Annotated in this window: 98 protein-coding genes, 1 tRNA gene and 3 pseudogenes (2 of these 102 running past the window's edge); 28 read left to right on the top strand and 74 right to left on the bottom strand. The window is 68.2% G+C overall.

Features of this window, described 5'->3' with window-relative positions:
* Nucleotides 1-246 carry the final stretch of a hypothetical protein gene (locus BLP83_RS06580; RefSeq protein ID WP_143006567.1) on the top strand. 417 nt of this gene lie to the left of the window's left edge, so 246 of the gene's 663 nt are visible here — the last part of the coding sequence; its start codon lies beyond the left edge, outside the window; its stop codon occupies nt 244-246.
* On the opposite strand, the gene BLP83_RS06575 is transcribed toward BLP83_RS06580, so the two are convergent.
* The 16 genes and pseudogenes from BLP83_RS06575 to rlmE all read right to left on the bottom strand — a co-directional run bounded on the left by BLP83_RS06575 (nt 238) and on the right by rlmE (nt 16,126).
* On the bottom strand, nt 238-528 hold the full coding sequence (locus tag BLP83_RS06575) for a DUF3817 domain-containing protein (RefSeq protein WP_218121209.1): 291 nt from the start codon (nt 526-528) through the stop codon (nt 238-240). The two genes, BLP83_RS06580 and BLP83_RS06575, sit on opposite strands and share 9 nt — an antisense overlap.
* 114 nt (nt 529-642) lie before the next feature.
* Entirely contained in the window at nt 643-1,005 is a 363-nt protein-coding gene (locus BLP83_RS06570) for a VOC family protein (RefSeq protein WP_091240368.1), read from the bottom strand.
* A 133-nt stretch (nt 1,006-1,138) separates the two neighbouring features.
* Nucleotides 1,139-1,951 carry a glucose 1-dehydrogenase gene (locus BLP83_RS06565; protein WP_091240366.1) on the bottom strand — a complete coding sequence of 271 codons (813 nt, stop codon included), beginning with the start codon at nt 1,949-1,951 and terminating at the stop codon, nt 1,139-1,141.
* 164 nt (nt 1,952-2,115) lie between these two features.
* Complete coding sequence (locus BLP83_RS06560; RefSeq protein WP_091240363.1) at nt 2,116-2,601, bottom strand: DUF1579 domain-containing protein; 486 nt, start codon at nt 2,599-2,601, stop codon at nt 2,116-2,118.
* 299 nt (nt 2,602-2,900) lie between these two features.
* Nucleotides 2,901-3,266, bottom strand: a complete 366-nt coding sequence (locus BLP83_RS06555; RefSeq protein ID WP_091240361.1) for a DUF423 domain-containing protein — start codon at nt 3,264-3,266, stop codon at nt 2,901-2,903.
* A 1-nt stretch (nt 3,267) separates the two neighbouring features.
* On the bottom strand, nt 3,268-4,518 hold the full coding sequence (locus BLP83_RS06550; RefSeq protein WP_091240358.1) for a DUF4340 domain-containing protein: 1,251 nt from the start codon (nt 4,516-4,518) through the stop codon (nt 3,268-3,270).
* Nucleotides 4,515-6,383, bottom strand: coding sequence for a GldG family protein (locus tag BLP83_RS06545; RefSeq protein WP_091240356.1), 1,869 nt, complete (start codon nt 6,381-6,383; stop codon nt 4,515-4,517). The genes BLP83_RS06550 and BLP83_RS06545 overlap by 4 nt, the downstream gene beginning before the upstream one ends.
* 22 nt (nt 6,384-6,405) lie before the next feature.
* Nucleotides 6,406-7,143, bottom strand: a complete 738-nt coding sequence (locus BLP83_RS06540) for an ABC transporter permease subunit (RefSeq protein WP_091240354.1) — start codon at nt 7,141-7,143, stop codon at nt 6,406-6,408.
* Nucleotides 7,140-8,084, bottom strand: coding sequence for an ABC transporter ATP-binding protein (locus BLP83_RS06535; protein WP_091240352.1), 945 nt, complete (start codon nt 8,082-8,084; stop codon nt 7,140-7,142). Before BLP83_RS06535 ends, BLP83_RS06540 begins: the two co-directional genes overlap by 4 nt.
* 209 nt (nt 8,085-8,293) lie before the next feature.
* Nucleotides 8,294-9,442 (bottom strand): SRPBCC family protein, encoded by a 1,149-nt coding sequence (locus BLP83_RS06530; protein WP_091240350.1) that lies wholly within the window; start codon nt 9,440-9,442, stop codon nt 8,294-8,296.
* A gap of 396 nt (nt 9,443-9,838) precedes the next feature.
* Nucleotides 9,839-10,690, bottom strand: coding sequence for a sulfurtransferase (locus tag BLP83_RS06525; RefSeq protein WP_091240347.1), 852 nt, complete (start codon nt 10,688-10,690; stop codon nt 9,839-9,841).
* Nucleotides 10,691-10,860: 170 nt separating this feature from the next.
* Nucleotides 10,861-11,686, bottom strand: a pseudogene (locus BLP83_RS06520) (NUDIX hydrolase).
* Nucleotides 11,687-11,811: 125 nt separating this feature from the next.
* A complete protein-coding gene (locus BLP83_RS06515) occupies nt 11,812-12,492 on the bottom strand; it encodes an FKBP-type peptidyl-prolyl cis-trans isomerase N-terminal domain-containing protein (protein WP_176764037.1) in 681 nt (226 codons plus the stop codon).
* 109 nt (nt 12,493-12,601) lie between these two features.
* Entirely contained in the window at nt 12,602-13,504 is a 903-nt protein-coding gene (gene folP / locus BLP83_RS06510) for a dihydropteroate synthase (RefSeq protein ID WP_091240342.1), read from the bottom strand.
* A gap of 73 nt (nt 13,505-13,577) precedes the next feature.
* A complete protein-coding gene (ftsH, locus tag BLP83_RS06505) occupies nt 13,578-15,488 on the bottom strand; it encodes an ATP-dependent zinc metalloprotease FtsH (RefSeq protein WP_091240341.1) in 1,911 nt (636 codons plus the stop codon).
* Nucleotides 15,485-16,126, bottom strand: coding sequence for a 23S rRNA (uridine(2552)-2'-O)-methyltransferase RlmE (gene rlmE, locus BLP83_RS06500; RefSeq protein WP_091240899.1), 642 nt, complete (start codon nt 16,124-16,126; stop codon nt 15,485-15,487). Before rlmE ends, ftsH begins: the two co-directional genes overlap by 4 nt.
* Before the next feature lie 79 nt (nt 16,127-16,205).
* On the opposite strand from rlmE, the gene yhbY reads away from it, so the two are divergent.
* Entirely contained in the window at nt 16,206-16,508 is a 303-nt protein-coding gene (gene yhbY, locus BLP83_RS06495; RefSeq protein WP_091240338.1) for a ribosome assembly RNA-binding protein YhbY, read from the top strand.
* A gap of 87 nt (nt 16,509-16,595) precedes the next feature.
* On the top strand, nt 16,596-16,973 hold the full coding sequence (locus BLP83_RS06490) for an Mth938-like domain-containing protein (protein ID WP_091240336.1): 378 nt from the start codon (nt 16,596-16,598) through the stop codon (nt 16,971-16,973).
* Between the two features lie 7 nt (nt 16,974-16,980).
* Here BLP83_RS06490 and BLP83_RS06485 read toward each other — a convergent pair whose 3' ends face one another.
* Nucleotides 16,981-19,467, bottom strand: coding sequence for a serine/threonine-protein kinase (locus tag BLP83_RS06485; RefSeq protein ID WP_091240333.1), 2,487 nt, complete (start codon nt 19,465-19,467; stop codon nt 16,981-16,983).
* A gap of 143 nt (nt 19,468-19,610) precedes the next feature.
* Here BLP83_RS06485 and BLP83_RS06480 point away from each other — a divergent pair, with 143 nt between their 5' ends.
* From BLP83_RS06480 to BLP83_RS06455, 7 genes are all read left to right on the top strand, one after another.
* The gene (locus BLP83_RS06480; protein WP_091240330.1) at nt 19,611-20,906 is read left to right on the top strand and encodes a hypothetical protein; all 1,296 of its coding nucleotides are present in this window, start codon (nt 19,611-19,613) and stop codon (nt 20,904-20,906) included.
* A complete protein-coding gene (locus tag BLP83_RS06475) occupies nt 20,906-21,691 on the top strand; it encodes a hypothetical protein (protein WP_176764036.1) in 786 nt (261 codons plus the stop codon). The genes BLP83_RS06480 and BLP83_RS06475 overlap by 1 nt, the downstream gene beginning before the upstream one ends.
* 4 nt (nt 21,692-21,695) lie before the next feature.
* Complete coding sequence (locus tag BLP83_RS06470; RefSeq protein WP_091240328.1) at nt 21,696-24,497, top strand: AAA family ATPase; 2,802 nt, start codon at nt 21,696-21,698, stop codon at nt 24,495-24,497.
* A gap of 78 nt (nt 24,498-24,575) precedes the next feature.
* A complete protein-coding gene (locus BLP83_RS06465; RefSeq protein WP_091240325.1) occupies nt 24,576-24,980 on the top strand; it encodes a hypothetical protein in 405 nt (134 codons plus the stop codon).
* 98 nt (nt 24,981-25,078) lie between these two features.
* Complete coding sequence (locus tag BLP83_RS18860; RefSeq protein ID WP_218121208.1) at nt 25,079-25,882, top strand: hypothetical protein; 804 nt, start codon at nt 25,079-25,081, stop codon at nt 25,880-25,882.
* A gap of 73 nt (nt 25,883-25,955) precedes the next feature.
* Nucleotides 25,956-26,288: a nuclear transport factor 2 family protein gene (locus BLP83_RS18855; protein WP_218121207.1), complete on the top strand. Its 333-nt coding sequence runs from the start codon at nt 25,956-25,958 to the stop codon at nt 26,286-26,288.
* Nucleotides 26,273-26,980 carry a hypothetical protein gene (locus BLP83_RS06455; RefSeq protein ID WP_091240319.1) on the top strand — a complete coding sequence of 236 codons (708 nt, stop codon included), beginning with the start codon at nt 26,273-26,275 and terminating at the stop codon, nt 26,978-26,980. Before BLP83_RS18855 ends, BLP83_RS06455 begins: the two co-directional genes overlap by 16 nt.
* Nucleotides 26,981-27,174: 194 nt before the next feature.
* Here BLP83_RS06455 and BLP83_RS18175 read toward each other — a convergent pair whose 3' ends face one another.
* A complete protein-coding gene (locus BLP83_RS18175; RefSeq protein WP_143006566.1) occupies nt 27,175-27,363 on the bottom strand; it encodes a hypothetical protein in 189 nt (62 codons plus the stop codon).
* A gap of 293 nt (nt 27,364-27,656) precedes the next feature.
* On the opposite strand from BLP83_RS18175, the gene kynU reads away from it, so the two are divergent.
* The gene (kynU, locus tag BLP83_RS06450; RefSeq protein ID WP_091240317.1) at nt 27,657-28,919 is read left to right on the top strand and encodes a kynureninase; all 1,263 of its coding nucleotides are present in this window, start codon (nt 27,657-27,659) and stop codon (nt 28,917-28,919) included.
* Nucleotides 28,920-28,945: 26 nt separating this feature from the next.
* Here the strand turns inward: kynU and BLP83_RS06445 are convergent, their stop codons facing one another.
* The 14 genes from BLP83_RS06445 to dapB all read right to left on the bottom strand — a co-directional run bounded on the left by BLP83_RS06445 (nt 28,946) and on the right by dapB (nt 46,357).
* Nucleotides 28,946-29,266, bottom strand: coding sequence for a hypothetical protein (locus BLP83_RS06445; protein WP_091240315.1), 321 nt, complete (start codon nt 29,264-29,266; stop codon nt 28,946-28,948).
* 13 nt (nt 29,267-29,279) lie between these two features.
* Complete coding sequence (locus tag BLP83_RS06440; RefSeq protein WP_091240313.1) at nt 29,280-30,578, bottom strand: c-type cytochrome; 1,299 nt, start codon at nt 30,576-30,578, stop codon at nt 29,280-29,282.
* Nucleotides 30,575-31,279 carry a c-type cytochrome gene (locus BLP83_RS06435; RefSeq protein ID WP_091240898.1) on the bottom strand — a complete coding sequence of 235 codons (705 nt, stop codon included), beginning with the start codon at nt 31,277-31,279 and terminating at the stop codon, nt 30,575-30,577. Before BLP83_RS06435 ends, BLP83_RS06440 begins: the two co-directional genes overlap by 4 nt.
* 194 nt (nt 31,280-31,473) lie before the next feature.
* Nucleotides 31,474-31,809, bottom strand: coding sequence for a hypothetical protein (locus BLP83_RS18170; RefSeq protein WP_143006565.1), 336 nt, complete (start codon nt 31,807-31,809; stop codon nt 31,474-31,476).
* A gap of 209 nt (nt 31,810-32,018) precedes the next feature.
* Nucleotides 32,019-33,542 (bottom strand): lysine--tRNA ligase, encoded by a 1,524-nt coding sequence (gene lysS, locus BLP83_RS06425; RefSeq protein ID WP_091240309.1) that lies wholly within the window; start codon nt 33,540-33,542, stop codon nt 32,019-32,021.
* A 172-nt stretch (nt 33,543-33,714) separates the two neighbouring features.
* Nucleotides 33,715-34,843 (bottom strand): peptide chain release factor 2 gene (gene prfB, locus BLP83_RS06420; RefSeq protein ID WP_143006564.1). Its coding sequence is split into 2 segments (ribosomal slippage): nt 33,715-34,767 and nt 34,769-34,843, totalling 1,128 coding nucleotides; the frame shifts between segments, so codons are not numbered across the junction.
* A 346-nt stretch (nt 34,844-35,189) separates the two neighbouring features.
* Nucleotides 35,190-36,284 (bottom strand): hypothetical protein, encoded by a 1,095-nt coding sequence (locus BLP83_RS06415; protein ID WP_091240303.1) that lies wholly within the window; start codon nt 36,282-36,284, stop codon nt 35,190-35,192.
* Nucleotides 36,285-36,371: 87 nt separating this feature from the next.
* A complete protein-coding gene (gene recJ, locus BLP83_RS06410) occupies nt 36,372-38,081 on the bottom strand; it encodes a single-stranded-DNA-specific exonuclease RecJ (RefSeq protein WP_091240301.1) in 1,710 nt (569 codons plus the stop codon).
* A gap of 5 nt (nt 38,082-38,086) precedes the next feature.
* The gene (locus BLP83_RS06405) at nt 38,087-39,034 is read right to left on the bottom strand and encodes a hypothetical protein (RefSeq protein ID WP_091240299.1); all 948 of its coding nucleotides are present in this window, start codon (nt 39,032-39,034) and stop codon (nt 38,087-38,089) included.
* Nucleotides 39,031-39,507: a transcription elongation factor GreA gene (gene greA / locus BLP83_RS06400; RefSeq protein ID WP_091240297.1), complete on the bottom strand. Its 477-nt coding sequence runs from the start codon at nt 39,505-39,507 to the stop codon at nt 39,031-39,033. The genes BLP83_RS06405 and greA overlap by 4 nt, the downstream gene beginning before the upstream one ends.
* Complete coding sequence (carB, locus tag BLP83_RS06395; protein ID WP_091240294.1) at nt 39,504-42,746, bottom strand: carbamoyl-phosphate synthase large subunit; 3,243 nt, start codon at nt 42,744-42,746, stop codon at nt 39,504-39,506. Before carB ends, greA begins: the two co-directional genes overlap by 4 nt.
* Nucleotides 42,730-44,166, bottom strand: a complete 1,437-nt coding sequence (locus BLP83_RS06390) for a hypothetical protein (protein ID WP_091240291.1) — start codon at nt 44,164-44,166, stop codon at nt 42,730-42,732. Before BLP83_RS06390 ends, carB begins: the two co-directional genes overlap by 17 nt.
* Nucleotides 44,167-44,184: 18 nt before the next feature.
* The gene (carA, locus tag BLP83_RS06385; protein ID WP_091240288.1) at nt 44,185-45,312 is read right to left on the bottom strand and encodes a glutamine-hydrolyzing carbamoyl-phosphate synthase small subunit; all 1,128 of its coding nucleotides are present in this window, start codon (nt 45,310-45,312) and stop codon (nt 44,185-44,187) included.
* Between the two features lie 262 nt (nt 45,313-45,574).
* Nucleotides 45,575-46,357 carry a 4-hydroxy-tetrahydrodipicolinate reductase gene (gene dapB / locus BLP83_RS06380; RefSeq protein WP_342670433.1) on the bottom strand — a complete coding sequence of 261 codons (783 nt, stop codon included), beginning with the start codon at nt 46,355-46,357 and terminating at the stop codon, nt 45,575-45,577.
* 257 nt (nt 46,358-46,614) lie between these two features.
* Here dapB and BLP83_RS06375 point away from each other — a divergent pair, with 257 nt between their 5' ends.
* A complete protein-coding gene (locus tag BLP83_RS06375) occupies nt 46,615-47,130 on the top strand; it encodes a porin family protein (RefSeq protein WP_091240281.1) in 516 nt (171 codons plus the stop codon).
* 75 nt (nt 47,131-47,205) lie between these two features.
* Here BLP83_RS06375 and BLP83_RS06370 read toward each other — a convergent pair whose 3' ends face one another.
* From BLP83_RS06370 to BLP83_RS06350, 5 genes are all read right to left on the bottom strand, one after another.
* A complete protein-coding gene (locus BLP83_RS06370; protein ID WP_091240278.1) occupies nt 47,206-47,646 on the bottom strand; it encodes a hypothetical protein in 441 nt (146 codons plus the stop codon).
* A 242-nt stretch (nt 47,647-47,888) separates the two neighbouring features.
* Entirely contained in the window at nt 47,889-48,593 is a 705-nt protein-coding gene (locus BLP83_RS06365; protein WP_091240275.1) for an RNA pseudouridine synthase, read from the bottom strand.
* Between the two features lie 68 nt (nt 48,594-48,661).
* Entirely contained in the window at nt 48,662-49,282 is a 621-nt protein-coding gene (locus BLP83_RS06360) for an HAD family hydrolase (RefSeq protein WP_091240272.1), read from the bottom strand.
* 769 nt (nt 49,283-50,051) lie between these two features.
* A complete protein-coding gene (locus tag BLP83_RS06355) occupies nt 50,052-52,472 on the bottom strand; it encodes an ADOP family duplicated permease (protein ID WP_091240269.1) in 2,421 nt (806 codons plus the stop codon).
* 167 nt (nt 52,473-52,639) lie between these two features.
* The gene (locus BLP83_RS06350) at nt 52,640-53,662 is read right to left on the bottom strand and encodes a helix-turn-helix transcriptional regulator (RefSeq protein WP_091240266.1); all 1,023 of its coding nucleotides are present in this window, start codon (nt 53,660-53,662) and stop codon (nt 52,640-52,642) included.
* 165 nt (nt 53,663-53,827) lie between these two features.
* On the opposite strand from BLP83_RS06350, the gene BLP83_RS06345 reads away from it, so the two are divergent.
* Nucleotides 53,828-54,352: a DUF1579 domain-containing protein gene (locus BLP83_RS06345; RefSeq protein WP_091240262.1), complete on the top strand. Its 525-nt coding sequence runs from the start codon at nt 53,828-53,830 to the stop codon at nt 54,350-54,352.
* A 228-nt stretch (nt 54,353-54,580) separates the two neighbouring features.
* Here the strand turns inward: BLP83_RS06345 and BLP83_RS06340 are convergent, their stop codons facing one another.
* The 5 genes from BLP83_RS06340 to hrcA all read right to left on the bottom strand — a co-directional run bounded on the left by BLP83_RS06340 (nt 54,581) and on the right by hrcA (nt 59,990).
* Nucleotides 54,581-55,006 (bottom strand): GFA family protein, encoded by a 426-nt coding sequence (locus BLP83_RS06340; RefSeq protein ID WP_091240259.1) that lies wholly within the window; start codon nt 55,004-55,006, stop codon nt 54,581-54,583.
* Complete coding sequence (dnaJ, locus tag BLP83_RS06335) at nt 55,006-56,130, bottom strand: molecular chaperone DnaJ (RefSeq protein WP_091240253.1); 1,125 nt, start codon at nt 56,128-56,130, stop codon at nt 55,006-55,008. Before dnaJ ends, BLP83_RS06340 begins: the two co-directional genes overlap by 1 nt.
* Nucleotides 56,131-56,263: 133 nt before the next feature.
* Nucleotides 56,264-58,177 (bottom strand): molecular chaperone DnaK, encoded by a 1,914-nt coding sequence (dnaK, locus tag BLP83_RS06330; RefSeq protein ID WP_091240251.1) that lies wholly within the window; start codon nt 58,175-58,177, stop codon nt 56,264-56,266.
* A gap of 134 nt (nt 58,178-58,311) precedes the next feature.
* Nucleotides 58,312-58,821 (bottom strand): nucleotide exchange factor GrpE, encoded by a 510-nt coding sequence (gene grpE / locus BLP83_RS06325; protein ID WP_091240249.1) that lies wholly within the window; start codon nt 58,819-58,821, stop codon nt 58,312-58,314.
* 98 nt (nt 58,822-58,919) lie between these two features.
* Nucleotides 58,920-59,990, bottom strand: coding sequence for a heat-inducible transcriptional repressor HrcA (gene hrcA, locus BLP83_RS06320; protein ID WP_091240246.1), 1,071 nt, complete (start codon nt 59,988-59,990; stop codon nt 58,920-58,922).
* 183 nt (nt 59,991-60,173) lie between these two features.
* Here hrcA and recN point away from each other — a divergent pair, with 183 nt between their 5' ends.
* The gene (recN, locus tag BLP83_RS06315; protein WP_091240895.1) at nt 60,174-61,877 is read left to right on the top strand and encodes a DNA repair protein RecN; all 1,704 of its coding nucleotides are present in this window, start codon (nt 60,174-60,176) and stop codon (nt 61,875-61,877) included.
* Nucleotides 61,878-62,194: 317 nt separating this feature from the next.
* On the opposite strand, the gene fur is transcribed toward recN, so the two are convergent.
* Nucleotides 62,195-62,596 (bottom strand): ferric iron uptake transcriptional regulator, encoded by a 402-nt coding sequence (gene fur, locus BLP83_RS06310; RefSeq protein ID WP_091240245.1) that lies wholly within the window; start codon nt 62,594-62,596, stop codon nt 62,195-62,197.
* 144 nt (nt 62,597-62,740) lie between these two features.
* Here fur and BLP83_RS06305 point away from each other — a divergent pair, with 144 nt between their 5' ends.
* Nucleotides 62,741-63,145, top strand: coding sequence for an outer membrane protein assembly factor BamE (locus tag BLP83_RS06305; protein WP_091240242.1), 405 nt, complete (start codon nt 62,741-62,743; stop codon nt 63,143-63,145).
* Nucleotides 63,146-63,591: 446 nt separating this feature from the next.
* Here BLP83_RS06305 and BLP83_RS06300 read toward each other — a convergent pair whose 3' ends face one another.
* From BLP83_RS06300 to rlmD, 4 genes and pseudogenes are all read right to left on the bottom strand, one after another.
* Entirely contained in the window at nt 63,592-64,356 is a 765-nt protein-coding gene (locus BLP83_RS06300) for an S-methyl-5'-thioinosine phosphorylase (protein WP_091240240.1), read from the bottom strand.
* A 125-nt stretch (nt 64,357-64,481) separates the two neighbouring features.
* Nucleotides 64,482-65,036 carry a hypoxanthine-guanine phosphoribosyltransferase gene (locus tag BLP83_RS06295; RefSeq protein ID WP_091240237.1) on the bottom strand — a complete coding sequence of 185 codons (555 nt, stop codon included), beginning with the start codon at nt 65,034-65,036 and terminating at the stop codon, nt 64,482-64,484.
* A 124-nt stretch (nt 65,037-65,160) separates the two neighbouring features.
* Nucleotides 65,161-66,039: pseudogene (gene nagZ, locus BLP83_RS06290) on the bottom strand (beta-N-acetylhexosaminidase); the annotation flags it as partial.
* Nucleotides 66,040-66,042: 3 nt separating this feature from the next.
* A complete protein-coding gene (rlmD, locus tag BLP83_RS06285; protein ID WP_091240232.1) occupies nt 66,043-67,359 on the bottom strand; it encodes a 23S rRNA (uracil(1939)-C(5))-methyltransferase RlmD in 1,317 nt (438 codons plus the stop codon).
* Nucleotides 67,360-67,576: 217 nt separating this feature from the next.
* Here rlmD and BLP83_RS06280 point away from each other — a divergent pair, with 217 nt between their 5' ends.
* The 3 genes from BLP83_RS06280 to BLP83_RS06270 all read left to right on the top strand — a co-directional run bounded on the left by BLP83_RS06280 (nt 67,577) and on the right by BLP83_RS06270 (nt 72,497).
* Nucleotides 67,577-69,346, top strand: coding sequence for an ABC transporter transmembrane domain-containing protein (locus tag BLP83_RS06280; protein ID WP_091240228.1), 1,770 nt, complete (start codon nt 67,577-67,579; stop codon nt 69,344-69,346).
* A 489-nt stretch (nt 69,347-69,835) separates the two neighbouring features.
* On the top strand, nt 69,836-71,152 hold the full coding sequence (locus BLP83_RS06275; protein ID WP_176764035.1) for a choice-of-anchor D domain-containing protein: 1,317 nt from the start codon (nt 69,836-69,838) through the stop codon (nt 71,150-71,152).
* Between the two features lie 148 nt (nt 71,153-71,300).
* Nucleotides 71,301-72,497 carry a cation:proton antiporter gene (locus tag BLP83_RS06270; RefSeq protein WP_091240224.1) on the top strand — a complete coding sequence of 399 codons (1,197 nt, stop codon included), beginning with the start codon at nt 71,301-71,303 and terminating at the stop codon, nt 72,495-72,497.
* Between the two features lie 30 nt (nt 72,498-72,527).
* On the opposite strand, the gene BLP83_RS06265 is transcribed toward BLP83_RS06270, so the two are convergent.
* The 4 genes from BLP83_RS06265 to clpB all read right to left on the bottom strand — a co-directional run bounded on the left by BLP83_RS06265 (nt 72,528) and on the right by clpB (nt 80,643).
* The gene (locus BLP83_RS06265; RefSeq protein ID WP_091240221.1) at nt 72,528-73,298 is read right to left on the bottom strand and encodes an alpha/beta hydrolase-fold protein; all 771 of its coding nucleotides are present in this window, start codon (nt 73,296-73,298) and stop codon (nt 72,528-72,530) included.
* Between the two features lie 231 nt (nt 73,299-73,529).
* Complete coding sequence (locus BLP83_RS06260) at nt 73,530-77,060, bottom strand: PKD domain-containing protein (protein WP_245679971.1); 3,531 nt, start codon at nt 77,058-77,060, stop codon at nt 73,530-73,532.
* Nucleotides 77,061-77,207: 147 nt separating this feature from the next.
* Nucleotides 77,208-78,029 (bottom strand): hypothetical protein, encoded by an 822-nt coding sequence (locus BLP83_RS06255; RefSeq protein WP_143006562.1) that lies wholly within the window; start codon nt 78,027-78,029, stop codon nt 77,208-77,210.
* A gap of 31 nt (nt 78,030-78,060) precedes the next feature.
* Complete coding sequence (gene clpB / locus BLP83_RS06250) at nt 78,061-80,643, bottom strand: ATP-dependent chaperone ClpB (protein WP_091240216.1); 2,583 nt, start codon at nt 80,641-80,643, stop codon at nt 78,061-78,063.
* A gap of 152 nt (nt 80,644-80,795) precedes the next feature.
* Between clpB and BLP83_RS18850 the strand changes: the two genes are divergently transcribed.
* Together BLP83_RS18850 and BLP83_RS06240 are read left to right on the top strand one after the other, a co-directional pair.
* A complete protein-coding gene (locus tag BLP83_RS18850) occupies nt 80,796-81,569 on the top strand; it encodes a VOC family protein (protein ID WP_218121206.1) in 774 nt (257 codons plus the stop codon).
* A complete protein-coding gene (locus BLP83_RS06240; RefSeq protein WP_091240213.1) occupies nt 81,566-82,249 on the top strand; it encodes a helix-turn-helix transcriptional regulator in 684 nt (227 codons plus the stop codon). The genes BLP83_RS18850 and BLP83_RS06240 overlap by 4 nt, the downstream gene beginning before the upstream one ends.
* Nucleotides 82,250-82,285: 36 nt before the next feature.
* Here BLP83_RS06240 and tatC read toward each other — a convergent pair whose 3' ends face one another.
* The 5 genes and pseudogenes from tatC to BLP83_RS06215 all read right to left on the bottom strand — a co-directional run bounded on the left by tatC (nt 82,286) and on the right by BLP83_RS06215 (nt 85,793).
* A complete protein-coding gene (gene tatC / locus BLP83_RS06235; RefSeq protein ID WP_091240211.1) occupies nt 82,286-83,050 on the bottom strand; it encodes a twin-arginine translocase subunit TatC in 765 nt (254 codons plus the stop codon).
* Nucleotides 83,047-83,634 carry a Sec-independent protein translocase protein TatB gene (tatB, locus tag BLP83_RS06230; protein ID WP_091240208.1) on the bottom strand — a complete coding sequence of 196 codons (588 nt, stop codon included), beginning with the start codon at nt 83,632-83,634 and terminating at the stop codon, nt 83,047-83,049. Before tatB ends, tatC begins: the two co-directional genes overlap by 4 nt.
* Nucleotides 83,635-83,650: 16 nt before the next feature.
* Nucleotides 83,651-83,881 (bottom strand): Sec-independent protein translocase subunit TatA, encoded by a 231-nt coding sequence (gene tatA, locus BLP83_RS06225; RefSeq protein WP_091240207.1) that lies wholly within the window; start codon nt 83,879-83,881, stop codon nt 83,651-83,653.
* 98 nt (nt 83,882-83,979) lie between these two features.
* Nucleotides 83,980-84,660, bottom strand: a pseudogene (locus BLP83_RS06220) (lipid-binding SYLF domain-containing protein); the annotation flags it as partial.
* Nucleotides 84,661-84,833: 173 nt separating this feature from the next.
* Nucleotides 84,834-85,793 (bottom strand): NHL repeat-containing protein, encoded by a 960-nt coding sequence (locus tag BLP83_RS06215; protein WP_091240202.1) that lies wholly within the window; start codon nt 85,791-85,793, stop codon nt 84,834-84,836.
* A gap of 184 nt (nt 85,794-85,977) precedes the next feature.
* On the opposite strand from BLP83_RS06215, the gene hemH reads away from it, so the two are divergent.
* The 4 genes from hemH to asnB all read left to right on the top strand — a co-directional run bounded on the left by hemH (nt 85,978) and on the right by asnB (nt 91,478).
* A complete protein-coding gene (gene hemH, locus BLP83_RS06210) occupies nt 85,978-87,084 on the top strand; it encodes a ferrochelatase (protein ID WP_091240199.1) in 1,107 nt (368 codons plus the stop codon).
* 25 nt (nt 87,085-87,109) lie between these two features.
* Complete coding sequence (locus BLP83_RS06205) at nt 87,110-87,997, top strand: alpha/beta fold hydrolase (RefSeq protein ID WP_176764034.1); 888 nt, start codon at nt 87,110-87,112, stop codon at nt 87,995-87,997.
* Between the two features lie 101 nt (nt 87,998-88,098).
* Nucleotides 88,099-89,709, top strand: coding sequence for a hypothetical protein (locus BLP83_RS06200; RefSeq protein ID WP_091240194.1), 1,611 nt, complete (start codon nt 88,099-88,101; stop codon nt 89,707-89,709).
* 98 nt (nt 89,710-89,807) lie between these two features.
* On the top strand, nt 89,808-91,478 hold the full coding sequence (gene asnB / locus BLP83_RS06195; protein ID WP_091240193.1) for an asparagine synthase B: 1,671 nt from the start codon (nt 89,808-89,810) through the stop codon (nt 91,476-91,478).
* Between the two features lie 137 nt (nt 91,479-91,615).
* Here the strand turns inward: asnB and nuoN are convergent, their stop codons facing one another.
* From nuoN to tpiA, 17 genes are all read right to left on the bottom strand, one after another.
* A complete protein-coding gene (nuoN, locus tag BLP83_RS06190; RefSeq protein WP_091240190.1) occupies nt 91,616-93,058 on the bottom strand; it encodes an NADH-quinone oxidoreductase subunit NuoN in 1,443 nt (480 codons plus the stop codon).
* Nucleotides 93,059-93,073: 15 nt separating this feature from the next.
* The gene (locus BLP83_RS06185) at nt 93,074-94,585 is read right to left on the bottom strand and encodes an NADH-quinone oxidoreductase subunit M (protein ID WP_091240187.1); all 1,512 of its coding nucleotides are present in this window, start codon (nt 94,583-94,585) and stop codon (nt 93,074-93,076) included.
* A gap of 33 nt (nt 94,586-94,618) precedes the next feature.
* The gene (gene nuoL / locus BLP83_RS06180; RefSeq protein ID WP_091240184.1) at nt 94,619-96,676 is read right to left on the bottom strand and encodes an NADH-quinone oxidoreductase subunit L; all 2,058 of its coding nucleotides are present in this window, start codon (nt 96,674-96,676) and stop codon (nt 94,619-94,621) included.
* Nucleotides 96,677-97,189: 513 nt separating this feature from the next.
* Entirely contained in the window at nt 97,190-97,495 is a 306-nt protein-coding gene (gene nuoK / locus BLP83_RS06175; protein WP_091240181.1) for an NADH-quinone oxidoreductase subunit NuoK, read from the bottom strand.
* Nucleotides 97,492-98,106, bottom strand: coding sequence for an NADH-quinone oxidoreductase subunit J (locus BLP83_RS06170; protein WP_091240178.1), 615 nt, complete (start codon nt 98,104-98,106; stop codon nt 97,492-97,494). Before BLP83_RS06170 ends, nuoK begins: the two co-directional genes overlap by 4 nt.
* Before the next feature lie 36 nt (nt 98,107-98,142).
* Nucleotides 98,143-98,631 carry an NADH-quinone oxidoreductase subunit NuoI gene (gene nuoI, locus BLP83_RS06165; protein WP_091240176.1) on the bottom strand — a complete coding sequence of 163 codons (489 nt, stop codon included), beginning with the start codon at nt 98,629-98,631 and terminating at the stop codon, nt 98,143-98,145.
* A 10-nt stretch (nt 98,632-98,641) separates the two neighbouring features.
* Nucleotides 98,642-99,712, bottom strand: a complete 1,071-nt coding sequence (gene nuoH / locus BLP83_RS06160; protein WP_091240170.1) for an NADH-quinone oxidoreductase subunit NuoH — start codon at nt 99,710-99,712, stop codon at nt 98,642-98,644.
* A 6-nt stretch (nt 99,713-99,718) separates the two neighbouring features.
* Nucleotides 99,719-102,043, bottom strand: a complete 2,325-nt coding sequence (nuoG, locus tag BLP83_RS06155; RefSeq protein WP_091240168.1) for an NADH-quinone oxidoreductase subunit NuoG — start codon at nt 102,041-102,043, stop codon at nt 99,719-99,721.
* The gene (gene nuoF / locus BLP83_RS06150) at nt 102,040-103,353 is read right to left on the bottom strand and encodes an NADH-quinone oxidoreductase subunit NuoF (RefSeq protein ID WP_091240164.1); all 1,314 of its coding nucleotides are present in this window, start codon (nt 103,351-103,353) and stop codon (nt 102,040-102,042) included. Before nuoF ends, nuoG begins: the two co-directional genes overlap by 4 nt.
* A 104-nt stretch (nt 103,354-103,457) precedes the next feature.
* Nucleotides 103,458-103,985, bottom strand: a complete 528-nt coding sequence (gene nuoE / locus BLP83_RS06145) for an NADH-quinone oxidoreductase subunit NuoE (RefSeq protein WP_091240162.1) — start codon at nt 103,983-103,985, stop codon at nt 103,458-103,460.
* A complete protein-coding gene (locus tag BLP83_RS06140) occupies nt 103,982-105,235 on the bottom strand; it encodes an NADH-quinone oxidoreductase subunit D (protein ID WP_091240159.1) in 1,254 nt (417 codons plus the stop codon). The genes nuoE and BLP83_RS06140 overlap by 4 nt, the downstream gene beginning before the upstream one ends.
* A gap of 3 nt (nt 105,236-105,238) precedes the next feature.
* On the bottom strand, nt 105,239-105,964 hold the full coding sequence (locus BLP83_RS06135) for an NADH-quinone oxidoreductase subunit C (RefSeq protein ID WP_091240157.1): 726 nt from the start codon (nt 105,962-105,964) through the stop codon (nt 105,239-105,241).
* A 7-nt stretch (nt 105,965-105,971) separates the two neighbouring features.
* Nucleotides 105,972-106,514, bottom strand: coding sequence for a NuoB/complex I 20 kDa subunit family protein (locus BLP83_RS06130; protein WP_091240155.1), 543 nt, complete (start codon nt 106,512-106,514; stop codon nt 105,972-105,974).
* Entirely contained in the window at nt 106,505-106,861 is a 357-nt protein-coding gene (locus BLP83_RS06125; protein ID WP_091240152.1) for an NADH-quinone oxidoreductase subunit A, read from the bottom strand. The genes BLP83_RS06130 and BLP83_RS06125 overlap by 10 nt, the downstream gene beginning before the upstream one ends.
* A gap of 81 nt (nt 106,862-106,942) precedes the next feature.
* Nucleotides 106,943-107,027, bottom strand: a tRNA-Leu gene (locus BLP83_RS06120).
* Nucleotides 107,028-107,088: 61 nt separating this feature from the next.
* The gene (gene secG / locus BLP83_RS06115; RefSeq protein WP_091240150.1) at nt 107,089-107,571 is read right to left on the bottom strand and encodes a preprotein translocase subunit SecG; all 483 of its coding nucleotides are present in this window, start codon (nt 107,569-107,571) and stop codon (nt 107,089-107,091) included.
* A gap of 21 nt (nt 107,572-107,592) precedes the next feature.
* Nucleotides 107,593-108,348, bottom strand: coding sequence for a triose-phosphate isomerase (gene tpiA, locus BLP83_RS06110; protein WP_091240148.1), 756 nt, complete (start codon nt 108,346-108,348; stop codon nt 107,593-107,595).
* Nucleotides 108,349-108,624: 276 nt separating this feature from the next.
* Between tpiA and BLP83_RS06105 the strand changes: the two genes are divergently transcribed.
* The 3 genes from BLP83_RS06105 (at nt 108,625) to nei (ending at nt 111,566) form a co-directional block, all read left to right on the top strand.
* Nucleotides 108,625-109,422: an SDR family NAD(P)-dependent oxidoreductase gene (locus BLP83_RS06105; protein ID WP_091240145.1), complete on the top strand. Its 798-nt coding sequence runs from the start codon at nt 108,625-108,627 to the stop codon at nt 109,420-109,422.
* A gap of 327 nt (nt 109,423-109,749) precedes the next feature.
* The gene (gene trxA, locus BLP83_RS06100) at nt 109,750-110,610 is read left to right on the top strand and encodes a thioredoxin (RefSeq protein WP_091240887.1); all 861 of its coding nucleotides are present in this window, start codon (nt 109,750-109,752) and stop codon (nt 110,608-110,610) included.
* Nucleotides 110,611-110,747: 137 nt separating this feature from the next.
* Nucleotides 110,748-111,566 carry an endonuclease VIII gene (gene nei, locus BLP83_RS06095; protein ID WP_091240142.1) on the top strand — a complete coding sequence of 273 codons (819 nt, stop codon included), beginning with the start codon at nt 110,748-110,750 and terminating at the stop codon, nt 111,564-111,566.
* 114 nt (nt 111,567-111,680) lie between these two features.
* Here nei and BLP83_RS19220 read toward each other — a convergent pair whose 3' ends face one another.
* Nucleotides 111,681-113,447, bottom strand: a complete 1,767-nt coding sequence (locus tag BLP83_RS19220; RefSeq protein WP_091240139.1) for a S8 family serine peptidase — start codon at nt 113,445-113,447, stop codon at nt 111,681-111,683.
* 273 nt (nt 113,448-113,720) lie between these two features.
* Between BLP83_RS19220 and BLP83_RS06085 the strand changes: the two genes are divergently transcribed.
* Nucleotides 113,721-113,869, top strand: partial view of a peptidylprolyl isomerase gene (locus tag BLP83_RS06085; protein ID WP_091240137.1) — the 5' portion only. Its footprint extends 805 nt past the window's final position; only the first 149 of its 954 coding nucleotides appear in the window; it begins with the start codon at nt 113,721-113,723; its stop codon lies off the right edge, out of view.

Below are 113,869 nucleotides of genomic sequence, written 5' to 3'. Positions count from 1 at the left end.
TCGCGCCAGCCCACCCATCCCTTCGTGGATGCGCGGCAGCGCCTTCTGCAGCTGCCCTACGGCCTGACCCTGCCCGAGGCGTTGGGTCGCGCGGCGCTGGAGCATTTCCAGAAGACTGGACAGCGCGCGGAGGGGCTGACATGGACCGCGCTGAACTCGGCGCTGGAGAACCGCTGCGCTGCCTGGGAGCTTGCCGGCATGGCGCAGCCCCGGCAGCGCAGCGGTGTTGCGAGCCCCTCAGCCTGAAGCCGCGACCGCCTCACGCTTGAGGCGCCGATCCAGCAGCAGGAAGCCGAAGGGCAGGACCGAGCACAGCAGGGCCAGCAGCCAGAGCCACAGCGACCAGCGCTGCAGATGACTGACCACCAGCGAGAACGCCACGTAGACCAGCCACAGCAGGCCATGCGTCATGCCCACGGGCCAGACGAAGTCGACGCCGAGTTGATAGCGCGCCGGCATGGCGATGAACAGCAGGGTGATCAGGGACAGGCCTTCGACCAGGCTCAGCAGACGGAAACTCTTCAGCACAACAACTCCGGGATCAGGACGGCGAACGCGTGCCGCGCAGGCTAAACGCTGCAGGCGTGACTGCGAAGCGATGGCGTTCGCACGGGGCAGCCGGTGTCTTTTCTGCAGCGCCGATCAATCCTGATCGGGCCACTGCCGGAAGACGACGCAGACGGTTGTCCGGTCGAGCATCGCGAACTCCAGCGCCCCCCAGGGCCGCATCTGCACCTGCGCCAGGTTCGGATGCAGACGCTCCGGCGCGCGCGCGGACAGCTCGGCGTGTACGGCGTGGATGTCGTCCGTCTCGATCGCCAGTTCGGGCCGATCCAAGGCCGCGAGTTCGGGGCTCTGCATCAGATAGGCCTTGGCGCCGTCGCGCTCGACCACGGCCAGGGTGTGGTCACGCCAAGCCAGTTCGAAGCCGAGCACATCGACGAAGAATTCAAGCCCCTCGTCGAGTCGGCTGTAGAAGATCTTGGGGATCAGGTTCTTGAACATGCGATTGCCCTGCAGCGGAGGCTTCTTCGGTCGTCCATCACTCGATCAGACGCTGCAGCGGGCGCTGGGCGAGCGGGGCTCGCCACATCCGGCCGCCGAGACATCGGCTGTTCGACCCGCGTGTCGCGTCGACTCACTCCGGGTCATCGAGTTGCACCGGCACACCCGCCGAACCCGCGAGCAGGCCGCCGTCGATGTTGAACTCGGCGCCGGTGATGTAGCCCGAGGCGTCGGACGCCAGCAGCACGGCCACCGCGGCGACCTCTTCCGGCGTGCCGAAGCGGCGCAGGGGCGTGTCCTGCACGAACATCGCCATATTGGCCTCGCGCTCCGGACCCTGGCCCAGCATCGGCTCCCACATCGGCGTCAGGATGGCCGCAGGATGCAGCGAGTTGCAGCGGATCTTGAGGCCCTGCTGGGCGCAGTAGAGCGCCACGCTCTTGCTGTGGTTGCGCACCGCGGCCTTGCTCGACGCATACGCCGCCGCGGCGGGAATGCCGACCAGGCCGGAGCGCGAGGAGACGTTGATGATCGAACCCTGCCCACATGCCCGCATGGCGCGGATCGCTTGCTTGCAGCCGAGAAAGACGCCGTCGAGATTGGTGGCATGGACGTGGCGCCAGTCCTCCAGGGTGGCGTGCTCCGGATCATGGGCGACCACGCCAGTCTCGAAGCCTGTGATTCCCGCGTTGTTGACCAGCACATCGAGCCGGCCGCGGGTGCGAAGCACTTCGGATAGGACTTCCTGCCACTGATGCTCGACGCGCACGTCGAGCGGCAGGAAGCAGGCGCGGTCACCCAGCGAACGTGCCACGCCTTCGCCCGCCTGCATGTCGATATCGGTGACGACCACGAAAGCGCCTTCGGCTGCGAAAGCACGGGCGATGGCCTCACCGATCCCACGCCCTGCGCCAGTGACCAGGGCGACTTTGTGCTGGAGCTGCATGTTCTCCTCCGGTATCTCAGAACGCCCGCCTGCGAACTCGCCAGCGGCTGAATGCGGCGCAGGGCCGACTGTCACGCTCCAGCCTGGGCTCACCCTTGTCGCAGGCGCCGACCGGGCGCCAAGGACGCGCTGCGTACAAGGCGCGTGCCTGTGACGGCGACGCCTCAGCGCCGTACGAACTGCATGGTCCAGTTGGTCTCCCAGCTCACCCCGCCGTCCGCCGAGAAGGCTTGCTCCCAGTGTGGGTGACCGCCTGCGTTCACCCGCCAGCGGAAGCGCACGCGAATCGGCCGGTCACCCAGCACATCATCGGCATGGAACTCGCCCACACCGTCGCGGAAGCCGCCGATCACCGGCACATCCAAGCGATGCGGGGCGCGTCCATCGAGCCACCAGATGGCCCATTGCCGCGCCTGCGGATCGAAGGAGCGGAAGGCCGCAGCGCGAACCTCGCCCTCGGGAAAGCCGAGCAGGTTGTCCTCGACATTGCCCAAGCCGCCAAGGATGGCGCGGGTGCTGGCGGTGCCTTCGAACTCGGTCCAGTCGGTGCAGCCACACAGCCGCTCGTTCAAGCGCCGGTGCGAGACCTTCCAGTCGCCGAGGATGAAGTCGAAATCACGGGCGTCGCCGGTGCCGGCAGGATTGGCCATGCAGCTCTCCTTGACGGTGGCGTCGATGCGTCACGCGGTGAATGAAGCCTACTGCACCGGGGCGAAGGAGGCGAAGGCAGACTTCCGGGGCCTCAGCACGCGGTCGCGCAGCTCCAGCACGGCCCAACCCCTCGCATTGGCAGCCCTCTGGGCCATGGTCCGCAGGCTCGCTGGGCCAGCAGGAGCGTCACTGGGGACTCGGGATGGTGCTCAAACGCCGGATGCCGCTGGGGAAAGGCGGGGGATGACAGGCCTTGGGTGTCGCCATGAGCCGCCCGGACCCGCGCGCTGCGCGCGCCCTAGCGCCGCAGGCGCGAGAGGCCCAGCGTCAGCCAGGCGAGGATCAAGGTGCTGCCGCCAACAGGTGCCAGTCGCGTCGGCCAGCCGAACAGCGCCGCGCCGATCAGGCTGCCGCAGAACAGCAGCATGCCCGCGGCCAGTGCGCCAAGCGCCGCCTGCTCAAGGCGGCGCTTGGCGCGCGGGCTCATCACAAGCAGGGCCAGCCCGTGCAGGAACAGATACAGCGAGGCCGTCTGCAGCCAGGTCTGGGCCTGGCCGCTGGCGCCGTGGCTTGCATAGGCGCCCAAGCCGACGGCCACTGCACAGGCGACGCCGCCGAGGGCGCCCAGCAGGCGGTTCAGGAGTCCTGCGGGCGCCCTCTCCATCTCAGGCCTTGGGCTTCAGATAAGCGTCCATGCCGCGACGCAGGTTGTCGGCCTTGAAGCTCGGGATCTTGAACACCCAGCCCTCGGTGGCGCGCTGCAGTTTTGCCACTTCGTCCTGCAGGGCCTTCAGGCGCTCGGCACGATCCGCCTCGGGGTCGCTGACCGCTTTCGGCGGCTCGGGCAGTTCGCCCGTGCTGGCAGTTGCACTGGCTTCGGCAGGGGCGCTGTCGCCCTCGCCTGCTGCCTGGGTGTCCGCGTCCTTCGCGGCGGCGGGCCGCGCGGCCTCCTGCGCGGCCTTGAGCGCCTGCTCATGCGCCATCGCCTCGCGCGCCTGCTCGCCCTGGATGCGTTCGGCGGCGGCCTGCTCGTCCAGACTCACCTCAAAGCTCGCCCAGGTCTCGCCGCCCTGCGTGTGGGCCTTGACCGCGACAAGGACGCCCTCGCGGGTGCGAAAGCTTGCCGTGGTCGCCTGCGCGTCTTCTGCCGGCACGTAGCCTTCGGCACGACGCACATCGTCGATGCGCAGCCCCGACAGGAAGCCGGCCGTGGCATCGCCGACGAAAGCGCTGGCGGGCTCGCGGCCCTTCGGCAGGTTGGCGATGCGGAAGTCGCCCTCGCCTCCACTGTTGGCCTCGATCTGCACGGAACCGCCCTCGGGCGGCTGCACCTCGACGCCGGTGATGCGGTTGGCGGCGATGTCCATGAGATCGCGCTGCAGCCAGCCGCTGGCGGTCTTCTCGGCCGCGAGGTTGCGGTCGACCAGCCAGCTCTGCGCCTCGTCCTTGAGGCGCACGAAGGTGCCGGCACCGCGGCTGTTGTTCTGTCCCAGGATCACCGCCCACTCCTCAGAGCCGGCGCCTGCCACGCGCAGCAGCACATTGCTGGCGCCCTCGGCGTCGACGTCCTGCACGCCCAGCACGGGATACGAGCTCTCGACGGCGGTCTTCGGCTCGATGCGCTGGGCCTGGGCGAGATTCAGCAGCAGCTCGCGCAGCTTGCCGACATCGGCGGCATAGCCCTGCTTTTCTTCCACGCCCCAGCCGGCCTCGCCGCGCTTCAGGGTGATGGTCTCCCCACCCGCAGCCTGCACGACCACCTGCTTGACCTCGTTCAAGCCGGCTTCCAGGCCCGGCGCCAGCGGCCCCGCCACCGGCGCTTCCTCGGCCGGTTTGCGCGACTCGGACAGATAAACAGCGAGGCCCATCAGAACAGCAGCGGCTGCGGCGAGGCCGAGAATCTGCTTCTGCTTCATACCTTGCCCTCCTCACGGCGACGACGCGCGCGGCTGAACGCAAACGCCACCGCCACCACGGTCAGCAGCAGGGGCACGCCGGCGATGTTGATGACCTTGAGCTGGGTGCCGAGGCGCGAGATGTCCTGGTCGAGGTCGCGTCGCACCTGGCGCAGCTCCTTGCGGATGCGCAGCTTCTCGTCCTGGAAGCGCTTGATCGCCGCCTGCTGCTCGGCCGACAGCAGTTGCCCGCCATCATTGGCGCTGCGCTGCGACTGCAGTTCGGTGAGCTGGCGCTCGGTCTCGGTCAGCTGCGTCTGCAGCTCCTGCTCCTTGGCGCGGAAGCGATCGTCGGCCTGGCGCTTCAAGGCTTCGACGCGGGTGAATGGACGCGCCGAGGTGGTGCGTGCGCGCACGCCGATCAGATCGCTGCTGCCGACCAGGTTGTCGACCGCATTGATCACGAGGTCGCCGTTCTTCGCGAAGGCGTTCATCACCCGCTGCCCGAAGAACTGCTGCGTCTGAACCCACAGGCGATCAGTCAGCAGATCGGTGTCGGCGAACAGCAGGATGCTGGCCTGCTCGGTCTCGGCGCGATGGCCCTCGCCACTGCGCTCGGGGAAGGCGGTCTTGAGCGGCCCGGTGAGTCGCCCGGCGATGACGAAGGCTTCGGTCGCATTCGGCGTGAAGCCGTTGAACAGCTCGCGCGGCTCCGGCAGGAAGCGCACCCGCTCAACGCCGGTGGTCGAGGACGAGAGCGAACTCTGGATGAGCGGCTCCAGCTTCAGCGTGCTGTCGTCGCGCAGCACGAAGTGGCCGGCGGTCGAAAGGTTCACCGCGTCGAGCTGGGCGGTGACGATGTCTTGCTGGTTCATCTGTTCACGTCCCACGCCCAGCACGGCCAGATGTCGCTGCGGCGGCTGGTCGGGGCGGGTCTGCAGCTCCAGCGCGGTCTCAGCGTCGAGCACGACCTTCTGCGGGTCGTAGCTGATGCCCCAGGCCTCGAACAGTTTGGGCAGGTCGGAGGTCTTCTCCGCCATCATGTTCGACATGGGATCCGCGGCGTCGCCCGCCACTTCGGCCTCGGCGTGCGGATCCACAAAGGCGAGCAGGCGACCGCCGCGCAGCACGAACTGGTCGACGGCGTAGAGCGTATCGTCCGACAGGTTCTTCGGATGCACCAGCATCAGCAGCTCGATGTCCTCGGGGATGCTCGTGACCGTGGAGTCCAGCGTGCGCAGCTCGAACAGCTCGCCCAGCTCGTCATTGATCACCCAGCCCGGCGTCATGCCGCCGCGCGCGGGATCGAAGCCGCCGGCGAGGTTGAGGCTGCTGAGCACGCCGACCTTGGGCTTGGCCGGACCCGACAGGCCGCTGATCAGCTTGGCGACGTCGTACTCCAGAAAGGTTTCCTTGTCGGGCTGGAAGAACGGGATGGCCATCTGGCCGTCCAGGGCATTGCTGCCAACAAGGCCGAAGAACAGGGTGTCGGCACCGCCGCCCAGCGGAACGGCCTGGAGGCCCGCGGCGGTCGCGCGGTCCTCGTCCTCGCTGAAGGGCTGGGGGTCGATCACTTCCAGACGCAGCTTGCCGGGGGCGACGGCGACCATCTCCTCCAGCAGCTCGCGCACGCGCTCGGCATAGGTGCGCAGGGCCGGATAGTTCGCCGCCGCGCGGTCGGAGAAATAGAACTGCAGGTTGACCGGCTCCTCAATCTTGCCGATCAGGGCGCGGGTACCGTCCGACAGGGTGTAGAGGCGATCCTGGGTGAGATCCACGCGGGCGCCGCGGAACAGCACGCCGGTGAGCATCACCAGAGCGATGAAGAGCACGGCCAGCACCACGAGCGTGGAGCCGGTCAGTGCGCGTCGATTGAGCACAGACATGGGGTGGACTCCTTCGGTGGGCTTAGTCGGCTTTCTTGAGATCGATGACCACGGCGCTGGCCAGCAGCCAGAACACAATCGTCAACACGAAGAACAGCAGGTCGCGCAGGTCGATGACGCCGCGCGAGATTGCGTTGAAGTGGGTCAGGAAGCTCAGGCCGGCGACCGCATCCACCAGCACCGCCGGCAGCAGGGCGCGGAAGAAGTCGAGCACCAGCGGGAAGCCGGCAAGCAGCAGCAGGAAGCAGACCACCACGGTGAGGATGAAGGCGATCACCTGGTTGCGCGTGGCTGCCGACAGGCAGGCGCCGATGGCGAGGAAGCCACCGGCCATCAGCAGGCTGCCGATGTAGCTCGCGAGGATCACGCCGTTGTCGGGCTCACCGAGATAGTTCACGGTGATCCACATCGGGAAGGTCAGCAGCAGAGCGATGCCGACAAACGCCCAGGCCGCCAGGAACTTGCCCAGCACCGCTTGCCACATGGTCACCGGCAGGGTCAGCAGCAGCTCGATGCTGCCGGACTTGCGCTCCTCGCTCCACAGCCGCATCGACACCGCCGGCACCAGGAACAGGTAGAGCCAGGGGTGGAAGGCGAAGAAGGGCTGCAGATCCGCCTGGCCGCGCTCATACAGGCCGCCCAGGTAGAACGTCAGCGCCCCGGCCAAGGCCAGAAAGATCACGATGAAGACATAGGCCACCGGGGTGGCGAAATAGCCCGCGAGCTCGCGGCGGGCGATGGCGAAGGTCGGGTTGCTCATGCGCGGGCCTCCTGCGTCTTTGAGGACTGCGTGGTGATCTGGCGGAAGACTTCGTCGAGCCGTCCGCGCTCCAGCGCCATCTCGCTGACGCTGACGTTTTGCGCGCGCAGGAAGTCGTTGATGCGGTCCAAGATGCGCTCGCCGCGGCGCGGGAAGGCGGTGATGCGGCCATCCTGCGGATCGATCTCAACGGATGCCACGCCTTCGATGCGGGCGAGGCCCTCCTTCAGCGCGACCGGGTTGGCTGCGGTCAGCGACACCGCCTGGTGATAGCGCGAACGGGCTTCGAGCTCGTCGGGCGTGGCATCGGCCAGCACGCGGCCGCGGGCGATGACGATGGCACGCGAGCAGACCGCATGCACCTCTTCGAGGATATGGGTCGAGATGATGATGGTGCGGTCGCGCGCCATCGACTGGATCAGGCTGCGCACCTCGTGCTTCTGGTTCGGGTCGAGACCGTCGGTGGGCTCGTCGAGGATGAGCGCCTTGGGGTCGTGCAGGATGGCCTGGGCCAGGCCGACGCGACGCTTGAAGCCCTTGGAGAGGGTGTCGATCGGCTGGTTCAGCACCTTGCCGAGTTGAAGCCGTCCGACGACCTCGTCGATGCGCCGGCGGGTGTCGGCAGCCGACATGCCGCGCACCTCGGCGACGAACTTCAGGAAGCCCAGCGGGCTCATCTCGCCATAGCTCGGCGCGCCTTCGGGCAGATAGCCCAGGGCGCGCTTGGCGGCGACCGGCTCATTGGCCACGTCGTGGCCGCAGACGCTGGCGCTGCCTGAGGTCGGAGCCAGGAAGCCCGCGATCATCTTCATGGTGGTCGACTTGCCGGCGCCGTTCGGGCCGAGGAAGCCCAGCACCTGCCCGGGCTCGACGCGGAACCCCACGCCGTCGACCGCGGTGAAGTCACCGTAGCGTTTGCACAACTCTCGCGTTTCGATCATTGGATGTCGTCCTGTTCTTGTCGTGTGGGGCGAATCCGCCTGCGGCGCGGGGTGGGTCATCCATCCCACCTCCGCGCGGCCCCGCGAATACCGCGAGGGCCGCAAAAAGTTCCCGGCGGCCGGCGCCAACGAACACAAACGAAGACGGGCGCGGAGTCAGCTCCGCGCCCGTCCCGTTACCGTGGCCGGCTGCGGCCGGCCCTGCGATCTCAGCGGATCGGCCAGTAGACCTTGAAGGTCGAGTCCTCGGCCGCGGTCTCGGAGATCTCGGTCAGATACTCCTCGTAGCCACGATCGTGCACGACCAGCCCATGGGTGGCGGCGTAGGCACGAAGCATGTCGCGGATGAGCGGCAACGAGGCCGGGTGGCCGGCGTAGTCGGTCATCACCACGCGGCCGCCGTAGGTCACGCCGGAAACGATGCCCTCGGGCAGGTTCAAACCTTCCAGCGGCGTGACGGCGACGGCCGGGGCGGCAGGCGCGACGGCGGCGGTCGCCTCGGCAGCGGGCGCATCCGTCGTCGGCGCTTCGGCCTCAGCGGTGGCTTCGGAGGCCAGCGCCGCCGGGTCAGGCTTGCGCACCGGGATGGCCACCTCGAAGGTGTACTTCTTGTCGGCGAATTCGACCGTGATCAGACGCGCCGGGCCGGCCTCTTCAAGCCCGTTGCTGGCGATGGCCGCGCGGATCTTGCGGATGGAGGCGTCGAGCTCTTCTTCGACGGCGGTGATATTGCGATCCGCGCTGGTCGCGAGCACGAGGGCGGTCTGCGAAGCGACCTCGGTCTCCTGGACGTCGACCATCGGGTTGTCGTAGTTGAAGTTCGGAATCGTCGCCAAGAGGCCGGTGAGGTTGGTCAGACCCAGACGCATGTCGTCGCCGACGGTGCGGTCGATGTAGAGGCCCGCGTAGCGGCCGAACAGATCCCAGCCATAGTCGACGTCGTATTCCCAGTTGATGTCGACGGTCTTGCCGCGGTCGTCCAGGGTGAACACGTAGGTCTTGTTGGTACCGTAGGCCGGGCTCTCGGCCGCCCACTCGATGCGCTCGTCCTGCACCGATTCGGTGACCGTCAGCGAGCCCTTGCCGATCTTGGGATTGTCGCTCTCGTAGCGCAGCACGGCGCCAACGCCGCGAGGCTCGCCTTCCATCGTGTAGCGGATCGTCGGATCGTGCATGCGCTTCGGGTGCCACTCGTCGAAACGCTGGAAGCCATTGAGCAGGTCATAGACCAGGCGCACCGGACGGTTGGTCTCGACGCTGTGGCGGACGTAGCGATGGCTGGGCAGGAACACACCAACCAGCACGAACAGCACTGCGACCAGCAGCAGCGCGATCACGAATTCGATCAGACGGGTCATTCAGGGTCTCCGGGAATGGACCTGCATCGTGGCGCCGGCGTGCCGGACTCCCTCCACACGGATGCAAGGCCGCCAAGAATAGCCCGAACGAGGCCGGCGCGGCCAGCCGCGGTTCAGGCTGCCACAAGACTTCGCAATGCGGGCACGGAGGCCCTCGGAGCCGGGCCAAACCCCGCGGCGAAGCGGCCTGCCAGAGTCTTGCCTCAGCGCAGCAGGGCGCAGAGCGCCTGAAGGAACCGGGACGCCTCGGCAGGGGCGTCGGTGCGCGTTTGCGGCAAGGCGCGGCACGTGAATTCGAGCGAGTTTCGCAGGCCAAACGACCGCAGATTCCGCATGGCGCGCTGCAGCCATAGTTATCCAGCGGCAGGGACGGCGGACCGATGGACTTCTAGGCTCTCAGTCGTCGCCCTTGGCGACTGGCCGCTGCCGGTCGCTGCACCATTCGCTCCAGGAGCCCGCGTAGACGCTGGCACCTGCAAGGCCCGCATGCTCCATCGCCAGCAGGTTGTGGCAAGCGGTCACGCCAGAACCACACATCAGCACGGCGTCGGCCGGCGCGCGACCGCCGAGCATGCGCTCGAACTCGGCGTGCAGTTCGACCGCGGGTTTGAACAGGCCATCGCTGTTGAGATTCTCGATGTAGGGGCGATTGCGCGCGCCGGGGATGTGCCCCGCGACCGGATCCAGCGGCTCGACGTCGCCGCGGAAGCGCTCGCGCGCGCGCGCATCGATCAGCACCGTGCCGGCATTCGCCAAACGGGCCGCCAGCACGGCGGTGCTGACCACCTGACGCACGTCGAATCGCGCACGGTACTGGCCTGTCCGCGTGCGCGGACTGCCTGATTCCATGCGCCCGCCGATCCGCATCCAGGCATCGAGCCCGCCGTCCAGCACGGCGACGCGGCGATGGCCCAGCAGCCGCAGCAGCCACCACAGCCGGGCGGCCATGGCGCCATCGCGGCTGTCATAGGCAACCACCTGGTGCTGCGGCGTGATGCCCCAGCGCGCCAGCGCAGCGCAGAAGCGATCGGCTTCGGGCAGGGGATGGCGGCCGCGCCCCGTCTTCGACATGTCCGAGAGATCGCGCTCCAAATGCGCGTACACGGCACCTGCGATATGCCCGAGCGCGAAGGCGCGCTCGCCGGCAGCGGGCTCGCGCAGGTCGAAGCGGCAGTCGACAATCGCCAGCAGCGGGGAGTCGAAGTCGGCCCGCAGTTGCTCGGCGCTGACGAGACTTTTCCAATCCATGGCATGGCCGACCCGGCGCGGCCGCATCGTTGCAGGACCGCGAACCATACCGCCCCGAACCCCGGATGGGCTAGCGGAAAACTCCGGTTATGTGGGGCGATTCCGGGAAAGCCCGAGACCTGCGCGGCGATCCATGGCGAGGGCATTGGAGAGGGACGGGACGCAGGGATTCAGAGCCCGGCAAGTCGCTCGCGCAGATTGAGCAGCATCGCCGCCGTCGCTCCCCAGATGCGCTGCCCGGCGTAGTCGAAGCGCCAGGTCTGGCGCGTACGCCCGGCCAACTCGGCACGCTCGATGCGCAGGTTGGCGGGGTCCATCAGGAAGGCCAGCGGCACTTCGAAGACCTCGGCAACCTCTCCCGGCTCGGGGCGGGACTCGTGCAGCGGCGACACGCGCGCCACCACCGGCAGGACCATGAAGCCGGTGAAGGTCGGCAAGGGATCGATGTAGCCGAGTGGCTGCACGTGCGCCGGATCGAGGGCGATCTCCTCGTGCGCTTCGCGGATCGCTGTCTCCAGTAGCCCCGGGTCACGCGGATCCTGGCGTCCACCGGGGAATGCAACCTGCCCCGGATGATGGGCCAGCGCCTCGGTGCGACGGGTCAGGATCACCCGGCTGCCGTCGCCACGATCAACCAGCCCCAGCAATACGGCCGCGGGCCGCAGGCGCTCCAGCGGCGGAATCAGGTCACGCAGATCCTCGGGGATGCGCGGCACCGCGGTGGGCGGAGTCGAGAGCCCATACAGAGCGCGCACGATCCGCGCATCCAGACGGTCCGCGGGCGCGCCCCACTCAGACACGGCCGCCGCGTTCCGCGCGCTCCGGCAGGGCGACATCCATCAGGTACTGCCGCTGGGCTGGGCTGAAGGACAGCCAGCCGGCAATCTCGGCCGTGGTGCGATGGCAGCCCGCGCACAGGCCATCGGGGCCTAGCTCGCAGACACCGATGCAGGGGCTCAGGACGGGTGGAAAACTGGAACTCACGGGAGGCTCGATGCAGGCGTGAGCGGCACCCGCCGGTGCCGCAAAAGCGCGAGGGAGCGCGGGTGTCCCCGGCGCTCCCCCGTCGATGGCGGAAACCGCCGCGGCTGCTGCCCGAAGGCAGGCCGCGGCGCAGCCGCTTACTTGATGCTGACCAGCTTGACGTCGAACACGACCGCCTGGCCCGGGCCGACCGGCGAACGCGGGTTGTCGCCATAGCCCTGGTCCGGCGGCAGGAACACTTCCCAGCGTGAGCCGACCTTCATCATCGGCAGCACTTCACGCAGGCCGGGGAGTGGGGCCTCGGAGACCTTCATCGTCACCGGCTCGTTGCCGGTGTAGGTGCTGGCGAACTCCTGGCCGGTGGACAGCGAGCCGCGGAAGTGGATCTGCACTTCGCTGGCCGCGGTCGGCTGCGCGCCGGTGCCCTGCTCGATGACCCGGTACTGGATGCCCGAGGCGAGATTCTGGATGCCCTGCTTGGCGCGGTTCTGGCTCAGGAACTGCTCGCTCTTGGCCTTGTTCTCGGCCGCCACGCGCTCGAACTCGGCGCGGGCCTGCTCAAGCATTTGTGCCTGCATCTTCTCGACGGCTGCACGCATTTCCTCGGGCGGCACGCTCGGATCACGCTTGGCGAAACCTTCCTGCACGCCGCGGACGACAGTCGCCACATCAAGGTCGACACCACGTTCGGCCATCTCGCGACCCAGCTGGTAACCGATCGCGTAGCTCAGCTTGCCCTTCTCCGAGGAGGTGTCCTGTGCCTGCACGGCACCCATGCCAAACACAGCCACGGACACGACCAACCAGCGCAACTTCATGCAGAACCTCCTGGGTGAACCGCCAGCCCCTTGGCTGCGGCGGAAAGCGCACAAGCATACCCGGGTGTGACGGGGTCTGCCATTCGGGGTGCGGCGGGGAGTTGCCTGTTCAATCCTCATCGCCCCAGCGCGGCGCCTTCGACTGCGCTCGGGCCGGCGAAGTTCGCTCCGGCAGCGCGGCCAGCACCGCCAGTCCATCGCGGGTGGCGGCGACGTCGTGGACCCTGAGGATTGCAGCCCCGCGCTGTGCCGCCAGCACCGCTGCCACCACCGAGCCGACCGTGCGTTCCTCCAGCCGCCGACCGGTGATCGCACCGATCATCGACTTGCGCGACACACCGACCAGCAAGGGCGGCAGACCCGAGCCCAGCGTCGACAGCGCCGACAGGAGTTCGACGTTGTGCGGCAGCGTCTTGCCGAAGCCGAACCCGGGATCGACCAGCAGGCGGGCACGCGGGATGCCTGCGAGCTCGCAGGCGAACACGCGATCGGCGAGAAAGCGTTGCACCTCGGACACCACGTCGGTGTACTGGGGATCGGTCTGCATGCTGCCGGGCTCGCCCTGCATGTGCATCAGGCAGACCGGCACGCCCAGCTCCGCCGCCGCGACGAGCGCGCCCTCGCGGCGCAAGGCCCAGACGTCGTTGATCAGGCCCGCGCCCGCAGCCACCGCGGCACGCATGACCTCCGGCTTAGAGGTATCGATCGAAATCGGCACGGAGCTCTCGGCGGTCAAGCGTTCGATGAGGGGCAGGACGCGGTCGATTTCCTCCTGCACGCCAACCGGGGCGGCACCGGGACGGGTGGACTCGCCGCCGACGTCGATGATGTCAGCGCCCTCCTCCACCATGCGCAGCGCGGCACGCAGGGCGCTGTCCATATCGCCCAGGCGACCGCCGTCGGAGAAGGAGTCCGGTGTGAGGTTCAGCACGCCCATGATGCGCGGGCGATCCAGCAGCAGCGCTCGGCCACCGCAATCGAGCCGGGGAATCAAGTCAACGCTTTCGAACATGCACGGATCCTCGTGGACCGGAAACGCGAACGCCCGCGCGGACGCGGGCGTTCGTCAGGTGTGCGGCGGCAACTCAGGTCTGCGCAGCAGGCCCGCCAAGCGTGCCGGCGGCGGGACCCGAACTGTCGCGGGGCGGCGTGCTGGAGGCGTCCGACTTCGACCAGTCGCTGGGCGGCGGGGGCTGGCGGCCTTCCATGATGGCGTCGATCTGCTTGGCGTCGATGGTCTCGTAGGTCAGCAGGGCATCCGCCATCACATGCAGCTTGTCGATGTTCTCGGTGAGGATCTGTCGCGTGCGGTCGTAGGCGCGATCCAGGATGCCGCGCACCACTTCGTCGATCTTGCGCGCGGTGTCGTCGGACACGTTCTTGTGCTGGGTCACGGAGCGCCCCAGGAAGACCTCGTCCTCCTGCTCGCCATAGGCCACGGGACCCAGCTCGTCCGACAGGCCCCACTTGGTGACCATGTTGCGGGCCATCTTGGTGGCGCGCTCGATGTCGTTGGACGCACCGGTGGTGACCTTGTCGGCGCCGAAGATCAGCTCCTCGGCCACGCGCCCACCGTAGAGCGAACAGAGCTGGCTCTCGATCGCCACGCGGTTGTAGCTGTAGCGGTCCTGCTCGGGCAGATACATGGTCACGCCCAGCGCGCGACCGCGGGGAATGATCGTGACCTTGTAGACCGGGTCGTGCTCGGGCACGACGCGGCCCACGATTGCGTGTCCGGCCTCGTGGTAGGCGGTGAGCTTCTTCTCGGCCTCGCTCATCGCCATCGAGCGGCGCTCGGCACCCATAAGGATCTTGTCGCGTGCCTTGTCGAAGTGGGTCATGCGCACTTCGCGGGCGTTCTCGCGGGCAGCGAACAGGGCCGCCTCGTTGACCAGATTGGCGAGATCGGCACCGGAGAAGCCGGGCGTGCCGCGCGCGACCACCGAAGGATCGACGTCAGCCGCAGCCGGCACCTTGCGCATATGCACTTTCAAGATCTGCTCGCGGCCGCGCACATCGGGCAGCGGCACCACCACCTGCCGGTCGAAGCGGCCCGGGCGCAGCAGGGCGGGGTCAAGCACGTCGGGGCGGTTGGTGGCGGCGATGACGATGATGCCCTCGCTGCCCTCGAAGCCGTCCATCTCCACCAGCAGCTGGTTGAGGGTCTGCTCGCGCTCGTCGTGTCCACCGCCCAAGCCAGCACCGCGGTGGCGGCCAACGGCGTCGATCTCATCGATGAAGATGATGCAGGGCGCGTGTTTCTTGGCCTGATCGAACATGTCGCGCACGCGGGACGCGCCCACGCCGACGAACATCTCGACGAAGTCCGAGCCCGAGATCGAGAAGAAAGGCACCTTGGCCTCGCCGGCGATCGCCTTCGCGAGCAGGGTCTTGCCGGTGCCGGGCGAGCCGACCATCAGCACGCCGCGCGGAATGTGGCCGCCCAGCTTCTGGAACTTGCCGGGGTCGCGCAGGAACTCGACCAGCTCGGACACTTCCTCCTTGGCCTCATCGCAGCCGGCGACGTCGGCGAAGGTGATCTTGACCTGGTCCTCGCCCTGCAGCTTGGCGCGCGAGCGGCCGAAGCTCATGGCGCCACGGCCGCCGGAGCCAGCCTGAAGCTGGCGCATGAAGAAGATGAAGATGCCGATGAAAATGATGTAGGGCAGGATCGACAGCAGCACCGTTCCCAGGCCCGGGCCGGACGGCGGCGTGCCGCGGGTCTCGACGCCGTACTTGATCATGTCGGAGACGAAATAGGCATCGCCCGGGTCGAAGGTCGTAAAGCGCGAACCGTCCTTGCGCTCGACGTGGATGGTCACCCGATCCTCGCCACGGATGGCTTTCGCGATCTCGCCGTTCTCGACCTGCTGGATGAAACGGTCGTAGCTGACCGCCTCGTTGCCGCCGGTGCGCGGAGTGAAGCTCTGGAACACCGCCATCAGCACGACGGCGATCACCACCCAGAGCAGCAGATTCTTGGCAAGGTCGTTCATTCTTTGGCCTCTTTGGCGCCGCTCCGTTTGCCGGTGGCGAGCGCATACACCTCGGGGGAGCGGTTGCGGGACGCCTTGGGTTTGCGGATCTGCACCTTCGCGTAGCGCTGGCGCAGCTCCTTCAAGAACGCGTCGGAGCCCTGCCCCTGGAACACTTTGATCAGCAAGGTACCACCGCTGCGCAGGTGCTGGTCGGCGAACTCCAGAGCGAGTTCGCAGAGGTGCAGGCTGCGCGGCTGGTCGACCGCGGCGACACCGCTCATATTGGGCGCCATGTCGGAGAGCACAAGGTCCGCCAACTGCCCGCCCAGCGCGGCTTCGAGCCGGGACAGTGGCTCCGGCTCTCTGAAATCGCCGTGAATGAACTCGACGCCGGCCAGCGAGGGCATGTCGAGGATGTCCAGCGCAATCACCCGGCCGGTATCACCCAGCTCGCGGCGGACCAGCTGCGACCAGCCGCCGGGCGCGGCGCCCAGATCCACCACCACCATGCCGGGCCTGAGCAGCTGGTCACGCTCGAGCAGCTCCTCGAGCTTGTAGACCGCGCGCGAGCGCATGCCCTCGCTCTGGGCGCGCTTGACGTAGGGGTCGGCGAAGTGTTCGGCCAGCCAGCGCCGGCTGCTCTTGCTGCGATTCATCGAGGCCGGGCCCAATCGACGGGCGGTTCGCTGTAAAGGCTGCATGATACCCTGAGCGGCCTTTACCCGATGCCCGACCATGTTCCAGCAGCTCAGCAACGCCCAGCAGCGCTACTTGCGCGGACTCTCCCACGGATTGAAGCCGGTCATCATGATCGGCGGCAAGGGCCTGACGGAGGCCGTGCTGGCGGAGCTGGATCTTGCGCTGGAGCACCACGAGCTGGTCAAGGTCAAGATCGCCGCCGAGGACCGGGACGCCCGCGACGAGATCGTCGCCGAGCTGGTGCTGCGCTCGAAGGCCAACCTCGTGCAGCGCATCGGCAATATCGCGACGCTGTTCCGCCGCTCCAAGGAGCGCCCGCAGATCAGCCTGCCGCGCTGACGCCGGTCTGCTTGCCCCGACCGCGCCTGCACGCGCACCGTGTTGGGATGCGCAGCCCCGTAGCCATCGACGCCCCGCGAGCGCCACATGCCCCTCGCCGAAGACCGCCAGGAAGGCCTCTACACCATCCGCTGGGTTTCTGCGGACGCCATCCGCATCGATGACGCTGAGTTCCGGGCCAGCCTGCTGCTGATGCCTGAGCAGGTGCACCGCGACCTCGACGTGCACTCGCCGGACGCCATCGATGACGCCCTCGTCCAGCGCATCCTGGACCTCGCACCGCAGGTGCTGATCCTCGGCACCGGTGAGCGCCAGGTGTTTCCGCCGCAGCGCCTGATGGCGGCCTTCCTCAGTCGCGGGGTCGGCATCGAGGCCATGGACAACGCCGCGGCCGCGCGCACCTACAATCTGCTGGCGCTGGAAGGCCGCCGCGTCGCCGGTCTGTTCCTGCTTCCGAAGGCGTGAGCGCGGATCAGCCGCCGGCCTGCTCCAGCCGCGCGCGCAGCGCGGGAATCTCGATGTGGTTCGGCTCCAGCTCCGCCGCGCGTTCCAAGGCCTGTCGCGCCGAAGCCAGCTCGCCGCGGCCGAGGCGCTCGTTCGCAAGCCCCAGGTAGGCGACCGCCAGACGCTGCCGCATCAGGGGCAGCTCGGCAGAAGTCGGCGCCACCACCTGCAGACCTTCGAGATAGCGCAGGGCGTCATTGGGTCTACTGGCAGCCAGCGCCGCATCGAAACGCTGCCGCGCCTGCGCGGGCAAGCCCTGCAGCAGTGCGCGCGCGCGCGCATCCGACGGGGCCAGGGCCAGGGCCGCGCGCAGGCTGTCGTAGGCGCTCTCGCCAGGCGGCTGCAGGAGGCGGCCTTGCGCAATGGCGACCTCCGCCTCGGCGATCAGCGCGTCCACGCGCGAGGGATCCGCTCCGCGCCCCTCGGCCACCCTCGCATAGCTCTGTCGGGCCGCCTCCATGCGCTCGCGCGCGCGCGGAAGTCCTGCTGGGGGCGGATCCAACAGAGCAGCGGCATCCAGCGCCGACTCGGCCGCCTCGAAATCGAAATCCGCGCTCGCCGCCTCGGCCCGCCGCAGCAGCTCGCGCCCCAGACGACGCAGCCCCTCGCTGGCCTCGGCCAGAGCCGGATCGAGGGCCAGCGCTTCGCGATAGGCGTCCTGCGCGCTGCGCCCCACCGGCGTGGTCAACTGCCCACGCGCGGTCCGCTCACGCGCCTGCTGCAGCAGCGCCGCGATGCGTTCGGCTCGCCCCTTGCGAGACTCGGCGAGTGCCGCCCGCAGCTCGGGCAGATCGAGATGGCCGGGATCGGCTTGCGAAACGATCGCAAGGCGCTGTTCAGCCGCATCAAAAGCCGCAGTCTCGATGTCGCTGCGCGCCGAAGCGATCAGCGGCGCAAGCGCTGCGCGCAGGCCCGCGCGCGCCACCGGATTGTCCGGGGCCAGGGCCAGCGCCTGCTGGTAGAGCGCGATCGCGCCGACGCCAGGCTCTTCGATCAAGCCTGCGGCGAGCGCGGCGGCGGCGGCTTCGATGCGTCGCGAAAGTTCCTGCTCGCCTGCGCTCCGCCCCTGGCTTTCCTCGATCTGTCGACTGAGCGCGGCGATGTCCGCACTGCCCGCGCCGAGGGCGCGCGCCAGCTCCAGCTCGCGCTGCGCGGCCAAGAGGTCGCTGCGCTCAAGCAGCCCGCGCGCGGCCTCCAGATGGGCCCGACCGACGCGACGCAGGCCTTCGCGCGCGGCTTCGTGATCAGGCTCGGCGGCGAGAATCGCGTTGTAGAGGCTGCGTGCGCCCGGTCCTTCGGCATCGTCCTGCAGCCGGCCGGCGGCCAGCGCCGCCTCGGCCCGGGTCAGCTGCTCAGCCCGATCCGAGCCGCTCCAGAGCTCACGCAGCTGTGTCTCGAACACCAATGCCAGCACCAGCAGCGCGAGCGGGAGCAGCAGCCATGGCCAGGGCCTCCGCGCACGCGGCTTCGACGCTGCGAGCTCACGCCGTCGTGGCTGCTCGCCGGTGACGATGCCTTCCATCTGCCCCAGCGAAGGACCATCCGAAGGCTTCGGTGCCCTTGCGGCACGCGCTTCGGGCGGAGTGACCACGGTCGGCGGACTGTCCACGACCGCCGCTGGCGGACGCCGGCCGCGCGGTGCCGGGGCGTCGGGCAGTTCAGGTCGAAGATGGGCGATGCCATCCAGGGCTTCGATCAGCTCCGCGCCGGTCTGGAAGCGCTGGGCGGGGTCCTTGGCCAGCAGGCGATCGAACAGCGCCTGCAGCTCCGCCAGCGACGCCGGCAGGCGGGGCAGCGGCGCAGTGATGTGCATGATGCCGACCGCCACCGAATCCTCGGCCTGGTAGGGCACCTCGCCCATCAGCAGCTGGTAGAACACCACGCCGAGGCTGTAGAGATCGGCGCGCCCGTCCAGCGGCTGGCCGCGAGCCTGTTCGGGGCTCATGTAGTGGGGCGTGCCGATGATCGCGCCCGTGCGCGTCATGCGCATCGAGTCACCTGCACGGGCGATGCCGAAATCCGTCAGCACCGCACTGCCGTCTTCGCGCAGCAGAATGTTGTCGGGCTTGATGTCCCGATGCACCACGCCGCGCTTGTGCGCGTAGTCGAGCGCGCTGGCGATCTCGCGCACTGCCCGCAGGGCAAAGATGAAGTCACGCCGCGGGCCACGGCGAGCGATCACCGGCCCGCCAGGCAGGTGTTCCATCGCCATGTAGTGCTGGTCGCCGTGCTGGGCCACATCGTAGACATGGACCACGTTCGGATGTCGCAGGCTGGCGGCGATGCGCGCCTCGCGCAGGAAGCGCTCGCCGAACTCCTCGTCGCCCAGCAGCGCGCCCGACATGATCTTCAGCGCGACTTCGCGCTGCACCGATTCCTGAAGGGCCAGATAGACCGTCGACATGCCGCCGCGCCCGATGGGGCGGTCGATGCGGTAGCCGGGGATCTCGATCACAAAGGGCAGGCCGGGGCACGTGGGTAAACGACCGACAGCATAGCAACTCCCCTGCCACGTTCGACCGCGGCAAGGCGGCTTGCAGCCCACCGGACTTTGCACCACCCTACGCCGCCGCGCCCGCCGGCGGCCTCCTGCTTCCCGTGACCGACTCCCCCGACGATCGCCTCAACGACTTCCTGGCTCCCGGCTTCAGCGCCGACGAGTTGCCGGGGCTGGCCCTGTTGCTGCGCGGCCGCGAGCTGTTGCGCGCCTTTTCGGCACTGTTCCACGGCGGCGAGGGCGGTGTGTTGGCCCGGCTGCTGGTGCTGCGCACGCTCGGCGCGCGCATCGACCCGCCCGACATCAGCCCGGCCGAAGTGCGCGAACGGCTGTGCTACCTCGATCCGGTCAAGCTCGACACCATTCTTGGCAGACTCAAGGACCACGAGCTGGTGGTCTGGGAGGCCGAGATCCAGCGCTACCGGGTCAGCCCGCTCGGCCGCAAGACGCTGGCCGCGCTGTCGACCCTGCTGGAGTTCGAGGCCTTCGACCATGACGGCGTGGGCTACCTCACCGCGCAGATCGCCGCCAGCCAGGCGGTCGGCGTGGTGCCTTCGGACGAACTCTCGCATCTGCTCTCGCGCCTCACCGAGCTGCGCGACGACTTCGACCGCGCCGTACTCTCGGGCTCGGAGTACCGCATCCGCGCGGCTTCTGCCCGACTCGACCAGGTCTGGCAGTGGGTCGAGCGCGGCACGGACGTGGTGCGCAAGATCACCGCGGATCCCGACCTTGATCTCGACCCCAGCACCCATCGCCTGGCGCAAGCGGTGGGCCGCGCGCAGTCGGCCCTGCTGCGCCAGGCCAGCGTGTTCGCCCGGGCGCTGAACCAGATCGACCGCGACCGCATCCATCTGGGCCAGTCGGGCCTGTCCTCGTCCGACCTGGTGGGCTGGCTTCGCGAGCAGAGCGCCGAGCGTCTGGCCGAGTTCGCCGAAGAACTGTGGATCGCGCCACCGCGGCCGGCGTTCATCCAGGACCAGATCGCGCTGGACGTGGCCGAGTTCGAGCTGGTCGACCGCGAGCGCGCGGCACAGCAGGTTTCGGCCCTGCCCGATGGCGCCAAGGCGCCGCGCACGGATGCGCTGCCCATCGAAACCGAAGACACCAGCCGCCTGCAGCGCTGGCGCGATGAGCTCGGCGAAGTGCGGCGCGAGACCGCGCTGTCGAAGCTGGTGCCCAGCGAGGACTACGCCGCCAGCGCCTATCGCCTGTCCCTGCTCGGCCTGCTCGGCGATCCGGAGTCGGCCGCGCTCGACGGCCCGGCGGCGGACATCGCGCGGCTTTCGCTGCGCGTCACTTTCAGCAACGACAAGATCGACCTGCGCGGGCGCGGCGGCATCGCGCTGATGAGCGCGGGCGACGTGCGGCCGCTCGCGGCCCCCGCGGAGGAATGATGCAGGACCCTGTCGCCACCCTGATCGCGCGTCTGTTGGCCCAGCGCTGGCTGCCACGCGAAGACGAACTGGCGCGCCGCGCCCTCTTGGACGAGCCCTTCCGGGCCGATCTCGACAAGCGCCTCGAAGCCGCTGGCCTGGTGCTGCGCGAGCATCCCTATGCCGCCCACATCGGCGTGGCGCTGGCACGTGCGCAGGAGAAAGCGATCTTCGCCCAGGATCAGGGCTGGCTGTCCAACCAGCTGCAGCTGGATCGCAACGCGATGGCCCTGCTGGTGGTGCTGTGGGCGCTGATCATCCTGCCCAAGCGCCAACGTCAGGTGGAGCGGCAGGACGCGGACTCCGCCAGCGCCCAGCAGGCGCAGATGTTCGCCGAAGAAAAGCCCATCCCGGTGCACGCCGGCGTGTCGCCGACCTTGAGCGAACGCACCCTGATCGCCGACTTCGCCGACAAGCTGGGCGGCAAGATGGCGGTCAACGTCAACCTGGGCGTGCTGGCGCGCCACGGCTTCATCCAGCGCCGCGCCGGTGAGCTCAGCGAAGGCCCGCTGCTCGATCTGGCCTTCGACTACGAGCGCACCAGCCGGCGCATCCTCGATGGTGCACTGTCCGACATCCTGAGTCCGGCCGCGCGCGCCGAGCGCGCGATCCGCCTCGCGGAGGCGCCGCTGCCCTCCGCCGAAGAGGAGGACAGCACGCTGCCCGAGTCGGACACCGACGAGACCGCGTGGGACGCGCCGCTGGCGATGGACGCCGGCACCGACAGCAGCCCGCAGGGAGCCTGAGGCCATGTTCGAATTCCGCGAGCTCGAAGTCGTCCACTGGGACTACTGGGAGCGCTTCAGCCTGCCGATGGACGCCCACATCATCACCGTCGTCGGCCCCAACGGCTCGGGCAAGACCACCCTGCTCGATGCCCTGCGCACCCTGCTGACCATCGACTGCGCCGGCAACCGCGACTTCAAGAGCTATCTGCGCCACAACGGCAAGCCCTTCGCCTGGCTGCGCGCGGTGGTCGGCAACACGCCGGGGCCGACCGGCGCGCGGCCGTTCTTCCCGATCATGGACGGACAGGCCACCCTGTTCTGCCGCATACAGAAGAAGGGCGGCGAGTGGACCCGGCAGTTCGCCATCCTCGCGGGCTCGGCCAGCATCGAGGAGGCCGATCAGCGCGGCGAGTGGATCGGACTGCGCGACTACCGCATCCGCCTCGAAGCGGCCGGCCTCTCGGGCGCGATCCGCCGCGTGCTGACGCTGGAACAGGGCGCGACCGACAAGCTCTGCCAGCTCTCGCCGCGCGCCCTCCTCGATCTCGTGTTCGACGTGTTCGGCGACAAGGCCACGCTGGACGACTACCAGCGCGCCCGCAACGAGCAGGAAGAAGCCGAGCGCGAATTGGCCTCGCTCAATCACCAGCTCAACCTGCTCGGCGTCAGCCTGCAGGCGGCGGAGGGCCGCGCACGCGCCTACGGCGAGTGGCAGGCGCTGAAGCGCGAGCGCCAGGACCTGATGATCGACGTGCTGCCGCGGGTCGAGCTGGCCGAGCAGCTGGCGGCGATCCGCAACGCGCGGCCGCAACTGGCGGTGCAGCGTCGCAAGGCGCGCGAACTGCTGGCCGAGCGCAGCGAATTGGTGCACCTGATCGCCGAATGCGACGAGGGCGAGCTGCGCCTGCGCGCCGAACAGGGCGCGGCCGAGGAAGCCCGCCAGGCGGCGATGAAGGCGCTGGAGCGCGCGCGTGCCGCGCATACCGCCAACTCGGTGGTGCTGCAGCAGCGCGATCGCCTCAATGCGCAGCTGGAAACGCAGGACCAGGTCGATGTGCGCGCGCTCAGCGAAGAAGCGCAAAGCCTGCGCGCCAAGGCTGGAGCGCTGGGCAGCGAGGAGCAGTCGACCCATCGCGAACTCGAATCGCTGAAGAGCCGCCTGCAGGCCTGGCGCAGCGGCCGTCGCTACGTGCCGGAATTCGAGAGCCAGTTCCGCGCCGAACTCGATCGCGCCGGCATCGCCCACCGCATGCTCAGCGAGATCGTCGAGATCACGGATTCCACCTGGCAGGCCGCGGTCGAGGGCGTGCTGGCCGGCTATCGCCACGTGGTGCTGCTGGAAGACGCCAAGGACCGCGAAGCCGCCTGGGCCATCGGTGAGCGCCTGCGCTACAAGCATTTCGTGGTCGCCGACCGCGCGCCGGTCGGCAAGGCCTCGCCCGGCAGCCTGCTGGACGTGGTCGAGTTCACCGCCCCGCCCCCCGAATGGCTGCCGCGCCAGCTGGAGCGCATCCAGCGCGTGGATGAGGTCAAACACGGCGCGCATCTGCCGCGCGAGCAGGAGTGGATCACGCCGGCCGGCTACTACAAGGAACGCCGCGGCGGACGCCACCTCGGTGTCGACGACAGCTACTTCGGCACCGCCGCGCGCGAGCGCCAGCTGCGCGAGGGCGAATCGCGTCTGGCGGAACTCGAATCGCGCCTGCTGGCGCTGGTCGACGAGCGGCGCATGCTCAGCCAGCGCATCAACGAGATCGAAGCCCAGTTGAAAGGCAGCCAGGCGGGCGCCCAGCTTACCGCGCGCGCCGAAGAGTTCGCCGAGGCCGAAAGCCAGCGCGAGCTGCTGGAAGCCGCGGTGCTGCGCGCTGCGGAGACCTTCGCCGCCGCCGAATCGGCCTTCACCGAAGCGCAGCAGCGCCGCCAGCAGAACTCGCGCGAGCGCGACCGCCTCGATGGCGAGCTCAAGCAGGAAGAACGCCAGCGCAGCGAGGCCGAGCGCAGCCTGCTGGGCGCGCGTCAGGAGCAGCTGCAGCGGCTCTTGGCCTTCCGCAAGAAGCGCGCCGGCATTCCGTTCGAGAAGCGCACGGTCGCTGCACTCGCAGAGCTGCGCGAAGCCTACGAAACGCCGCAGGCGGTGCGCCGCGAGGTCGATCGCCTGGAGGCACGCCTGCGCGAGGGCCACTGGGAAACCGACGACAACGTGCTCGGCCTGCGCGACAAGCTGGCCGACGACCATCTGGCGCTGAAAACCGACCTCGAACGCCGCGGCGCGCACGCCGAGCGCGCACGCAAGAGCACCGAGGAAGCGCGCGGCGCGTACTTGAGCGTGCTGCGCGCGACCCTGCGCCAGTACGCCCGCAACCTGCGGCACCTGGCGGAGCTGGCGGGCATTGGCGTCGAAGTCGACCTGCCCGAGTTCGGCCGCGATGACCTCGCTCTGGCGCAGTCCGGCCTGATCGTGCGCTTCGAGTTCGACAAGAAGGGCTGGATCGGCATGGACGACGGCGAAGCCTCGGGCGGCCAGCAGGTCATGAAATCCCTGCTGCTGCTGGTGGCCCTGATGCGCGACGAGCACCGCCCCGGCGGCTTCGTCTTCATCGACGAGCCCTTCGCCCACCTCGACATCTTCAACATCGACAAGGTCAGCGCGTTCTTGAAGGCCACCCGCGCGCAGTACGTGCTGACCACGCCGGTGACTCACAACATCAACGTCTTCCAGCCTTCCGAGCTCACGCTCGTCACCAGCAAGCGCCGGCCCGGCAGCCCCTGGGCGCAGCCGGTGGCAGTGCTGCGGCGGGCTGACGACAGCGAGGCGGCGGCGTAGCATTCCAAGGCCGCATTTCGCGCGTCGGCCAGGAGAAGCCGGATGGCTCGCACTCGGGGAGAGATTGTTCGGAGCTTTTTGCGGGGCGGCGGCGCCACCGTGGCGGGAGTCATCGCCGCCGGCCTGATCATCGCCGGCGTCGAATGGGTGGGCCATCGACTGTACCCTCCGCCGGCGGGATTGAAGGCGGACGATCTGCAGGCGCTCGCGGCGCATGTGTCGTCGATGCCGGTCGGTGCGCTCCTGTTCGTCCTGTTGGCCTGGCTGCTGGGCGTCTTTGCGGGCGGTCTGCTCGCGGCAACCCTCGCCGGCCGCCGCCCGCGCCTCTACGCCGGCGTGATCGCGGCAGTCGTTCTGCTGGGTGCCATCGCCAACTTCGCGATGATTCCGCACCCCTCCTGGTTCATGGCGCTGACCGCGATCTGCCTCCCGCTGGCGGGCTTCGCGGCGGCGGAAGCCCGGCAGCGACTGGCAAAGGCATAAGTCGGCCCCTGGGACCGGTCTCGCGCTGCGAATGCGTGCGTCCGAACAGCCCGCCGCGCTCCGTAGCTTTTGCAGTTCCTCAACGCATCAAGGCCGCCATGTCGTCGACCGAGTCGATTCTGGATCCGCATCGCTACAGCGGCTTTCTGAAGGTCCTGGGCTTTGGCGCGGCGCTGCTGTTCGGCCTCGCCTTCCTCGTCTCGTGGCTGGCGCCGATCCAACTCGAATCCGCGCTCAGACAGGTTGTGGCCAGTGAACTGCGTGCGCGCGCAGATGCGGGCATCGAGCGGATGCGGGACACAGGCCTCGGCCGTGTGGCCGAACGCATGCTTGCGAGTCAGTCCGAACGCATCGCCCAACTGAAGGCCGATATCGCCTCGGGCCTGCCACAGCGCATCGATGCCGTCATCAACGACATGCTGCGGCCCGACTGCGATTGCCGCCAGAGACTGCGCATCAGCTCGACCCGAGGCGCACGACTGGAGATCGCCAACCTCGAGCACGCGAGTGAACGGCTGAAGGGCTTTCTGCAGTCGCAATACCGGGATCTCGCCGACACGCTGCATCGCGAGTTCCGCATCTTCACCGGCGCCAACGCGCTGGTGCTGCTTGCGGTAGGACTGACCGCCGCACTGCGCAGACGGGCCGGCCCACTCCTGTTGCCGAGCGCGCTGCTGATCCTGACCGCCACCGTGATCGTCGCCGGCTTCTATCTCTTCGGTCAGGACTGGCTGCGCACCATCCTGTTCAGTGACTACGTCGGCTTCGGCTATGTGGTCTGGATCGGCGTCGTGTCCGTGCCCCTGTTCGACGTGGCCTTCAACCGCGGGCGTTTCACGGTCGAGGTGTTCAACGCGATCCTGCGGTCAGTGGGCTCGACGCCTTCGATCTGCACCTGCTGAGGCGAACCCGGCCCCTGCCCGCACGCCCTGCTCTGTGGCAGATTGCGGGCGCCAGCCCGAACGAGAACCGCACGTGAGCCCGATCGAAGTCGCCCAGCACCAGCTCGATGCCTACAACGCCCACGACCTGCAGCGCTTTCTGGAGGTCTACGCCGAGGATGTCGAGGTTTGGCGCATGCCGGCCGCGGAGCCCAGCCTGCGTGGTCGGGCGGCGCTCGGTGAGTTCTACGCCAACGAGCGCTTCCACCTGCCGGCCCTGCACGCCGAGCTGGTCAACCGCATCGCCGTCGGCGACACCGTGGTCGACCATGAGCGCGTCAGCGGCCTGCGCGAGCAGCCCTTCGAGGTCGTTGCGGTGTATCGCATCAGCGGCGGCCTGATCCGCTGCGTGTGGTTCCACAGCTGAACCTGTGGACGGAGCTGCCGCGCGACGTCGGCCGCCTGCTGACGTTCCGGCGCATGGGCCCGGGCGTGCGCTCGCATGCCGGAGCCTATCTGGGCTTCGGGCTGGCCATGAGCTGGCTGGCCGGCATCGGCCGCTACAGGGACAACCCGCGCGCCGAGCTGTGGCAGCTCGCCGGGCTGGGCTCGGTGGCTTATGTGTTCTCGCTGGCCCTGCTGCTGTGGCTGCTGATCCTGCCGCTGCGCGCGCGGCGCTGGAGCTATCGCAACGTGCTGCTGTTCGTCTGCCTGACCTCGCCGCCCGCGCTGCTTTACGCGATTCCGGTCGAACGCTTCATGAGCGGCGAAGCCGCACTGGCCACCAATGCCTGGTTCCTCGGCATCGTCGCCAGCTGGCGGGTGGCCCTGCTGCTGGTGTTCCTGAAGCGCGATGCCGGGCTGCAGGCGTGGGAAGCGATCGTCGCCTGCCTGCTGCCGCTGGCCCTCATCGTCGTCTCACTCGCCCTGCTCAATCTCGAACACGTGGTGTTCAACCTGATGAGCGGCATCCGTGCGGAGGACCAGAGCGCCAATGACGCCGCGTATGGCGTGGTGGTCCTGCTCTCGCTCTTCTCCTTCGTGGCCTCGCCGCTTCTGGCCATCGCCTATCTATGGCTGGTGTTCCACCGGCGGCAGTTCGCGACGCGGCCCCGCTAGACCGTCGCGCACGCCGCACCAGGAAACTCGCCTAGGAAGTGCTTGACAGACCCAGGCGTCGCCGCTCCTCAAAGGGCCGCGGGCGATGGACCGGGCCGCAGGTTGTGCACAGCGCAAATCGCCGCTCTGTCAAGCGACAGTTTCCGGAATCGGGGATCTCAGCCGACTTCAAGATAACCACGTAAGCAATTGATTCAACTATCGAATCCCGCTTTGGTCAGATTTTCACCAGAGTCCAGCAAGCCCTTGATGCGCGGGGCTTTGCGCAGCCGCTCCCCAAACCCATGCACACACTTATCCACAGGCGGTGTGGATATCCGATCGCGGGTCTTGAGGGCCGCCGGCAGCCGCTGCATCACCGCCGTGAGAGTCATGGCTACCATGCGCGCCGCCTCGCCTCAGGCAGGAACGTCCATGGGGTGGGCCCTGGCCCACCGAACCCGACCACGAGCACCGGACTCGAGCCTCGCCGTGGGTGTTGATGTTCCGGTTGCGGTCGCCAGAGCCAGAAGAAGGAAGCTGTACCGCAGCGAGCGTCGAGGCCATGGTGGACCGGGGCCGACCCCTTGCGTCCGTGCGTGGCCCGACGCGAGGCGTCAGCTCAGATGCACGACGAATCGCCACGCCCTTGGCGTCACTTCCGTACCATGCAGGCCCCGCCATCGAGACCCTGCCGATGCATCCCACCGCGCTTGACCAGGTCGACCCGCTCTCCCGCTTCCGCGAGCGCTTCCACATCCCACGCCACGGCGAGGGCGAGCTGGCCTACTTCGTCGGCAATTCGCTGGGCCTGCAGTCGAAGGACGCCGAGCGAGCGGTGCTCGCCGAGCTCGCGGTCTGGCGCGAACTGGCGGTGGAAGGCCACTTCAAGGGCGAGCGCCCTTGGCTGCGCTACCTCGAATCGATGAACGCGCCGCTGGCTGAGCTGGTGGGCGCCCAGCCCATCGAGGTCGCGGCGATGAACACGCTGACCGTAAACCTGCATCTGCTGATGGTGAGCTTCTACCGGCCCACGCCGGAGCGGCCGGCGATCTTGATCGAGGCCGGGGCGTTTCCGTCCGACTGGCAGGCGGTGGAGTCGCAGATCCGCTTCCACGGCTTCGATCCGGCCGAGTGCCTGATCGAGGTTCAGCCGGATGAGCCGGGCGGGACGATTTCGATGGCGGCGATCGCGCGCGCCATCGAGCAGCACGGCCCGCGGCTCGCCTTGGTGTTGTGGCCGGGCATCCAGTACCGCACCGGCCAGGCCTTCGATCTCAAGGAGATCGCGCGGCTGGCCAAGGCGCAGGGCTCGACGGTGGGCTTCGACTGCGCGCACGCGGCCGGCAACCTGCCGCTGGCCCTGCACGACTCGGGCGCCGACTTCGCCACCTGGTGCCACTACAAGTACGTCAACGCAGGACCCGGCGCCGTCAGCGGCATCTTCGTGCACGAGCGACATGCGCACGACAGCACCCTGCCCCGCCTGACCGGCTGGTACGGGCACAAGCTGTCGACGCGCTTCCAGATGGCGTCGAGCTTTGACCCCACGCCCGGCGCCGAAGGTTGGGTGATGAGCAACCCGCCGATCCTCGCTCTTGCTCCGGTGCGCGCCTCGCTGGGGCTGTTCCGCGAGGCCGGCGGCATGGCCGCGTTGCGCGAACGTTCGCTGCGCCTGACCGGCTATCTCGAATCGCTGATCGAGCGCGAGCTGTCGAGCGTGCTCGAAGTGCTGACGCCGAAGCAGCCCGAACGCCGAGGGGCGCAACTCTCGCTGCGCGTGCGCGGTGGCCGCGCCCAGGGCCGCGCGCTATTCGAATACCTGGCGGCCCACGGCGTGCTCGGCGACTGGCGCGAGCCCGACGTCATCCGCATCAGCCCGGCGCCGCTGTACAACCGCTTCGCCGAGATCCGCCGCTTCGCCGATACGGTGCTGGCCTGGAGCAAGGCCCAGGCTTGAGCGCCGTCAGGGCGGCGGTGCTCGCTTCAGCCGGACGTCGCCGGCGGCCGGGTCAGCATCCGCCGCAGCAGCGCCGCCAGCGTGATCACCGCCAGGAAGGCGCCGTAGCCGACCACGGTGGCGAGGATCTGCGGCCACATGCTGCCGATGCTGTCGTCGGCATGGGCCAACGCCCAGGGCCCGGCCACGGCGGCCGCAGCGATCGAGACCGCGATCGCGACAAGATCGAACACGCGCCCCGTCCAGCGCGCGGGCTTGCGGCGCATGCGCCAGTACACGACCAGGATCACCAGGTACCAGGGCAGGAACAGGATCAGGGCCAGGTTTTCGGCAACGCTCGGGGCCATTCGGTGTGTTCTCTCAGTGCCGGACCATGCCGCCCAGCTCGCGCACCTCGTCCGGCGTGACCGGACGCGGACTTGAGCCCCAGCGCTCGCGCACATCGTTGATCAGGGCCGCGATCTCGCGCGCATTCAGGCGATGCGCCGACGGCGGCATGCTGTGCGGCCGCGGGTTGAGCGGCGTGCTCGGAGCGATGGCGCCGAGCGAAACCAGCTTGACCAGGTTGACCGGATCGCTGCCGATCACCGCGGCCGAATCCACCAGCGCCGGATAGCGACCGGGCTCGCCGCGGCCATCCTCGCCGTGGCAGTCGGCACAGTGCTGCGCGTACAGCGCGCGGCCTTCGCGCAGGTGTTCGCTGGTCGCGCGCAGCCGGTTGGCGGGCGCGTCGGCGACCGGCAGCGCCGGCAGGCTGCGCAGATAGGCCTCGATGCCCTGCGCGTCCTGCTCGCTCAGGTAGCGCGTGCTGGTGGCGATCACATCGGCCATCGCGCCATAGCCGCCACGATCATGCGCCAAGCCGCCGCGCAGGTAGGTGGCGAGGCTGCCGGGCTCGAAGCGCCCATTGAGCGAGCCCGCGTGCAGGGGTGGCGCATACCAGCCCGAGATGCGGCTGCCCCCGAGTTCGGCATCGGCCGCCAGCGAGGCGAAGCGCCCGCGTTTGCCGTGGCACATCGCGCAGTGGCCGATGCCGTTCACCAGCGCGCGGCCGCGCTGCCAGTCTTCGCCCATGCCGTCCACGGGTTTCAGCTCGACGGGTCGGTGGTAAAGCAGCCGCCAGGTCAGCAGCGCCCCGGGCAGATTGGCGGGGAAGCTCATCACGGCCTCGGGCTGGGCACGCGCCACCGGGGCAAGCTGGCCGAGGTAGGCGAACAGGGCCTCGATGTCCTGCTGGGGCAGCTGGGCGAAGTTGGCATACGGAAACACCGGCGACGCGATGCCGTTGCGGCTGACCCCGTGGCGCATCGCATGCGCGAACTCGGCCAGCGACCAGTCGCCAATGCCGAACTCGGGATCCGGCGTGAGGTTGCTCGAATAGACCGTGCCGTAGTCGCTGCTGAAGGCGCGCCCGCCGGCGTAGGCCTCACCGCCCGAAGCGGTATGGCAGCCCGCGCAGTTGCCGATGCGCGCGAGATAGGCACCGCGCTCGACCAGGGCGGGGTCGGTCGGCACGACGCGCGCCTCTCCGGTCGGCACGCGGAAGGGGGCCAGCCCGCCCTGCTGCACGAGGCCGTAGAGCGCGAGGCTCAACAGCAGCATCAGCAGCGGTGCGAGCACGGCGGCGGCCGGCAGCCAGCGCGGAATGCGGCGGCTCATGGCGACACCTCCGAAGACGCCGACGCCTCCGCGGGCGCGAGCGGGGAATTGGCGCCGCAGGCCTTGGGCAGCGCCAGGCTGCCAGCCTGCGCCGGCCGTCGCGGCTCGCTATGGCCTTGCACGGCCAGCCACTCGGCAACCGCGCGGATCTCGGCCGGCGTCAACGCATGCGCGATATCGGCCATGCAGTCGGGCGCGACCGCGGTGCGCACGCCGGTACGCCAGGCGCCGAACTGGGCCACCACATACTCCGCCGGCAGACCGACCAGGGCCGGCACGCCGGGCTCCACGCCCACGAGGTCGGCGCCGTGGCAGGCGCTGCAGGCCGGCAGGCCGCGGTCGGCATCGCCTTGCTCCACCAGTCGCCTGGCGATCGCATCGCCTGGCCGCTCGACGCGTGCAGCGAGCACCTCAGCGGGCGCGGTCTTGGGCGGCAGCGCCGCATAGAACGCGCCGATCTCGCGCAGGTAGGCATCGTCGAGATGGCGCACCAGCCAGCCCATCTGCAGGTGCTGGCGGCCGCCGTCGCGGAAGCCGCGGAGCTGTTCGTAGAGGTACTGCGCCGGCTTGCCGGCGAGGTGCGGGGCGTACTCGCTGGCGCTCGCGCCTTCGCCCTGCGCGCCGTGGCAGCTGGCGCAGGCGGCGAGGCGCGGCGCAAGCTCGGCGCTCTCGGCAGCGACGGCGAACGGCGCGAACGACATGCCGCTGGCCAGCCACCACAGCAGCGCAAAACCTCGGGCAGGCAGGGCGCGAAGACGGGATTCGGGCAGCCGTGCGCGAAGCGAAGAACGATGCTCTTCAGGCAATGGGTTCATCCGCGAATTCTGCCGCGCAGGCCGTCGGGCGGCCAGCGCCGAAGGTCCCGGAAGAAGGCCTCGATGCCTCCACGTGACCCTCACCAGCAGCCGCGGCCATCGCGCCGCTGCTCGGCGATGTCCCAGGAAAGCCGATCCAGGTCGCGATGCAGGCGCACGCGCTCCGCGGGCTGCAGCCCACCGCTGGCGCGGAAGCGCTGCTCGCGATGTTCGATGCGATCGCCGCGCGCGTCGAGGCGGCGCGCCTCGCAGTGGGTGAGATCGCCGCGCACCGCGCCGCGTTCGATGCGCTGCTGCTGAAGGTCCTGCCGCGCTTCGATGCCGCGCGCGTGAGCGAGATCGGGCGCAGTGAGACTCAGTAGAGCCATGAGGCCAAGACCGCGCGCGCTGATCGTCGAAACTTTTGAAACGTGCATGGTGAGCTCCGAGGGACAGGTGGGGTGTCGCTTGCGGCGACACTCCCCACAACGCCTCGGCAGCTCGCGCGTGGACGTGCTCAAGGCCTCCCGTTGCTGCGCGTTCAGCCGAGCCGACGCTGCGGAGCACGCGGCTCGCGCTCTTGACGGCCTGATTCGCCAACGCGCCGCGCACGGCTCGCGACGAGGCTGAATCCCTCGACCCTGCGCTACTCAGCCTCCGGCCGCATGTAGGGGAACAGCAGCACATCGCGGATCGAGGCGCAGTTGGTCAGCAGCATCACCAGGCGATCGATGCCGATGCCCAAGCCACCCGTAGGCGCCATGCCGTACTCCAGCGCGCGGATGTAGTCGGCGTCGAAGTGCATGGCCTCGTCATCGCCGCCCTCCTTCTGCTCGACCTGGGCGCGGAAACGCGCGGCCTGGTCCTCGGCGTCGTTGAGCTCGCTGAAACCGTTGGCGATCTCGCGACCGTTGATGAACAGCTCGAAGCGCTCGGTGATGCCGGGCTCGCTGTCGCTTTCGCGCGCCAGCGGGCTGACCTCGACCGGATGGTGGGTGATGAAGGTCGGCTGGATCAGCTGGCCTTCGACGGTCTTCTCAAAGATCTCCAGCAGCAGCTTGCCCCAGCCATAGCCCTTCTTGACCGGGATCTTGAGGCGCGCGCAGTGCGCGGCCAGCGCCTCGCGGTCGCGGCAGTCCGCCTCGCTGATCTCGGGATTGAAGTGACGCACCGCTTCGTCCATGCGCCAGCGGCGGAAGTCCGGGCCCAGATCGATGGTGGCGCCTTCCCATTCGCGCACCGGCGTGCCGAACACCTCGACCGCGCAGTGGCGGATCACCTGCTCGGTCAGGTCCATGATCTCGTGGTACGTGGCGTAGGCCTCGTACAGCTCGAGCATCGTGAACTCGGGGTTGTGGCGAGTGCTGACACCTTCGTTGCGGAAGTTGCGGTTGATCTCGTAGACCCGCTCCAGCCCGCCGACCACGAGGCGCTTCAGGTACAGCTCGGGCGCGACGCGCAGGTAGAGCTGCAGGTCGAGCGCGTTGTGGTGGGTGGTGAAAGGCTTGGCCGTGGCGCCGCCGGGGATGTAATGCATCATCGGCGTCTCCACTTCCAGAAAGCGCCGCGCGTCCAGCCAGCTGCGCATGGCGCGGATGATCTTCGAGCGCTGCACGAAGACCTCGCGCGCCTCCGGGTTCACGATCAGATCGACATAGCGCTGACGGTAGCGCTGTTCGACATCGGTCATGCCGTGGAACTTGTCGGGCAGCGGGCGCAGCGCCTTGGTCAGCAGACGCAGCGACTTCACCTCGACCGAGAGCTCGCCGGTGCGGGTGCGGGTCAAGCCGCCGCTGACGCCGACGATGTCGCCGATGTCCATGCCCTTGAAGGCGGCATAGCTCTCTTCGCCGATGCCGTCGCGGGTCAGGTAAAGCTGGATGCGGCCGGACTCGTCCTGGATCTGCGCGAAGCTGGCCTTGCCCATCACCCGCTTGGCCAGCAGACGACCGCCCAGCTGCACCGTGCGGCCAGTCGCGGCCAGAGCGTCCGCGCTGAAGCGCTCAGCGTCGGCGTACTCGGCCTGCAGGTCGCCCGCGAAATGCTCGCGGCGGAAGTCGTTCGGAAACGCCGGCCCCGCCTCACGCAGCGATTTCAGTTTGCTGCGGCGCTCGGCGATCAGGAAGTTCTCGTCGGTGGCGGGCGCGGCGGGCTGGGCGTTGTCGTTCATTGATTGGAACCGGCAGTCGGGATTCTGGATCGGGGATTCGTAGAACATCCCCGGCGGTGTGCAGGTGGTCGGAGTGGCCTCGCGCGTTCAGCGGAGCAGCAGGTCATTGGAGTGAGGCGGGACCCGCGAGCTTCGCTGCGAATCCCAAATCCCAAATCCCCAATCCCAGCTCTCAAACCGCATCCAAACGCTTCGACCCTGCTTCAAGGCCCGACTTCAGGCTGGCCTCGACGAACTCGTCGAGGTCGCCGTCGAGCACCTTCTGCGTGTCGCTGCGTTCGATGCCGGTGCGCAGGTCCTTGATGCGGCTCTGGTCAAGCACGTAGTTGCGGATCTGGCTGCCCCAGCCGATGTCGGACTTGGAGGCCTCAACGGCATCCTTTTCCGCGTTGCGCTTCTGGATTTCAAGTTCGTAGAGCTTGGCCGCCAGCATTTTCATGGCGCGGTCGCGGTTGGCGTGCTGGCTGCGCTCGGTCTGGCAGGCCACCACGATGCCGCTGGGCACGTGGGTGATGCGCACGGCCGATTCAGTCTTGTTGACGTGCTGGCCGCCGGCGCCGGACGAACGGTACACGTCGGTTTTGAGGTCGGCCGGATTGATCTCGATGTCGATGTTGTCGTCGACCTCGGGGCTGACGAAGACCGACGTGAAGCTCGTATGGCGACGGTTGTCGGAGTCGAAGGGCGACTTGCGCACCAGGCGGTGCACGCCGGTCTCGGTCTTCAGCCAGCCGTAGGCAAAATCGCCCTCGACGCGGAAGGTGGCCGACTTGATGCCGGCGACTTCGCCGCCGCTCACTTCCAGCAGCTCGGTCTTCCAGCCGCGCGACTCGGCCCAGCGCAGGTACATGCGCAGCAGCATCTCGGCCCAGTCCTGGGCCTCGGTGCCGCCGGCGCCGGCCTGGATGTCGACGAAGGCGTTGGCCGAATCCATCTTGCCGGAGAACATGCGCTGGAACTCCAGCTTCTCGACGGCGGCGGTGTGCTTCTCGACGTCGGCCACCACCGAGTTGAAGGTGTCCTCGTCGCTTTCCATCTCGGCGAGATCCAGGAACTCGCCGGCGTCTTTCAGCGCGTTCTGCAGGTCGCGGATGCCGACCACGACCTTTTCCAGCTGGGCGCGCTCGCGGCCCAGCTGCTGCGCGTTCTCGGGCTTGTTCCAGACGTCCGGGCTTTCCAGCTCGCGGGTCACTTCCTCAAGACGTTCGACCTTGCGGTCGTAGTCAAAGAAACCCCCGGAGCAGGGACAGCCGCTGCGAAAGGTCGGCGATCTGGTTGCGGACGGGATTGACTTCGAACATGCGGGCACCTGCGGCGGCAGCGCGGAAAAAGACCGCGAAGTGTAGCAGAGCTCCTCGTTGCCTCCGAAGCCGCGCCGAAGCCAGATCCCGGGAGTCACTGCCGTCGCGTGGCCGCGGCCCTGACGCCCTCGCAGGCCTCAGGGCGCGGTCAACGCTGGCGCGGAGGACTCAGAGCGTGTGAAAGAAACCAGACGCCGTTGCGAGGGCGCCTCTGGGTGTTCGTGGCAAAGCGCGGTGCGTGAATTCAAGGGAATTTGGCGAGCCAGTGACCGCGGAATTCGCGTAGCGCGCTGCCGCCACGGGCGGCCAGAGGCGGCCGCAGTAGGCGGAGGGTTCTCACATGCTCTCAGGGCTCAAAGCCGGAGCGGAACAGCACGCCGCCCGGCATCGGCTGGATGCTGACGCCCATGCCGTTGTTCTGCGGGTTCGGGTCGGGTGTCGCGGAACTCGCCGTCACTTCCACGGTGTCGCCATTGACGGTGCCGGGGAATTCGGTCCAGCAGTCGATGAAGGCGCCCACGCCCAGGCTGGCCTGTACGCCGGCAGGCGTGCAGCCCTGGCTGGCGCCGGCCGGCAGACGGGTGAAGCTGCAGCTGGCGTTCTGCGCCGGGTTCGGGCCGTCGTTCTGGCAGCGCGCCAGCACCCGCCGGTTGAGCGGGCTGGTCGGCGTGGTGGTGTTGATCGAGGCGATGCGCATGTCGGCCGAGCCACTGCCGCCGGCGGCGGGATGCACTTCGAGGTTGAGCTGCGGATACGCCCAGCTGCTCAGGCCATCGCCCTGCATCGAGTAGGTCGGCGCGCGGAACAGGCTGGCCGAGCTGAAGCGGTCCAGGGTCACCGAACTCACCACCGGCACCAGGAACTCGTAGGCGGCATAGCTGCCCATCGGCCAGGCCTCGCCGCTGCTCTGCGGATCGCGACGCGGGATCAGCAGCCCGGAACCCGTCGCACCGTTGGTCAGGCTGCGCAAAGGAAGCGCGGCGCTGGACGGCTGCGGGCAACCGGCGATGCGCAGGTTGGCGCCGAAGCTGGTGTCGTTGAGCACCTGATTGGTGAACTCGATGGCGTTGCCGATCCCGCTCATCGGACGGTAGAAGCAGCGCAGCGGCACCGCCGGATCGGCCACCACGCTGACGCCCGCGGGCAGCTGCAGATGCGGGAACATCAGGCGTCCCACCGGCGGCGAAGCGATCGCCGAGAGGTAGACGCTCAGGTAGAAGCGCTGGCCCACGGTCGGCTGCGGCGGGTTGCTGATGTAGGCCTGCGAGACGAAGTAGCCGGTGCCGTTGGACTGGAAGTTGCCCAGCTGGTCGATCAGCGGCGTGTAGACGGTTGCGCCAGAGCGCCACAGGCTGCTCTGTGCGGCGGCCGGCTGAGCCAGCCCCGCGAGGACGAGCGCGGCGGCGAACGCAATGCGGAACCCCTGAACCTGCGTAGTCATGCGATGTCATCCTGGCCGGCGCTTCCGGCCTTGCAGCGGATGACGTGATTCCGCGCGCGGACGTATCACGCGCGACCGCGGCAATGCTCAGGCCGGCAGCAGGTGGCGCACGTACAGGCGCAGCTCCGGCGCACCGCGGTAGTCGTCGCTGCCGAGCTGGTAGGCCAGATGCACCTGGCGCGGCGGCGGGCTGCCCGTCCAGCCGCCGAAATAGACGGCCGAGAGCGGCACGCGGCTGTCGGGATGACGCAGAGAGAAGCGCAGGTGGCGCTCACCCATCAGGCGCCAGTCCAGCACCTCGAAGACCCCGTCGAAGACCGGCTCGGGAAAAGCCTGGCCGAAGGGGCCGGCCTCGCGCAGGGTCTCGGCGAGGCCCAGCTCGAAGTCGCCGGCCGCGAGTTCGCCATCGGTCAGCAGCACCGGCGCCAACAGCGCGGGGTCGATGCGGCGCTCGACCGTGGCGGCAAAGACGCGGCAGAAACGCTCGACCTCGGTGTCCGCGAGCGAGAGCCCGGCGGCCATGGCGTGCCCGCCAAAACGCAGCATCAGGCCCGGATGCTGGGCGTCGATCTCGGCGAGGCAGTCGCGCAGATGGAAGCCGGGAATCGAGCGCCCGGAGCCCTTCCACTCGCGGCCGTCCTCATCGCCCGGCGCCAGCGCGAACACGGGGCGATGCAGGCGCTCCTTGAGCTTCGAGGCGACGAGACCGACCACGCCGGCATGCCAACCCGCATCGGCGAGCGCCAGGCCGGCGCTGACGTGTGCCTGCGCGCTGAAATCCGCGCGCAGCACGGCGGCTTCGGCCTGTTCGACCATCTGCTGCTGCAGTTCGCGGCGCTCGGCGTTGAGCGCGTGCAGGCGCTGCGCCAGGGCGAAGGCGCTCGCCTCGTCGTCGCTGAGCAGGCATTCGATGCCCACCGCCATGTCCTCGAGGCGGCCGGCGGCATTGATGCGCGGCCCCAGCACGAAGCCGAAGTCGGTGGCCGAGGCGCGGCTGGGATCGCGGCCCGCCACGCGGTAGAGCGCGCGCACGCCGGCGCAGGCCCGGCCCGCGCGGATGCGCTTCAGCCCGGCCTGCACCAGCAGCCGGTTGTTGCGGTCCAGCGGCACCAGATCAGCCACCGTACCCAGCGCCACGAGATCGAGCAGTTGACCGAGGTCCGGCTCCGCACCGGCGAAGGCGGCGCGCTCGCGCAGCCGCGCGCGGAGCGCGAGCAGGAGATAGAACACCACACCGACGCCGGCCAACGCTTTGCTGGGAAACTCGCAGCCGGGGACGTTCGGGTTCACCAGCGCATCCGCAGGCGGCAGGCTGTCGCCGGGCAGGTGGTGGTCGGTGACGATGACCCGCACGCCACAGGCCTGCGCCGCTGCGATGCCCGCATGCGCGGCCACGCCGTTGTCGACGGTCAGGATGAGATCCGGCGCCGGTTCGAGCTCGGCCACCAGCGCGGGCGACAGCCCGTAACCATGGAGGAAGCGATTGGGAACGCGGTAGCCAACGCGGCGGAAGCCCAAGAGGCGCAGGCCGCGCACCGCGACCGCGCTGCCGGTGGCGCCATCGGCGTCGAAGTCGCCGACCACCAGCACCGACTGGTCGGCCTCGCGTGCTGACACCAGCAGGTCGACCGCGGCCTCGAGGCCGGCCAGCCGCGGTGCCAGCAGCCCGGAAAGGCGCAGGTCGAGTTCATCGGCGGACTGCACCCCGCGGGCGGCATAGACGCGACGCAGTACGGGGTGCAGGCCAGGTGCCTCCAGCAGCGGCACCGGCGGCACGCTGCGACGTTCGATGCGCATGCGCGCTACTCGAAGCTGGTGGCCGGCCGCTTCCAGAGGCGCAGACCGTGGCTGCGGCGGTAGTTCCAGCCGTGACCATCGCCGAAATCCACGGTCAGGCTGGACAGCTTGCCGCGGCCGACGCGATCGAGCAGCGGCGCGAACACCGCCGACTCCAATGCCTCGAGACTGCGCGCACCGCGCAGATCGATGGCGGCATCGTCGAGTTGCTCGGGCAGCTCGTCACTCTCGATGCGCTCGATGCTGATGCCCGAAAGCTGAGCCAGCGCGCAGGCCAGCGGCTCGGCGGCATAGAGCGTTCCGACGCCGGAGACCACCTGCTGCGGCAATACACCGCCGCCCCAGATCCAGAGTGCATTGGCAGGCGTGCGCCCGGCTGCGACTCGCGCCTGGTTGACCGGATGGTTGTGCAGGAGGACTTGGGCCTCGTTGAGCAGAGCACGCCAGCGCCGTCCTTCGTCGCCGTAGGGCAGATGCACGCCATAGTCGTCACCGAGGGCGTCTTCAGGCGTGGAAAACGCAGGCAGCCGCTGGCCCGGTTCGACACGCAGGTACCAGCGCGTCGTCGTCGGCGCCGTCAAGGGCATGCCGAAATCACCCAACAGGGGCTGCACCGCCAAGGCCAGCGCCTCGGATTCCTCCGGCCGCAAGCCCAGCTCACCCACGGCCATCAGGCGCACGCCGCTCATCTCAGGCTGCAGAAAGGCGGGATCGGCGCGCAGCCACTGGCTGCCTGCGGCATCGCCGCAGTCGAAGTGGCGGGACAGGGCCGCCGCCGGCAGGCCGAGCGGCGTGATGTCGAACAGGCGGGCGAGCTGGCCCAGTTCGCCCGCCTCGCCGTCCTCCAGCGCGTCGCCGCGGCCGATGAGTTTCTGCAGCGAGGGGGCCTGCGCGAGCTCACCGCGCAACTTGGCGCGGGCCGGAAGCAGAAGGATGCAGCCGCTGCCGCTCATCCGGCGTAGCGCACGCTGATGATGTCGTAGCTGCGCTCACCGCTGGGCGCGGCGATGGTGACCGAGTCACCCTCGTTCTTGCCGATCAGTGCGCGGGCAATCGGGGCTGAAACCGAGATCAGGCCCTGTTTGATGTCGGCTTCGAGGTCGCCAACGATCTGGTAGGTGACCTCCTCGTCAGTCTCGCTATCGGCCAGTTCGACGGTTGCACCGAACACGATCTTGCTGCCGGCGGCCAGCTTGGAGACGTCGATCACCTGGGCATGCGAGAGCACGGACTCCAGCTCCTTGATGCGGCCCTCGATGAAACCCTGCTGCTCGCGGGCGGCGTGGTACTCGGCGTTCTCCTTCAAGTCGCCATGCGCGCGCGCCTCGGCGATCGCGGCGATCACTTCGGGGCGCTTCACCGACTTCAGGTGTTCAAGTTCCTCGCGCAGACGCTGGGATCCTTTCAGCGTGAGGGGGGCTCTCATGCGTTCAACTCCTCGTGCAGCTCCTGCAGCGACAGCACGTCGCCCGAGCCGCGGAACTCCAGCGAGTGCAGCAGAGCACGCGCGCCGGAGATGGTGGTGGAATAGGTCACCCGATGCTGCAGCGCCTCACGGCGGATCGAGAAGGAATCGGCGATCGCCTGGCGGCCCTCGGTGGTGTTGACGATATACACGATTTCGCCGTTCTTGATGAGGTCCACCACGTGCGGGCGGCCCTCGGCCACCTTGTTGACCACGGCGCAGTCGAAACCCTTCTCGCGCAGGAAAGCCGCGGTGCCCGAGGTGGCGATCAGGCTGAAACCCTGCTTGACCAGCAGCTCGGCCACCGGCAGCAGGCGCTGCTTGTCGGGATCACGCACCGACACGAAGGCCTTGCCCGGCGGCGGCACCTTGATGGACGCCGCCTCCTGAGCGCGTGCAAAGGCCGCACCGAAGCTGCGGCCCACGCCCATCACTTCGCCGGTGGAGCGCATTTCCGGGCCCAGGATCGGATCGACATTCTGGAACTTGGCGAAGGGGAAGATCGCCTCCTTCACCGACCAGTAATCCGGCACGATCTCGGCGGTTGCGCCCTGCTGCACGAGGCTCTGCCCGACCATGCAGCGGGCGGCGATCTTCGCCAGAGGTCGGCCGGTGGCTTTGGACACGAAGGGCACGGTGCGCGAGGCGCGCGGGTTCACTTCGAGGATGTAGACGGTGCCCCCACCCTCGCCGTCCGGCAGCACGGCGAACTGGGTGTTCATGAGACCCACCACCTTGAGCTCGCGCGCCATCGCCGCGACCTGCACCCGCAGCTCGTCCTGCAGGGCCTTCGACAGCGAGTACGGCGGCAGCGAGCAGGACGAATCGCCCGAGTGCACGCCCGCCTCTTCGATGTGCTCCATGATCCCGCCGATCAGCACATTGCCCTCGGCGTCGGCGACCACGTCGACGTCGATTTCGACGGCGTTGTCGAGGAAGCGGTCGAGCAGCACCGGCGACTCGTTGGACACGCTGACCGCATCGCGGATATAGCGCGACAGGTCGGCATCCGAATACACGACCTCCATCGCGCGACCGCCCAGCACGTAGCTTGGGCGAACGACCAGCGGATAGCCGATCTCGTGCGCGATCAGCAGGGCCTGCTCGGGCGTGCGCGCCGTACGGTTCGGCGGCTGGTTCAGGCCCAGCTTCTGGATCATCTGCTGGAAGCGCTCGCGGTCTTCAGCGAGGTCGATCGAGTCCGGACTGGTGCCGATGATCGGCACGCCGGCCTCTTCCAGCGCGCGCGCGAGCTTGAGGGGCGTCTGGCCGCCGTACTGGACGATCACGCCCTTGGGCTTTTCCTTGTCGACGATCTCCAGCACGTCTTCGAGCGTCAAAGGCTCGAAGTACAGGCGGTCGGAGGTGTCGTAGTCGGTCGAGACCGTCTCCGGATTGCAGTTGACCATGATGGTCTCGAAGCCGTCCTCGCGCAGGGCGAGGGCGGCGTGTACGCAGCAGTAGTCGAACTCGATGCCTTGGCCGATGCGGTTGGGGCCGCCGCCCAGCACCATGATCTTGTTGCGGTCGGTCGGCTCGGCCTCGCACTCGTCCTCATAGGTCGAATACAGATAGGCCGTGCTGGTCGAGAACTCGGCCGCGCAGCTGTCGACACGCTTGAACACCGGGCGCACGCCAAAGGCATGGCGCAGCGCACGTACCGCCTTCTCGTCGGTGCCCAGCAGCTTGGCCAGACGCATGTCGGAAAAGCCCAGACGCTTCAGCGCGCGCAGGCGGGTCGCATCCAGCGCAGCCAGGCCACCGGCCGCCACTTCGCCCTCGGTGCGGATCAGGTGCTCGATCTGGCGCAGGAACCAGGGGTCGATACCGGAGAGCGCGTGCACTTCGTCCACGCCCAAGCCGTGGCGGAAAGCATCGCCCACGTAGAACAGGCGGTCCGGACCCGGCTCGCGCAGCTGGCGGCGCAGTTCCAGCATGCCATCCGCATCGAGATGCGCCGGCAGCATGGGATCGAAGCCGGTGCGGCCAGTCTCCAAGCCGCGCAAGGCCTTCTGCAGTGATTCCGACTGCGAGCGGCCCATCGCCATCACCTCGCCCACCGACTTCATCTGGGTGGTGAGACGCGAATCCGCGGCGGGGAATTTCTCGAACGCGAAGCGCGGAATCTTGGTGACCACGTAGTCGATGGTCGGCTCGAAGCTCGCCGGCGTGGCACCGCCGGTGATCTCGTTGCGCAGCTCGTCCAGCGTGTAGCCCACGGCGAGCTTGGCCGCGACCTTGGCGATCGGGAAGCCGGTGGCCTTGGACGCCAGAGCCGACGAGCGCGACACGCGCGGGTTCATCTCGATGACAACGACGCGGCCGTTCTTCGGGTTGACGCCGAACTGCACGTTCGAGCCGCCGGTATCGACGCCGATCTTGCGCAGCACCGCGATCGAGGCGTCGCGCAGGCGCTGGTACTCCTTGTCGGTGAGCGTCTGCGCCGGCGCCACGGTGATGCTGTCACCGGTGTGCACGCCCATGGCGTCGATGTTCTCGATCGAGCAGACGATGATGCAGTTGTCCGCACGATCGCGGACCACCTCCATCTCGTACTCCTTCCAGCCGAGAACCGATTCCTCGACCAGCACCTCGTGCACCGGACTGAGCTCCAGTCCGCGCTTGACGATCTCTTCGAACTCTTCGCGGTTGTAGGCGATGCCGCCACCGCTGCCACCCAGGGTGAAGCTCGGCCGGATGATGGTCGGATAGCCGACCTTGGCCTGGATCTCGACCGCCTGCTCGAAGCTGCGCGCCACCTCGGCCTTGGGGCATTCGAGGCCGATCTCGCCCATGGCGACGCGGAACAGCTCGCGGTCTTCGGCCATGCGGATCGCTTCGCGCGAGGCGCCGATCAGCTCGACGCCGTACTTCTCGAGCGTGCCGGCGTCCGCCATGTCCAGCGCGCAGTTGAGCGCAGTCTGGCCGCCCATGGTCGGCAGCAGGGCGCAGGGCTTCTCCTTGGCGATGATCTTCTCGACCGTGGCCGGGTTGATCGGCTCGATGTAGACCGCGTCCGCCGTATCGGGGTCGGTCATGATCGTCGCCGGGTTGGAGTTGACCAGCACGACGCGGTAGCCCTCCGCCTTCAGCGCCTTGCAGGCCTGCGCGCCCGAGTAGTCGAACTCGCAGGCCTGGCCGATGACGATCGGGCCGGCGCCGATGATGAGGATGGTCTTGAGATCAGTTCGCTTGGGCATCGGTCAGGTCGGTCGAGGAATCGGGTTGGATGGCGGCGGCATCGAGCACGCGCACGGTCTGCACGGTCTCGGCGGGAATGGTCAGGTCGAAGCCGCCCTGCGCAGGCGGCAGGCGCAGCACCAGCTGCGCCTGCGCGTGGCTGACGAGCTCGCCGCGGCGACGGCTGCCATAAATCGAGAGCACCTCAAGCTCGCGCCCGATGTAGGGCGCAAGGTCCTCATAGGCGATGCGACCGTCGCGCGCGGGCAGCGGAATCTCCTGCTTGGGCGGCTGTGGCGCAGGAATCCGCGGCGGGTCGGAGACAACCTCTTCGATCTCGGGATCGAGAGGCACACCGTCCTCAAGCCGGGTGCGGGCGACTTCCGCGGCCACCTGCTGCTCGCGCAGGGTCATCGGCCGCACTTCGGCGAAAGCGAAGCGCACCGGATCGATGCCACTGACCCGCACATAGGGCGCCAGTGCCTGACGCAGGGCCTCGCCCTGCATTGACGCGAGCTGCATCAAGCCGAGCGCCGATGACGGACGGGTCTCGATGCGGAACTCGCCGCCATCGGCGGCGAACTTGCCGAAGGCCTTCAACAGGTCGGCGTCGGGCTGCAGGCCGACGGTGCGCAGCAGGCCACGCACCGACTCCATGTGCAGGGCGTTGAAATCGGCGAGGCTCGTGGTCACCCGATCGGTGCACCAGCCGTTGCGGGCCTGCATGAAGCCTTCGTCGATGAAGGCGAGGCTCAGGTTCGCCAGCCGCCCTTGGGCGAGCTGATCAGTGGAAACGCCCGCTCCGCCGGGCAAGGCAACGCCCAGACGCCATTCCAGCCGCCCCACGCCCGGGGTACCCAGATCCCAGCTGATATTGACGATGCCGGCGTCGGAATGCTCGAAGCGCGCGCTGATGACGGTGTCGCTGGCGGGCAGGCCCATGTCGACCAGATTGCTGCGACTGAAGGCATTGACCCCGCAGCCGGCGGCCTCGAAGGGCATGGCACTGTAGGCGCCGATGAAGCCGGCCTCGGGGCCGGAGGGAACGCCCTCGAATTCCAGATTGGCAACGCTGATGCCCATGCGCCGCGGCAGCTGCTGCGGCATGCCGAAAACGCCCGCCTTCAGCATCCATCCGAGGCCGGGGGTTTCCAGCGCGACTCGCCCGGTGCGCAAGCGCAGGCCCTGCGCTCCCGGCAGGCGCGGGGCGACCTCCAGGCTGTCGACGCCCATCTGCCCATCGAAAGTGAAGAAGCTGCCGCCGCGCTGAACATCCGCGAAAGCCTGCAGCGACTCGACCTGGCGGGAGATCGCCGCGTCGACGCGCCACCACACCAGACCGTACAGCAGAGCGATCGGCAGCCCCACCCGCGTCAGGCCCCAGAAGATCCAGCGACCGGGACTGCTGCGGCTCGTTCGGGCGGAAGCTTTGCGTGCCATGGGGGACTCCTTGCGGGATCAGCGCGAGGGTGACATCAGCTCGATGAAGCGATCGAACAGACCGGCAACGTCGTGCGGTCCAGGCGCTGCCTCCGGGTGCCCCTGGAAACTGAAGGCAGGCGCGTCGGTGAGCGCGATGCCCTGCAAACTGCCGTCGAACAGCGAACGGTGGGTGGCTCGCACGTTGGCCGGCAGGCTGGACTCGTCCACCGCGAAGCCATGGTTCTGGCTGGAGATCATGACCCGGCCGCTGTCGAGGTCCTGCACCGGGTGGTTGGCACCGTGGTGGCCGAACTTCATCTTCAGGGTGCGCGCGCCGGCCGCGAGACCCAGCAGCTGATGCCCAAGGCAGATGCCAAAGGTCGGCAGCTTGGCTTCGATGAAGCGGCGGATCGCGGCGATGGCGTAGTCGCAGGGCTCGGGGTCGCCGGGGCCGTTGGACAGGAACACGCCGTCCGGCTTGAGCGCCAGCACCTCGTCGGCGCGGGTCTGCGCCGGCACCACGGTGAGCCGGCAGCCGCGCTCGGCGAGCATGCGCAGGATGTTGCGCTTTACACCGAAGTCGTAGGCCACCACGTGGAAGCGCGGGGCCGGCGTCTCGAAGACCTGGCGATCCAGCGCATACCGGCCCTCGGCCCAGGCGTAGGGTGCCGTGACGCTGACGACCTTGGCGAGGTCCATGCCCTTGAGGCCCGGGAACTCACGCGCGCGGCGCAGCGCCTCTTCGGCGGTGGCGCCCTCGCCGGCCAGAATGCAGCCGTTCTGGGCGCCGGAGTCACGCAGACGACGGGTCAGCGCGCGGGTGTCGATCTCGGCGATCGCCACAACGCCGCGGGCCTGCAGCCATTCCGGCAGGTCGGACTGGCTGCGCCAGCTGCTGGCCGGGGTCGGCTGCTCGCGGATGATGAGGCCGGAGGCGAAGACCTTGCCCGCTTCGTCATCGACGTCGGTGCAGCCCGTGTTGCCGATGTGCGGATAGGTCAGGGTGACGATCTGCTGCGCGTAGGAGGGATCCGTGAGGATTTCCTGGTAGCCGGTCATGGCGGTGTTGAACACCACCTCGCCGACCGTGCAGCCGGAAACGCCCACCGACACACCGCGATACACGGTGCCGTCGGCAAGAGCCAGAAGAGCGGGTTGGGTCACGAGCGATTCGCCTTGTGAGGATCGGGGAGGCACCCCTGCGAGCGGCGCTGGACGCAGCTTGCGCGAAACCGCCGGGCTTGCGTCTAGCAGGTCCGGAGGCCGTCGAGGGAGGGGGCGAAAGGTGAAGCAGGCGAGGCGGAAGTTTACGTTTTCCGCTCACAACCTGTCCACCTGTGCGAACGCAGCAAACGCGTGCGGCGATCACGGTTCAGGGCATGCATGACGCGATGTCGTCGCTCGCAGCGGGCCCCGCCACCCGAGCTCAGTCGGCGAGCCCCAGCACGTCCTCGACGCGATACCGCCCCGGCCCGCGACCGCTGAGCCAGGCCGCGGATTTCAGCGCGCCGCGCGCGAACACCTCGCGACTGGCCGCGCGGTGGGTGAGCTCGATGACTTCCGCCTCGCCCGCCAGCAGGATCTGGTGATCGCCAACGACATCGCCGCCGCGCACGGCGTGGAAGCCGATCTCGCCGGCAATGCGCGGCGCCTGCGCGCCCTCGCGCCCATGCCGCGCCAGCGCAGCGAGCGACTGCCCGCGCCCGGCCGCGATGGCCTCGCCCAGACGCAGGGCCGTGCCCGAGGGAGCGTCCTGCTTGCGGCGATGGTGGGTTTCGATGATCTCGCAGTCCCAGTCGGGCACGGCCGCCGCAGCGCGCCGGGCCAGCGCCGCCAGCAGGGCCACGCCCAGCGAGAAGTTCGCCGCCCACAACACCGGCACCCGCTGTGCCGCCTGATCGAGGGCAGCCAGCGCCGCGGCATCGAGGCCGGTGGTGCCGGACACCAGCGCCGCACCGCGCTCGGCACAGGCCGCCGCCAGCGCAGGCAGGGCGCTGGGCGCGCTGAAGTCGATGACGACATCGAAGGCTGGTGCCTGGGCGATCTGCGCGGGGCGCAGCACCGCGAGCGCACCGAGATCGGCGCGCGGTGCGTTGGCCACGGCCGCGACCAGATGCAGGCCGGGGTGTTCGGCCACCAGCGACAGCAGGCTGCGGCCCATGCGGCCCGAAGCTCCGTGGATCAGCAGCCTGGCGCGGCGATCGTCCATGGTCATTCACCGGTGAGAGTCAGGGGCCGCGAGTGTAGGCGAGCCCGCGCTGCGGGATGCCAACGCGAAGCGCTGCCTGCGCAATTGGACCGTTCTCGGCAACGCTGCGGTGCACGTCTGGGGCTGGCAGCCCCGCCCTGTCCTTCCTATTCTGCGCGGGCCGTGCAAGGTGCTCCATCTGGCCTGGGCCTTCGGGACCACCGCGCCGCCCCCCCTCCGCCGGCATCGGATGCCGGCCTGCCCGCACAGGGACGCCCATGCCCCCCCATTCTCTTTCGCCCGCCAAGGCAACGGCCGCTGCACTTGGCCTGTGCCTGGCGCTGGCCCTGCTCACGCCGGCGTTGGCCGCGGAGCCGGCCCGCGCGCCTTGGACCACCCTGCAGGCCGGCATCAGCGACGCCCCGGACACGCCGAACACCGACTTCGTGCTGCTGACCCACGCAAGGCCACAGCCGCGCCTGCCGTTTGGACTCGACTTCTACGCGCTGAACGCCGGCAGCATCGGCCGCCATGACACCGCCCCCGCGGGCAGCGACCAGCGCGTGCATTTCGCCTCGCTGCAGCTCGGCTACGACTTCGGCCGGGTGACCCTGGCCTCGGGCCTCGCGGCCGTCAGCCACGTCACCAACTACCTGAGCAGCGGCTACCAGTTCCACAGCCACCTCGGCATCCGCTTCGGTCGCCTGGTGATCGGCCTGGGGCACCTCTCGAACGCCCGCACGCGCCAACCGAACAAGGGCGAAAGCTATCTGTCGGTGGGCTTCCAGTTCTAGGCGGAGGCCACATCAGCGCGCCGCTGGACCTGCGAGCTCAACAGGCGGCCACGCGTGCCGCTGCCGCCCGCGGGCTCAGCGCTCGCTGATGACGAAGCTGCCGAAGGCGACGCCCACATCCCAACCCTTGCCCGTGCCCGAAAGTGCAAGCGAAATCTCGCCCTTGGTGACCACCTGCCCTTTGGCCGAACGTCCGGCCCCGGCATGCGCTTCGGCGCTGGCATAGCCGCCGATCAATTCGCGGATGTCGTCGACGCCGGAGAACTCGCCCACGCCGTTCTCGATGCGCGACTTGCCGAACGAAATTCCGCCGCCACGCGCCTCCAGCCGTACGCGCATCGACTGGCCGTTGTTGCAGGTGATCGTGCCTTCGCCGCTCGAACGCTTGTAGAAGGCCGACCAGCCGGAAAGATTGAAGCGCATCTCGCAGTCGACATTGCCGGCACGCGCCGCTTCGAGAGGCAGCAGCGCGGCGGCGAATGCGAGTACGGCAGCGCAACGAAGGGGACGGTGCATGGCGGGCTCCCGGCGATCTGAAGAGGGATGCAAGGCTAGCGCAGCCGCGGCCCGCCGACGATCCGCAGCCCGGCGGCGGCTCGGTCCTGCATCGACGCAAGCGGTACCGGCACGGGCTCACGGAAACGGAATGTCATGGGAAGCGCTCGGCGGCGGCACTCGCCCCCAAGGGGCAGTCTCGCCCCGGCGGAAGATGCCTCTTGGCTCGCGGGAGGCGCGTTAGTTCGCCCCACCGCGCATCGTCAGAAGCGCTCGCCGCGAGGCAGGTAGCGCCAACTCGACTCAGGCAGCTTGGCCAAGGGCACGCGCCCGAGACGGATGCGCCGCGCCGAGAGCAGACGCAGATCCACCTGCCCACACATCCACGCCAACTGGCCCGGGCGCACATCCTTGATGGCGAAGCGCAGGCGGGTTTCGCTCTGCCAGCTCACCTTGCACGGCGGCAGCGTGCGGCCCTCGAAGCGCAGCCCATGGCTCAGGCGATGCAGGCCGTAGGCGGCGACGCTGCCCTCGACCTCGACGATGAACTCCTGCTCGATGCGGGCTCCTTCCTCGCGCATGCGATGGAGCAGACGCCCGTCCTGGGTGAAAGGCTGCAGGCCGCAGGCGCCGTGCTCCAGCGGCAGCAGCGGGGACAGCCTGCGCAGATGTCGGCGCAGCGGGCGGATGCCGCTGGGGTCGTCCGCCCAATGCCGGTCCGCGGCAACCAGGGCCGGCGCCACCTCCACGCCGGCGGGCTTGTGCAACAGCACGGTCATGGGCTCCAGCGGCGCGGCGATGGCCTCCAGATCCACCTCGACGCGCTGCTCGCGCACCGGATGCTCGGGACGGTCGATCACCTCGCCATCGACGCTGACGCAGCCGCCCTCGATGTAGCGCTCGGCCTGGGCACGCGAGCAGCCGGTCAGCTCGATGACGCGTTTGGACAGTCGGATGGGCTCGGACATCGATGGGGCCGTGGAAAGCAGCGCCGAGTGTACGCGCCCGCGGTACAGCCGCTGCCGCAAGGGCCGCATCAAGCGCGGTCGGCGCGGCTCATCCTGCGGCCCCGGTAATGGCGGTGGTCCGCCAGCGCGAGCAGCTCGGCGTCCTCAGGCGTGTCGCCATAGGCGTGGACCTCGGCATAGGCCGCGAGATCGATGTGCCCACGGACGCGGCGCGCCTTTTCAGCCCCCACGCATTGAGCACCCGCGAACACACCGGTGCAGCGGCCATCGACCGTCTCCAGCTCCGAACACAGCAGCTCCAGCCCCTGAGCCGCCGCCCACGGCCGGAGATACGTGCCGAGCCCACCGGACACGATCACCACGCGATCACCGCGCTGGCGATGCCAGAGGAGACGCGCCATGGCCTCCGGCCGCAGCACGCCGGGCAGGTAATCCGCAGCGAAGCGCACGCCTTCCCGCTCCAGCGCCTCGCGATCCGCGCCCGTGAAGCCAAGCCTCACGATCGCCGAGCGCAGGCGCGTACCCGACACCAGCCGCAGGCGATAGCCCAACACCAGCGGCCATAGCCGCAGCCAACCGGCACGCAGGCGCGACCTGGGCAGCACGCGCTTGAGAAAGACCGGGAAGGTCTCACACGTCGTCAGGGTGCCGTCGAAATCAAAGAGGGCGAGGTCGGATCGGGTCGGCATGCTGCACAACAGTCTATGGCAGGCGAAGGCCAGACAGGCCGCTTCCTACCCCAGGGCCCGGACGGCCGCGACTGGCCAACCTCGAAGCGAGGTCGGCATCAGCGGCAGCGAGTCATCGGGCTTCATCATCGGGCTGTGCGCCGCCGCACTGGCCAGTGGGCTGATGTTCCGGCGCTGGTCATCCCATTCGCGGCGGCCCGAGAACAGTGATTGGCACGGCGAAGCTCACGGCGGCTAGGGCAGTTGCTTCAGAGCCGAGCGCGGCGCACGCGTCGGAGTGGGCCTTTCTGTCGCGCCCACGGAACTGGCGCAGCCCATGCCGGCAAGACTGAGCTTGCTTGGCTGGTGAGCGACCGGCTTCGCTCTGGTCCACCATCACTGGAAACCTGCCCGGGTCCACCGCCCCCATAGGTTCGACGCAAGCGCGATGCTGCCCACCGTGCGACAATCCGCGCCCCTTTCCACCCCAACCAAGGACTCCGCCATGAAGCTGGCCCGTCTGCGTCGCCGTCGCAATCGCCTCCGCCGTGATCTGCGTACCCGCGGCAAGCTGTAAGCAGAACCCCGCGACCCACCGCAGCGTCTGACGCCGGTGGGTCGCTGTTTTTGAGCGTCCAAACTCGGGCCGGGATCCGCGCAGCATGAGGTCGCGCCGGATGAGGTCGCGCCGAACCCGCCAGGCAGGCGCGGTTCAACGCTGCGGGTGCATTGAGCGACACATCGCCTGCGCACTCCGCGGCGTTCGTCCCCCGCAGCACGCGCCGCGCCTCTACTCCCTGCGCAGCGACTCCATGGGCGCCAGCCGGGACGCACGACGCGCCGGCAGGTAGCTGGCGAGTGCGCCTATCGCCAGCATCAGCAGGGCCATCCCGAGAAAGGTCGCTAGGTCCAGCGCCTGCACGCCAAACAGGAGGCTGCCAATCGCCTGGCTGGCAACGGCCGCGGCCATCAGGCCGAGGCAGACCCCCGCGGCGACCACCCCCAGGCCTTGACTGACGATCATCCGCTGCACGCGGGCCGCTGGGGCGCCCAGGGCCATGCGCACGCCGATCTCGCGGGTGCGCGAGGCGACCACGTAGGAAAGCACTCCGTACAGGCCCACCGCCCCGAGGCAGACCGCCAGCGTCGCCGCGAGACCGAGCGTCAACAGCGTGAACGACAGGCGCGTGAGCGAGGCATCGACCAGGCCCTGCAGGGTGAAGACGCGATACATCGGAGCCTCAGGCGCGAGTTCGCGGAGCAAGGCCCGCACCTCACCACCGATGCTGTCGGCGCGCGCGCTCTTGATCACGTAGGCCGGCGTGGTCACCGTCCACGACGGACCCGTCGAGGGCGCCATCAAGGGCAGGTAGACCAGCGGTTCCGGCGGCGACCAGAAGTTGTCCTGCAGGACGTTCTCGACGACACCGACAACGGTTTCCCAGTCCTCGCGGCCCTCGCGCTGCAGCCGCTGGCCCAACGGATCGCGGCCCGGCCAGAGCCGCTCGGCCGCGGCACGGCTGACGATGAGCACGCCGCTGCCCGCATGGTCCTGTGCGGTGAACTCGCGACCGGAAACCAAGGAAATGCCCATGCTGCGGAAGTAGTCGCCGGCGCTGTAGGTGATGTTGATCACCTGCCCCTCCGCCGCGGAAACGCCCATGTCCTGGGTGCGAGCGCGCGAGGCCGCGGTGCCTTCGTTGAGCGGAACGTTCTCGACCAGACCGACCGACTGCACGCCCGGCACGGCCCGCAAGCGTTCCAGCACTTCGAGGTGGAAGCGCGACCACGCCGCCGGGCTGTCCAGGCGAGCCTGTTCGGGTGCGAACTGGAAGGTGAAGACGTCGCGGACCTCGTAGCCCGGATCCACGTTGTAGAGCGCGTTGGCGCTGCGCAGCAGCAGCCCGGCACCGATCAGCAGGGTGAGCGCCATCGCGGTCTGAGCCACGACAAGGCCTTGGCGAGTGCGGTTCTCGCCTGCGATGTGGCCACGCCCCCCCTCGCGCAGACCCGACAGCTCCGGAGCGGCGCCGCGCCAGGCCGGCAGCAGGCCACACAGCACGCCGGAGAGCAGCGCCGTCGCGGCAGTGAAGGCAAGTGTCGCGGCATCCAGACCTGCATCGGAGAGGCGCGGCACCCCGGCCGGCGCGAAGCTCACCAGCAAGGGCAGCAGCAGGGCCGCGATCAGCACGGCCAGCATGCCCGCCATCGCGGCGACCAGGATCGACTCGGCGAGCTGCAGACGTACCAGCTGCACGCGGCCAGCCCCGAGCGCACGCCTGACCGCGAGTTCGCGCTGGCGTGACTCCGCGCGCACCAGGAACAGATTGGCCAGATTCGCGCAGGCCACCACCAGCAGCACCGCGGCGGCAGCCAGCAGCAGCCAGAGCGGACCCGCGATCGGCCCCAGCAGCTGCGCATCCAGCGGCTGCACGATCACCCGGTACTGCTGCATGAGGCGGCTGTAGGCCGCCGTACCGCCAAAGCGCTCCGGCATTTCAGCCGCCAGCAGCGAAAGCTCGGCCTGCAGGGCTTCGGCCGTGACTCCGGGGCGGGCGCGCACGATCATCGCCGAGTTGAAGCGGCCGGTCTGGCCGATGCTGGATTCGTCGACGGGGCGCGCCATCCACAGCCAAGTGTCTTCTTCGGGAAAGCGGAAGTGGGGAGGCATGACCGCCACGATCTCGCGGGGCTCACCGAACAGGGTCACGGTGCGACCCAAGACCGCCGGGTCGCGCCCGAACCAGTCGGCCCAGAAGCGATCGCTGATCACCGCCACCGGCACCGGCTCATCGGCGACCGGCAGGCGGCCCAGCGCGGGCGCCACGCCGAGCGCGTTGAAGAACTCGCTGCTGGGCGAGGACATTTCCAGCCGCTCGGCGCGCTCGTCGACGCGTACGGTGTTGGTGAATCCGTTGTACTGGGCGGCATGTTCGATGAGCTTGGAGCGCTCTCGATAGTGCACGAGGAATTCGTTGGCCACGCCCAGTTCGCCGCTGAACTGGGAGCCCGGCGCATCGCCCGACACGTAGAACAGGCGCTCCGCCTCCGGAAACGGCAAAGGGCGCAGAAGCACCGCGTTGACGGCACTGAACAGTGCCGCCAGGGCGCCCATGGCCAAGGCCAGCATCAGCACCGCAGTGAGGGTGAAGCCCGGCGTGCGGGCAAGGGCCCGCGCGGCATGGCGCAGATCGGCAATCAGCGGTTTCATGATGAGTTGCACCGGTCCAGAAGGCGTTCACGACCCTGTAGGCCGACAGGAGCAGCCACAGCACGCAACGTGCCAACCAGGAGAACGCCGCGCAGCGAGCGCTTCTCCCGCGTCGGAGCGCGCGCACTGTTCAGCCGTGGACAGTCGACTGTCCGGAATCAGTCAGCTCAGGCTTGCGACGTGACTCCCGGATCCGCCCTGCGGCGTCGTGTGGATCGCGCGACGTCGCCACGATAAAGCCTGTCCGCTGCCGCCAAGCGCTCGTGTATGCGCGTCCGAAGATCGGGCGGACCCAGCACTTCGACCTCCGGTGCGAGCGCCAACAGTTGAATACTGGCCCGTTCGACGCCCTCGATCGGGATCTGCAGTCTCCACATTCCGCCGCGGCGTTCGCGCGGGCTCGCACGCCCCACCGCAGCGGCGCAGGCACTGTTCAGCTCTGCCAGCGCCTGCAGGCCCTTGGGGCTCGCCCTTACGCTTGCGTGCCCGGCATACAGCTCGCGCTCGAAACGCTGCACCGATTCTCGCCAATAGTCGGACAGCACGAATCCTCGCGGCCGCTTCGACTCGATCGCAAGCTCGGTGGCGCTGACGATGCCTGCCACTTTGAAGGTGCTGGCACGACCGTTCAGCAGGGCAACCAAGTACCAGTGGCCGGCCTTGGTCACCAGCCCCAAGGGATGCACCAGGCGTTCGGATCGCTTCCGCCAGCTGACGTAGTCGATCCGCAGCGCCCGGTCCTTCCACAGCGCCGCGGCGACCACGCGCAGCAGCGGCGCCGGCGTTGGCGCGCGATACCAGTCGAGTGGGTCCAGATGCAGGCGGTCACTCACTCTGAGCGCTTCCGCGCGGGCCGCGCCCGGCAGGGCGCCGAGCAATTTCCCTCGCGCCGCCGCCACCGCACCCGCAAGCCCGAGTTCGGCGGCCGGCGCCGCCAGACCCGCCAGCAGCACCGTCTGCGACTCCGCCTCGGTGAGCCCGGTCAGGCGGGTCTGCCAGCCGGGAGCAAGCTCGAAGCCTCCGTGGCGGCCGCGCTGGGCGTAGATCGGCACACCGGCGGCACTCAGCTCGTCGACGTCGCGGTACAGGGTGCGCACGGACACTTCGAGCCGCGCAGCCAGCTCGACCGCGCTGATGCGCCCGCGCGCCTGCAGCAGCATCTGGATTGACAGCAGGCGACTGGCACGCATGGCCAACTTCCCGGACAGGAGCCGGCTTAAAACATGACACATCCTGGCAGGTATGGCGCGGAGACTGTCGTTCACCGGGGTCCTTGAGCGCTCGCGCCAGGGCGCATCGCAGATCGGAGCCCCCGGTGCCATCCAGCCCTCGCCCCCACTCACCGGACTCTCGCCATGACCCTCCATTCAGCCCCCGCTGCGCCCGTCGGCACGCCTTCCGACTTCGACTTCCTGATCGGCCGCTGGCGGGTCGAGCACCACCGCCTGCAGACGCGCCTCGCCGGCGCCAGCGACTGGCAGGTGTTCGCAGGGCACTGCGAAGCGCGGCCGCTGCTGGGCGGATTCGGCAACGTCGACGACAACCATCTGGAGCTGCCGGCCGGCCCCTACCGCGCGGTGTCCTTGCGCAGCTTCGATCCCCACACTCGGCAGTGGTCGATCTGGTGGCTGGATGGCCGCCAGCCCAGCCAGCTCGACGTTCCGGTGCGCGGCGGCTTCGCGGGCGACGAGGGCCTGTTCTTCGCGGAGGATCGACTGGACGGGCGCGCCATACGGGTGCGCTTCCGCTGGCTGCCACGGGATCCCGGCGGCCCGCTCTGGGAACAGGCGTTCTCCGCGGACGGCGGGCAAAGCTGGGAAACCAACTGGCGCATGCGCTTCCTCCGCCTCGACGGATCGGACCCGATCGACGGCGGCTAGAAGAGCGCGCAACCTCGCGAGAGGAAGGTCTGCGTTTTCTGAGGCACCACGCGGGACGCGCGCAGCGCTCTCCGGAAGATCTCCGCGCCATTCGCCTCGGATCTCTCGATCCGATGCGGAGCGACGGCCCCTGCCGAGGCAAAGGCCCTGTCACACGGGCGGCGATGGACGCACGGCAGGGTCGGCCCGTCTACGGACTCGATGCGTACCCGCCGATCGCGCGCACGCTCAGCTCGCCGTGCGCGAGGGCTCGTAGGCCTCGTAGCGCGGGAGCCGGGCATCCAGATCGTCCCAGCAGGCGCGCGAGCTGACAAAGTTGTGCGAGATCGGGCGTTCGCTGATGGCGCTGTCGAGAATCCCGAGCCGGATCCTCAAGCGCTCCGGATCGGCGGCGTTGGCGCTGAACACGGGCGATCCGCAGCGACCACAGAAATGCCGATGCTTGCCGGGAGCGGACTCGAAGCGGCGCAGCTCGGTCTCGCCTTTCACGATCCGGAATCCGTCAGCGCGGATGAAACCGTTGGTGGCGAAGGCCGTGCCGCTCGCCTTGCGACAGCGCGAACAGTGACAGTGGATGATGTCGCTGATGCCACCAAGCACTTCCACCGCCACCGCCCCACACAGGCAGCTGCCCCGGTAGGCCTCGTCAGGCATCAGCCGGTCATCCGCTCGAAGAAGCTCTTGACCCCGTCCAGCCAGGAGCTGGCACGAGGCGAATGCGCCTGGGCATCGGCGCCTTCGAAGGTCTGCTCGAACTCCTCCAGCAGCTCCTTCTGCCGCTTGGTGAGCTTGACCGGGGTCTCGACCACCACCCTGCACAGCAGATCGCCCTTGGAATGGCTGCGCACCGATTTGACGCCCTTGCCGCGCAGTCGGAAGACCTTGCCGGTCTGGGTTTCGGCGGGGATCTTGACCACTGCCTCACCATCGAGCGTCGGCACGGCCAGCTCGGCCCCCAGTGCCGCCTGACTGAAGCGGATCGGCACCTCGCAGTACAGATCGTCGCCGTCGCGCTGGAAGATCTCGTGCTCGCGCACACGCACTTCCACGTAGAGGTCACCGGCCGGCGCGCCGGCGGGGCCGGCCTCACCCTCGCCCGCCAGACGGATGCGATCGCCGGTGTCGACGCCGGCGGGAATCTTCACCGCCAGGGTCTTCTCGGATTCGATGCGACCCGCGCCATGGCAGGTCTTGCAGGGGTTCTTGATGGTCTTGCCGCTGCCCGCGCAGTGCGGGCAGGTCTGCTGGATGCTGAAGATGCCCTGCTGCATGCGCACGCGGCCGTGGCCGCCGCAGGTGCGGCAGGTTTCGACCTCACTGTCGGCCGAGCCGCTGCCGTCGCAGACACGGCAAGCCACGACGGTGGGAATCTCGATTTCCTTCTCGACGCCGCCCACCGCCTCTTCGAGATCCAGATCGACCACATAGCGCAGGTCGGCACCGCGACGCGGACCGCGCCCGCGGCCGCCACCGAAGATGTCGCCAAAGATGTCGCCGAAGATGTCGCCCATGTCGACACCGCCGGGACCGCCGCGCCCGCCCCCCATGCCACCTTCGAAGGCGGCGTGGCCATGCTGGTCGTAGAGCCGGCGCTTCTGCGCATCGGCCAGCACCTCGTAGGCCTCCTTGGCCTCCTTGAACTTGGCCTCGGCCTCCTTGTCGTCCGGATTGCGATCCGGATGGAACTTCATCGCCAAGCGACGGTAAGCCTTCTTCAGGTCTTCGTCGGAGGCGCTGCGTTCGACGCCGAGCACCTGGTAGTAGTCACGCTTTGACATGGGATTCGGGATTCGGGATTCGTGCTGCGTTGAACGGAGAGGCCGCAGCTAACGCCGCGGCCTCGATCCAGCCTCTAGGGTTGGGAATCACGGTCTCTTGCGAATCCCGAATCCCCAATCCCCAATCCCGGACTCACTTCTTGTCGTCCTTGACCTCGGTGAACTCGGCGTCGACCACATCGTCGTTGGGTGCCGAACCGCCGGCCTGTGCCTGCGGGCCCGGGCCGGCCTGACCGGCTGCGGCGGCCGCCAGCGGCTGCGCGGCTTCCTCCAGCGCCTTGGTCTTGGCCTCGATCTGGCCCTTGTCGTCGCTCTTCATGGCCTTCTCGAGATCCGACAGCGCGGACTCGATGCGACCGATGGCCTCACCGCCGACCTTGTCGCCGTGCTCCTTGATGGCCGCGCGGGTCGAGTGGATCAGGGCGTCGGCCTGGTTGCGGGCGCCGACCAGCTCGTGGAACTTCTTGTCCTCTTCGCGATTGGCTTCGGCGTCGGCGACCATGCGCGCGATCTCGTCCTCGGACAGGCCCGAGCCCGCCTTGATCTCGACGCGCTGCTCCTTGCCGGTCTTCTTGTCCTTGGCGCTGACGTGCAGGATGCCGTTGGCGTCGATGTCAAAGCTGACTTCGACCTGCGGCATGCCGCGCGGTGCTGCCTCGATACCAGTCAGATCGAACTTGGCCAGCGACTTGTTGTAGCGGGCCTGTTCGCGCTCACCCTGCAGCACGTGCACGGTCACCGCGGTCTGGTTGTCCTCGGCGGTGCTGAACACCTGCGAGGCCTTGGTCGGCACCGTGGTGTTCTTCTCGATCAGCTTGGTGAACACGCCGCCCAGGGTTTCGATGCCCAGGCTCAGCGGGGTCACGTCGAGCAGCAGCACGTCCTTGACCGAACCCGACAGCACGCCGCCCTGCACCGCCGCACCGATGGCCACCGCCTCGTCGGGGTTGACGTCCTTGCGCGGCTCCTTGCCGAAGAACTCGGTCACCGCCGCCTGCACCTTGGGCATGCGGGTCTGGCCGCCGACCAGGATGACCTCGCTGATGTCGCTCATGCGCAGGCCGGCATCCTTCAGTGCGATCTTGCAGGGCTCGATGGTGCGCTTGACCAGATCATCGACCAGCGCCTCAAGTTTTGCGCGCGTCAGCTTGATGCTGAGGTGCTTCGGGCCAGAGGCGTCCGCCGTGATGTAGGGCAGGTTCACTTCGGTCTGCTGGCTCGACGACAGCTCGATCTTGGCGCGCTCGGCAGCGTCCTTCAGGCGCTGCAGGGCCAGCGGATCCTTGCGCAGGTCGATGCCCTGGTCCTTCTGGAACTCCTCGACCAGGTAGTCGATGACGCGCATGTCGAAGTCTTCGCCACCGAGGAAGGTGTCGCCGTTGGTAGCCAGCACTTCGAACTGCTTCTCGCCGTCGACTTCGGCGATCTCGATGATCGACACGTCGAAGGTGCCGCCGCCCAAGTCGTACACGGCGATCTTGCGGTCGCCGCCCTTCTTGTCGAGGCCATAGGCCAAGGCGGCCGCGGTCGGTTCGTTGATGATGCGCTTGACCTCGAGGCCGGCGATCTTGCCGGCGTCCTTGGTGGCCTGGCGCTGGCTGTCGTTGAAGTAGGCCGGCACCGTGATCACGGCCTCGGTGACCTTCTCGCCCAGGTAGTCCTCGGCGGTCTTCTTCATCTTGGCCAGCACTTCCGCGCTGATCTGCGGCGGCGCCATCTTCTTGCCGTCGGCCGTCGCCACCCAGGCGTCGCCGTTCTCGTGGGCGACGATGCCGTAGGGCACCAGATCGATGTCCTTCTTCACTTCGGCGTCAGTGAACTTGCGGCCGATCAGGCGCTTCACCGCATAAAAGGTGTTCTTCGGGTTGGTCACGCCCTGGCGCTTGGCCGAGGCGCCAACCAAGGTTTCGCCGTCCTTGGTGAAGGCGACGATGGAGGGCGTGGTGCGATCGCCCTCCGAGTTTTCGATGACCTTGGCCTGGCCGCCTTCCATGACCGCCACGCAGGAGTTGGTGGTGCCGAGGTCGATACCGATGATCTTGCCCATGGGGTGTGCTCCTCTAAGGTTCTTTGCGTGGCCTGGGCGCCAGGCCTTCACTGGCTCGCTACATGGGGCGGTGCGCTGCAGGTTTCAAGCGGCGGGTTCCGCCGTGCTGCAGGTGCCGCGTTCGAATACGCTGCTTACTGCGACACCACGACCATGGCGGGCCGCAGCAGGCGCTCGTTCAGCAGATAGCCCTTCTGGAAGACCTGCAGCACCGTGCCCGAGCCATGCTCGGCGCTGGGCTGGGCGCTGACCGCCTGGTGGTGCTCCGGGTTGAAAGGCTCTCCGGCCGGGTCGAGCTGCTTGAGCCCGTTGCTCTCGGCCACCTTCAGCAGCTCACGCTGGGTCAGCTTCAGGCCTTCCGCCACCGCCGAATCGTTGCCCGCGGTCTCGATGCCGCGCTCCAGCGCGTCCAGCACCGGCAGCAGGTCGCCCAGCAGGCGCTCGTTGGCAAACTTCCGCGCATGCTCGACGTCGCGCAGCATGCGCTTGCGCTGATTCTCGAGGTCCGCGCGTTCGCGCAGCTGCTCCTCGCGCACCATCATCAGGGCCATCTGCAGCTCATCGATGCGGGCCGACAGCAGCTCGACTTCGCTCTGCGGTTCCGCGTGTTCCTGACCCGCGACGGGCTGGGGTTCCTGACTCATGGCGACTCCTTGCAAACGGGAAAACGGGAGGGGCAAAGCCGACCGCGCCGCCGGGCGCAGCGTGAAGGGCGTGCATGCTTCACCCCGTGGCGGGGCGTTTATTGGGCCTGCTGCGCCCGATTCAAGGCCGCGCCCAGCACTTCGGCGGTGGCCTGCACCATCGGGATCACCCGCTCGTAGGCCATGCGGGTCGGGCCGATCACGCCGAGCACGCCCAGCACCTTGCCGTCAGCGCCATAGGGCGCCGTCACCAGGCTGCAGCCGCCGAACGGGGCCACGCCCGACTCCTCGCCGATGAACAGGCGCACGCCCTGCGCGGTGGCGCAGCCTTCCAGCAGCTGCAGCAGCTCGCGCTTGCGCGAAAAGGCCTCGAACAGCTCACGCAGGCGGTCGAGATCGGACAGGTCCTGCACGCCCATCAGCCGGGTCTGACCGGCAACGAGAACGTCCTCAACCGCGCCCGAGCCGCCGAAGGCACCCTCGGCGACCTCCACTGCCGCGGACAGGATGCTGTCCATCGCATGGCGGGTGTCCTTCAACTCGCGGACCAGCTGGGCGCGCACCTCGGCAAGCGCACGCCCGGCGAAATGGGCGTTCAGGTAATTGGCGGTCTGCTCCAGCTCCGACGCGCTGTAGGGCCGGCGCGTGTGCAGGATGCGGTTCTGCACTTCGTTGTCGGTGAACACCAGGATCACCAGGATCCGGTTGCCATCCAGCGGCACGAAGTCGATGTGGCGGAAGGCGAACTGCTCGCGCTTGGGCACCGTCACCATGCCAACGAAATGCGTGGCCGCCGACAGCAGCTCGGACACGTTGTTCAACAGGCCCTGCGTGCCAAGCTGCGGCTGCAGACCGCGTCGCAGGCGATCCATCTCGCCGGGGTCGAGCGGCTTCACCTGCAGCAGACTGTCGACGAACAGCCGGTAACCCTGTGCGGTGGGCACACGGCCAGCGGACGTGTGCGGAGTCGCCACCAGTCCGATGTCCTCGAGATCGGCCATCACGTTGCGAATGGTCGCCGGGCTGATGTCGAGGCCGGCATGCTTGGCGAGGGTGCGCGAACCGACCGGCTCGCCTTCGCGGATGTACTGCGCGATCAGGGCGCGCAGCAGGCCGCGGGCGCGGGCGTCCAGGTGGCGGGGGTCAAGCGGGTGGGCGGGTCGGCTCATCGCTGGAATAGATAAGGCCTCGCGACGGCACAGGCAAGCCCCGCGCGGTCTTGACGGACGTCTTCATCGAGTTGGCTGCCTGCAGCCTGCATGCTAGCGTTCGCGCCCTCGCGCGGTTCGGCGCTCCTGCCGCCCGGCATCGCGCCCGCGCAGCCGCCACGCGAACCAGAATCGGATGCCCGCATGCTCAGCACGCTGTTCGTCAAGGATTTCGCCATCGTCAGCGCGGTCGAGCTGCAGCTCGAAGGCGGCCTGACCGTGATCTCGGGCGAGACCGGCGCCGGCAAGTCTCTGCTGGTGGACGCTCTGCTGCTGCTGACCGGCGCCCGTGCCGATGCCGGGATGGTGCGCCATGGCGCCGAACGCGCCGAGCTGTCGGCCACTTTCCGGTTGCCGCCCGACAGCCCTGCGATTGCGTGGCTGCGCGAGCAGGAACTCGACGAGGACGAGGCCTGCGAGGTGCGCCGCATCGTCCGCGCGGACGGCGGCTCCAAGGCCTGGATCAATGGCCGCCCGGCCACCGTCGGACAGATCAGCGAGCTGACCGCGCATCTGGTCGAGATCCACGGCCAGCATGAGCACCAGGCCCTGCTCGATCGCACCCAGCAGCTGGGGCTGCTCGATGGTTTCGCGCGCGCCCAGGAGGCCCTGCAGCCGGTGCGCGCGCTGGCTCAGGAATACGCGCAGCTGAAGCGCCGCCGCGAGCAGATCGCCGGCGCTGCGACCGACCCCGGCCCGCGCCTCGAACTGCTGCGCCACCAGCTCGGCGAACTCGAGGCCGAGGCCCTGAGCCCGCAGGCCTACGCCGAGCTGATCCAGAGCCATCGCCGTCTGTCGAATGCCAGCAGCCTGATCGAAGCCTGCGCGCGCGCGGTGGCCCGCATCGAGGGTGAGGACGGCTTCGACCTGACCCGCAGCCTGCGCCAGACCGGCGCCGACCTCGCCCGCTTCGGCGAGGACGAGCCGCGGCTGCGCGAGGCCGCCGAACTGCTGGAGTCCGCGGCCATCCAGGCGAGCGAGGCCGGCGCCCTGGTGACCCAGGTGCAGGACAGCCTGGAGCTCGATCCCGCACGCCTTCAGGAAATCGAAAGCAAGCTCACCCGGCTGCACGAGCTGGGGCGCCGCCATCGCGTCGACCCGGCCGAGCTCAAGACCTGTGCAGAAGGCATCGCCCGCGAGATCGAGGAGCTGGAAGAGGCCGGCGGTGCGCTGGCGAAGATCGAGGCGAAGCTGCAGGCGATCGCAGCAGACTGGTCGAAGGCCGCAGCCACGCTCAGCGCGCTGCGCGCGAAGGCAGCCCAAACGCTGTCGAATGACGTATCCGCGCTGATGTCCGAGTTGGGCATGGCAGGCGGGCGGCTGGAAATCCAGATCGAAACCCCGCCCGGAGGCGAGCCCTCGCCACTGGGCGCCGAACGCGTCGAGTTCCTCGTGGCCGCCAACGCCGGCCAGCCGGCCAAGCCGCTCCGGCGCACGGCTTCGGGCGGCGAACTCTCGCGCATCAGTCTCGCCATCGAAGTCGCCACCCTGGGCGTCGACCCCACGCCGACGATGGTGTTCGACGAGGTCGACACCGGCATTGGCGGCGCGGTCGCCGAGATCGTCGGCCAGAAGCTGCGCGCGCTGGGCGCGGAACGCCAGGTGCTGTGCGTCACCCACCTGCCCCAGGTCGCCGCCCAGGGCCATCACCACTATTCGGTGCGCAAGGGCGAGCGGGACGGCGTCACCGTCAGCGCACCGACCCGCCTTTCAAGCGAACAGCGCGTGGAGGAAATCGCGCGCATGCTGGGCGGCGTCGAGATCACCGAGACCACGCTGGCGCATGCGCGGCAGATGGTTGAAAGGCCGGGATTGGGGATTCGGGATTCGGGATTGGACCGACGGTAGCGCTGGCGTCGAGCCACCGAGGATCGGCTTCATCGGGCCGGCGCAGCAGAGAGAGGACCACAGCGAGGCTTTGCGCGCGTTGACGCGCCTCGGAGGCGGCTCAAGCAGTGCTCGCCCCCGAAGGCCTGTACAAGCAATTGGTAGGAAGATCCAAGCGCAGACGGTCAGCCGACAGCAACTTAGCACCCGCGAACACAGACGCGATCGAGTCCTCCGAAGGCAGGAAAAGGGCGGCCCGACAGCGCGGGAGCACGCCCCCGCCAAATCAGCTCAACCCTCGGCCTAATCCCGAATCCCGAATCCCCAATCCCAGCTCTTCAGCGCTTCTTCCGCACATACAGCACGAGGCTGTGGTCCTCGATCTCGTAGCCGTGCTTGGCGGCGATCTCGTGCTGCAGTCGCTCGATCTCCTCGCTGACGAACTCGATCACCTTGCCGGTATCGACGTCCACCATGTGGTCGTGGTGGTGGCCGCGGTCGAGCTCGAACACCGACTGTCCGCCCTCGAAGTTGTGCTTCATGACGAGGCCGGCCGCTTCGAACTGGGTGAGCACGCGGTAGACCGTGGCCAGACCGATGTCTTCCTCACGCTCGAGCAGCTTCTTGTAGATGTCCTCGGCCGTCATGTGGCGCGGGCTGGCGCTTTCCAGCACCTCGAGGATGCACATGCGGGGATGGGTGACCTTGAGGCCGGCGCGGCGCAGATCCTGCGATTCCATCGGGGTCTCCTGAAGCGGGCTGCGGCCTCCGCCGCGGTCGCGAACGGGGCCTGAATACGGCCGCGCACCGTCCTGGCAGCGGGCGACCTGAAGGGCGTCGGAGTGTATCATCGGGCCTCCGTTTGCCCCTGGATTGCCTGTCCGATGCGCTCGATCGCCCTGTCCCTCCTGATTGCCCTCGGTGCCAGCGGCTGCGGCGTGCTCTACAAGGTCGACGTCTACCAGGGCAACCTGTTGGACGAGCGCAACGTCACCCAGTTGCGCGAAGGCATGAGCAAGCGCCAGGTGTTGTCCCTGCTCGGCAGCCCGGCCGTTCGCGATCCCTTCCATGCGAACCGCTGGGACTACATCGGCACGCAGTCGCAGCGCGGCTCCGAGCCCGAAGTGAAGAATCTCGTGCTGACCTTCAATGGCGACAGCCTGGCCAGCATCGAAGGCGACTATTTCCCGAAGCAGGACGTCGAGCTGCGTGACCGTCTGAGCCGCTACGGCAACCTGCCGCGCGAGGAGCGCGAGAAGGACAAGGAACGCCAGCGCCGCGGCGGCTGAGGATTCGGGATTCGGAGCGGAGCCTCTGGTCATCCGTCGCCCGGCGCAAGCCACACACGAAGGCTGGTTTGCCTTCGGCGGACGTCACCGGCCCCCTGCCCGCTCAGCCGCTCACCCCATCTAGTCCTTTGGCTTGGACGAACGCCCTCTGGCCGCGTGCGCCCGAAGCGCGCTGTCACGCCCCTCGCGGCGCGCTGAGTGCGCTCCGGTCGAGAGGCCAGCCAAGCGCGCACGCTGTGGCTGTCAAGGATGAGAACTCGCGCGACGCCATTGCCCGCAGTCCACGCGTGAGCGGCTGTTTGTACGAGTGAGCGTGCTCGCGACCCGGGTGTCGCTGCAGGGCGCAGGCTGCGATCGCCTGCAAGCAGGCCCCTGAAAGAAGCGCGCGTGGGTCAGCTCGGGTTCTTTCGGGGACAGCGGACCCGCGGCGCCGGCCTGGAAAGCCCTCAGGCCTTGGCCATCTCGGCCAGCAGCGCGGCCAGAAGCCCCGGCACGGCTTCCGTGGCCGCGGCCATATTCGCCATCACCTCGTCCATGGTGATCTCGGCCTCGTCACCGCAGCCGGCGGCCCAGTTCGCGACCAGGCACAGGCTGGCGTACTCGATGCCCAGTTCGCGGGCGAGCACGGCCTCGGGCATGCCGGTCATGCCGACCAGATCGCAGCCGTCGCGACGCAGGCGCGCGATCTCGGCGATGGTCTCCAGACGCGGGCCCTGGGTGCAGCCATAGGTGCCGCCATCGACGAGGCGCGTGCCCACCGCCGCCCCAGCGCGCAGCAGGGCCGTGCGCAGCGCCGGCGTGTAGGGATGGGTGAAGTCGACATGCTCGACCTTGGCGCCTTCCACGTCGCAGAAGCTCGCCAGGCGGCCATGGGTGTAGTCGATGATCTGGTCCGGCACCGCGAGCACCCGCGGGCCCATGCGTTCGCCGATACCGCCCACCGCATTGATACCCAGCAGACGGCGCACGCCGAGCTGATGCAGGGCGTGCACGTTGGCGCGGTAGTTGATGCGATGCGGAGCCACGCTGTGCGACTCGCCGTGCCGCGCCAGAAAGGCCACACGGAAGCCGGCCAGACGCCCCACTCGCACCGGGCCCGAGGGCCTGCCATAGGGCGTGTCGAGCTCGACGCCTTCAGCACCTTCCAGATTGGCCAGGCGATACACGCCGGTGCCGCCGATCACGCCCAATACGATGTCGGAGTTGTCCATCGCCACAGCCAGCCCTTGATTGTCCTGTTGCAAGCAAACGGTAATTCGCTGCCGCCCTGCCATCGAGCCTCATTGACCGGGGCGCGGATGCAGCTCACGGTGGGCCAGGGCCCACCCGATGACGCTCAGGCGCGCAACGCGTAGATGCCCGGCAGGTTGCGGCCCTGCTCGTAGTAATCCATGCCGAAACCGAACACATAGCGATCGGGCACTTCGACGCCAACGTAGTCGCCGACCAGCCCAGGCACGCAGCGGTCGTGGACTTTGCGCGCCAGCACGGCCACGCGCACGTCGGCGGCACCCTCCGCTTCGCAGGCTCGGATCACCGCATTCAGCGTGTGGCCTTCATCGAGGATGTCGTCGATCAGCAGCACGCGGCGCTTCAGCAGCGGCACCGCCGGCTTGCGCAACCATTCGACGCCGCGCCCCGTGGTATCCCCGCGATAGCGGGTGGCGTGCAGGTAATCGAACTCGACGTCGAAGCCCAGCTCCAGCGCCAACAGGGCGCCGAACAGCATGCCGCCGTTCATCACGGTGAGGAACAGCGGCGGTCGCGCGTCCTGCGCGTAGTCGCGGCGGATCTCTTCGGCCATGCGGCGGATCGCCGCTTCGAGCGCGGCCCGGTCGAACAGCAGATCGGACTGTGGCAACGCTTCGGCCAAGGCTGGCGGGGTTTTCATGCCCGGCTCCGGTTCAAACGAGGGCGGCGAGGTTAGCACGGGCCTGCGCGAGGGCTTCCGGTGCGGAGTCGCGCCCCGGGACCGGCGACAGCAGGGCGAGGCGCGGATTGCGCAGACTTCCGCTGCGCGCTTCGACGGCGGCGATCGCGTCCTCGACCAGTTCGGGATGACAGGCCAGCACCACGTCACAGCCGGCATCGAGATGGGCGTTCACGCGCGCCGCCACGCCGCCCGCAGCATGCGCTGCGGCCATGCCGATGTCGTCGCTGAACACCACGCCGCGAAAGCCCAGCGCATCGCGCAGGATCTCGCCCAGCCAGTGCCGCGAGTAGCCAGCCGGCTGTTCGCAGACCGCGGGATAGCGCACATGCGCCGCCATCACGGCGGCCGCGCCGGCTTCGATGCCCGCCGCGAAAGGTCGCAGGTCCTCGCGCATCAGCTGATCGAGGGGGCGCGGATCCAGTGCGGCATCGACATGCGTGTCCTCGAGCACCGAGCCATGACCGGGAAAATGCTTGAGCGTGGACGGCATGCCGGCGGCCTGCATGGCCTGCACGTAGGCGCGGGTCAGTGCGCAGACCGCATCGACGTCGGCGGCGAAGGCCCGGTCGCCGATGGCGCGGTTGCCGCGGCCCAGGTCCACCACGGGCGCGAAGCTGAGGTCGATGTCGTGGGCGCGCAGCTCGGCCACCATCAGCCGGGCGTGCTGCTTGGCGAGTTCCAAGCAGCGCGCAGGCTCATCGGCGAAGCAATCGCCAATGCGCGCCAGCGCCGGCAAGCGGGTGAAGCCCTCGATGAAGCGCTGCACGCGGCCGCCTTCCTGATCCACCGCAACAAGCCGCGGCGCTTCACCGGCCGCGCGGATCTGCGCGTTCAGCGCGCGCAGCTGGGCCGGCTCCGCGTAGTTGCGCCGGAACAGCACCACGCCGGCCACGGCCGGATGCGCGATCCAACGCGCTTCGTCCGCTCGCAGCTGATGGCCCTCGATACCGATGAACAGCATCGCTCAGCGCTCGAACAGGGCGATGGATTCGACATGCGCCGTATGCGGGAACATGTCCATCACGCCGGCCGAGACCAGCCGGTAGCCATGCTCGCGCACCAGGATGCCGGCATCCCGCGCCAGCGAGCCCGGGTGGCAGGAGACGTAGACGATGCGCCGCACGCCCTCCAGAGGCAGCTGCGGGATGCAGGCGTCGGCGCCGGTGCGCGGCGGATCCAGCAGCAGCTTGTCGAAGCCCTGCTTGACCCAGGCCTCGCCGCGCAGGTCCTGGCTGAGATCGGCGGCAAAGAACTCGGCGTTGCCGATGCCGTTGGCGCGGGCGTTGTCGCGGGCCCGTGCGACCAGCCCGGCCTCGCCTTCCACGCCCACCACGGACGCCGCGCGCCGCGCGATCGGCAGGGTGAAATTGCCCAGCCCGCAGAACAGATCCAGCACGCGCTCGCCCGGCTGCGGATCCAGCATCTCCAGGGTGCGCGCGATCATCCGCTGGTTCATCCCGGCATTCACTTGCACGAAGTCCAGCGGTCGGAAGGCCAGCTCGACGTCAGCCGCTGGGATGCGGAAGCTCAGCGCGGCATCGGCCGGCCACAGCGCATGCACGCTGTCATTGCCGCCGGGCTGCAGATAGATCATCAGGCCCGTGCGCTCGCCGAACGCGATCAGCCGCTGGGTATCGGCGGCGGACAACGCATCCAGGTGGCGGACCACCAGCGCGGTCGCGTCATCTCCCGCGGCCACTTCGATCTGGGGAATGCGCTCACGCGCGTCCATCGACGTGATCAGCGCCGACAGCTCGTGGATGCGCTCGCCCACCTGCGGCACCAGCACGCGGCAGCTGTGGATGTCAGCGACGTACATGGGCTTCAGTGCCTCGCGGAAGCCAACAATCGCGCGCTCCTTGGCGGGCACCCACTTGACGCCCAGCCGGGCTTTGCGGCGGTAGCCCCAGGGCTGGTCGGTGAGCGGCGGCAGCACGCTCTGCGGCCGGACGTGGCCGATGCGCTCGAAGTTCTCGAGCAGGATGTGCTGCTTGGCCTCGATCTGCGCCTCGGCCTTCAGGTGCTGCAGCGAACAGCCGCCGCAGATCTCGAAGTGCGGGCATGGCGGCTCGACACGCAGCGGCGAGGCCTCCAGCACTTCCAGCACGTGGCCTTCATCGAAGTGCTTCTTGCTGGTGTGGATGCGGGCGCGCACGCGCTCGCCCACGAGCGCGCCACTGATGAAGGCGGTCTTGCCGCCGAGCTTGGCGACCCCGCGGCCGTCGTGACTCAGGTCGATGATCTCGGCTTCGATTTCGCGGTTGCGCTGGCGTCGGCTCATGGGGTTCGCTGATGGCGCCGCAGGTCTTGGGCCCGCGGCCGTGTGGGAAAGGGCGCGGATTATCGCAGGCTCGGCCGCGCCCCGCCCCGTCTGAGCCGGCGCCTCTCGCACGGAGTCGCGTCACTGGCCAGACCGCGGCACGCATCGAACTCGCCCGGAACGCCGGGGAGCGGTGTTGGCCTACACTCGCGCCTTTCGTCAGCAGCGCCGATCACGGATGAGCACCGACAAACCCAAGCGCGCCGGCTTCAGCGCCGCCGCCCCGCTGCGTCAGCTCTGGCCCTATGTGCGCCCCTATCGCGGCCTCGTGGCTCTGTGGCTGGGCGCGCTGGCCCTGTCCAGCCTGGCCACGCTGAGCCTGCCGGTGGCGGTGCGTTTCATGATCGACCGCGGCTTCGCAGGCGAGGATGCGGCTGCCGTGGATCGCTGGTTCCTCGGCCTGCTGGCCGTGGCGGTCCTGCTGGCGGTGGCCACGGCGCTGCGCTTCTTCTTCGTCAGCCTGCTCGGCGAGAAGGTCATCGCCGACCTGCGGCGCAGTCTCTACGCGCGCCTGCTGCGGCTGGACATCGAGTTCTTCGAACGCACACGCTCGGGCGAACTGGTCTCGCGCCTGTCCGCCGACACCGAGTTGCTGCGCACCGTGGTCGGCTCCAGCGCCTCGGTGGCCCTGCGCAGCTTCGTCACCTTCATCGGCAGCAGCGTGGCGCTGGCGCTCACCAGCCCGCGCCTGGCTGGCTTCGCAGCCATTGGCATCCCGCTGATCATCCTGCCGATCGTGTTCTTCGGCCGCCGGGTGTCGAGGCTTTCGCGCGAAGCGCAGGATCGTGTCGCCGACGCGAATGCCCGCGCCAGCGAGACCCTGAATGCCATCCACACCGTGCAGAGCCACGCCCGCGAATCGCATGAGTCCGAGCGCTTCGCCGGCGCCGTGGGCACCGCACTGTCGGCAGCACGCCGGCGCATCGGCACCCAGGCGGGGCTCACGGCCGCCGTGATCGTGCTGATCTTCGGCGCGATCACCGCGGTGCTGTGGATCGGCGCCAAGGACGTCATCGCCGGCACCATGAGCGCCGGCCTGCTGAGCCAGTTCGTGCTGTACGCGGTGATCGGCGCCGGCTCGGTCGGCGCGCTCACCGAAGTCTGGGCCGAAGTCCAGCGCGCCGCCGGCGGCATGGCGCGGATCAACGAGCTGTTGGCGGAACAGGCGAAGATCACGGGGCCGTCCTCGCCGCAGGGACTGCCCTCACCGCTGCGCGGCCACATCGCCTTCAGGAACGTCGGCTTCCATTACCCGAGCCGGCCCGATGCGCCTGCCCTCAGCGAGTTCTCGCTGGAGATCCAGCCCGGCGAGACCGTGGCCCTGGTGGGCCCTTCCGGCGCCGGCAAGAGCACCGTGCTGCAGCTGCTGCTGCGCTTCCACGATCCCGAAACGGGCGGCATCGAAGTTGACGGCATCGACCTGCGCCAGCTCGACCCGCAGCAGCTGCGCGAGCACATCGCGCTGGTGCCGCAGGACCCGCTGCTGTTCGGCGCCGATGCGCTGGAGAACCTGCGCTATGGACGACTGGAGGCCACGGAAGCCGAGGTCATCGAAGCCGCGCGCAGCGCCGAGGCGCATGAGTTCCTGAGCGCCCTGCCCGAGGGCTATCGGACCTTCCTCGGCGAGCGCGGCGTCCGCCTGTCGGGCGGTCAGCAGCAGCGCCTGGTGATCGCCCGCGCCCTGCTCAAGGACGCGCCCATTCTGCTGCTCGACGAGGCAACCAGCGCGCTGGATGCGCAAAGCGAGCGCGCCATCCAGCATGCGCTGGAACGCCTGATGCGCGGCCGCACCACCTTGGTCATCGCGCATCGACTCGCCACCGTGCGTCGCGCTGACCGCATCGTCGTGCTTGAAGCCGGACGCATCGTGGCCACCGGCACGCACGAGGAGTTGATGGCACAGGGCGGTCTGTATTCGGAGCTGGCGCGACTGCAGTTCGTGGCTTGAGCCGCCACGACGAGACGCATCCGCGGGTTGCCCCCCAGGACAGGCGCCCGTCGGCAGGAATCGACTTCACAATTTGCTACTGATCGGTGCGCCCCACCCTGCGACGGATTTGTCATGATCCGGGCGCGCGGGCTCCCACTCCAGGCCCGCCAATCAGTCTCGGGGGACACACAGCAAGAGTTTTGGGGCGAAGTCCGCCGGGACTGCGTCCTGCGGCGCTGTGCGCTCGTCCGATGTCCAGCGCAGCAGAAGCCGACGGATCCTCCATGAATCGAATCGCCCTCAGCTCCATCGCCCTGGTTCTCGCGAACGTCGCGGGTGCCCAGGTTGCCGAAGTGTTCAACCCGTCCGAGCCACTGGTCAGCGTGGTCTCGCCCCTGAACTCCAACGCGGGCAGCAGTGCAGCCGGCGTGCCCGCCTGCGGTAGCCAGATCTACAGCAATGGCGAGTTCGTCACGAGCACCGGCAACGGCACGGGGGGGGGCCGACTTGAGCACGCTACAGACCGACTCGCTGGGATTGGGCACGCTCGGCTTCGGGCACCAGCTGAGCGCCGGCGGCGATAACCGAGTAGCGGATGAGTTCGTCGTGCCTGCGGGCGGCTGGACGCTCAACTGTGCCGTGCTGTACGCCTATCAGACCGGCTCGACGACGACCTCGACGATCACCGCGGTGAATGTGCGGATCTGGGACGGTCCACCCGGCGCCATGGGCAGCAACATCGTGTTCGGCGACACCACCACGAACCGGCTGACGGCCAGCGCGTGGACCAACGCGTATCGCGTCACTGAAACGACGGCCGCCGACACCACCCGCCCCATCATGGCGCAGACCGTCAACCTCGGCGGAGTCACCCTGCCTGCCGGGACGTACTGGCTGGACTGGCAGTCTGTTGGGGCCTTGGGATCCGGCCCTTGGGCACCTCCCATCAGCATCCTTGGCCAGGGAATCACTGGAAACGGCCAACAGTTCACAAGCTCCAGCGGGGCATGGGCGCCCGCAGTCGACGGTGGCACTGGCATGCCCGCCCAAGGCTTCCCCTTCCTGCTGCTGGGCCCGGTCGGCACGCCAACCCTGAGCCTCAGCTCCACCACGGTCGACTTCGGCAGCGTGGTCGCCGGACAGACGGCCAACGGCACGCTCACACTGAGCAACACCGGCACGGCAGGCCTCAGCATCACCGCGATCGGTGCGGCCACCGCCCCGTTCACGGCGACGGGCGGCACCTGCGGCGCCATGCCGATCGCACTGGCACCGGCGGCCAGTTGCACCCTCACCTACAGCTTCACGCCGACCTCGGCCACCAGCTCCAGCCAGTCGATTGCGATCACCAGCAACGGCGGAAACCCCAGCTTCACCCTGCAGGGCGCAGGCGTCGGCGCGCCGGTGGCATCGCTGAGCGCCAGCGCGCTCAACTTCGGCAACATCGCGGTGTCCGCCTCGGGCAACGCCACCGTCACGCTCAGCAACACGGGCGGCTCGGCGCTGTCGATTACGGCGATCACCGCTCCCACCGCGCCGTTCACGCACTCGGGCGGCACCTGCAGTGCGACTCCGATCAGCCTTGCCGCCGGCGCCAGCTGCACCCTGATCTACGCGTTCAGCCCGACGGCACTCGGCAGCTTCTCGCAGCCCCTGACGGTGACCAGCAACGGCGGCAGCCCCACCTTCACCCTCTCGGGCACGGGTGTTTCTGGCGCCGCACCGCGCCCCGCGGTGGTTCCGGCGAGCGGGTCCTTCAGCTTGGTCGTGCTCGCCCTGCTGACCCTCGGCTTTGCAGCGTTCGCCTACGCACGCCGCAACTGAGCCCGATGTTGGAAGCGTGAATCGGGAGCCGGCGGACGCCCAGCGTCCGCCGGCTCTCTCGCTTTTTGGGGCGCGTTCGACCTACCTTTCGCGGCGTTGTGGCACCTCAGCGCAGCCCGTCCCCGATCAACCTCCCACCAAGCGACACATGCACATCACGACCACCGAGCTTTACCTGATCGCCATGGTGCTGATCTTCGCCGTGCCGTTCCTGATCTGGCGGGTGGGCCGCACCGAGTACTACGCGCCGCTGGTGGTGGTGCAGATCATCACCGGCATCCTGCTGGGACCCGGCGTGCTGGGCGCGGCCTTCCCCGAGTACTACGGCTTCGTGTTCAAGCCCGAAGTGGTTGCCGCCCTGAATGGCGTGGCCTGGTGGGCGGTGATGATCTTCGTCTGGATCGCCGGCATTGAGCTGGACCTTGAAGAGGCCTGGGCCAAGCGCGGCGAAACCAGCATCACGGCAGGCCTCGCGCTGGGCATGCCCCTGCTGTTCGGCTGTGCCGCCGCGGCCGTGCTGCTGATGTGGCAGGAGGGCTGGATGGCCGAAGGCGCGCGACCCTGGCAATTCATCGCCGGCGTCGGCATGGCCTGCGCGGTCACCGCCTTGCCGATCCTGATCCTGTTCATGGAAAAGCTTGAAATCCTGCGCGAGCCCCTGGGCCAGCGGGTGCTGCGCTACGCCAGCCTCGACGACATCGCGATCTGGGGCGTGCTCGCCCTGATCCTGCTGGACTGGACGCGGATCGGCCGCCAGGCGGCGTATCTCGTCGGCTTCTTCGCGGCCGCCTGGCTGTTCCGCAAACTGATGCGCTGGCTCGCCGAGCGCGACCGCTGGTACGTCGGCCTGATCTGGCTGGCGCTGAACGGCCTGGTCGCCGACTGGGCCGGCCTGCACTACATGGTCGGTGCCTTCCTGTCCGGAGCGGTGATGGACAGCCGCTGGTTCAACCAGGAGCGGATGGACCTGCTGCGCCACCACGTGCTGCTGGTGATCATGCCGGTGTTCTTCCTGTCCACCGGCCTGCGCACCAACTGGGACATGGGCGGTGCCACGGTCTTCATCGCCGCCGCGCTGCTGCTGGTGGCCTCGGTCAGCGGCAAGCTGGCCGGCGTGCACCTGGCCGGCCGGATCCTGAAGTGGAAGCCCGGCGAGGCCTCGCTGATCGGCTGGCTGCTGCAGACCAAGGCCCTGATCATGATCATCTTCGCCAATATCCTGCTGGACAAAGGCGTGATCACCTCGGAGACCTTCACAGCGCTCCTGCTGATGGCGGTGGCCAGCACCATGCTGACGATTCCGGTGGTGACACCCAAGCTGCGGCGCGGGTTCGCCACGGGCTGACCGGGATCGTCGGCGCCCGCACGTGCAAGCTCAGCTCCCCGGCGCCATCGCCTGCCGCCGGAGCCGCGCGAAGATCTCGGTGGCTGCAGCATTCCAGACCACCCACTTGTGCCCACCCGGACGCGGCAGGATCTGCGCGGGCTCGAGTGCTGGCGCGATTGTCGGCACGGTGGCGGCGAGTCGATCGTCCTCGCCGTAGGCCAGCCAGACGCGGCTGCGCAGCGAAGGATCCGCCGCATAGTTGGCGATCTGCCGCCACAGCAGTTCGCGATCGAAGTTGCTGCGGTCGACCGCCTCGGGCTTGGGGCCGGGCTGCCACTGCCTGATGCCGCCGGCGGCATCGACCTCGCGCATCACCCGCCTGCGCCCGAGGTAGGGCGCCATCAGCACGACGTGCTCGAACACACCGGGATGCGCCTCGTCGACCACCAGGCTGCCCATGCCGCCCATCGAGGCGCCCATCAGGATCAGGCGCTCGTAGCCCTGCGCACGGGCGGGCTCTATGAAACGCTCGCGCACACGCTGGGGCAGGCCGCCATCGGTGTAGTAGGCCAGCGTCGCCGAAGTCAGCCAGACGTCGACCTCCGGCCAGCCCGCGTGGATGGCCTGCGCCACGCCGAACTCGCGCATCACCTCGACGTTGTCGGCACGCCCCGGCAGCACGATCACCAGGGTCTTGCGGTCGGCCTCGCCGCGGCCGGGGACGGCTTCATAGGGGATCGGCTGGCGGCGATCACCCAAGTTGAAACAGCCGGCGAGAAGCAGGGGGAGGAACAGGGCGAGTGTTGAGGTCAGGCGCATGGGTTGAGAGTCAGGATTCGGGAGTCGAAGTTGGGCCACCACGCGAGGGTCGGCGGCGGCGTTCGCGTCACAGGAACTGCTCGGACGCCCGGCAGACCGCACCGGGCGCTCCTGTGCGCAGCAACCTTCACGCCAATGAAAGCCCGCCGGACGTGAAGCCCGCGGGTGCAGATACGGCACGTGCCCGGCGCTTGCGCGCCGGGCACGTGCGTAACCCGTGTTCGAGCCCGCTCACTCGAAGCCGTTGGCGAACACCTCCGGCGGTCGCTGGATGTTGAGGCAGACCTCCGGCACGTTGCTGCGCTGCCAGTTGGCGCTGCCTTGGCGCACCACATAGTCGACCACGAACACGGTGTGTTCGTAGCCGGTGTTGGAGTAGTCCATCAGGCGGTAGGCATAGGGGCGCGGGGTGTAACGGCATGTGCCGACGAGAGCGCCGAACTCGGGGGCAAAGCCCGCGATCGTGCCCCCCATCTCCAGCCCGCTGCCCCAGTACTGCAGGGTCTGCACCTCTTCGGTCACGCCGAAGCTGTACTCGTAAGCCGCGCCGGCTTGCACATTGGCGATGAACCCGGCCTCGATGTCGAACTCGGCGCCGACCCGGTTCGAGCTTTCGAAGCCAGTGTAGTCGCCGCTGTAGTTGCCGCCCTCCTGGCTGAGGTTCCACGACGAGGTGCCCGGGTTCCCGACGAACAGGTCGGCCCAGATGTTCCAGCGCTGCATGCCGGAGAAGTTGCTGCAACCGTCCATGTCGCCGCTGCCGTTCCAGAGGATTTCGCCGCGCACCTCGATGTTGGCCCAGCCGGAGCTGCGCGGGTTCCACATGCGCGCGAGGAAGGTGTTGTCGCTGCGATTGGGGTCGCAGATGTCCTGCGGGTAGCGATGGGGTTCGACATGGACGTCACCGAACACCTGGATCTGCGCCACGTTCAGCACGGCGGTGCCCGGATGCTGCAGGCGGATGTAGCGCGCGCGCAGCATCTGCGAGGGCGCGGCCGGATTGCGGGTCCAGATGTTCCAGCGATCGAAGGCCATGTCATCGCCGGTTTCCGGCGCGAAGCTGCGCACCCCCGCTCCCGTGGGCAACGCATCGCCGCTCATCGGTGTCTCCGACGCAAACACCCGGAAGCCCCTGAGGTCGATTGCCCGACCGGCGCGTGGAAACACGCGAATGTTGGAGATCTCCTGGACCTCGCCGAGGTCGATCTGCACATAGGGCAGGCTGCGGCTGGCGCTGCTGGCAAGCCAGGTGCTGAAGCGTCCGTCGGTGACGCTGGCAGCGCTGCTGCCGCTGGCCGGCGTGACATTGGTGGTCACCGGCTGGAACAGGCTCAGGCTGGCCCAGTCCCGATGCAGCGGCGTCCACTGCGCCGGCGGCGCGGCGCCGCCCGCCGCTGCCACCGTGGTGTCCCAGAACTGCGCGGTGGTCGCGGACACCCCGCGCGAGTCCTCCACGACCTCGCACATCCGCATGCCGCTGTTCGGCACGACGCCCGAGGCTTCGGCGCGGATGTCGTAGCTGTAACAGCGGAAGCTGTTCTCCTCCACGATCATCAGCGCTTCGCCGAACGATGAAGAGAAGCCCTGATTCAGGGCGAAGCCGTTCTCGCTGCCGTGGATCGCGCCCTTGCTGGCCTGGTAGTTGTAGCCCGCGGTCGCCTTGACCGATGTCTCCACGCCGACTCCGAGGATGTCGAAACCGGCCGACACGCCGACGTAGGCCGAGACGTCATGCGAAGTGAAGCTGCCGGCGCGCTTCTCGCGGCTGGTCTGACCCGAAATGGTCTGGCCGAAGGCCGCCTGTTTCTCAGCATCGCCCTGCAGGCGCTCGAAGTACGGCGGATGCCAGACCAGCTGCCGCACCTGCGGCTCCTCGACCTGGCGACAGTCGGCACCGAGCCGTGCGCGCACCGAATCGCCGTCGGTATCAGCGGCCAGCAGGACCAACCGACCGCTGTTCTCCAGGCCCGCAGTGGGTGTGGCCAGATGGCGTCCCGCGAAACTGCCGGGCAACGCCGGATTGCCGAGCCGCCAGAGCGAACGGATCAACTGCTGGCTGCGATCGTTCACCAGAGTCATGACTTCGGCGATGCCCTGCTTGTCCATGTCACCCACCGCCAGCCGCAGCGCGCCCAGGCTGGCCGCGGACTCGACTGCCAGATGCGCCGCGTACGAGGGTGTCGAATCCATTGCATAGCGGGTCTCCGGCCCGGCGCCGCCGCTGCCGCTGCCGGTGTCAGCCACCACCACCTGATGGGTCCGAGTCATGGTCTGGCCGTCGAAGCCCGTGACCGTCAGGGTGACGTTGTAGGTGCCGGCGGCCGCGAAGGTGTAAGTGGGGTTGAGATCGGTCAGCGGGCCGCTGTTGTCGCCAAAGTTCCAGCGCCGCGTATTGACCCTTCCGGTGGACCGATCCGTGAAGCTGACCGTGCGGCCATTGCGCTGCCACTGGAAGCCGGCCGTCAATTCCACGCGCGCCTTGTAGGCGTCCACCCGCAAACGATTGTCCTGCGATTCCGCAATCGCCAGCACGAACTCGCTGGGCGATATCTGGTCGATGTTGGCGAAGGCGGCATCGAACTTGATCAGCGCGCCTTGGTTTTCGCCAGACACCGCGTAGCTCGAGTCCCAGGGCCGCTGTGCATCGCGGCTGAAGAAGTCGATGGCGGTGATGGTGTTGTTCGCATCGCGCACCGTGGTGAAGTGATGCATGCGCGCGAACAGACGGTTGAAATTGCTCGAGCCCTCGACCAGCACCAGCACCATCAGCTCGGCCGCGGCGCTGTCGGTGATGTCGCCAGCGAGCGCACGCAGGCTGCGGATGGACTGGATCGACATGCTGGTGCCGTTGTCCGTCTCGAAGCCGGTGCCGATCGAAGTGACGAAGCTGCGGCTGCCGATCGCCACGCTGTTGGTGGCCCGCGGCAGCGCAGTGGTGGTGGGCTGGAACTCCAGCAGGTGGTAATTGAGCGCCCGGGTGCCGCCGGAGCCTGATTCGTTCACCACCACCATCTGCTCGCGGCCGGACAGGATCATGTCGCCGATCGCCAGCGAGCTCGCCGGGAAAGTGCCGCTCAAGGTCCAGCGACCGGACCAGCCACCGCTGGTGTTCTCGGCGATCAGGCCCTGCGCGTTGCCGGTCAACACATAGACCTCGAGCGCTGCCGGGTTCGTGCCCTGGATCAGGATGGCGAGCTCCTGCGCGCCGTCCGCCGAGCCATCGAGGTCGCCGCCCTTGATCTCGACGTGGCTGAAGGTGCGCGGGAAGTTCCAGGTCTGCAGCAAGCTCACCGACCCGTTGCTGCCGCGCCGGAACACGCCCAGCCGAAGCCAACCGGAGCCGTGCGCACGATGCGCAGTGATCAGCTCATCGCGGCCATCGCCGTTGAGATCGGCCTCGGTTGCGGTGAGGAAGTCAGAGCCCGCGACATTGCCGGACTGCAGAAGTTCGCCACTGAACTCCTGCACGAGCACGTCCCCGTTGGCCGGCCCCGGTGCGTACACCTGCAGGCTGCGCAGATTGGTGCTGGCGATCATGCTGACGTACTCGGCATCCTCGCCCATCGTGGCGTAGCGGCCGAATGGGGAGTCGGCACAGGCAACCGGGGCACTGCCCTTCGCGGTCGCGAAACGGGGCAGCCACTGCGGGTCGATGGAGGCAAGCGGTGCCGTGTCGCCAGCCCCGCCTGGGGCAACGTCGGCGGTGGCGGTGGCGGAGCCGAGCACGGCCCCGAACAGCAGGAAGACGATGAGGGCTTTCATGGCGCACCCCGCTCTTCGGGGCTGATGTCACCCGGGACATCCGGGTCTCCAGCCCAGTAAGCGGCAAAAGCGGGGACGGATCATCATCCTTGCAGCCCGTGGGCAGGCCGGAGGCTCAGCGCGAGCAAGCGCGGCCCCCTCGTCGCGCTACCCCACCTGCGGCGGCAGGCTCCAGCCAGCGGCGCGCACCCGCTGGGCGAGCGCCCCGGCGCGCAGTGCTCGCTGCGACAGGGGCGCGTCGATCGCCTGCGCCGAAGCCAGCCGATCCAGTTCGGGCAGCTGGGAACCGCGGTAGTCGCGATAGCGCAGGTCAAGAGGGGCGGCGGGCAGCGTCGCTTGGAACAGAACCCTGAGCGTGCGCAACGCCATCAGCAGGGTGAGATCGAGGCCGGGGTGCTGGCCGTCGTCCGGATCCAGCCACAGCCAGTCGGGATGCGCCGCGCGCAGCGATGGGAAGTCGCCCAGACCCGCGTGCAGCGCGCCGATGCGCGTAGCCAGCTCGGCCTCGGCCTGGCTGAGAACGCCCGCACCGCGAGCATCCATGCGGTAGCTGCCAAGCAGCACCGGACGTGCGCCGTGTCGCTGCGCCAGCGCCGCCAGCTCCGCATGCGCTGCATGCGAGGCCTGGCAGGTGAAGCCGAACTTCGCGAGCTCGGCGTGGCAGCGCAGGCCGCCGCCGAACTCCTGCATCACCAGGGCCGTATAGCCTCCGCTGGCAAGCTCACGCTGCACCACGCCCGCGGCGACGTGATGGCTGAGGTGCGCGCCGCCACGCGCCAGCATTTCGGCCTCGACCGGCCGCCCGAGGGCTGCGCTCGCCAGCTGCGCGAACTGGTTCGGCAGGTCATTGCGATAGATCAGGCTGTTGCCGACGAACAACACGCGCTCGGGCCGCTCGCGCGTCGGCAGTCCACAGGCCGAAAGCGTCAAGGCGGAAATCGCAGCGGCCAGAAAGCTGCGCCGGGACAAGCCCGGCGCAGTTGAGGTTCCGGAGCGCGCGTCAGACACGCTCGAACACCAGCTCACTGCCCTTGGCTTCGACTCGGATCTGCTCACCCGGCGCGAACTCGCCGCGCAGGATGCGCGTGGCCAAGGGGTTCTCCAGCTGTTGCTGGATCGCGCGCTTCAGCGGCCGCGCGCCGTAGACCGGGTCGAAGCCGACGCTGCCCAGCAGGTCCAGTGCGGCGTCGCTGATCTCGATCTTGAGCTGGCGATCGGCCAGGCGCTTGGCGAGGTAGGAGGTCTGGATGCGCGCGATCTCGCGGATCTGCGCACGGCCCAGCGGGTGGAACACCACCAGCTCGTCGAGCCGGTTGATGAACTCCGGACGGAAGTGCGCCTGCACCACGCCCATCACCGCCGCCTTCATCTTCATGTAGTCCTCTTCCGTGTCGCCTGCCAGCTCCTGGATCATCTGCGAGCCCAAGTTCGAGGTCATGACGATGACGGTGTTGCGGAAGTCAACCGTGCGGCCCTGGCCGTCGGTGAGGCGGCCGTCGTCCAGCACCTGCAGCAGCACATTGAACACGTCCGGGTGGGCCTTTTCGACCTCGTCCAGCAGGATCACGCTGTAGGGCCGGCGGCGCACGGCCTCGGTCAAATAGCCGCCCTCTTCATAGCCGACATAGCCCGGAGGTGCGCCGATCAGGCGTGCGACCGAATGCTTCTCCATGAACTCGCTCATGTCGATGCGGACCATGGCGTCGGTCGAGTCGAACAGGAACTCGGCCAGCGCCTTGCACAGCTCGGTCTTGCCCACGCCGGTGGGGCCCAGGAACAGGAAGCTGCCGTTGGGGCGGTTCGGGTCGGACAGTCCCGCACGCGAGCGGCGAATGGCGTCAGAGACGGCACGCACGGCCTCGCCCTGCCCCACCACCTTCTGCTGCAGCACCTCCTCCATGCGCAGCAGCTTCTCGCGCTCGCCTTCGAGCATCTTGGACACGGGAATGCCGGTCCAGCGGCTGACGACCTGGGCGATTTCTTCCGCGGTCACCTTCTGCTGCAGCAGCTGGAAGCCCTTCTGCTCGGTTTCGGCCGCGGCCTGCAGCTGGCGCTCCAGCTCGGGGATGCGGCCGTACTGGATCTCCGACGCGCGCGCCAGATCCTGGCGGCGATGCGCGGTGTCGAGTTCGGCCTTGGCCTGTTCGATCTGCTCCATGATCTTGGCCGTGCCGGCCACCGCGGCCTTCTCGGCGCGCCAGATTTCCTCGAGATCGGAGAACTCGCGCTCGAGCTTGGCGATCTCGGTTTCGAGGTCGGCCAGGCGCTGCTTGGACTCGTCGTCCTTCTCCTTCTTCAGCGCCTCGCGCTGGATCTTGAGCTGGATCAGTCGGCGCTCCTTGCGGTCCATCTCCTCCGGCTTCGAGTCGATCTCCATGCGGATGCGCGAGGCCGCCTCGTCCATCAGGTCGATGGCCTTGTCCGGCAGCTGGCGATCGGCGATGTAGCGGTTGGACAGCGTGGCTGCGGCGACGATGGCGGGGTCGGTGATCTCCACGCCGTGGTGCACGGCGTAGCGCTCTTTGAGGCCACGCAGGATGGCGATGGTGTCTTCCACGCTCGGCTCGCCCACGAACACCTTCTGGAAGCGGCGCTCGAGTGCTGCGTCCTTCTCGACGTACTTGCGGTACTCGTCCAGGGTGGTGGCGCCAATGCAGTGCAGCTCGCCGCGGGCGAGCGCGGGCTTCAGCATATTGCCGGCGTCCATCGAGCCTTCGGCCTTGCCGGCGCCGACCATGGTGTGCAGCTCGTCGATGAACAGGATCACCTGGCCTTCGTTCTTCGACAGGTCGTTCAGCACGGCCTTCAGCCGCTCCTCGAACTCACCGCGGAACTTCGCACCGGCAATCAGGGCGCCCATGTCCAGCGACAGCACGCGCTTGCCGCGCAGGCCTTCCGGCACCTCGCCGTTGACGATGCGCTGGGCCAGGCCCTCGACGATCGCGGTCTTGCCGACGCCGGGCTCGCCGATCAGCACCGGGTTGTTCTTGGTGCGCCGCTGCAGCACCTGGATGGTGCGGCGGATCTCCTCGTCGCGGCCGATCACCGGATCGAGCTTGGAGTTCTCGGCGCGCGCGGTGAGGTCGATGCAGTACTTCTCCAGCGCTTGGCGCTGTTCTTCCGCGTTCTCACTCTGCACCTTCTCGCCTCCGCGCAGCTTGTCGATGGCTTGCTCGATGCGGGCACGATCAGCGCCCACGGACTTCAGGATCTGCCCGATCTCGCCACGGTCCTCGACGCAGGCGAGCACGAACAGCTCGCTGGCGATGAAGGCATCGCCGCGCTGCTGGGCCAGCTTGTCGGTGAGGTTCAAAAGGCGCGAGAGGTCGTTGCCGATGGCGAGGTTGCCCTCCTGGCCCTTGACCTTGGGCAGGCGATCGAGCACCTCGCCGAGCCGCGTCCGCAGGGCGGTGGCATTGACGCCGGCCTGCTGCAGCATCGGCCGCGTGCTGCCGCCCTGCTGGTCGATGAGCGCTGCCAGCACGTGGGCAGGCTCCATCATGTTGTGGTCGCGGCCGACCGCCAGCGACTGCGCGTCGGCCAGGGCCTGCTGGAAGCGCGAGGTCAGTTTGTCCATGCGCATGGGTAGTCTCCGAAGGAAAGCGGGGCCGACGGGCGGCGATGTGCCCTTAATGAGGCTGTGAAACGGATGTTCAAGGGGCGGCGCCCTGCTGACATTCCGCTGTCAGCAGGAACGCATCAGTCTGGTCTCCCCACCACAGCCGGAGAGCCAGCATGCAGAGCGATGTGATTGAACAGGTCAGTTTCCGCGCGCGCAGCCCAGAGGCGGATCGGCGCATGGCCGAGGCCGCCTGGGCAGCGCACGCAGCGTTCGAGCGCCTGCAGGGATTCGTCAGCCGGCAGTTCGGCCGTGGCGAGGACGGCGAATGGCTCGACATCATCCGCTGGCGTTCGCTGGAGGATGCCCGGCGCGCCGCGCAGCACGCAGGGCGCGAACCCACGATCGCCGCTTTCTTCGGCCTGATCGACATGCAGTCTGCGCAGCTGCGCCACTACCGGGCGCCCGCGCCCGCCGCGCTGTGGACCCGGCTGCCGCCGCCGAGGCAGGCCCTGATGACCGTGGTGCTGGAGGACCTCGCGCCCACGCGAGCGTTCTACGAGCAGCACTTCAATGCGCGTGCGCTGTTCGATGCACCCGGCTACGTGCTGCTGCAGTTGGGCGGACCCTACGCGCCGCAGCTGGCCCTGATGCATCCGACACCTGAGGACACGATGCCCTGCTTCGCGGGTGGTGCCGTGCTCAATCTGCAGGTCGATGATGTCGAGGCCCTGCACGCGCGCCTCATGGCCGCCGGGGTGCCGAGCTGGATGCCGCTGAAGGACCATGCCTGGGGCGATCGCGGCTTCGCGGTCCGCGATCCGGCTGGCCTCAAGCTCTACTGCTACCGCCCGCAGACCCCCTTCGGCGAGTATGCGCACAGCTTCCGTGAGCCCTGGCGGCTGGAAGCGCCGATGGACTGCCCTGAAGAGGACCTGCAAACCGCATGAGCCGCCGCGCCGACCGCCTGTTCCGACTGGTTCGCCAGCTGCAGATCCACGGCCGCCGCACCGCCGCCGAGCTGGCAGCGACGGAGGAGGTTTCGGTGCGCACGGTCTATCGCGACCTGGATGACCTCTCCGCCTCGGGCGTGCCCATCGTCGGCACGCCCGGCGAAGGCTATCGGCTGAGCCCGGGGTGGAAGATGCCCGCGCTGCGATTCGACATCGAAGAGATCGAGGCCCTGATGCTGGGGCTCTCGATCACCGCGGCCTGGGGCGACAGCGACCTGGCGCGCGCCGCGCGCTCGGCGCGCGATCGCATCCTGGAGGCGCTGCCACCGCCGCTGGCCAGCGGTGCGCAGGCACTGGCCCTGCACGTGCCGGATTTCCACATCGAGCCCGCCACGCGGCGCTGGCTGGGCCCGCTCCGGCGGGCGCTGCGCGAACGCCGCCCGCTGCAGTTCGACTACGCCGACGCAGAGGCACGGCCCAGTTCGCGCCGGGTCGATCCGCTGGGCCTGTTCTTCTGGGGTGACCGCTGGACCCTGGTCGGCTGGTGCCATCTGCGCTCGGACTTCCGGCATTTCCGGGTCGACCGCATCCAGCGCCTCGACAGTGGCGAACCGCAGCCCGAGTGGCCCCAAGGGCGGCGCCTGGAGGACTACCTCGCCCGCGTCCGCGACTGCTGAGCCGTCAGCCCTGGCCCGCGCGCACGGCAGGCGCGCTCAGGATTCGCTGGGTTGTGCCGGTTGGCGTGCCAGCAGCATACGCGTGGCGATGATGCCCAGCTCGTACAGCAGGGCCATGGGAATCGCCAGCATCAGCTGGGAGATCACGTCGGGCGGGGTGATGATGGCCGCGACCACGAAGGCGCCGACAATGACATAGGGCCGGGCCTCACGGAGCTGCTCCACGCTCACCCAGCGCAGCAAGCCGAGAATGACCACGGCGACCGGCACCTCGAAACTGAAGCCGAAGGCCAGAAACACCACCAGCACGAAGTTGAGGTAGGCGCTGATGTCCGGCGCGACCTGCACGCCCTCCGGCGAGACAGCGGTGAGGAAAGTGAACACCGCCGGCAGCACGAGGAAATAGGCGAAGGCCGCACCGATGTAGAACAGCGAGGTGGCCGCCACCAGGATCGGCAGGGCCAATCGACGCTCGTGCTGGTAAAGGCCCGGAGCCACGAAGGCCCAGGCCTGGTAGAGGATGGCCGGCATGGCGATCGTGATCGCCGCGACGAAGGCCAGCTTGATCGGCGCGAAGAAGGGGCTGGCGACGTCGACCGCGATCATGCTCGCGCCGGCGGGCAGCTTGGCAATCATCGGCTCGGCGATCGCCGCATACAGGCGATTGGCAAAGGGCATCAGCAGCAGGAACACGGCCAGCACTGCCAGCACCGCGCGCAGCAGGCGCGCGCGCAGCTCGATGAGGTGCGAAAGCAGAGTCTGTTCGGCTTCCCCCTCGGAAGGTCCGGGCAACTGCTTCATTCGCGACCTGGCCTCTGGTCGGCGGCGCCGTCATCGCCCGCTGGCGTCGATGGCGTCAAAACCTGCGAATCCGACAACTGCCCTGCCCTTGCCTCCTCGGTCGGTTGAGGCTCCTCGAGCAGGTCGGCTGGCAAGGGGCTCTCGGGTTCACTCTGGCGGGCGATCTCTTCCGGCGTCAGCCCCTGGTCGTCAAACGCGTCATTCAGCGCGCCGGCCGACGCATCCTGCGCGACGGACTGCGTGAGCGCCGCGGGCAGCGGGTCCGCTCCGGTGACCGCCTGCACCGAGGACTGCGCCTCGGCGGCGGCGGCGCCCAGGACGACGCCCGCCGAAGCGACGTCGCTGCGGAGCTCCTTCGCGGTGTCCTGCAGAGTCGCCTGCATTTCATCCAGCTTGAGGCTGCGCTTGAGTTCCTCGGCGGCGAGCTCGCGCTCGAACTCCGAGCGCACGGCAAACCAGCTCTGGCGCGCTTTCCGAACGTAAAAGCCAAGGGTTCGCGCGGCCTTCGGCAGGCGTTCGGGCCCCAGCACCAGCAGCGCAACCACGCCGATGACGCCGATTTCGGCGATGCTGAGGTCGAACATGCGCGCCTATCCGCGGTCAGTCGCGACGATCGCCGGCCTTGCTGGCCGTTTCGCTGCTGGCGTTCTCACTCTCGCGCGACTCATCGGCCAAGCGTTGATCGGGCGCGGACTCGTCCTGCATGCCCTTGCGGAAATTCTTGATCGCCGCGCCCAGGTCACCGCCGACGTTGCGCAGCTTCTTCGTACCAAACACCAGGACCACCACGACCAGCACGACGATCCAGTGCCAGATGCTGAAACCACCCATGGACGTTCTCCGTCAGACAGACGCGGGAGGATAGCGCAGCGGAAGCGTCAACACGATGACGCCCGCCACGCGTCGGCGCCGAAGCCGGCTCAGCGGTTGGTGTACTCCTCCAGGCGGTCGCGGAAATCCACCGCTTGGTCGGGGCTGACGTTGACGCGTCCCTCGAACACCGCGCGCGGTGTCACGTTGCGTCCGTAGCTGCTCTGGTTGGCACGGTGGTCGATCGACAGCACGGCGCCATCCAGCGCCACGCCGGCGAACAGGCCGCGCGAGCGCGAGTAGGAGTAGATCTCGGCGCGCAGGTCGGCGTCGGTCGAGGCCTGCGCATTGCGGCCGACCGGACCGGCGGCGACTGCGGCATCGGCGCCCAAGGTGAACTTGCCGTTGACGATCGAGTCGACGCCGCGCGAAGTGCGGAACACGAGGATGACGTCGGTTGACTGGACGCCCGCTTGGAAGCCGATGCTGCCGCCCGTCAGGGTGAGGAAGGAGGGGTGGCTCCAGGTGCCGTCCGGCGTACGCACGCTGACCACGCCGCGCCCGCGGCGGCCTCCGATCAGCAGGCCCGCCTTGACTACGTCGGGAATCACAGCGATGGCGTAGGCGTCCCGCAAGAGACGACTGGGCACCGCACGATCGGGGCTGCGCATGATCTCGTCCAGCACTCGGGCAGCGTCCTGCAGACGCTGCTCGGGCGGCGGCGCGCCCTTCACGATGGGTGCGGCGACAAGAGCAAGACCGAACAAGCCGGTCAGAAGAATGCGGGCGAAAATGCGCATGGAGGCTCCGATCAGAGGGAGAGGAGTGGCGCCGGATCCGGCCTCGGGGCCACATCCGCGGGGGCATCGACTATAGGCGCGCGGCCGATGAATCCGGGCTTATCGCTGCCGAAAAGGAGCCGAGCGGGCGAGGTGCTCTCCCGGTCTGGGCGCGCTATCGATGGTTGCGCAGCTCAGATGCGCCGGCGCAGGGCCTGGGCCGCGGACAACGCGAGCACCAACGCAAGCAACAGCTTGCCGGGGCCGTAAAACGCAGACACCGAGACAGGTGACACGCTCGGCGGGGTACCACCCGCTGGGCAGGCCGGTGGCGCCACCGCGAGGCCTTCGAGCTGAACCCGGTTCAGACCGCTGCCCGCGCCGGTGATGGGCTTGCTGCTGAGCAGCAGCGCAGTGTCGGGATCGATCTCGACCAGATCATTCTGGGCGAGCCGCGGCAAGCCATCGGGCGGGACGAGGTAGTCGAGCAGCGCCCACAGCCGACCTTCCGCATCGAAGTCAAGGCCGACGTCAAACACGCGGTCGATCACCGCGATCGGGCCGACGCGCACCAGCTCTTTACTGACGGTGTCGTAGCGGTACAGGGCCGTATCGGGATCCACCGACACGCCGAACACCTGCGAGCCGCGCGCCGCCAGACCGGACAGCGGCGGTCCAGCGGTGACAACGCGATCGACCGCCCCCGTGGCCGGATCGACCCTCCAGAGGTGGCCCAGCGTGTCGGAGGAAAGCCACACCGCACCGTCACAGGTGATCGCGAGGCCGTAGTCGAGCTGCCCGCCCTGACCGGGGCCTTGCCCGGCGAGGCCGGCAAAATGACTCATGAAACTGCCGGCGCCCGTCTGGGCGTTGATCCGGGTCAGAAGATCGCTGGTTCCGCCTGCCTCTGCAGTCCCGTCCGCGGCGCCGTACAGAGAGCCGTCGGGGTGAAGCGCCAGCCCATCAATGTCGCGGAAACCGACGTAGCCAATGCGGGTGGTGGCTCCCGTGGCCAGATCGACGCGATACAGCGCGTCGCGGAGGCCGGGGCTGTCCGGGTCGGTGCCCGAGGCGTAGCCATACGGCTGCGCGCCGGCCGCTGCACTCAGCAGCAGTCCGAAGGCGAGGGTCAGCCTGCGGGCGATCGGGCGCATAAGGCCACGTCCTTTGCGGTCGTCATGTAATCGTCACGGCGCTCTGGCGGCGCCTCAGGCGAGAATAGCAGGGCCTCGCGCGCCTGAACAGCCGCGACAGCCCCGTCTAAGCGCTTGATTTCGAGCGCCAAATCCGCTGCCTCTGGCGCCCCAGGATTTCCGACCCCCCTCCCGCGGAGAACGCATGTCCTATCTTGGCCAACCCGACTACCGCCACGGCAGCCGGGAAACCACCGCCGTCCTGCTGGTCAACCTCGGCACGCCCGACGCCCCGACACCCGCCGCGGTTCGTCGCTATCTTGCCGAATTCCTCGCCGATCCGCGGGTCATCGAGCTGCCAAGAGTCCTGTGGATGCCACTTCTGCACGGAGTGATCCTGCCGCTGCGCTCGCGGCGCTCAGCCAAGGCCTACCAGCAGGTCTGGACCGAGCAGGGCTCGCCGCTGCTGACCTATACCCGCGGCCTCGCCGCCGGACTGCAGTCCGCCCTGGCCTCGGACGGTCGGCCGCTGGGCGTGCATGTAGCCATGCGCTACGGCAACCCCTCGATCCGCAGCGTGCTGCGCGAACTGAAGGACCGGGGCCTGCGCCGCCTGCTGGTGCTGCCGCTGTACCCGCAGTTCTCGGCCACCACCACGGCCTCGGTGTTCGATGCCGTGGTCGACGAACTCAAGACCTGGCGGCTGCAGCCGGAACTGCGCTTCATCACCGACTACCACCGGGAGCCGGCCTGGCTCGACGCCGTCGCCGAGAGCGTCCGCCAGCACTGGCAGGCCCACGGCCGCGGCGATCGCCTGCTGTTCTCCTTCCACGGCATTCCCAAGCGCTACTTCACGGCAGGCGATCCCTACCACTGCCTGTGCCAGTTCACCGCGCGCGAGGTCGCCGAGCGCCTGCAGCTTCCGCGGGACGCCTGGCAGCTCAGCTTCCAGTCGCGCGTCGGCAAGGAGGAATGGCTGCGCCCCTACACCGACGAAACGGTCGCCGCCCTACCCGCCCAGGGCGTGCGCAGGCTGGACGTGGTCTGTCCCGGCTTCGCGGTGGACTGTCTGGAGACCATCGAGGAAATTGCCGGCGAAAATGCCGAGATCTTCCTGCATGCCGGCGGCGAAGCCCTGCGCTACGTGCCCGCCTTGAACGATAGCGCCGCCCACGTGCAGGCCCTGCTGCCGCTGCTGCGCCGCCAGGGCTCCGGCTGGCCGGAGTTCGCGGCGGCCCCTTGGGATGGCGAAGCGGAGACGGCCGCGGCTGCACTGCGGGCGCAGCGCTTCGAGCAGTTCCAGCGTGGCTGAGGGCGACCCCGGACCTGCACCTGCGATGGTCGCGGGCTCTTCGCGCCACTGCACGGAACGCAGATTCCCGCTGGCCACCGGCACCCTGGCCGCCCTGCATTTCCCGCCGACGGTCGAGGGCGCGCCGCGCGTGCTCGCCCTGCACGGCTGGCTGGACAATGCTGCGAGCTTCACCGCCCTGGCCAATGCCCTGCCAGAGTTTGAAGTGCTCGCGCTTGATCTGGCGGGACACGGACGCTCCGATTGGCGCCCGCCTGCCGGCAGCTACGCCCTGGTCGACCATCTGCCCGAGCTGCAGGAAGTGCTGGATGCGCTGGAATGGTCCTCATGCGCGCTGCTCGGGCACTCCATGGGTGCCGCGATCGCCAGCCTGTTCGCCGTCGCTGCCCCCGAGCGCGTCGACCGGCTGATCTGCATCGACGCCTTGGGCCCGCTCAGCCTGGACGAGGCCGAAGCCGCGGCCCGGCTGCGCCGCGCGCTGTCGGCACGGCGCGAACCGCGGCCGCGGCGGCGCCTCTTCCCTGGCGTCAAGGACGCCTGCCTGCAGCGCGCCGAGCTGAATGGGGTGAGCGCGGCGGCCATTGCGCCGCTGGTCGAGCGCGGCCTGACCGAAGTCGAGAACGGCTGGATCTGGGCGGCCGACCCGCGCCTGCAGCTGCCGTCAGCGATACCGATGAGCGAGGCCCAGGTGCAGCAGCTGCTGCGCGCGCTGTCGATGCCGGTGCTGGTGCTCGCAGCAGATACACCGGACCCACGGCTGCCGCGACTGCACGTCCAAGCGCGGCTCGACTGCGTGCCGCAGGTGCAGTGCGTGCGCCTGCCCGGCGGGCACCATCTGCACTTGGCCGAAACCGCGCGCACGGCGACAGAGATCCGGCGCTTCTTCGCCTCGGGGCAGGCCACCATCGGCTAGGCCCGGCAGCCCCACCAGCGGGCACGGAAACTGCAGGCTGCGTGCCTGAGCGGACCTCGGCTGCGAGGCTCGCGCCGCCGCCATTCCTAGCTCCGAGATCGATGTCGAACGCTCTCCACCGCCCGCCACATCTCTTGCCGCTGCTGCGGCAGCTCAAGCAGACAGCCCTGCCCTGCTTCGTCGCCGAGACCGAGCACCGGCTCGCCCTGGGCGACGCGATCGAATTGAACCGCCTGCAGTCGCTGGCCGAGCGCGAGCCCGGCCTGGCGCTTTCGATCCTGCTGGCAGCCAATGCCAGGACCTCGGCAGAGGACGAACTGCGCGGACTGCAGCAGGGCATCCACCGCCTCGGCAGCGGCGGCGTACAGCGTCTGCTGCGCGGCCTGCCCCGCCAGCGCTATGACCGTGCACAGCCCGGCCATCGGCTGAGCCTGCAGGCCATGGCGACCAGCCGACTTGCCTGGCTGTTCCTCGCCCACTGGCTGCGCACAGCACTCGCCTCCGACGAGGATGCGCGCCTGTCGATGTTGACCCTGCTGGATGTGGCGCGCTGGAAGCTGCCGCTGGCAGCACCGGCGCTGGCCGTCGAGATCGAGCGCCGGGTGCAGGCCGGCGAGCGTCGCAGCCGAGTCGAACGGGAGCTGCTGGGGGCCGACCTCGACGCTCTCAACGTGTGGCACCTCCAAGACCTCGGCCTGCCCTGCGCCGAGTCCCTGCAACGCTGCCGCTGGTCGCCGATGCTTCTCGCTCGGGCGGCACGACAGGTGCGTGGCGCAACCCAAGTCCCCAGCCTGCCGGCGCCGCTCAAGATCGCGCTTCGCGAACGCGGCCTGCTCTGCGGGCTCGCGCAGGTACTGGCGCTGGAGGCCGGCGTCGACTGGTACAGCCCGCGGACGCGCAGCCTGATCCAGGCGGCGGCCGCCGTGTCCGGGAAGTCGGCCGAGGAAATCCTGCGCGGCGTGCATCGGCAGGCCCTGTTCGCCAGCCACGAGGCCATGTTCGGAGCCGATGCGCCGGCGCCGGCGGCCGGCCTGCTGAGGCCACCGCGGGCGCCGCGCGCGCTGGCGCGCACAAGCGCGGGTCAGCCCGCGGCAAAGTCTGACGCCTCGGCGGTGGCCACGGCCGCACCCGCCGCTGCCGCGCCATCGCCTGCCGGCGATGATGCGCTTGCGGGCTTCGCCCGGCGCTGCGAGGCGGGGCATCCCGACCTGCGCAGCCTGCTGGCCGATGTCGTCCGCCTGTTCGCGCGGCTAGGCCTCAAGCGCTGTGCGCTGTTCCTGCGCGAAACCGATCGCTCGGCGCTGGCCTGCTTCTTCAGCTTCGGCTTCACCCAGGGTCAGGCGGGCCGCGACCTGCGCCTGCCGGTCGGCGAGCCGGGCCTGGTCAGGCTGCTGCTCGCCCAGCCGGGCGTGGCCTTCCGGATCGCCCAGGCACAGCGCGCGGGCGTGGTCGGCAAGCTGCCCCCGGGGTTGGCCGACTGGCCGCCGTCCGGCGGCATGCTGTTGGCCACGATTGCCGTGCAGGGCCGAGCGGTCGGCTTCTGGTGGGCGGATGCGGGCCCTGAGGCGCCGGAGGCCAGCGTCGAAAGCTTCGCGCGGTTTCGGCGCGTCGTGGAGAGCTTCGGCCCTGCTTTCACGCGCCAGCTTGAGCAGCGCAGTCCGAGCGCCGCCAGCGCGAACGCAAGCGGCCGTCGCCCGCACATCGAGGAGTGAAGTCCGAAGCGTCGTGAGGCCTGTTGCGCTGCGAAACCACCGTCGAGGGCTGGCATAGAATCGGGCCTTCACTCCTTGCTGACGGCGGCCTGCAGTCCATGTGTTCGATTCTCGGCATCCTCGATCTCCGCTCCGATCCGGCCGCCCTGCGCACGCAGGCGCTGGACCTTTCCCGCCGCATGCGTCATCGCGGCCCGGACTGGTCGGGCGTGTATGCCAACGAGCGGGCGATCCTGGTGCACGAGCGTCTCGCCATCGTCGGCGTCGATTCCGGCGCGCAGCCGTTGCTCTCGCCCGAGGGCACCCAGGCGCTGGCGGTCAACGGCGAGATCTACAACCACCGCCAGCTGCGCGCGGCACTTGAAGCCGATTACGCCTTCCAGACCCACTCCGACTGCGAGGTCATCCTGCCGCTGTATGCCAAGTTCGGCCACGACTTCCTCAACCAGCTGGAGGGCATGTTCGCCTTCGTGCTGTGGGACGACGCCAAGCAGCACTGGCTGGTCGCGCGCGACCCCATCGGCATCATTCCGCTGTACTACGGCCACGACGCCCACGGCAACCTGTACTTCGCCTCCGAGCTGAAGGCGCTGGCCCCGGTCTGCAAGGAAGCTCGCGAGTTCCCGCCCGGCCACTACTGGGCCAAGGGCGATGCCGAGCCGACCCGCTACTACCAGCCCGGCTGGCGCGACTACGACGCGGTGAAGGACGGCCCCACCGACCGCGCCGCCCTGCGCGCTGCTTTCGAGGCTGCCGTGAAGTCGCACATGATGAGCGACGTGCCCTATGGCGTGCTGCTCTCAGGCGGGCTGGATTCCTCGCTGGTCGCGGCCATCGCCAAGAAGTACGCCGCCCGCCGCGTCGAAGAAGATGAAAAGACCGAGGCCTGGTGGCCGCAGCTGCACAGCTTCGCGGTGGGTCTGAAGGAATCGCCGGATCTCAAGGCCGCACGCGAGGTCGCCGCGCACATCGGCACGGTGCATCACGAATTCCACTTCACCGTGCAGGAAGGCATCGACGCGCTGTCGGATGTCATCTACCACCTCGAAACCTACGACGTGACGACCATCCGCGCATCGACGCCGATGTACCTGATGGCGCGCCGGATCCGCGCCATGGGCATCAAGATGGTGCTCTCGGGCGAGGGCTCGGACGAACTGTTCGGCGGCTACCTCTACTTCCACAAGGCGCCGGATGCGAAATCCCTGCACGAGGAAACCGTCCGCAAGCTGGACGCCCTGCACCTGTTCGACTGCCTGCGCGCCAACAAATCGATGTCGGCCTGGGGCGTGGAAGCGCGCGTGCCCTTCCTCGACCGCGGCTTCATCGACGTGGCGATGTCGCTCAACCCCGAGGTCAAGCTCTCGGGCAAACCGCGCGGCCGCATCGAGAAGCAGTTCCTGCGCGAGGCCTTTGCCGGCTATCTGCCCGACAAGATCCTGTGGCGGCAGAAGGAGCAGTTCTCCGACGGCGTGGGCTACAGCTGGATCGACTCGCTGAAGGCGCATGCCGCCGCCCAGGTCAGCGACGCCCAGATGGAGAGCGCGAAGTTCCGCTTTCCTTACAACACGCCCGTCAGCAAGGAGGCCTACTTCTACCGTGAGATCTTCGAGCGTCATTACCCGCAGGCCTGGGCCGCGGAATGCGTGCCCGGTGGACCGTCCGTGGCCTGTTCAACGGCAGCGGCCCTGGAGTGGGACGCCAGCCTGAAGAACATCGTCGACCCCTCGGGGCGCGCGGTGCAGGCCGTGCATGAGAGCGCCTACTGAGCACAGCGGGCCGGTCGCCGAGACACCCCGCAAACCAAGAAGGGCGCTCATCGGAGCGCCCTTCTTGGTTTGTAGCAAGCCTCAGCGGATGCGCAGCTTCAACGCCCCTGAGGCTTCGCCGGCGGGCTACGCTGCCATCACGCGCCTGTGGCGCGCAGGCACCACTGCATGATCGGGCTCCAGAAGATGCCCAGCACCAGCATCGCCAGCCCGTTCACGGTCAGCAGCCAGCGCAGCTGCGGGTCAGGGTTCAGCGGATGGTGGCTGCCGTCTTCCGGGGCGTCGAAGTACATGGTGCGGATGACGCGCAGGTAGTAGAAGGCGCCGATCACCGCGAACACGACCGCGACCAGAGCCAGCCACAGCATGTCTGCGCCGACCGCGGCTTCGAGCACGGTCAGTTTGGCCCAGAAGCCGAACAGCGGCGGGAAGCCAGCCAGCGAGCCCATCAGCAGCAGGATCAGGAACGCGAACCAGGGGTGGCGCTGGTTCAGGCCGCGGAAATCGATGATCTCCTCCGCCTCGAACCCCTTGCGCGCCAGCAGCATGATCGAGGCGAAGGCACCAACCGACATGATCGCGTAGCAGATCGCATAGAACATCGCCGCCGCGTAGCCCTGCTCGGTACCGGCCGCAAGGCCGAGGAACAGGAAGCCGACGTGGGAGATCGTCGAGTAGGCCAGCATGCGCTTCAGGTTCGTCTGCGCAATAGCCACAACGTTACCCACGGCGAGCGACAGCACCGCCAGCCAAGCCAGCATGTGGCGCCACTCGCTGACGTCACCGACCGCACCTTCGAGCAGCCGGTAGGCCATGCCGAAGGCAGCCAGCTTGGGCGCCGAGCCGATGAAGGCGGTGACTGCAGTGGGCGCGCCCTGGTAGACATCGGGCAGCCACATGTGGAAGGGCGCCGCACCGAACTTGAAGGCGATACCGACCACCAGAAAGACCACGCCCAGCAGGAGGATTCCGCGGTTGTCGCCGACGCCGCTCAGCGCCGCCTGGATGGTGGCGATGTCGAGGCTGCCGGTGGCACCGTAGACCATCGACATGCCGTAGAGCAGCATGCCCGAGGCCAGCGAACCGAGCACGAAGTACTTCATCGCCGCTTCGGTGGCCAGCTTGTTGTCGCGGTCGATGGCGACGAGCGCGTAGGACGACAACGCCAGCAGCTCAAGACCCATGTAAAGGCTGAGCAGATTGCCGGCCGAGACCAGCACCATCATGCCGAGCACGGCGAACAGGCAGAGCACATAGAACTCGCCCTTGAACAGGCCGCGGTCCTGCAGGTAGGGCTTGGCATAGACGAAGGCCGCGCCGGTCACGATCAGCATGAACACCTTCAGCACGTCGGCCACGCCGTCGCGGATGAACATGCCGCCGAACGCGGTGACCGCCTCACCCGCGATGCCGTCGCGCAGCACCAGCGCAGCGGTGGCGAGCAGGGTCAGCAGGCCGAGGAAGTGGGTCAGGCCGCGGCGCGCATCGCTGATGAAGAGATCCACCAGCAGCAGCACGCAGGCGGCGCCGAGCAGGAACAGCTCGGGAGTGAGCGGAATGAAGTCGGAGGCAGTGATCATGGTCGTCGTCCTCGCTTACAGCTTGCTGGCGGCAAGCTGGGCCGCGAGTTGGGCGATGGAGGCGTCCATCAGGTCGGTCAAGGGCTTGGGATGAATGCCGAAGTACAGGACAGCGGCAGCGAACAACGCCAGCACCAGGAACTCATGCCCGCGCAGGTCCTTGAGCGCGGCGACATTGGCATTCGCCACTTCGCCGTACATCACGCGCTTGACCATCCACAGGGTGTAGGCCGCGCCGATGATCAGGGTGAGCGCGGCGACTGCCGCGATCCACGGGCTCTGCTGGAAGGCGGCCAAGATCACCATGAACTCGCCGACGAAGCCCGAGGTGCCCGGCAGGCCGCTGTTGGCCATGGCGAACAGCACCATGAAGGCCGCGAACATCGGCATGACATTGGCCACACCGCCGTAGTCCTTGATCATGCGGGTGTGCATGCGGTCGTAGACCACGCCCACGCAGCTGAACATGGCACCCGAGATGAAGCCGTGGCTGATCATCTGCACCATCGCGCCCTGCAGGCCGAGTTCGGCGCCGTCGCTGCGGCCGCCGCGCACCAGCGCGAAGGCGATGAAGATGCCCAAGGTGACGAAGCCCATGTGGCTGATCGAGGAATAGGCGATCAGCTTCTTCATGTCTTCCTGCACCAGCGCCACGAGACCGACGTAGACCACGGCGATCAGGCTCAGGGTGATCATCAGCCAGGCGTATTCGTGGCCGGCGTCCGGCACGATCGGCAGGGTGAAGCGCAGGAAGCCATAGCCACCGATCTTCAGCATGATCGCGGCCAGTACCACCGAGCCCGCGGTCGGCGCCTCAACGTGGGCGTCAGGCAGCCAGGTGTGCACCGGGAACATCGGGATCTTCACCGCGAAGGCGGCGAAGAAGGCGAAGAACAGCCACATCTGCTCGGTGGCGGTCAGCGGCAGCGCGTACAGGTCGGCCAAGGCAAAGCTGCCGCCCTTCAGGTACAGGTAGACCAGGCCGACCAGCATGAAGATCGAGCCGAGGAAGGTGTACAGGAAGAACTTCATCGAGGCATAGATGCGGCGGTAGCCGCCCCAGACGCCGATGATGATGAACATCGGGATCAGCATGCCCTCGAAGAACACGTAGAACAGCACGGCGTCGAGCGCGCAGAACACGCCGATCATCAGGCCTTCGAGGATCATGAAGGCGGCCATGTACTGGTGCACGCGCTCGTCCACGGACGTCCAGGCGCCGATCAGCACCAGCACGCTGGTGAAGGTGGTCAGCAGCACCAGGGCCAGGGCGATGCCATCGACGCCCAGGTGGTAGTGGATCTTGAAGGCCTCGATCCAGACGTGCTTCTCGACGAACTGCATGGCCGCCGAGCTGGGGTCGAAGCCGGTGTACAGCGGGATGCTGAGCACGAAGGTGGCGAGCGTCACCAGCAGGGCGAACCAGCGCACCTGGTTGGCGCGTTCGGAGCCAAAGGCGAGCGCTGCGAAGCCGCCCAGGATGGGCAACCAGATCAGCAGGCTGAGCAGGGGAAGGGTCGAGGGCATCGGCATTTTTCCTTGTAATCCGTATGCCGCGCGTTACACGCGCAGTGACCAGATCAGCGCGCCGAGCAGCGCGATCAGGCCCAGAATCATGGCGAAGGCGTAGTGGTACATCAGGCCGGACTGGACGTTACGGACCACCGCAGAGATGCGATCGACCAGCGCCGCCGAACCGTTCACCGCCACGCCGTCGATGACCGCCGTGTCGCCGGCCTTCCAGAACAGGCGCCCCAGCTTCAGGCTGCCGCCGGCGAACACCGCCTGGTTGAAGTCGTCGAAGCCGTACTTGTTCTCCAGCACCCGCACCGGCAAGGCGAAGCTCTTGCGCATCCGCGCGGCGAGGTCCGGATTGAACAGGTAGAGGTAGGTGGCCGCGGCGAAACCGCCGAAAGCCAGCCAGAACGCCGGCGAGGCGTAGAAGTGCAGGCCGAAGCCGACCGCCGCCGAGACCCAGCCGTGGGCGTCGTGCCACAGCTTGGCGGCAACGCCTGCCAGGCTGTCGTGCTCCGGCAGCACGGTGATCGCGCCAGCGAAGTAGTCGCCGAACACCATCGGGCCGACGGTGAGGAAACCGATCGCGATCGAGGGGATCGCCAGCAGGATCAGCGGCAGGGTCACCACCCAAGGCGACTCATGTGGCTCGTGCGGTCCGTGGCCATGACCATGGTCATCGTGATGCGCATCGTGGTGATGGTCGTCGTGCGCATGCGCGTCGCGGAAGCGCTCTGGGCCGTGGAAGGTCAGGTACAGCAGGCGGAAGCTGTAGAAGCTGGTGATGAACACGCCCAGCAGCACTGCCAAGTAGGCGTAGTTCTGGACCCAACCGCCCTGCCCTGCGGCAACGCCGGCCGCCTCGATGATGGTGTCCTTCGAGTAGTAGCCGGACAGGAAGGGCGTGCCAACAAGTGCCAGGGTGCCGATCAGGCTGGTGATCCAGGTGATCGGCATGTACTTGCGCAGGCCACCCATGCGGCGCATGTCCTGCTCGTGGTGCATGCCAATGATCACCGAGCCCGCGGCTAGGAACAGCAGGGCCTTGAAGAAGGCGTGGGTCATCAGGTGGAACACCGCACCGGCATAGGCCGATACGCCCAGGGCCACGGTCATGTAGCCGAGCTGCGACAGGGTCGAGTAGGCGACCACGCGCTTGATGTCGTTCTGCACCACACCGATCAGGCCGGTGAAGAGCGCCGTGGTGGCGCCGATGAACAGCACGAAGGCGAGTGCGGTCTCGCTCATCTCGAACAGCGGCGACATGCGCGCCACCATGAAGATACCGGCGGTGACCATGGTTGCAGCGTGGATCAGCGCTGAGATCGGGGTCGGACCTTCCATCGAATCCGGCAGCCAGACGTGCAGCGGCACCTGCGCCGACTTGCCCATGGCGCCGATGAACAGGCAGATGCAGATGAAGGTCGGCACCGCCCACTGTGCGCCCGGCCAGATCTCGACGGTGAGGCCGGCCAGCTGCGGCGCGTTGTCGAAGGCAGTCTGGTAGTCCAGCGTGCCCAGCCAATACAGCACGCCGGCGATGCCCAGCAGGAAGCCGAAGTCGCCGACGCGGTTGACCAGGAAGGCCTTCATGTTGGCAAACACGGCGCTCGGCTTCTTGAACCAGAAGCCGATCAGCAGGTAGGACACGAGGCCCACGGCTTCCCAGCCGAAGAACAGCTGCAGGAAGTTGTTGCTCATGACCAGCATGAGCATCGAGAAGGTGAACAGGCTGATGTAGGCGAAGAAGCGCTGGTAGCCCGGGTCTTCCTCCATGTAGCCGATGGTGTAGATGTGCACCAGCAGGGACACGAAGGTCACCACCACCATCATCATCGCGGTGAGGCGGTCGACCAGGAAGCCGACGTGGGCCGAGTACTCGCCGATCTCGAACCAGGTGTAGATGTTCTGGTTGAACACCGGCGCCCCACCCCAGACCAGCTGGTAAAGCACCTGCACCGACAGCGCGCAGGACACCGCCACGCCGAGGATGGTCACCCAGTGCGCACCGGCGCGACCGATCTGCTTGCCGAACAGGCCAGCGACGATGGCGCCGAGGAGGGGCGCGAGCGCGATCAGCAGGAGTACGTTTTCAGATATCATGGCTCGTTTCCATTGCTTATGCGTGCGGCACTGCGGGTTGCCCTGCGGCCTTGGGCTGCAGCCAGCGCGGTGGATCGATTGCGCGGCGCGGCTTGTTTACTACCGAAACCATCGCAAGCGAGTGCCCGGAAGCGCCCCTCTTGCTTCGCGCGCGGCAGAGCCGAGCGCGCCTTGAATCGTGCGTGTCGCTGCCATCCGTGGCGCTCACCCGAGAGCTTCCGACCCCCGGCCCGCGCATCCTTGCGCGGGCGTTCGGCCTGCGCGAGCCAGTGGCTCGCACTCGCCTTGAATCCAGCTTCTCGCTGCCATCCGTGGCGCTCACCCGAGGGTTTCCGACCCCCGGCCCGCGCATCCTTGCGCGGGCGTTCGGCCTGCGCGAGCCCGTGGCTCGCACTCGCCTTGAATCCAGCTTCTCGCTGCCATCCGTGGCGCTCACCCGAGGGTTTCCGACCCCCGGCCCGCGCATCCTTGCGCGGGCGTTCGGCCTGCGCGAGCCCGTGGCTCGCGCGGGCCTCACCCTTTCATCGAGTCAAGTTCGCCGACATTGATCGTCGACCGCGCGCGGAACAGCGCCACCAGGATCGCCAGACCGATCGCAGCCTCCGCCGCCGCCACGGTGAGGATGAAAAACACGAACAGCTGGCCATCGACGCTGCCCAGGTGGCGCGAGAAGCCGATGAAGTTCATGTTCACTGCCAGCAGGATGAGCTCGATGCTCATCAGCAGCACGATCATGTTCTTGCGGTTGATGAAGATGCCTCCGACGCCGATACAGAACAGCACGGCGCCCACAGCGAGGTAATGGCCTAGGGTGATCACTGGCGGGCCTCCGGGGTTTCGGCCTTCATCTTGACGAGGCGGATACGGTCCTCGCGGCGCACCATCACCTGGCGGCCCGGGTCCTGGGCCTTGACGTTGATCCGCCGACGCAGGGTGATCGCGATGGCAGCGACGATGGCCACGGTGAGGATCACCGCCGCCAACTCGAACGGATACAGATACTCAGTGAACAGCGCTCGACCCAGCCACTCGGTGTTGGACATGCCAGCGGCGGTCGCCGGATCGGTCGCCGGCAGGGTCTCGCCGAAGCGCGCCAGGCCGATCAGCGCGATCATCTCGAGCGCCATCACGATGCCGACCACGATGCCGACGGGCAGGTAGCGGGCGAAGCCCTCGCGCAGCGGCGCGAACTTGATGTCCAGCATCATCACCACGAACAGGAACAGCACCATCACCGCGCCCACATAGACCAGCACCAGGGCGATGCCGAGGAACTCGGCGTCGGCCAGGATCCACAGGCAGGCGCTGGAGAAGAAGGTGAGGATCAGGAACAGCACCGCGTGCACGGGGTTGCGCACGGACACGACCGACAGCGCCGACAGTACGGCGACGCTGGCAAACAGGTAGAAGGCGATCAGGGGATAGCTCATGCCGGGGGCTCCAGGTCGTTCAGGCGCAGGCCTGGATCAGCGGTAGGCCGAGTCGAGCGAGCGGCGCTCGGCGATCTCCGCCTCCAGGCGGTCGCCGATGGCCAGCAGCTGCGGCTTGGTGACGATGTTCTCGCCGCGCTTCTCGAAGTGGTACTCGTGGATGTGGGTTTCCACGATCGAGTCAACCGGACAGCTCTCCTCGCAGAAGCCGCAGAAGATGCACTTGAACAGGTCGATGTCGTAGCGCGTGGTGCGGCGGCTGCCATCCTCGCGCGGTTCCGAGTCGATCGTAATCGCCAGCGCCGGGCACACCGCCTCGCACAGCTTGCAGGCGATGCAGCGCTCTTCGCCGTTGGGGTAGCGGCGCAGCGCGTGCAGGCCGCGGAAGCGCGGCGACTGCGGGATCTTCTCGAAGGGATAGGCCAGCGTGTACTTCGGCTTGAAGAAGTACTTCAGCGTCAGCCACATGCCCTGCAGCAGCTCGATCAGCAGCAGGCTCTTGAAGTAGGAAACAACGCGGTTCATTCGGTCATCCTCAGGCGTTGGCCGTGAACCAGCCCGCGTGCACCGCCCAGGCGGCGACGAGGATCCAGACGATGGTGATGGGGATGAACACCTTCCAGCCCAGACGCATGATCTGGTCGTAGCGGTAGCGCGGGAAGCTGGCGCGGAACCACACGTAGAAGAAGGCGAACAGCACGGCCTTGGCGAGCAGCCAGATCACGCTGGGCTGGCCCAACCAGGAATCGGTCCAGCCCTGGAAGGGCGACAGCCAGCCGCCCAGGAACAGCAGGGCCGCCAGGAAGCTGATTAGGATCATGTTGGCGTACTCGGCGAGGAAGAACACCGAGAAGGCCGAACCCGCGTACTCGACATGGAAACCGGCGACGATCTCCGACTCGCCTTCGGCGACGTCGAAGGGCGCGCGGTTGGTCTCGGCCACGCCCGAGATGAAATAGATGACGAACAGCGGCAGCAGCGGCAGCCAGAACCATTCGAAGAAGCCAGCGTCACCGCCCTGCGCGTTGACGATCGCGCTCAGGTTGAGGCTGCCCGATGCGACCAGCACGCCGACGAGCGCGAAGCCCATGGCGATTTCGTAGCTGACCACCTGCGCCGCCGAACGCATCGCGCCCAGGAAGGCGTACTTCGAGTTCGAGGCCCAGCCGGCGATGATCACGCCGTACACGCCCATCGACGTCATCGCCAGCAGCATCAGCAGGCCGGCATTGATATCGGCCAGCACCATGCCGTCCTCGAAAGGCACCACCGCCCAGGCCGCGAAGGCAGGAGCCAGCGCCAGCACGGGGGCCAGGCGAAACAGGAACAGGTTGGCGTTGCTTGGCAGCACCACTTCCTTGAACAGCAGCTTGAACACGTCGGCGAAGGGCTGGATGAAGCCGATGCCGAACACGCGCCCAACGTAGACCGGCCCCTGACGCACGTGCATCCAGCCGATCACCTTGCGCTCGAACAGGGTGAAGTAGGCGACGCCGAGAATCAGCGGCACGGTGATGCAGAGGATCTTGATCAGGGTCCAGACCAGCAGCCCGATGTCGCCGAAGCCGAGGAAGAACTCGCGGATGGGTTCGATGAGCGACAGCATGGGGCCTTAGACCTTTGCCACGGTGAGCGCGCCCGCGGGCGCGAGCGGCGCGGTCGCGCCGTAGCCGGTTTCGATCCAGACCGCGCCGCGCGGCACGCGGCCACTGACCTCGACCTGCAGGGTGGCCTGGCCGCGACCGTCGCCGACCTTGGCCATCGCGCCATTGGACAGGCCCGCCGCCAGCGCATCCGCTGCGTTCAGCAGCACACGCGGACCGCGAGTCAGACTGTGGGCGTTGAGCGGCTCGGCGCGACGCAGCACAGCATCGGACCGGTAGATCGGCGTAGTGGCGATACGCTGCAGGCCTTCGACAGGCTCGCGCTTCGACAGCCCTGCCCCGCCCTTGGGCTCGGACAGGGTGATCCCGGCGCGCAAACCGTGGATGTCGATGAAGTCGAAGCCGTCCAGCTTCATGGCCTCACCCAGCGCACGCAGCAGACGCCAGCCCGCACGCGCTTCGCCCGGCGCCTTGGCCCCGGCGCTGACGAGCTGGGTCTGCCCCTGTGCGTTGATCAGGCTGGCCTCGATCTCGGGCAGCAGGGCGATCGGCAGGATCACATTGGCGCAACGCTTGAGCGTCTCGGTGACGAAAGCACTGAAAGCCACGACCTGCTTGGCCTGCGACAAAGCCTGCAGGGCCAAGGTGTTGTCGGCGAAGTCGAACTCGGGCTCGACGCCGTAGAGCATATAGCTGCTGCGCGGCTGCGCAAACATGGCGCGGGCGTCGAGGCCCTTGGGCAGTACGCCGGCGCGCGCCAGGCCCAGCGCATTGGCACCACGCTCCAGAACGTTCAGGCGCGCACCGGTGGCGCGCGACAGCGCGGACGCCAGCGCGCGCAGCCACGAAGCATTGGCATGGCCAACTGCGCTTTCACCCAGCTGGATCAGAGCCACACTCGCCGATTTCAGCTGCTCAGCCACCGCGCGATGACCGTCCTCGACCTGCACATTGGCGACGAGCGACGCCAGTTCAGCGGGCAAACCCTCAGCAGCTCCGCCCGCCGCGGCCAGCACGGCCGCCAGCGACTCGGTCATCGCCTGCGGCGCGACGATGGCCTTGTGGCTCAGGTCGAAGTTGAAATCGAAGTCAACCGGGTTGATCGCGCTGATCTTCGCGCCGCCCTTAGAGGCCTTGCGGATGCGGTGGCCGAGGATCGGTGCCTCAAGACGCGGATTGCAGCCGACCAGCAGAACGGCGCGCGCCTGCTCGACTTCGGCCAGCGGCAGTTCGAATGCCGCAGCCACCGGAGCGTCGGCGAAGTCCAGCGTGCCGAGGCGATGGTCGATGTTGCCGCAACCGAGACCCGCGGCGAGCCGCGCCAGCAGGGCGCCCTCTTCCAGCGAGGTCGAGGGATGCACCAGCATGCCGGTCTGCTCACCGCTGGCTGCACGCAGCAGATCGGCGGCGCGAGCGACGCCCTGCTCCAGGCTGACCTCTTTCCAGTTCGCGCCCTCGCGGACCAGGGCGGTGGTGGCGCGATCGGCGGCGGTCAGTCCGGTGTGGCTGTAGCGGTCGCGATCCGACAGCCAGCTCTCGTTGATCGACTCGTTGTCGCGCGGCACCACGCGCATCACTTCGCCGCGGCGCACGTGCAGGTAGAGATTGGAGCCCAGCGCATCGTGGTAGCCGATCGACTCGCGCGCGGCCAGTTCCCAGGCGCGGGCGCGGTAGCGGAAAGGCTTGTTGGTCAGCGCGCCGACCGGGCAGACATCGATGATGTTGCCGGACAGCTCGCTGTCGATGTTCTTGCCGATGTAGGTGCCGATCTCAAGCCGATCGCCGCGCCCCATGCCGCCCAGCTCATAGGTGCCGGCGATCTCGCCGACAAAGCGCACGCAGCGGGTGCAGTGGATGCAGCGGGTCATGTCGGTGGCGACCAGCGGGCCGACGTTCTCGTCAGGCACCACGCGCTTGCGCTCGACGAAACGGCTGACCGAGCGGCCGTAGCCCATCGCGACGTCCTGCAGCTCGCACTCGCCGCCCTGGTCGCAGATCGGACAGTCGAGCGGATGGTTGATCAGCAGGAATTCCATGACGTTGCGCTGCGAGTCGAGCGCACGCTTGGACTGCGTGTAGATCTTCATGCCCTCCATCACCGGCGTGGCGCAGGCCGGCGCGGGCTTGGGCATCTTCTCGACATCGACCAGGCACATGCGACAGTTGGCCGCGATCGGCAGCTTCTTGTGGTAGCAGAAGCGCGGGATCGGAATGCCGGCCTTGTCGGCGGCCTCGATGATCATCGAGCCCTTGGGCACCGCCATCGCGGTGCCGTCGATCTCGATGTTGACCTGGTCGGGCGCCACGTTGGGCGCAGACGGCGCGGCGCTCATGCGGCGGCTCCAAGCTGGGACTCGACCATCGATCGGCCGTGGGTCACGTAGTACTCGAACTCATGCCAGTAGTGGCGCAGGAAGCCCTGCACCGGCCAGGCAGCGGCTTCGCCGAAGGCACAGATGGTGTGGCCTTCGATCTGGCCGGCGGCAGCCTTGAGCATGTGGATGTCTTCGACCGTGCCCTTGCCTTCGACGATGCGCGAGAGCACGCGGTACATCCAGCCCGTGCCTTCGCGGCAGGGCGTGCACTGGCCGCAGCTTTCCTTGTAGTAGAACTGCGAGATGCGGCGGCAGGCCTTGACCATGCAGGTGGTCTCGTCCATCACGATCACGGCACCCGAACCCAGACCCGAGCCCGCCTTCTGCAGGGCATCGTAGTCCATGGTCAGCTCCATGATGGTGTCGGCCGGCAGCACCGGCATCGACGAACCGCCGGGGATCACCGCCTTCAGCTTGCGGCCACCACGGACGCCGCCCGCCATGGCCAGCAGGTCCTTGAAGGGCGTGCCCAGGCGGATCTCGAAGTTGCCGGGGTTGTTGACGTGGCCCGACACCGAGAACACCTTCGGTCCACCGTTGTTGGGCTTGCCGAGGTTCAGGAACCACTCGGGGCCGTTGCGGAGGATCGCCGGCACCGAGGCATAGGTCTCGGTGTTGTTGATCGTGGTCGGACGGCCGAACAGACCGAAGTTGGCGGGGAACGGCGGCTTGAAGCGCGGCTGGCCCTTCTTGCCTTCCAGCGATTCCATCAGCGCGGTTTCTTCGCCGCAGATGTAGGCGCCGGCGCCGAGGGCGGCATAGATGTCGATGTCGACGCCCGACCCCAGCACGTTCTTGCCCAGCCAGCCGTTGGCATAGGCCTCCTTCAGCGCTTCCTCGAAGTGCTCGAAGGGCTCGTGATGGAACTCGCCGCGCAGGTAGTTGTAGGCCACGGTGCTGCCGGTGGCGTAGCAGGCAATCGCCATGCCCTCGATCACCGCGTGCGGGTTGTAGCGCAGGATGTCGCGATCCTTGCAGGTGCCGGGCTCGGACTCGTCGGAGTTGCAGAGGATGTACTTCTGGCCCGGCGCGTTGCGCGGCATGAAGCTCCACTTGAGACCGGCCGGAAAGCCTGCCCCGCCGCGGCCGCGCAGGCCGCTCTGCTTGACCATGTCGATCACCTGCTCCTGCGGGATCTTCTCGGTCAGCACGCGACGCAGCGCCTGATAACCACCCACTTTCAGGTAGTTCTCATAGCTCCACGGCTTCTCGAAGTGAAGCGTGGTGTAGACGACGCTGTGCTCTTGCGGTTCCGGTCCGTACGCCATTGCCTTCTCGCCTCTTCCTCATCTGCCCGCCGCGGGATGGCGACAGGCCTGCCAAAGCAGGTGCGGCGCGGCGTTCGGTGTCCAAACGTCGCGGCCGGCGGCCCTTACTTCAGCGAATCCAGGATCTGGTCCATCGATGCCGGGGTGAGTTTCTCGTGGTAGTGGCCATTGACCACCATCATCGGCGCCCCGCAGCAGGCGGCCAGGCACTCTTCCTCGCGCTTGAGGTAGATGCGGCCGTCCGGGGTGCTCTCGCCCAGCTTGATGCCCAGACGCTTCTCGACATGGGCGACCAGATCCTCGGCGCCGTTCAGCCAGCAGCTGATGTTGGTGCAGATCGCCACGTTGTTGCGGCCTACCGGCTTCAGCTCGAACATCGAGTAGAAGCTGGCGACCTCGTAGGCCCAGACCGAGGGCAGATCGAGGTAGCGCGCGACCGCCGTCACCAATTCGTCTGTCAGGTAGCCGCCGTTCTGCTCCTGCGCCGCCATCAAGCCTTGGATCAGCGCCGAGCGCTTGCGATCCGGCGGGAACTTGGCGACCCAGTGGTCGATGTGGTGGCGGGTGTGCTCGCTGAGCACGGCGAGCGGGTCGACCTCGCGTACCGCTTCGAAGTTGCCGCTGGCCTTCATCGGTCGATCTCTCCAAACACGACGTCATAGGTGCCGATCATCGCCACCACGTCAGGCAGCATGTGTCCGCGCACGATCGAGTCCATCGAAGACAGATGGGCGAAACCCGGCGCACGCAGCTTCACGCGGAATGGCTTGTTGGCACCGTCGGAAATCAGGTAGCAGCCGAACTCACCCTTGGGCGCCTCGACCGCGGCGTAGGTCTCGCCGGCCGGCACGCAATAGCCCTCGGTGAACAGCTTGAAGTGGTGGATCAAGGCTTCCATGTCGTCCTTCATCTCCTCGCGGGAGGGCGGCGACACCTTGAAGTTCTTCAGCATCACCGGGCCCGGATTGGCGCGGAGCCACTGGATGCACTGCTTGATGATGCGGTTGCTCTGGCGCATCTCTTCGATACGCACGAGGTAGCGGTCGTAGCAGTCACCGTTGACACCCACCGGGATGTCGAAATCGACTTCTGCGTACTTGGCGTAGGGCTGCTTCTTGCGCAGGTCCCAGGCAATGCCGGAGCCGCGCAGCATTGGTCCGCTCATGCCCCAAGCGAGGGCATGGTCAGGGCTGACCACACCGATGCCGACGGTGCGCTGCTTCCAGATGCGGTTGTCGGTGAGCAGGATTTCGTATTCGTCGATCTTCGAGGGGAAGTCGTCGGTGAACGCCTCGAGGAAATCGAGCATGGAGCCCTCGCGCCAGGCGTTGCGGCGCTTCAGCTCCTTGCCCTTGGCCCAGGGCGATTCCTTGTACTGCGGCATGCGCTCCGGCAGGTCGCGATACACACCACCCGGACGGTAGTAGGCCGCGTGCATCCGCGCGCCCGAGACCGCCTCGTAGCAGTCCATCAGCTCTTCGCGCTCGCGGAAGGCGTACAGGATCACCGCCATCGCGCCGAGATCGAGGCCGTTCGAACCCACCCACATGAGGTGATTCAGGATGCGGGTGATCTCGTCGAACATGGTGCGGATCCACTGCGCACGTTCCGGCGCCTGGATTCCCAGCAGGTTCTCGATGGCACGCACGTAGGCGTGCTCGTTGCACATCATCGAGACGTAGTCCAGGCGATCCATGTAGCCGATCGACTGGTTGAAGGGCTTCGACTCGGCCAACTTCTCGGTACCACGATGCAGCAGGCCCACGTGGGGGTCGGCGCGCACCACTGTCTCGCCGTCCAGCTCCAGCACCAGGCGAAGCACGCCGTGGGCCGCCGGATGCTGCGGGCCGAAGTTCATCGTGTAGTTGCGGATTTCCTGCATGGCTTACTTGCCCTGCCCTGCGCTGCGCTCGGCCTGCGCCTGCTCGTAGCGGGAATCGTGGCGGACCACGCGCGGCACGCCGACGCGAGGATCGATGCTGACCGGCTCGTACACCACGCGACCTTTCTCCGGGTCGTAGCGCACTTCGACGTTGCCGATCAGCGGGAAATCCTTTCGGAATGGATGACCGACGAAACCGTAATCGGTGAGAATGCGGCGCAGGTCCGGGTGACCCTCAAAAACGATGCCGTAAAGATCGAACGCCTCGCGCTCGAACCAGTTGGCGCCCGGCCACAGTTCGGTGACGCTAGGCACGACCGGCAGCGCATCGTCGGCGCCGAAACAGCGCACGCGCAGGCGGCGGTTGTGGACGATCGAAAGCAGGTGGATCACTGCGGCGAATCGACCAGCACCGGCGGACACGGCGGGACGCTGCTCCCAGTTGAAGCGACCGGGGCCGAAACCCTCGACGCCTCGCGAGAACCCCTCGTCGGTGACGTCAGAGGTGTCCCATTCGGCGTCGCCGAAGCCGAGGTAGTCGACGCCGCAGACGTCGACCAGCTGCTCGAAGCGGAACTCGGGGTCGTCACGCAGGCTGCGGCAAACCTCGATCAAGCCGTCGGGCGCGACCTCGATGGTGGTCTCGTCGCGCTCGACAGAGATCTTCGCGAGTTTGCCGTCAAAGCGGGCGCGCAGGCGCTCGGCCAGGGTGGAAGTTTCGTCTGCCATGGCCTGCTCAGCGCGCGATCGTGTTGGTGCGGCGGATCTTCTTCTGCAGCTGCAGGATGCCGTAGATCAAGGCCTCGGCCGTGGGCGGACAGCCCGGCACATAGACGTCGACCGGCACCACGCGATCGCAGCCGCGGACCACCGAGTAGGAGTAGTGGTAATAACCACCGCCGTTGGCGCAGCTGCCCATGGAAATCACCCACTTGGGGTTGGGCATCTGGTCGTAGACCTTGCGCAGGGCCGGGGCCATCTTGTTGACCAGGGTGCCGGCCACGATCATCACGTCGGACTGGCGCGGTGACGGGCGGAAAATCACTCCATACCGATCCAGGTCGAGCCGCGACATGCCGGCGTGCATCATCTCGACCGCGCAACAGGCAAGACCGAAGGTCATCGGCCACATCGAACCTGTGCGTGCCCAGTTCAGCAGCGCGTCGACAGAAGTGGTCACGAATCCGCGCTCCAGCAGCGGGTTCTCGCCCTCGGGCCGGAGGATGTCGTCGAGGCGACCGATCGGCTCGGGGTTGTGCAGCAGCTGGCTCACTCCCATTCCAGCGCTCCCTTCTTCCATTCGTAGACGAAGCCGATCACGAGGATGCCCAGGAACACTGCCATGGCTGCAATCGCGGTCACACCGATGTCCTTGAACACCAGCGCCCACGGAAACAGGAAGGCGATCTCGAGATCGAAGATGATGAAGAGGATGGCGACGAGGTAAAAGCGCACATCGAACTTCATGCGCGCGTCTTCGAAGGCCTCGAAGCCACACTCGTAAGGAGAGCCCTTCTCGCCATCCGGCGACTTCGGACCCAGCAGCCAGCCCAAGAAGAGCAGGACCACGCCAATGCCGGCAGCTACGCCGAGGAACATCAGGATCGGCAGGTAATCGGCCAACACGCGTCGCCACCTCCGCGCCGCGATGGGGCGCATCAGCGCAGCGGAGAGCGCGAGTGCAGCTCCGCTGCCGTTTCAGGATGTTGGTGCCCAGGGCGGGACTCGAACCCGCACAGCTTGCGCCGCTACCCCCTCAAGATAGTGTGTCTACCAATTCCACCACCTGGGCAAGGGATCACTGGATGGCGCCTTGCACGCCCACTCCAGCGCAGTCGGATTGTATCAGGCGATCACTCGCCGGACCCACCCTCCGACGGGGGATTTTGCTCTTCTTCCGCCCTCTCCACGGACTCGACGCCCACCTCAGCTGGCGCCGCTTCAGCGGCAGCCGGCGACACCGGCGAGCCCGCCTCAGGTTGAGCCGCCGGAATGACGGACGCCGGAGCGGCGGCGGCTTCAGGGATCTGTGCCGCAGGTGCGTCGATCTGACCCATCACACCGAGGTCATCGCCTGACGCACGCTGCAGGCCGCCCCGAGCGACGTACATTGCCATACCGAGGCTGATGACGAAGAACAGGGTCGCGAGGATCGCCGTCGACTTCGACAAAAAATTGGCGGAACCGCGAGCACCGAACACCGTGGCCGAGGCACCCGCTCCAAAGCCGGATCCGGCGGCCGCACCTGCACCGCGCTGCAGGAGGATCATCACGATCATGGCCACGGAGACCAGAACGTAAAGGATGTTGGCGAGGGTCAGGACAGTGGATGACATTGAGTTCGTTGCGTATCGGGTTTAACCGCGGGCCGCGGCTGCCGCCGCGATCCCGAGGAAATCAGCAGCGACCAATGAAGCGCCGCCAATCAGGCCGCCATCGACATCCTGCTGTGCGAACAGCGCCGTTGCATTGTCCGGCTTGACGCTGCCGCCGTACAGGATGACCAGCGAGTTCGCCATATTAGCATCGACCGAGGCGATTTCGCTACGGAGGAATGCGTGGGCCTGCTGCGCCTGTTGCGGACTCGCGGTCAGACCCGTACCGATCGCCCAGACGGGCTCGTACGCCAACACGCAGCGCGACAGCACTTCGCCGCCGAGCGCGAGCACCGGCTGCAGCTGGGCCCGGAGCACCGCGTCCGTGGCCTCCGACTGGCGTTCTTCCAGCGTTTCGCCCAGGCAGATCACCGCAGTCAGCCCAGCCTCCACCGCCGCCCGCGCCTTGCGCGCCACCAGCACCGAACTCTCGCCATGGTAGGCACGACGCTCGCTGTGTCCGACCAGGGTCCAGCGCGCACCGATATCCGCCAGCATGACGGCCGAAACCTCGCCGGTGTAGGCGCCCTTGGCATGCTCGGACACATCCTGCGCCCCGAACTCCAAAGGGCTTCCCTCGTAGGCCCTGATGAGCTCGGCGAGGTAGGCCATCGGTGGGAAAACCGGGACCCGCACCCCCGCTGGCAGCCCCCCACTGAGAACAGCATCAAGCAGAGCGCGAGCACTGCTGCGACTGCCATTGAGCTTCCAGTTGCCGGCAACAATCGGGGTGCGCATGAGGGCTCCGTGTAACTGATGGGAACGCGACGGCGGCGGAGGATACGCGCTGCGATGGGCGACCGCACCCTCGGCGAGCACCGCGACCGTGCGGAGGCCCGAACCCAGACTGCGCAGCGGAAGGCCCCGAGCGCTGCCGCCGCCCACAGCGGAACCCCGCGTCCTTGCGAGCTCAACCTGGCGGGCCGAAGAGCGCCTTGCTCCAACCACCAGGGCCCACACAGGCAGGCCGAGCCGAACTACGCTCTAGCGCCCACGAGACCGGACAGCTTGCCCATGACCGTTCACTACACCTTGATCACCGGCGCCTCCGCGGGCATCGGCGAAGCCTTGGCCCGCGAGTACGCGCGCCGTGGGCGTCCGCTCATCCTGCTTGCGCGGCGCGAGGACCGCCTCAAGCAGCTGGCGGACAGCCTGCGTGCCCACGTTCCTGTGGAAATTCTGGCGGCCGACCTTGCCGACCCCTCGGCGCCCGAGCGGATTGTCGAAACCCTGAAGCACCGTGGGCTCGAGGTGGAGGGCCTGGTCAACAATGCCGGCTACGGGTTACCCGGCGCCTTCCACGTGCCCAGCTGGGATCAGCATGCGCGCTTCCTGCAGGTGATGGTGACCTCGGTCTGCGAACTCAGCTGGCGACTGCTGCCCGCCATGCAGGAGCGCGGTCGCGGCGAAATCCTCAACGTGGCTTCGTTGGCGGGGCATGTGCCAGGCTCGGCAGGCCACACGCTCTATGCGGCTGCCAAGGCTTTCATGATCAAGTTCTCCGAGTCGCTCGCGCTCGAGAACGCCGAGCGCGGCGTGCGTGTCTGCGCGCTCTGCCCCGGCTTCACCTACTCGGAATTCCACGACATCACCGGCACGCGGCCGCAGGTCTCGAAGATGCCGAAATGGATGTGGATGACCGCGGAGGATGTGGCACGCGAGGGCCTCGATGCACTCGACTCGGGCAAGGTCGTGCACATCACGGGCCGTGCCAACCGCCTGATCAAGGCCGTCACCCAGCTGCTGCCAGATCGGTGGGCACTGAGGCTGGTGCAGAAACGTTCGCGGGATTTCCGTTCGCTGGACGGCTAGACATCGAACTGAAGAGCAACGCTGGCGTGGCCACGCGCGCCCAGGGGCCGCGGAGAGCGGCACCTCCGCGATGCCCAAAAGCCAATCTCCTGCGCAATCTGGGCCGCGGCGTGCGAGTCCAGGCCTCGCGGAAGCAGGTCAGCAAGGAGCGAAGTGGCGGCGAGCACGCGGGCATCGCGCGGGGAAACAGCCGACGCGAGCGTGCATCCGGCGGCTCGCATGCCGTCCCTGGCCTGGGGTGGGCTCTTGTGAAGTCAAGAATGCGCCCGCACTCATGCGGGCGGCGGTTACGATGCCGCGCCCCCAATGCCCAACGCGGAGCCCACCATGAGCGAGAGCGCCTTCAGTTTCGATGCCACCACCGCCACCTTCGAGCAGGAGGTCATCCTGCGCTCGAAGGAAGTGCCGGTGCTAGTCGACTTCTGGGCGACCTGGTGCGGCCCCTGCAAGCAGGTCAAGCCGATCCTCGAGAAGCTCGCCACCGATTACGACGGCGGCTTCCTGCTGGCCAAGGTCGATGTCGACAAGGAACAGCAGCTCGCGGCGATGGTCGGCATCCGCTCGGTGCCGACCATCCTGCTGCTGAAGGACGGCCAGATCGTCGACGGCTTTCCCGGCGCCCTGCCCGAAGCCCAGCTGCGCGCCTTCCTGGCGCAGCACGGCGTGCAGCCGCGCGAAGCCGCAGCGGCAGAGCCCGTCGCCGAAGTGCAGGAGCTGCTGCCGCAGGAGCGAGTCGAGCAGCAGCGCGCGCAGATCGCGGCCGAGCCGGAGCGCGCTGAGCTCAAACTCGACCTGGCGCTGGCCCTGTTGTCCACCGGCGACAGCGCCGAGGCTGAAGCCCTGCTCGATGCCCTGCCCGCCAATCTCGCCACCGACGAACGCGCCAAGCGCGGCCGCGCCAGCCTCGGCTTCGCCCGCCTGCTGACCGGCGCGCCTGCCCCGATCGGCCTGCAGGCGCGACTGGCAGCCGATCCGAACGATCTTGAAGCCCTGCACCTGCTCGGCGTGCACCAGATCGTCGCCGGCGACTCTGCGGCCGGCTTCGATAGCCTGCTCGAACTGCTGAAGCGCGATCGCGCCTGGCGCGAGGGCCAGCCCCGCAAGAGCCTGATCGAGGCCTTCAACCTCGTGGAAGACGAGGACCTCGTCGGCCGCGCGCGCCGCCGCATGGCTTCGCTGCTGTTCTGAGGCGCGCTTAGGGATTCGGGATTCGGGATTCGGGATTCGGGATTCGCAGCCGAGCATCCTGTCCGGCGTGGGGCCCGCGCGCGCGCGAAGCGCGCACTTCACGCTGCAGGCAAACCTGTAGCGGCAGACTCGGTGGCATGCCTGAAGGTCCGGAAATCCGCCGCGCTGCCGACCACCTGGCCCGCGCCGTCGCGGGCCAGGTATTGAGAGACGTCTGGTTCGCCTTTCCTGCGCTGGCCGCGCAGGCTGACCGCCTGGTCGGGCGACGCGTGGTCGCGATCGAGCCGCACGGCAAGGCCCTGCTCACCCACTTCGAGGGCGGTCTGAGCCTCTACACCCACAACCAGCTCTACGGCGTCTGGAAGGTGGCCGTCCCCGGGCGCTGGCCGCAGACCTCGCGAAGCCTGCGGGTGGCGCTGTCCACGGCGAAGAAGTCGATCCTGCTGTATTCCGCCTCGGAGATCGAACTCTGGCCGACCGAGCGCCTGCCCGACCACCCATTTCTGGCCAAGCTCGGACCCGACGTGCTTGATCCGCGGCTCGACGCCGATGCCGTGCTGGCGCGGCTGGAACTGCCGCGCTTTCGGGGCCGCAGCCTCACTGCACTGCTGCTGGACCAGGCTTTCCTGGCGGGCATGGGAAACTACCTGCGCTCCGAGGTGCTGTTCGAGGCAGGGCTCGCGCCGCAGCGTCGGCCGCGGGAACTCAACGGAGCCGAGCGGCGCGCGCTGGCCTCGGCCCTGCTGGCGGTTCCACGCCGCAGCTATGCCACCCGCGGCGTCTCCCGGCGCGCGCGCAGCCGCCTGCGTGGCGATCTGCAGGTCGACCATGGCGATGCGTTCCGCTTTCGCGTGTTCGACCGCGCCGGCGAGCCCTGCGAGGCTTGCGGCGGCACGGTGCAGCGCGAAGAGCTCGGCGGCCGCCGGCTGTACTGGTGCAGCCGCTGCCAGGCCTGAGCGGCGCCCCGCCGTCGGCGCGCGCCGGGGCGCCTTACTGCACCGGCCCAGAAACGCACGAAGCCCGCGCGGCTTCCCGCGCGGGCCTCGGCGGCTTCGACTGCCCGGCTGCGGTCAGTAGGCGACGCTGGCCTCGTTGGAGCAGGTGCTGGTACCGGCGTTGCAGACCTTGAACGTGTAGCTGCCGCTGCCCGACACCCTGATCGAGTAGGTGTAGGCGCCGCTGTTGGCAAGCGCGCTGGCGACACGGGTGGTGCCGCGAAACACGTCCACCGTGCCGGCACCGCCGCTCCAGGCGAGGCGGAAGTTGGTCTTGCCCTTCATCACGCCCGCATTGACCGCGGTGAGGCTGGCAGGCGCCGCCGGCGTGCTGCCGCCACCGCCCGAGTTCAGCAGCGCTTCGGTGGCCGCGAAGGCCTGCACCAGGCCCCAGCCGTAGTAGTTGTCGCGGCCCGCGGCGCCCAGATCGATCGCCGTCGAGGTCAGGGCCTGGCGGACCTGGGCATTGGTGGCGGTCGGCCTGGCGCTCCACACCAGGGCGGCCACGCCGGCCACGTGCGGAGTGGCCATCGAGGTCCCGTCCAGGTAAGCGTAGCCGCTGACATTGGTCTCGACCACGGCGCTCACGGTGGCGCTGCCGCCCACGGCCGCGCGCAGGGCGAGGCCATCCTCACGGCTCACGGTCACCGAGGGGATGCTGGTGGCAGTGCCGTTCAGGGTGCCGCCGAAGCTGCCGTCGACGTTGTTGTAGAGCACGACCGCGGTCGCGCCTCCGGACTGCGCGTTCAGCACCTTGTCGGAGAAGCTGGTGACGCCGCGCTCGCACAGGACCACACGACCGGCGAAGCCGGTGGTGACGCCGTTGCAGAGCCCGCCGTCCACCGTCGCCGCCGAGCGCAAAAGCTGCGGGCTGCCCTCCAGCGCAGTGGCCATGAACGTACCGGCGGTGGCGCTGACGTAGCCCTCGCGCAGCGGGTAGGTGCTGAGCACGCCCACGCCCGGCGCCGCAATCTCGACCTGGTTGGTGTACTGCGAGAAGCTCGCTACGACGTTGTTGCTGTCGACCGCGGCCACTGACATGACGCTGCTGTACGAGGCCGGGTAGCTGTGGCGGTTGTTGCCGTCATTGCCGGCCGCCGCGATGCTCAAGATGCCGGCGCTGTAGAGGTTGCTGAAGGCGGTGTTCTCGGTGTTGCTGCTGGTCGAGCCGCCGAGGCTCATGTTGATGACCTTGGCGCCTGCGGCCTGGCAGTTCTGGGCCGCAGCGACCAGCGAGGACGAGTAGCTCCAGGCGCAGGTGGCGCCGTCGAACACTTTGACGATGTGCAGGCTGACCTTGCCCGGGCTGACGCCGATGACGCCCAGGTCGTTGTTGGCGGCGGCGATGGTGCCGGCGACGTGGGTACCGTGGCCGCAGCTGTCGGTGTTCCAGTTCTGCCCGCTGCTGGCGCTGCCGGTCATGGCGATGCCGGCGAAATCCTCATGGTCGGCCTTGATGCCCGAGTCGATCACGCAAACCTTGATGCCGCTGCCGTCGGCACCGACGGACACCGCCTGCGGCGCCTGCACGCGCGGCACGCCGTAGGGGGTGACCTGCGCCATCGGATAGCGCACGGCGTCTGGCTCGATGTACTCGATGTTGGGGTTGTTGATGAGCCCGTTCAGCGCCTGCGGCGGCACGCTGACCGCGAACGCCCCGAGATCATCGAAGCGGTGGTGGATGCGGCCGTTGGCGGCACGCAGGGCATTTTCGACCTGGCCTGCCGCACCCGGGCGGAACTTCACCCAGACGCGATCGGGGTCCGGGCCATTGGCGTGGGCGGTGGAGGCATAGGCGGTGGTGGCCAGCGCCATGGCGACGGCGAGCGCTTTCAGCTTCATGCGAGAGGTGTCCCCTTGAGTGTGCGACCGATGGTGTCGTGTCTGTCGTGGATCGCGCGCGGCCGTCCCCCGGCTGCGGCGATGGCCTGAACCTAGAAAGCCGTCGCGAAACGGTCAACGCGGCCGCGAGACAACGATTCAAACCCCGAAGCAGACACAGAATTTCACCTGCGGCCGAGGGAGGACCGCTCTGCAGGTCGCCAGCCGCCGCCGCACCCGCCTATTCTCTGCGCCCCGGCCGCAGACCGCGGCGCCCAAGGAAAGGACCACCCCATGCTTCGACGCTTCGGATTCGCCCTGCTCTGCCTGCTGCCGCTCGCCGCCCTCGCGCAGACCGCGCCGCGCGTGCTGCTGGACACCGACCGCGGGCCGATCCTGCTTGAACTGGACGCGGAGAATACCCCGCGGACCACGGCGAACTT

Origin of the sequence: Aquimonas voraii (genome assembly GCF_900101825.1) — a bacterium.
GTDB classification, from domain to species: Bacteria; Pseudomonadota; Gammaproteobacteria; order Xanthomonadales; family Xanthomonadaceae; genus Aquimonas; species Aquimonas voraii.
The sequence above is the reverse complement of the archived record's forward strand: the minus strand, read 5'-3'. Positions and strand labels throughout refer to the sequence as shown.

Excerpts from the sequence above, each read along its gene's own strand:
- BLP83_RS06570 (WP_091240368.1), bottom strand. The coding sequence starts at position 1,005 with ATGTTCAAGAACCTGATCCCCAAGATCTTCTACAGCCGACTCGACGAG.
- BLP83_RS06565 (WP_091240366.1), bottom strand. The coding sequence starts at position 1,951 with ATGCAGCTCCAGCACAAAGTCGCCCTGGTCACTGGCGCAGGGCGTGGG.
- BLP83_RS06560 (WP_091240363.1), bottom strand. The coding sequence starts at position 2,601 with ATGGCCAATCCTGCCGGCACCGGCGACGCCCGTGATTTCGACTTCATC.
- BLP83_RS06555 (WP_091240361.1), bottom strand. The coding sequence starts at position 3,266 with ATGGAGAGGGCGCCCGCAGGACTCCTGAACCGCCTGCTGGGCGCCCTC.
- BLP83_RS06550 (WP_091240358.1), bottom strand. The coding sequence starts at position 4,518 with ATGAAGCAGAAGCAGATTCTCGGCCTCGCCGCAGCCGCTGCTGTTCTG.
- BLP83_RS06545 (WP_091240356.1), bottom strand. The coding sequence starts at position 6,383 with ATGTCTGTGCTCAATCGACGCGCACTGACCGGCTCCACGCTCGTGGTG.
- BLP83_RS06540 (WP_091240354.1), bottom strand. The coding sequence starts at position 7,143 with ATGAGCAACCCGACCTTCGCCATCGCCCGCCGCGAGCTCGCGGGCTAT.
- BLP83_RS06535 (WP_091240352.1), bottom strand. The coding sequence starts at position 8,084 with ATGATCGAAACGCGAGAGTTGTGCAAACGCTACGGTGACTTCACCGCG.
- BLP83_RS06530 (WP_091240350.1), bottom strand. The coding sequence starts at position 9,442 with ATGACCCGTCTGATCGAATTCGTGATCGCGCTGCTGCTGGTCGCAGTG.
- BLP83_RS06525 (WP_091240347.1), bottom strand. The coding sequence starts at position 10,690 with ATGGATTGGAAAAGTCTCGTCAGCGCCGAGCAACTGCGGGCCGACTTC.
- BLP83_RS06515 (WP_176764037.1), bottom strand. The coding sequence starts at position 12,492 with ATGAAGTTGCGCTGGTTGGTCGTGTCCGTGGCTGTGTTTGGCATGGGT.
- folP (WP_091240342.1), bottom strand. The coding sequence starts at position 13,504 with ATGTTCGAAAGCGTTGACTTGATTCCCCGGCTCGATTGCGGTGGCCGA.
- ftsH (WP_091240341.1), bottom strand. The coding sequence starts at position 15,488 with ATGAACGACCTTGCCAAGAATCTGCTGCTCTGGGTGGTGATCGCCGTC.
- rlmE (WP_091240899.1), bottom strand. The coding sequence starts at position 16,126 with ATGAATCGCAGCAAGAGCAGCCGGCGCTGGCTGGCCGAACACTTCGCC.
- yhbY (WP_091240338.1), top strand. The coding sequence starts at position 16,206 with ATGTTCCAGCAGCTCAGCAACGCCCAGCAGCGCTACTTGCGCGGACTC.
- BLP83_RS06490 (WP_091240336.1), top strand. The coding sequence starts at position 16,596 with ATGCCCCTCGCCGAAGACCGCCAGGAAGGCCTCTACACCATCCGCTGG.
- BLP83_RS06475 (WP_176764036.1), top strand. The coding sequence starts at position 20,906 with ATGCAGGACCCTGTCGCCACCCTGATCGCGCGTCTGTTGGCCCAGCGC.
- BLP83_RS06470 (WP_091240328.1), top strand. The coding sequence starts at position 21,696 with ATGTTCGAATTCCGCGAGCTCGAAGTCGTCCACTGGGACTACTGGGAG.
- BLP83_RS18860 (WP_218121208.1), top strand. The coding sequence starts at position 25,079 with ATGTCGTCGACCGAGTCGATTCTGGATCCGCATCGCTACAGCGGCTTT.
- BLP83_RS18175 (WP_143006566.1), bottom strand. The coding sequence starts at position 27,363 with ATGGTAGCCATGACTCTCACGGCGGTGATGCAGCGGCTGCCGGCGGCC.
- kynU (WP_091240317.1), top strand. The coding sequence starts at position 27,657 with ATGCATCCCACCGCGCTTGACCAGGTCGACCCGCTCTCCCGCTTCCGC.
- BLP83_RS06445 (WP_091240315.1), bottom strand. The coding sequence starts at position 29,266 with ATGGCCCCGAGCGTTGCCGAAAACCTGGCCCTGATCCTGTTCCTGCCC.
- BLP83_RS06440 (WP_091240313.1), bottom strand. The coding sequence starts at position 30,578 with ATGAGCCGCCGCATTCCGCGCTGGCTGCCGGCCGCCGCCGTGCTCGCA.
- BLP83_RS06435 (WP_091240898.1), bottom strand. The coding sequence starts at position 31,279 with ATGTCGTTCGCGCCGTTCGCCGTCGCTGCCGAGAGCGCCGAGCTTGCG.
- BLP83_RS18170 (WP_143006565.1), bottom strand. The coding sequence starts at position 31,809 with ATGCACGTTTCAAAAGTTTCGACGATCAGCGCGCGCGGTCTTGGCCTC.
- lysS (WP_091240309.1), bottom strand. The coding sequence starts at position 33,542 with ATGAACGACAACGCCCAGCCCGCCGCGCCCGCCACCGACGAGAACTTC.
- BLP83_RS06415 (WP_091240303.1), bottom strand. The coding sequence starts at position 36,284 with ATGACTACGCAGGTTCAGGGGTTCCGCATTGCGTTCGCCGCCGCGCTC.
- recJ (WP_091240301.1), bottom strand. The coding sequence starts at position 38,081 with ATGCGCATCGAACGTCGCAGCGTGCCGCCGGTGCCGCTGCTGGAGGCA.
- BLP83_RS06405 (WP_091240299.1), bottom strand. The coding sequence starts at position 39,034 with ATGAGCGGCAGCGGCTGCATCCTTCTGCTTCCGGCCCGCGCCAAGTTG.
- greA (WP_091240297.1), bottom strand. The coding sequence starts at position 39,507 with ATGAGAGCCCCCCTCACGCTGAAAGGATCCCAGCGTCTGCGCGAGGAA.
- carB (WP_091240294.1), bottom strand. The coding sequence starts at position 42,746 with ATGCCCAAGCGAACTGATCTCAAGACCATCCTCATCATCGGCGCCGGC.
- BLP83_RS06390 (WP_091240291.1), bottom strand. The coding sequence starts at position 44,166 with ATGGCACGCAAAGCTTCCGCCCGAACGAGCCGCAGCAGTCCCGGTCGC.
- dapB (WP_342670433.1), bottom strand. The coding sequence starts at position 46,357 with ATGGACGATCGCCGCGCCAGGCTGCTGATCCACGGAGCTTCGGGCCGC.
- BLP83_RS06375 (WP_091240281.1), top strand. The coding sequence starts at position 46,615 with ATGCCCCCCCATTCTCTTTCGCCCGCCAAGGCAACGGCCGCTGCACTT.
- BLP83_RS06370 (WP_091240278.1), bottom strand. The coding sequence starts at position 47,646 with ATGCACCGTCCCCTTCGTTGCGCTGCCGTACTCGCATTCGCCGCCGCG.
- BLP83_RS06365 (WP_091240275.1), bottom strand. The coding sequence starts at position 48,593 with ATGTCCGAGCCCATCCGACTGTCCAAACGCGTCATCGAGCTGACCGGC.
- BLP83_RS06360 (WP_091240272.1), bottom strand. The coding sequence starts at position 49,282 with ATGCCGACCCGATCCGACCTCGCCCTCTTTGATTTCGACGGCACCCTG.
- BLP83_RS06355 (WP_091240269.1), bottom strand. The coding sequence starts at position 52,472 with ATGAAACCGCTGATTGCCGATCTGCGCCATGCCGCGCGGGCCCTTGCC.
- BLP83_RS06350 (WP_091240266.1), bottom strand. The coding sequence starts at position 53,662 with ATGCGTGCCAGTCGCCTGCTGTCAATCCAGATGCTGCTGCAGGCGCGC.
- BLP83_RS06345 (WP_091240262.1), top strand. The coding sequence starts at position 53,828 with ATGACCCTCCATTCAGCCCCCGCTGCGCCCGTCGGCACGCCTTCCGAC.
- BLP83_RS06340 (WP_091240259.1), bottom strand. The coding sequence starts at position 55,006 with ATGCCTGACGAGGCCTACCGGGGCAGCTGCCTGTGTGGGGCGGTGGCG.
- dnaJ (WP_091240253.1), bottom strand. The coding sequence starts at position 56,130 with ATGTCAAAGCGTGACTACTACCAGGTGCTCGGCGTCGAACGCAGCGCC.
- dnaK (WP_091240251.1), bottom strand. The coding sequence starts at position 58,177 with ATGGGCAAGATCATCGGTATCGACCTCGGCACCACCAACTCCTGCGTG.
- grpE (WP_091240249.1), bottom strand. The coding sequence starts at position 58,821 with ATGAGTCAGGAACCCCAGCCCGTCGCGGGTCAGGAACACGCGGAACCG.
- hrcA (WP_091240246.1), bottom strand. The coding sequence starts at position 59,990 with ATGAGCCGACCCGCCCACCCGCTTGACCCCCGCCACCTGGACGCCCGC.
- recN (WP_091240895.1), top strand. The coding sequence starts at position 60,174 with ATGCTCAGCACGCTGTTCGTCAAGGATTTCGCCATCGTCAGCGCGGTC.
- fur (WP_091240245.1), bottom strand. The coding sequence starts at position 62,596 with ATGGAATCGCAGGATCTGCGCCGCGCCGGCCTCAAGGTCACCCATCCC.
- BLP83_RS06305 (WP_091240242.1), top strand. The coding sequence starts at position 62,741 with ATGCGCTCGATCGCCCTGTCCCTCCTGATTGCCCTCGGTGCCAGCGGC.
- BLP83_RS06300 (WP_091240240.1), bottom strand. The coding sequence starts at position 64,356 with ATGGACAACTCCGACATCGTATTGGGCGTGATCGGCGGCACCGGCGTG.
- BLP83_RS06295 (WP_091240237.1), bottom strand. The coding sequence starts at position 65,036 with ATGAAAACCCCGCCAGCCTTGGCCGAAGCGTTGCCACAGTCCGATCTG.
- rlmD (WP_091240232.1), bottom strand. The coding sequence starts at position 67,359 with ATGAGCCGACGCCAGCGCAACCGCGAAATCGAAGCCGAGATCATCGAC.
- BLP83_RS06280 (WP_091240228.1), top strand. The coding sequence starts at position 67,577 with ATGAGCACCGACAAACCCAAGCGCGCCGGCTTCAGCGCCGCCGCCCCG.
- BLP83_RS06270 (WP_091240224.1), top strand. The coding sequence starts at position 71,301 with ATGCACATCACGACCACCGAGCTTTACCTGATCGCCATGGTGCTGATC.
- BLP83_RS06265 (WP_091240221.1), bottom strand. The coding sequence starts at position 73,298 with ATGCGCCTGACCTCAACACTCGCCCTGTTCCTCCCCCTGCTTCTCGCC.
- BLP83_RS06260 (WP_245679971.1), bottom strand. The coding sequence starts at position 77,060 with ATGAAAGCCCTCATCGTCTTCCTGCTGTTCGGGGCCGTGCTCGGCTCC.
- clpB (WP_091240216.1), bottom strand. The coding sequence starts at position 80,643 with ATGCGCATGGACAAACTGACCTCGCGCTTCCAGCAGGCCCTGGCCGAC.
- BLP83_RS18850 (WP_218121206.1), top strand. The coding sequence starts at position 80,796 with ATGCAGAGCGATGTGATTGAACAGGTCAGTTTCCGCGCGCGCAGCCCA.
- BLP83_RS06240 (WP_091240213.1), top strand. The coding sequence starts at position 81,566 with ATGAGCCGCCGCGCCGACCGCCTGTTCCGACTGGTTCGCCAGCTGCAG.
- tatC (WP_091240211.1), bottom strand. The coding sequence starts at position 83,050 with ATGAAGCAGTTGCCCGGACCTTCCGAGGGGGAAGCCGAACAGACTCTG.
- tatB (WP_091240208.1), bottom strand. The coding sequence starts at position 83,634 with ATGTTCGACCTCAGCATCGCCGAAATCGGCGTCATCGGCGTGGTTGCG.
- tatA (WP_091240207.1), bottom strand. The coding sequence starts at position 83,881 with ATGGGTGGTTTCAGCATCTGGCACTGGATCGTCGTGCTGGTCGTGGTG.
- BLP83_RS06215 (WP_091240202.1), bottom strand. The coding sequence starts at position 85,793 with ATGCGCCCGATCGCCCGCAGGCTGACCCTCGCCTTCGGACTGCTGCTG.
- hemH (WP_091240199.1), top strand. The coding sequence starts at position 85,978 with ATGTCCTATCTTGGCCAACCCGACTACCGCCACGGCAGCCGGGAAACC.
- BLP83_RS06205 (WP_176764034.1), top strand. The coding sequence starts at position 87,110 with ATGGTCGCGGGCTCTTCGCGCCACTGCACGGAACGCAGATTCCCGCTG.
- BLP83_RS06200 (WP_091240194.1), top strand. The coding sequence starts at position 88,099 with ATGTCGAACGCTCTCCACCGCCCGCCACATCTCTTGCCGCTGCTGCGG.
- asnB (WP_091240193.1), top strand. The coding sequence starts at position 89,808 with ATGTGTTCGATTCTCGGCATCCTCGATCTCCGCTCCGATCCGGCCGCC.
- nuoN (WP_091240190.1), bottom strand. The coding sequence starts at position 93,058 with ATGATCACTGCCTCCGACTTCATTCCGCTCACTCCCGAGCTGTTCCTG.
- BLP83_RS06185 (WP_091240187.1), bottom strand. The coding sequence starts at position 94,585 with ATGCCCTCGACCCTTCCCCTGCTCAGCCTGCTGATCTGGTTGCCCATC.
- nuoL (WP_091240184.1), bottom strand. The coding sequence starts at position 96,676 with ATGATATCTGAAAACGTACTCCTGCTGATCGCGCTCGCGCCCCTCCTC.
- BLP83_RS06170 (WP_091240178.1), bottom strand. The coding sequence starts at position 98,106 with ATGAGCTATCCCCTGATCGCCTTCTACCTGTTTGCCAGCGTCGCCGTA.
- nuoI (WP_091240176.1), bottom strand. The coding sequence starts at position 98,631 with ATGAACCGCGTTGTTTCCTACTTCAAGAGCCTGCTGCTGATCGAGCTG.
- nuoH (WP_091240170.1), bottom strand. The coding sequence starts at position 99,712 with ATGCTGTCGCTCATCGAACCCATCCGCGAGTTCTTCCTCGGCTTCGGC.
- nuoG (WP_091240168.1), bottom strand. The coding sequence starts at position 102,043 with ATGAGCGCCGCGCCGTCTGCGCCCAACGTGGCGCCCGACCAGGTCAAC.
- nuoF (WP_091240164.1), bottom strand. The coding sequence starts at position 103,353 with ATGGCGTACGGACCGGAACCGCAAGAGCACAGCGTCGTCTACACCACG.
- nuoE (WP_091240162.1), bottom strand. The coding sequence starts at position 103,985 with ATGAAGGCCAGCGGCAACTTCGAAGCGGTACGCGAGGTCGACCCGCTC.
- BLP83_RS06140 (WP_091240159.1), bottom strand. The coding sequence starts at position 105,235 with ATGCAGGAAATCCGCAACTACACGATGAACTTCGGCCCGCAGCATCCG.
- BLP83_RS06135 (WP_091240157.1), bottom strand. The coding sequence starts at position 105,964 with ATGGCAGACGAAACTTCCACCCTGGCCGAGCGCCTGCGCGCCCGCTTT.
- BLP83_RS06130 (WP_091240155.1), bottom strand. The coding sequence starts at position 106,514 with ATGGGAGTGAGCCAGCTGCTGCACAACCCCGAGCCGATCGGTCGCCTC.
- secG (WP_091240150.1), bottom strand. The coding sequence starts at position 107,571 with ATGTCATCCACTGTCCTGACCCTCGCCAACATCCTTTACGTTCTGGTC.
- tpiA (WP_091240148.1), bottom strand. The coding sequence starts at position 108,348 with ATGCGCACCCCGATTGTTGCCGGCAACTGGAAGCTCAATGGCAGTCGC.
- BLP83_RS06105 (WP_091240145.1), top strand. The coding sequence starts at position 108,625 with ATGACCGTTCACTACACCTTGATCACCGGCGCCTCCGCGGGCATCGGC.
- trxA (WP_091240887.1), top strand. The coding sequence starts at position 109,750 with ATGAGCGAGAGCGCCTTCAGTTTCGATGCCACCACCGCCACCTTCGAG.
- nei (WP_091240142.1), top strand. The coding sequence starts at position 110,748 with ATGCCTGAAGGTCCGGAAATCCGCCGCGCTGCCGACCACCTGGCCCGC.
- BLP83_RS19220 (WP_091240139.1), bottom strand. The coding sequence starts at position 113,447 with ATGAAGCTGAAAGCGCTCGCCGTCGCCATGGCGCTGGCCACCACCGCC.